The sequence below is a fragment of the Bacillus sp. AFS055030 genome (assembly GCF_002574545.1).
In the GTDB taxonomy this organism is placed as follows: domain Bacteria; phylum Bacillota; class Bacilli; order Bacillales; family Bacillaceae_G; genus Gottfriedia.
Window position 1 is genome coordinate 1 of sequence record NZ_NUGT01000031.1, and the last position, 115,343, is coordinate 115,343.

The following is a 115,343-nucleotide window of genomic DNA, read 5'->3' on the forward strand; positions in this document are numbered from 1 at the left end:
TATTTAAATTAGCATTTGTACATAGCAAGGTATAAATGATTGTTCCAAGGTTGGTCTAACACATTATTAATATAGTATTTCAAATATTTTTCATCCATTTTGTCAAGCAAAAAAATGCCTCTCACATCACAAAAATGCAAAAGTTGGTCATCAACTTTACCCCATAGTTGCTCGTAAAAAGGTGATTGAGGTTTAAGGGTTATTATTGTCAAAGAAATCACTCCAATCCATCAAAGAAGTCTTCTAGTTCAGAATCTATTTCAACAACTTTACTACTTTCCAAAACTGTTAAATTAGTTTTTTTCTTTCGGTTGTATTTCATTTGCTCTATATACTCTTTTTCTAACTCTGCCATATTGTCCAACATTTGATCGTGTGACTCACGATGTTTTTCTTCATCAAAATAATGTTCGTAAACTTTTATGGTATCAGCATTTTTCCATTTTATATACTTAATAAGTTCATTTGTCCGATGTTTAATTTCAGCTTCTGTTTTGGAAATATTGTATATCTCTCGTAATCTAGTAGTAACAAACCAATGCCTTGTTTTATGAGGATTTAACTTAATCTTGCATTCTTCTATGGCTCTGCTCCAGTGATAATACCAAGCTTCATATGATAAGGGTGTCCCTAGTTCCGTAAGGAATATAGGAGCTTCATTTGGTAATACTTCAAATGTGCATTGAGTTACATCATACTGGATTCGTTCTTTATTAATATATCGCATTAGTAATTTTACTGTATCTTTGCTAAATCTAAGGAACTTAACCCTTCTTCCGTGACTTCCTTTATTAAACGTACTGGCTTCTTGAAAACTTTTACGCGAGCGATAATCACCAATAGTTAATTCGATAACCTCTGTTGCTCTTGCTCCTGTTTCAAAAAGCATACGTGCAATAACCATTTCCCTTTGTGACCAGTTTACCTTTTTTCCTGCTTGATAGACCTGAGAAGGGAGGTAAGGATCATCAATAATTTCAGGCTGCCACTCCTCGTTAATTAGCTTAAAATATGAATCAGTCAACCTTCTATGTGTCACAGCATCTTCCGTTCCTGCTTCAGATGGCATACGTGGCTTATCCTTTCTTACACCTACAGTTTGACTTTTATATTCGTCTAGAATTGCATAAGAATCAATCAAAGGATTCGAATAGTTGTACTGGTTTAATCGAATTAGAGATTTATAGAATGATTTCAATGCAGAGAGAAAACGGTTTACTGTATTGGGACTTTTGCTTGTTCGATTAACAAACCGAAAGGTGTCTTTTTCACGTACTTTGCAGTTCATCTCATTCATAAGATAATCTTCTATTGCTACTCGTATGGCATCAGGAGGTTCATCCCACCTAACCCGATTCCCCTGGTAATTACTCGACTCATCTAGCCACCTAAAGAAAGGTAGAAGACATTTCAAATACGAGAGTGCAGAGCTTTTATCTATTCTGCCTATGCAATCGTGATAATGATCCGTCAAAGGTAAAAAAGGCTCCCATTCACCATCAAAGACCAATAATTCATAGCGACTTTCAATCCCTTTGGGGCAATAATGGTATTGGTAGTTTCCCATATAAATCACCTACTCACTTTTAAATATTGTTAATCACTTATTCCTCAAGCCAATTATAAAAAGGAACCCTTCGCTTAAAAGGTTCATCATTTGACTCTGCAACATTACTGATGTCCTTCTGTGATAAGTCATAGATTCTTTTGCTTTGTTTTTTTGGTAATTTTACTGGAACAGAAGTAGGGCTCCAGTTCTCACGAACTGCTTTTTTAATAAATCCGTCAGGATTTTTAACTTTTGATGTGGATTGCTGCATTATAAGAAGTATCTCCAACGTTCGTTTAATTCCTATAATAGATAGAACTGATAGAATATCACCGGTAGGAGAAGTAAGGGTAACAGCTTCGTATGCCAATTTGACTAAATCTGTCTCATCAGCATCAGGTTCCACTTCTAATTGTTCAATTGTTCCGACGGGAACAACAACTTTGTTTAAATTTAATAAGTCACTTTCAGGAATTTTCCATCCTTCTTTGTCACTATTTCTAAATGAATTAGGTAATTTACCAGAACGAAGCCACCGTTTTATTGTTTCCTCGTGTTTTCCTAGTAAATCAGCTACCTCTTTTACTGAATATACTTTCGTCATTCTAACACCCCTTATAAAAATTAACGTTATGGGAATATACGTTCTTATTATAGTGCAACATAATTGTCGTTGTAAATAATTAACTATTTTGCATAGTTGTGGTAGTAAATGAGGTCATTTAGAGGTCTAATTAATAAAAAAGTACACCACTATATTTAAGTGATGTACTTAATTACTATTTAATGTGTGACATTAAAGACAAACATCCACTCTTTATATAAAAAGGTACATTCACTTACCCTTAATTTTACAGAGTAGCCATGACTTTATTTTACGATTACTTTTCCTACCATTCCAACATTAAAATGGTATTTACAAGTAAGATCATATGTATTTGCCTGATTTGCTAACACTGATATAGTTTTTTCCGTTTTTGGTTGCACTTCTACATCAATATTGAGCATTTTCACAGTAAAAGTATGTGGTTTACTCCCTTTATTTTTCAATAATAAAGTTGTTTTTGTACCTTTTGGAATTGTGATGTTTTTCGGGTTAAAGTAATCATCATTCAACTCTACTACGATTGTTTGTGCTCGATTAGTTGTATCTGAAACTTCTGATTCAGCATGAGCTATAAAATTTGCTGGTATTGCGAATGTCACAAGCGTCAAAATAACAATTAATCCTGAGAGCCAATTTTTTCTTATCAGTTGGATCTCCTCCTTTACTAAGCAATATTATTTTCCATTTGATGGAATATTATCACGTTTTTTTATTTGATCACTAAAAAAAACTGTCTTCTTATCGAAAACAGCTTACATTATTTCAGTTATTGATTTGCTTCCAACTTTGCTATTTCTTCTCGTACGATTGGTGCAACTTCCTTGCCTAGTAGTTCGATTGCTTTCATTACGTCTAAATGTGGCATCGATCCTACTGGTACATGAAGCATAAATCTTGTAATACCTACATTTTTACGAAGGTGGATGATTTTTTCTGCTACTGTTTTTGAATCACCAACATAAAGTGCACCTTCAAAACTTCTTGCCGCATCGAATGCAGCTCGGTCATATGTTCCCCAACCGCGTTCCTTACCAAGCTTATTCATGACTTGCTGTGTTGAAGGGAAAAATTTATCAGCTGCAGTCATCGTATCCGCTGCGATGAACCCGTGTGAATGGGATGCAACCTGTAGTTTGTTTACATCATGACCAGCATGAGCAGCTGCTTTTTTATAAAGCTCAACAAGTGGTGCGAACTGAATTGGACGACCACCTATAATTGCTAGTACAAGTGGAAGTCCTAATAATCCAGCACGGACGACCGACTCCCTGTTCCCCCCACTTCCAATCCAAATTGGCAGAGGATCCTGTACTGGACGCGGATAAATACCAATATTGTTAATGGCAGGGCGATGTTTTCCACTCCACGTTACGAATTCAGATTTTTGCAAGTTAAGGAGTAAATCTAATTTTTCTTCAAAAAGTTCATCATAGTCGTTTAAATTATAGCCAAATAAAGGAAAGGATTCGATAAATGAACCACGTCCCGCCATGATTTCCGCCCGACCATTCGAAATACCATCAAGCGTAGCAAAATCTTGAAAGACTCTTACTGGATCCGCTGATGAAAGTACTGTTACAGCACTTGTTAGCCGAATACGATTTGTTTGTGAAGCAGCTGCTGCTAGTACGACAGCTGGCGATGAAGCTGCAAAATCATTACGATGATGTTCCCCTACACCAAATACATCTAATCCAACTTGATCAGCCAAAATAATCTCCTCAACCACTTCACGTAAACGTTCTGCATGGCTTATTACATCTCCTGTTTTTACATCAGGGGTTGTTTCTACAAAAGTACTGATCCCTATTTCCATTAAACTATTCCTCCGAATTTATGTAGATTTATAACAAACTTGAGAACCTTTAAAAGGTTTTACTTCAATATTTTATTAATTAAAATAAATATACCTCAAATTCGAGATAAATTCTAACAAAGTTGCTTTAGCGTTTTGAAGTAAGAGGATTGAATTATTTTCGGTGGTTATTAAATTCAATGAAAATATAACACTCTTTAAACAAATATCTAGTCTTATTTTTTTATTTATGTGTTGTGTTCATGATTAAAAAATATCATAACCTATTTAATTTGTGTTCTTTAATTAGAGATATCATCTTCACTTTAGAATACAATCTTATTATGATTCTTTTTACTATATAGATGGAGTGAATTTATTGTCAAAAATAGATGAATCAACCATTCAAATCGAACCATGGAACGAAGCAGATCTTAATTTACTTCTGTCATCAAATACGAATAGTATGATGAAATATCTTGGAGGACTTGAAAATTTGAAAGAAATTGTGAGTCGGCATAATCATTATCTTGAAATGAGCCGAATAGGTACAGGTCAAATGTTTGCGATCATTTTGCTTCCATATAGAACAAAAATTGGAACTGTTGGCTATTGGAATCGCATATGGGATGGTAAACTTGTTTGTGAAATTGGTTGGAGTATTTTACCTCAATTTCAACGAAGAGGTATCGCAACAATCGCAGTAAAAAAAGCTATAAAGAAGGCACAAAAAGAAACTAAGCATAAATACATTCACGCTTTTCCAGCCGCTAATAACATTCCATCGAATAAAATATGTGAAAAGTTAAATTTTAAGTTTATTAAAAAATGTAATTTTGAATATCCAATAGGTAAATTTATGGTATGTAATATGTGGCGACTAAAAACAAAAAAGAAAAATTGAAGTTAAGTCTAAAAATGGCTTAACTTTCTTTTTTAATCTTAAAATCCGACATGTTAAGTCTATCTAAAATTCTATTAATCTCACAATTTTTTTAATGTAATAAGTAGATAATTTGTTTATGAAAAAAAGCCGACTCCAATATAGATTGGTTCAGCTTTATGGATATATTATTCAAAATAAAATAATGAATCTTGAGAAGCGTTTGTCTGATAGTAATTTACTAAATCTTCTACAGAGATTCCTCTAATTTCAGCAATATCATTAAAACTCATATCATAATGATACGACAGTTCATGCAAAGATAATGCTGGATCATTCCCTAATAATTCATAATCAGGTAAATTGTCAAATTGTTGTGACATACTCTTCACTTCCTTTTACAGTTTCTTACTATCCTTTCCTAAAATTTACAAGTTTAGTCAAGATTCGCAAAAAGAATTGAATGTAGTAAGGTGTTTCTTATTCAAAACAATTTATACAGGGACGAAATATTCTAAATAGATCTCATGGTAGACAATGTTATAAAAGCATCTATAATCCTCAATAATTTCTCTTTTTCTTCATTGCTTAACAGTGAATTCGCTTTACGAATAAGGTTCGTACCTTCGACCCAATCATTTTCTTCACTTGGTATATATCCAGCTAATTGAATCAACTGAATAACCGGAACCCCAAGTGGTTCTGCCAATTTTCGTATAATTTCTATTGAAGGAATACCTCTTTTACCATTTTCGATTTGTGATATATATGAATGAGAGACGTTTGCTTTTGCTGCAAGGCATTTAATCGACAGATTATTTTTTAATCGTGTTTGTCTGACAAATTCCGAAAATATTTTTGAACGATCCTCTTTGTTTTGATTCATACAGATAACATCTATTTTCCGTTTGCCTTCCAAATCTTTATTCTCTAGATTAAATAATTGATCTGAAATGCTTTGTAAAGGCGTTCTAAATCTTTCAGGTGCATTAATAATATAAGCACTCCAAAGTAATTCTTCAACATTTCCCCCTGTGACTTTTGCAATCGCTCTAGTTAATTTTTCTTCAGGTGGAGTCAATTTCGCGTTTTGTAATTTACTTAAATAGCTTTTGTCTTTTGAAAATCCCAACTTGTTCAATTCATTGGCTATCTCAGTCAAACTTAAATTAGAATTTTTTATATATCGCTTTAATAATTTGTAATACATGCTCACACCTATTTCCAACGTTATTCTATTTTTAAGTTTATGTGTACAACAGTAACTTTGACACTGTTGTACATTGGGCTATTTAAAATTTCTTATTTTTGTGATGAGTTACTCAGAGACTAAGTTTTCAAAATAATGATAAAAGAACTAAACCCACTCTTTAAACTTTAGTGGGTTAGATTAAATCTTATCTATTTAAAATTCTTTTTCTTCGGAGTCCATATGTTATGAATTAAAATACTTTATACTAGATAACTTGAGAAGATCATCCCATCTTTTGTTTAATTGTTATTGTTTTTCACTAAATTAATATGTGCTAAGTGATGTTCGCTATGCCAGGCGTATAAAGCTAGGATGAAATCGATACTAATATTCAATTTAAGCTCAGGGTGATAACAAGTTCTTTTAAATTCTTCTTCTGTTAGTGATTCAAGTAAAACTACATAACGTTCATGAATGCCTTCAATTATTTTTAAGGAACTATAAAAATCAATATTCGAATCATTTAATGAGATCCATGCATTTTCATCATAAGCTTTAATTGTAGGATTTTCTTCAGTTAAAGCTAATTTAACTCGAATAAGACTATTCATATGACTATCAGCAACATGATGAATAACTTGTTTTGGAGTCCAACCACCGTCTCGATAAGCTGTGTTTAATTGTTCTTCTGTAAGTGATGTGATCGCATCTTTATATTTATTAGGAGCATCTTTAAGTATTTTAATAAAATTTTTACGTTGTTGATGAGTATAACTTGATGGTAAGTTAAATCTACCAATTGGATACTTTAAATGTTCCATTTCAAATCCCCCATTTATTAGTTATTTATAAAAAAACAACAAAGCCTTTCAAAAGACTTTGTTGTTAAATTTCGATTTAAAGTGTATTAAATGTTTCAGTTAAAACTGGAACGATTTGTTTTTTACGAGATACAACACCTTTTAGTAAAGCAGTGTTGTTTTCTAACGTTACATTGTATGCTTTTTCAACTGCGTTCGTAGCAGTCCCTTTAGCAACAGCGATTGAGTCATTTGTTAAAATATCTGTTACAACGAATAAGAATAAGTCTAATCCTTTATTTGCAACGATTCCTTCAAGTACATTTTCTAATTCAGCTTGACGAGAAAGTACGTCATTTGTATCAACTGCGTTTACTTGTGCGATTTCTACTTTATAGTTACCCATTTGGAATTCTTTCGCATCAAGTGAAACTAAAGACTCGATTGATTTATCAGCTAGATTTGCACCTGCTTTTAACATTTCAAGACCATATTCTTCTGCATTTACACCTGCGATTTCTGCAAGTTCTTTTGCAGCAGCAACATCTTGATTCGTACAAGTTGGAGATTTAAATAATAATGTATCAGAAATGATCGCTGAAAGCATTAAACCAGCAACTTCTTTCTTAATTTCGATATTATTTTCTTTATATAATTTGTTTAAAATTGTAGCGGTACATCCAACAGGCTCACAACGATAGTATAAAGGATCGCTAGTTTCAAAATTAGCAATACGGTGGTGATCGATAACTTCAAGTACACGAACTTGTTCGATACCATCAGCACTTTGTTGACGCTCATTATGGTCAACTAAAATGACATTATTTGTTTCAGCTGCAACTTTTTCTACTAAACGTGGTGCCTCAGATTTAAACATATCAAGTGCAAATTGTGTTTCTGCACTTACTTCACCTAAACGAATTGCTTCAGCATTTTCACCTAATGCCTTTTTTAATTCTGCATAAGCAATTGCTGAACAAATTGTATCTGTATCTGGGTTCTTATGACCAAAAACTAGTACTTTTTCCATCAAAAATTCTCCTAACTATTATCTTGTTTTTCATTTTTTTATGTAATTTAATGCCAAGAATTGGCTTTAATATAAAACGCTTCAATAATAATACCATATCAAAATAAAAAAAAATAGCCAAAATGGCTATTCTTTACAGATTGAAGTCAAAGTCAAAAAATCATGACAATGTGACTAAATGAAAACGCTTAAATTTCAGGTCGCTAAGCCTATTCATTCTAATTAATCTTTTGCATTTTTATATGACATTGTTTCTGTAATTGGTTCGCTTTTTGGTAACCAATCAATTGGAATATCATCTGTAGTATTAAGATCTTCTAGTAATAATTCGTCAAAATTATTTTGATTTGATTCAATTGATTTGTTCTTTTTGGATTTACCCATCTTTAACACCTCACTTAATCCTTACTAATTTGGATATAGTTTGTGTAAAAGGAGGCTTAGTTAATACTTATTTTATGTTTTTTATAATAATTTCAGGTATAGATATATTTTTACGCGGTTTTATGTTTTCAATAATGATTTCAGCTATATCTTCTGGATCCATCATTTTAGACGTTTTATCCTCATCAAAAATACCTGCCCAAAAATCCGTATTCATTCCACCCATATATGCTGCAAATACTGAAATGGGGGTTCCTGTTAGTTCAACAACCAAACTTTCGGTAAAGCCCTTAACGCCAAATTTACTTGCGCAATAAACAGATTCTGTTGCTTTTCCAATTAGACCTGCAGTAGAAACAATATTTACGATCGTTCCACTATTTTGTTTTTTCATCTGTTTCAAAACTTCTTGTGAACAGAAAATCGTTCCCTTCAGGTTAATATCGATCATATTATGTACTGCTTCTACATTTAATTCTTCTGCAAGATCGAAAATTCCAACACCTGCATTATTAAATAAAAAATCAACTTTTCCATATGTTTGAATGATTGTATCAAAGACTCTTTTTACATCTTCATATACTGAAACATCAACTGTATGTATTGAATAATTGTTAGGTAATTGTTTACCAATTTCTCTAAGTTTATTTTCAGTTCTTCCTAACAAACAAATATGAGCTCCATTTTCAGAATACTTTTTAGCTAATGACGCTCCTAATCCACTTCCTGCCCCTGTGATGATAACAACTTGATTTCCCAATCTTATACCAACTTTCTTTAAAATATTTATCCGAATAATTTCATTATAGCTATTAAACCAAAACATGATACAATTGTAAAAGTGTTTGATTAGGAGGTCGATAAATTGAATACTACTAAAACGGATAAAATTTCACGCTTTTTTAAACTACTACTTCCGATTTTAATCACTCAAGTGACATTATTTTCGATGTCATTTTTTGATACGATTATGTCTGGTAATAGTAGTCCAGGGGATTTAGCAGGGGTTGCGATCGGTGTTAGTATTTGGACTCCAATTAGTACGGGGTTAACTGGCATTTTAGTTGCAATTACGACAATGGTTGCCAATTTAAATGGTGCAAAAGAGGATGAAAAAATAACGCCCCTTGTTATGCAAGCTCTTTATTTGGCTGGTATTATTGCAATTGTCATTATTATTATTGGTATATTTTCAATTCATCCAATCTTAAATCATATGAATCTTGATCCGAAAGTTCATCGTGTTGCCCTTCATTTCTTATTTGCTTTATCATTTGGAATTTTACCTTTATTTCTATATACAGTCATTCGCCAGTTTATTGATGGTTTAGGTAAAACAAGAACTACTATGATTATTACTGTTATTTCAGTACCAGTTAACGTAATTTTGAACTATTTTCTTATATTCGGTAAAGCTGGTCTTCCACGTTTAGGCGGGGTTGGTTCAGGTGTAGCGTCTGCAATAACCTATTGGATTATTTTTGGAATTGCTTTTTACATTATTAAAACTAAAAAGCCTTTTAGTACGTTCAAACTTTTTAAAAATCTTCCTAGAATTTCATTTGCAACTTGGAAAAGTATTTTAAAACTAGGAGTTCCAATAGGACTTAGTATCTTTTTTGAAGTAAGTGTATTCTCGGTAGTCACATTATTACTAAGTGAGTTTGATACTGAAACCATTGCTGCTCATACGGTGGCTATGAATTTTGCAAGTCTTCTCTATATGGTTCCATTAAGTATTTCGATGGCCTTAACAATCGCTGTCGGCTATGAAGTTGGAGCTAAAAAGTTTCAAAATGCAAAAGAATACAGCAAAATTGGTTTAGTAATGGCCGTATCAATTGCTTCATTTTTTGGGATCATCATCTATTTATTCCGATATAATGTAGCAGGTTGGTATACAAATGATCCTTCTGTACAAATTTTAGCAGGCGGATTCTTAATCTTTGCAGTCATGTTCCAACTATTTGATGCAATTGCAGCGCCAATCCAAGGTGCCCTAAGAGGTTATAAAGATGTAAATGCTACGTTAATGATGATGATTTTGGCTTATTGGGTAATCGCCTTACCAGTCGGCTATTTCCTCTCAAATACGAATCTTGGTGCAAAAGGATATTGGGTTGGTTTAATCGTTGGTTTAGGAGTGTCAGCACTAACATTATCCATTCGATTAGTACAGTTACAAATTAAAAAACTAAAATTATCTAAAGCATCATAATGTAAAGGATGGGAAGCACGAATGCTAAAGCCCATCCTTTTTTGTATTCTATTCATCTTGTATTGTTATATTTGGATGATCATCATCAAATTGATCAAGTAATTCGCTTGGGATATGTTTTGGGATGACATCGGGTGGAAGTTCACCATCCATCCCTAAATAGTAATGCCGAATAGGCTTTAGTTCGTCATTTAATTCATAAACTAAAGGAATACTAGTTGGAATATTAAGCGAAGCAATTCCGTTAGCTGAGATTTGATCTAAATATTGCACGATTCCCCTCAACGTATTTCCATGTGCGGATATAATAACCTTTTTGCCTGATTTCAAGGCATGCGCAATCTCTTCATCCCAATATTTTAATACTCTTTTTTCTGTGTCCTCCAAACTTTCAGTAAGCGGAAATTCATCTCTTGATAAGTCTTTATACCGTGGTTCATTTATTTCATATCTTGGATCATCAATCTTTAGAGCGGGTGGTCTAACATTCATCGATCTTCTCCAAATATTAACCTGTTCTTCACCATATTTTTGCGCTGTTTCAGCTTTATTCAGCCCTTGAAGTGAACCGTAGTGGCGTTCATTTAATCTCCATGTTTTATGAACAGGAATCCACATCATATCAATCTCATTTAATATGATCCATAATGTACGGATTGCTCTTTTAAGGACGGATGTATAGGCAATATCAAATGTAAATCCGTTTTTCCTTAAAATGATCCCAGCTTCTCTTGCTTCGGAAAGTCCGCTCTTTGTTAAATCAACATCTGTCCAACCTGTGAATCGATTTTCAACATTCCATAAACTTTGCCCGTGCCTGATTAATACAAGTTTAATCATATGCTCTCCTTTAAAATCAATAAAATATGTTTTAGTTTGCTGAAATGTTCTTAATTTGATTCACATTCAAAGGGATTATGGAGAAGAAAGACAAATTTCATTTAATAAAATGATACATTAAAGGCTTGTTTGTAAACTAGTTTTTTTCCATATCTCAAATAATTAAATAGTAATGAAAACAAAAAGTCGATCTCCATTTTATGAAATCGACTTTTTTGTTCTTAAATAACCAATGCTACGTGAATAGTAGAGTAAAGGAAATTCACTAAATTCATTATTTAATTGCTTTACTCACTTTTAATTTTTTCCCTTTAACTGTCGCATTCTCCATTGCTTGTAAAACTAGTGATCCTTTTCCATTCAGAATATCAACATACGACATCTGATCATGAATGGTTATTATGCCAATATCATCTACTGTTACGCCAGGGATTTTTGCAATTGTACCAACAAAATCAACAGCACGTATTTTCTTCTTTTTTCCTCCGCTGAAGTAAAGTTTCATAATATCTTGATTAATTCGGGCTGTTTTATTATTTCTTACTACTCGCCTGCTGTTAAGTTTTTCTTCAAAGATTGCTTTACGAGCAACTACGTCTTGATGACTAGGTGCCTCTATACTAGGTATCTCAAATCCAATGTAATTTTCAATTGCTTTAACAAACTTCCCTTCAAACTGTGTAGAAAACGTAATGGCTTTTCCTTTATTTCCGGCACGGCCAGTTCTACCAGTACGATGCACATAGCTCTCTTTTTCCATCGGAACGTCATAATTGATGACTAATGTTACATTATCAATATCAATACCTCTGGCAGCTACGTCGGTTGCCACAAGATAACGGAAGTTCCCATTTTTAAACCCTTCCATTACAGCAAACCTGTCTTCTTGTTCCAGTCCCCCATGGAGTCTTTCACATGTATAATTAGCTTTTTCCAGTTCACTAAACACAGTATCAACATTTTCTTTTGTTCGACAAAAAATTAGGCAGCTATCTGGATTTTCTACAACTGTGACGTCTTTTAGGAGTGAAATTTTATCTTCCTCTTTAACTTCTATTAAAAAATGTTCAATGGTATTAGCCGTTACTCCGGTTGATTCAATCTCAATATGAACTGGATCTTTCATATATTTATGGCAAAGATTTTCAACATCTTTAGGTAAAGTAGCAGAAAAAACCATCGTTACGCGGTTTAAAGGTAACTGGTTAATAATCGCTTCTACCTCATCAATAAAGCCTCTATTAAGCATCTCATCAGCTTCATCTATGATAAGATATTTTATTTGATCTATATTTAAGGTCTCTCGTTCAAGATGGTCTAGGACCCTTCCAGGTGTACCAACTACTACATGTGTTTTTTGTTCCAATTCTACCTTTTGTTTAGTAAACGGTTCTTTACCATATACGGCCACCGCTTTTATGCGTTTAAATCTTCCAATATTCGTAATATCTTCACGGACTTGAGCTGCAAGCTCTCTAGTTGGAGTTAGTATTAAAGCCTGTGGTTTTTTTTCTTCCCATTCGATCATTTCGCAAACAGGAATACTATAAGCGGCCGTTTTCCCACTTCCTGTTTGAGACTTAACTACTAAATCTTGATTTTCCATTACCAATGGTATAACTTCACTCTGAACTTCAGTAGGAGTTTCGTATTTTAAAACCGTAAGTGCTCTTTTAATTTCATCACTTAGATGATAGTCCGCATAACTTCTTTTAGTCATTTCTTAACCTCATTTTTGTTTTTTTCGCTATATGTATAGAGTTCTCCCTAAGAAAAATCATATTCATTAACCAAGTATGATTCATTATACTTGAAAAATGCAAGATAAAACGGTTTTCTTTTAAATTAAAAAAAGTAATAGAGTAAATTGGTAAGAAATTTAGGTTTGGACATACAAATGTAATACAAAAATCAACATTCAATTATTGAGCTGACTGTGTTGAAACCTGCCATATAACATCAAATTTATCTGTTACTTGTCCGTATAAAGGACTCCAAAAAAGTTTCATGCAGTGAAATAATCACTTTTCCACCATCTTCTATTTTAAATGTAATAGAAGCTTATTTTAGAAAATCACAAATCGGTCTCAAATAGATTTTTTTACTTTATTTTGGTCATTAAAAATATTAATAAAAGCATAAAACGGTAGATTTTTCAGAATATTCATTTTATAATATTGAAAATGTACTTTTTTTAATTTACCTCTCCACTTTAAAATGAATTTAATTTATCATATCGTTTGAAAAAAAGAGCCATTCATCACTTTTTTTATTACATTCATTTTTTAAATCTACCCATTATAATTGTATGATAAAATTTCCCATCAGAAAGTAGCTTATCGTTTTTTAAAATCCCTTCAACTTCAAAGCCTAACTTTTCATAAAGTTTAATTGCTTTTATATTAGTTTCTAAAACACTCAAATTTATTTTATAAAGATTATTAGCATCTGCCCAAGAAATTGATTGTTTTAAAAGATGTTTACCAATTCCGTATCCCCAATATTCTTTTAAGACGCAAACGCCAAACTCTACTTTATGGGAAAGTCTCTTTAATAGATTTCCTTCACATCTAGAGAAACCTATTATTTTATCTTGAACTTCAGCTACTAAAAATAAATTATTAATCGTTTCTGTATCTGAGTTAATTAATTGTTCAAAGCCTTTTGGATCAATAAATGCTTCTCCTTTTTCTCGGTCTAAATTTTCTGTTTCCCCGTCAATTTGTACTCTCAAACTAGATAATTGCTTCGCGTCAGTTATTAAGGCATGTCTAATAATATAATTAAGACCATTTATCGTAAATTTCTGAGGTTGTATTTTCATCATGTTCTCCTTACACTAGTATTTTTTATTTTTATAGAAATGAAGAATTGTTTGTATACTCCTTCAAATAGTGTGAATAGACCTCACTCATCGCAACGATTTTAGATTCATACTAAAAGAGATCATCCTAATGTTAATATGAAAAGTTTTTAATCAAAACGATATTAATATGAAAGAGGTGTATCGAAAGTGGAATTTAGAAGTAGTGGAAGGCTTTCCAATTTTTTAGTTACCATATTGTTTACGATTTTTCTAATCACTTTCATCAATTATGTAAAAAGGCATGGATTTCCTCATACGATTAAATCATATCTGATTATGACGATAGTGGGATTAATTTTTCTATCTTATATTGGTTATATTCGTAGTATGGTTATAAGGATAAACGAACATGGTGTTACATACGAACATTGGGGATTAAAACAAACAATACCCGCTCATCATATTACACGTGTTAATTTACAATACCGATATAAAGAAACACCTTCACATAGTGCTTATCTAGTCATTAACCATCCCGAAGAATCTATTTTCATCCCATCTATGATGTTTCAAGGACAAATCGATCGGATCACAAAAGAAATCAGAAATATCATGATCTATTTATAAAAGAACTGAAGTGAAGCATAAGTAGTTCAAATAATGTGGAGAAAATCTAAAATAACAGTGTAAATAAATACCTATAGCACATCAAAACGCTTGGAATATTCAAGCGTTTTTAATTAGCGAATATAACTTTTTGGTTACAACCTCTTTTAATCTTCCATAATGCATTGTAGATTGTCGCTTATTTGGGAGAATGCTAGTCTTCTTTTTGCATACTTTACATTGCAATCATTGAGTATTATTTAACGATTTACCTTGATTATAAAATTATCGTTTTACTGCATCTACAATGATTGATGGAAACAGGACTTTTTCCCCGTGATTTCTAGGATCATATTTTTTCGAGCGGAAAATAACACCATCCTTGCCATCCCATTCATTAACGTGAAAATTTCCTTCTTCATCACAATATTCTAGTAGTTTAACTTCAAAACCCGCTGTTTCAAACAGATGAACTAGTGTTTTATAGTTATATACTATTTTATGACTTGCAGCTGGATGATCTTTTGGTCCTGGTCCACCAACTTTAACAATACTTTGATAGGTATCGTCTTGAAAAAATCCATCTGGTACGGCACAACGGATATAGCCCGATGGTTTTAAATAGTCATAACAAATTTTAGCAGCTTCTAAACCTTCATCATAAGTAAGGTGTTCCCACACATGTTCAGCTAAAATAGCTGCAATTGAATTTTTCTCAAATTTACTTTCCCAAGTTGACTTAACTAATAAATTAAGTTCTTCTTCCTGAGTTTGAATCCATGTTGGATTATTGTTATATTCACCTGCTCCAATGACAATTTTTAATTCATCTTGTTTCATAACCAATAGATTCACCTCATATTAAATTTGATCGATTAGTAATGTTCGGCAAAACATACATAAATTCCTTTAATAAAGTGCAGGAAAAAGTCAAAATTTAGAAGTGTAGATTATTTAAGTTATTTTTAAATAATTAACACTTCAAAAATTATTTAATTTCTTCTACTCTATCTTGGGTATAATAATTCCAGTAAATGGAGGCGATATTAAATGACCATTGATCGAATTTGTACGATAGGACCAGCTAGTTTTGATAAAAAAATACTGACTGAATTAATTGAGCATGGCATGACGATCGCAAGACTCAATTTTTCTCACGGAACACATGACAGTCACCATCATGTCATCGAACTAATAAAAACGATCAGTAAAGAGACAGGAAAAGAAATCAAGATTTTAGGAGACCTCCAAGGTCCAAAAATTCGATTAGGTAAAATTGAAGGGGAAAAAATAAATCTTGAACCTAATCAAACTTTCACACTCGTAATTGATGAGATTACAGGTGATCGTAATCAAGCAAGTGTCGATTACAAGGGGTTAATAAATGATGTGAAACAAGGAGATCGCATATTAATTAATGATGGTGAAGTGGAGTTATACGTTGAAAAGATAGAACAAAGTAAAATCATCACTTCTGTGAAAACAGGAGGTGAAATTTCTTCACATAAAGGGGTTAATTTACCTGGTGTTGTGACAAGTTTACCTGCTATTACTGAAAAAGACCGTAAAGACATCGAATTCATTTTACAAGAAAGTTTAGATTATATTGCATGCTCATTTATTCGACGAGCATCTCATTTACAGGAAATCAGAAGTTTTATGAAATTAAAAGGTGATAAAACACCTCAATTAATCGCAAAAATTGAAACGATTGAAGCAATAAAAAATTTCCAAGAAATTAATAAAGAAACTGATGCTATCATGATTGCCCGTGGTGATTTAGGTGTTGAACTTCCATATCAATGGATCCCACTCTTACAAAGAGCGATGATTCATGAGTGTAATTTAAATGGTACATATGTGATCACAGCAACCCAAATGCTACAATCTATGATAGATCATTCACTCCCAACAAGAGCTGAAGTAACTGATGTATTTCAGGCTGTAATGGATGGGACCAATGCAGTCATGCTTTCCGCTGAAAGTGCTGCTGGCCACCATCCGATCGAAAGCATTGAAACATTAAAACTTGTATCCCAATTTGCTGAAACCGTAAAATCGAAATCTCCGTTTGATTTTGATGATATGCTTGAGTTGATCAACTCAACGATCAAATAAACTTGATCTTCTGACAAAAACGCCCCAAAAGGGGCGTTTTTAAAATTACTTTTCTTTTTTATAAAATCGTTCACCAGAATCTGGATTATAGTAAACTCTTGTTTTCTCTTTTGTTACAGGGTCAATATTAACTTCGCTAGTTCGTTGAAATCCTTCAGGTATTTGGTTTCCATGATTTCGATTAAATCGTTTATCGTAAATAAAATAACCTAACAATAAACAAATAATGAGAAATAAAATTTGGATACCATAAAAACCGAAAATAACTGTTTTCATTATATTTTCTCGACTACTTCATTCGTTCGATAAGTGATAAATTTAATCAAGTTTTTCATGTAAACAGACCCCCTAAGAGTATTGGTATTACAATACTATACAATCTACTAACTAAATTATGACCGATATCAACTGTTTCAAGAAATATTAGGTAAGACCTAATTGGACGTTTAAATTAGCTAAATAGCATCCATCTGACTTACCTGTACTTGATTATAGCAATTTATCTTCGAGGGGTCTATGCAATCATTGTAATAAAATTGATACTATTGTGAATTTTTTACGTTTCATTTCATCCCCAGGTTATTACCAAAGATCTACAGAGTTCTCCCCATCTTTCAGGTAAGCACAATTAAAATGCCTGCAGCTTCACAAAATTCGCTGCAGGCACGTCGATACTCCAATTATTTGCTTTCTTCAATCATTTCAAAATATCGTCCAAACCAGTATGGTAAAGTGTAGGTGCTACTACTGAACATTGTTCCAGCTTTATAGTTATAGTTTGCATTTTTTGCATAAGTTACACCATTTTTTGTACGTTGGAATGGATTAATATTGTTCTTATGAACATTTTTTTCATCAAGTGGTAATGGATAGTTGGTTTGAGCTTTTCCACCATCTCGATCATTTGGTTCAATATAGAACACATCTTGTCGATCATATTGCGCATCAAAATTTATCTTTAATGCAGGCGTTCTGTATAAATATCTTACAGCTGATTTTAAATCAACTTTAGTATCTTCTGGATTTGCTAGTTGGTACAAGAATGTATAGAAAGGATTCTCTTCGCGTTTTTCGTTTTCATACCATTGACTAAACGCTTCTGTAATCTGTTTGAGTCTCTCTGGATTTTTTTCTTGTAAAATTAGCTGATAAACTGGGAACCAGCAAAGTTGTTCATCAGAGTAATTAATGTATTGTGTCCAATCTTTGTGCAATGTACCGTTAAGATTTGAATCTTCTTGTACGTCACCAGTATAGAAAGAAAGAATGTTGTCATATGTCACTGTTTCTTTATTATTACCAGAAAGATTATAACCCCAAGTAGCTTGACGAACAAGACGACGCTCTATATATTCCTGCGCCATATTTATATAGCCTTTCCCATTTACATAAGGTTCAATTGAACTAAATGCCGAATCATATGTTAAATCGTAAGCTGACTTAAACTTTAGTTGTTCCATTGGATATTTTTCTTTTGTCACTGTAGCTGTTGTTTTTAATATAGCCATTAAATCTAAAGCTTTTAGTGGTCCATCTTCAAAGCCATAGGACAATGCATCCGTTCCATCTGGATATACACCTACATTTTCTTCCCAAAGTGGCTGTTGTTTCATAAGATTTAAGTTATCGTCCAAATATTTAGCTGACCACTTTGCCCATTGCGTACTCTTTCCAGTTGCATCTTCTATATAATAGTTATCATTTTTAAGAATAAGATTTGTCATTTTCTCAGTTGCTTCTGCGATTAGATCTTTCATTTGAATTAACTCTGATGTTGAATCGTCGCAAAGTAACGTATAAGCAGTTAAATACATAGCATATACCCCTGCAATCCCGTCAGAAGAAGTATCCGCTTTGTATGCAATTTGATTTAAATCAATGAAACCATCATTTCCGATTACACTTTTAGGAAATAGATCATTAAAAAATTGAGGTATTTTTTCATAAACTGGTACAGTTAATTGGAAAAGCGGTTTATTAGTCGCACTCGTCGTTTTATCATCTTTTGCGGTATTTTTGTTTGATGCATTTGTAATGACTGGCATTACCTGTTTATTCCCATTTGCGTCAAGTACATATATATCAGTACCTAGTTTTTGCCCTTCTGGACGTGTTTTATTAAGTTCTTCAATTGCTTCTTTAGTTAATTGATAACCGTTAAAACTCTTCGCATCTTTCAAATCCGCTCCAGAATAAAGTTGATCTCCAAATTTTGTTTGTGCATCTTTTGTCACACGGACCATGGAATAACCAATTGGCTGTTTGTCAGTTCTTTGCATACTTGGAATAATACCATTTGGATTAGGAGAACCATCCATAATGTATTTGAACCATAGACCACCCTGTGTTTGGTAACCAAAATCTGTACTTCCCGGCAATTCACTCGTTAATGCATATGTTCTAACTGGGAATCCATTGTCTCGTCCTGAAATATAGTTCAATAAAAGGACAGCTTTTGTAGCTCTAATAGCTGCATCTTTAGCTGCTTTTATTTCTTGAATTTGTGCTGAAGTTGGATTCTTTCCATATTCACGTTTTAAAGTAAGATAACGATATGTTTCTCCAATTCCATAATATGCTGTCCATAGGTTATCATTATCGACTGGTCCAGGATTTCCTATAAAAGAACCTGTAGGTGAATTATAATCTACATACTTTTTATTTGGATCTGACTCAGTAAAAGTAAAAGAAGGATCAGCAATACTTCCACGACGATCAACTACTGGAACAAACTTTTCCATATAGTCTGCTTTTTCTTTCAAAGACTTTTTAGGCATCGCAATATGCGTTACACCAGATTCATTTTTTACCCAAATGCCACCTATTTCATCAGTTGCAAGTTGGAGTACATTGTCATCTCCGCCATAAAGATATCTTGGACCCGCAAAGTATTGAACGATGTCTCTTGGATCTTTTTCACTAAAATCAACCCGTTGTAAACCAGTTTTTGTTCCAATCCAATAAACACCGTCTGCATCTTTTATTGTGCTATTAACGTCTGCAATTACTGAACCTGGAAGAAAGTCTAGCGCTTGAGAGTTGGTAATCCAATTTAAATTTGTTGGAATTGAGGGATCTTCATTCTTAAAATAAGTAGTTACCTTTGTACGAACTGCTTCTAGTTTCACAGACTTATACTTCGCATGGTTCGGTGCTCCACTTGGAACACTACTTTGTGCATAAACTTGCAATGGGAGTAAAACAGTCGTTAATCCAATAGCGAAAATTTTTTTTGAGAATTTCTTCATCTTTTTGTATCCTCCTATTTTTGCACTAGATGTGAAACACCAGTTTCAGTAATTGCATAAATACCACTATGTCCATCATCTATTAAAAGAAGGACCTTATCATCCAACAAACTTCCATCTGACTTTGTATACTTTTTAATCTTATTACTCTTAAGGTTCGTCATTGTTACCCCTTCGTCTGATCCAACCCATAGAAAATTGCGCGTTTTGTCTAGAACTGATGAATTAACGGACCTTAATGAAGGAAAAATAGATGGCTTTAAATTGAACTCTGAATTAACAAAAGTGACAGCATTTTTCAAATTTGGCATATATGTGTTTTTATTAGCTATTTCAGGTTTATATGTAGGATCCTGTAAAAACTTTACATATTGCTTAACTGAACCTTCTGCCCCCTTATTTTCAAATAAATCCAAAACTTGATTGTAATTATACTTCTCATTTGATACAGCATTTACTTTGTCTTTCATACCGGTCAGAACGATTCCAGACACTAGTGTTGCGCCCACAAAAGTTGATAGAATTATTTTTCTTAAACTAAAACCTTTACCCACGCCCATTTCCTTACCCCCTCGTATACGATTAAATACATCTCAATTATAAGAACAGCAATTTAAGTTAGTAAATTGGGGGATTTCTTATAAAACAATTAATAGATAATTAGAAATAATTAATAACAAGAATGTCGAATAACCAAGTTTTATAGAGGAATTTGAGTATTTTTGTATAATTACGACGTGAATATTATAAAAATAGTAATTTAATTGAAAATTTTTCTGAAAATATTTGGGGGAATTAAGCGGATTCTTAATTAGAAGATAATCCTATTTGGAGAATTAGGAATGATGTATTTTGCCAACTAACTTGGCAAAAATAATAAAATAAAGAAATAGTCTAAAATAAAAAGTGTGCGCCAAAAGTGTTGTACGTTATTTCTGTTAATTCGATATCTCGGGTTACCAATAACATACTTCATCACTGCTTTTTAATTTAAATTATTTTTTAAAGCTATTAATCTTTTTTAGCCATAGAAAAATCCCCTCTAAGTCACATTTATTTCTCCATGTTAACATGAAGGTTTTTTCAAATGTCTACCTAAAGGGGATCATATCAAGTTTTCATTATATTTTCTCGACTACAACAGCCGTTCCATAAGCAACAATTTCACTCATGTTTTGCCCAATTTCGCCTGAATCAAAGCGCATCATGATAATGGCATTCGCATCCATTTCACTAGCATTTTTGGTCATACGATCCATCGCTTCTTTTCTCGCATCCTCAAGCATTGCAGTGTATTGTTTGATTTCTCCACCAACAAGACTTTTTAAACCAGCTAAAATATCGCCACCTAGTCCTCTACTACGGACAATTACGCCAAATACAGGTCCTTTTACTTCAACTAGTTTATACCCTTCAATGTTTTCAGTTGTAACTACGATCATTTTGTTCACCTCAAAATATTTATTCTGTACATAATTCTATTGAACCGATTATGTGTATGTATTTCAATACCATTTTTAAACTTCATTAGTTAAAAATGGAAAATTTGAAACGTATAATATAATAATTCTATGTATTAGGTTTAATCCCTTTTTAATTTTTTTCTTCAATTTTTCCAACAGCCATTTGACTTTCGACGATATAATCATTCTCATTTTGTCATCCATCACTTTTCGAGTGTTCAATCATATTTCATCTTAATTAACATCTATAAATTAACAATTTATTGTATTCAAACTAAATACCACAAGGAAACTTATTACCTTGTGGTGTTTTTACGTGTTCATAAAGTTTTTAGTCATAATACTCCTAAGAAATTGAACTAAAAATATCATTGACAATTAATTCTGAACTAAAGCCTTTATTAAGTGCTGTTAATGATAGTTTCATTTGTTCTAAATGATTTGATTTGTGAAGAATTCGATTAATATAATAAATTAATTCATTTAATGACTTCACTGTTACTGAAGCACCAGCATTTTCAAATAATAGGGAATTCTCTTTTTCTTGACCTGGTGTTGGTTTATATAGGATTGTTGGTAAACTACATGCAATACATTCTGATAATGTAATACCACCCGGTTTTGTGATTAAGATATCGGATTTTTTATACAAATTACGTATATTATTTACATAGCCAAATACTTGTAGTCTCCCTTCATATTCTTCAGTCATTTTATTTAATTTATTATAGAGGATGCGATTATAGCCACAAACAACAGCTACGTTATGTTTTGTTTCAACGAGTAATTGCTTGGCCATTTTTTCAACGTCCTTTAATAATCCAACTGCCCCAGCAACGATTAATATTTGATCGTTTGATTTCGAATTACTTGTCCCTTCATTTAAAAAATTTAATTCTTTAAATTCCTGGCGAAGAGGTATACCACTTACAAATATTTTCGATAAAGAAACGCCTAAATTCACCATCTGATGTATTAATCCTTCAGTCGCTATATAGTAGCGATCAATTTCATTATGAATCCATGAACGGTGAATATAATAATCGGTAACAACTGTATATAATTTACAAGGATGCGTCGAATATTTTTTCCATTTTGCAACGGAGCCAACTGGAAATGTAGTAATAATAATATCTGGCTTCTCTTTTTGAAGAATACTTTTTATATTCTTTCCGCATAATTCTAAAAATCTGTCAAATATGACTGTCCCAAATAATTTCTCAGTTCCATAGAAAAACCATTTATAAATTGTTTGGGCATGTTGAAATAATTGCAAATGAATATTTTTTGCAAATACATTAATTTTTGGATATGCTTCTTCGTATATATCAATAATTGTTACATCGTTAAAGTTTATATGTTCAAACTCACTTTTTAACGCTTTCGATACTTCTTTATGCCCATTTCCAAAACTCGATGTAACGACAAGTATTTTTGGCTGCAATACCATACTAATCAACCTCTCAGAATAGACAAATTAATTAAACGAATGTGTGAATTACTGCAAATAAAAGATAGGAATGCTAGTCTTTTCCTGACGTTTTTTAAAAGCTTTCAATTGACTAAAAACATAAAGGGGCCAATTGAAATTATTCGTTCGATGCGTGACTTTCCACCATGAAATAATGACAATTTTGATTTTGATAATAATGCTATATACATTAATTTTCTCCCATATTGATTTTTTATCCAATTACTACTCATTTTAGTTCATATCAATCAAGTATTAATGAAAAATTGAAATCATTTCTTAAATTCCCTCCAAATTTTTGAGCAGAAATTAAAAAAGGCCTATTTTAAAATAGGTCCTCTTTGTGTAGAGAAAGTACAAAAACTTGATTTTTTAGACTGTTGACAAACAATATCAGTCTAAGAGGATATTTTATACTTTCAATTTGTTTTTAATAAGCTTTCTTCAATAACATATTTATAAATAACTTCTGCTAATTCTTTTTCTACTTCAAATCTTGAATTTTGGGATAAATCGAACTGGCTTCCGTTCAAGATAAAAATTATGCCAAATTGTTTCTCATCATGCCAATATAAATTACTAATTAATCCGTATGCTTCACCTGCATGTCCAATCATTTCTTTGTAATCCGGTAAGAAGTCGTGGCTAATATGAAAACCAAGACCCATTTTACTAAAAAAGTGATTATTTTCTTCTCTAGACCATTGAATTGATTTCATTAATTTTGAAGTTTTTTGTTCAAGCATTTGTTGTCCATTTAAACGCCCATTTAACATATGAGCTCGTAAAAACTTACTTAATTCAACCGCAGTTGTCCTTAGTCCACCTTGAGGTTCAAATAATCCTCCATGATTTCCAATGATGTATTGATCCCAATGAGTTTTCGAATAACCACTTTGCCTAACATCATCAATTGATACATTATATATATTTGTATCTTTATTTTTTTCATATAAATTTGCTAGTTCATGACTTTTGTTTATATTTGAATATGAAAAAGCAACATTCTTCATTTCTAGTGGTTCAAATAAATTTTGTTTAATATATTGGTCAAATCGTAAACTAGTTACTCTTTCAATAATTGCACCGCATATGATCGCACCAATATTTGAATACATCCAATCAGTTCCTGGTTTCCAATTCCCCCATATTTCTTTCGTAAAATAATTTCCATTTTCATTTAATAAATCTTTAAGTTGTATAGTAAAATTCGAATGTCCATCTTTAATAAACTTTGCATAAACACTATTCGATGCATCGTCTGAGTTAAGTGAAGATGTATGAGTTAAAATTTGTCTCAATGTAATAAAAGAATTAGGAAAATTAGGATTTCTTACTTTAAAACCTAAATAATGACTAATATCTTGATTTAAATCGATTAATTTTCTTTCAACTAATTGCATGATTGCTGTAGCAGTAAACAGTTTTGAAATAGAAGCAATTCGAAACATCGTATTTTCAGTAACTAAGTCTCTTGTTTCTAAATTACGAAAACCATAAGCATCAGACCAAATCAGTTTATCTTTCAAAACTGCAGCTGCTTGACAGCCGACAATATTAAATTTGGCCATTATTAATTCAATTTCTTTTGATACAATTTTATTTTTTTGATGTTTAATATTGTTTGGCATTTTAACCTCTCCAATCTATAAATTCAAGTGAATTTTATGTAAAATACTGTAATTTTTTTTTATGAAAAAATTTTTTAAAATGAAGCGTTTTCAAAGTTATTTTAATATTGTAATAGTCCTTACCTGTTGCTAAAATGAATCATAGAAAATGGAATTAAGGGGATAGAATGGATGATTTTGATCGAGGTTTTTGTCTATGCAGGTATAATCGCTGCTAGCATTTCAGGTACTTTGGTTGGTATTCAAAAGAAATTGGACTTATTTGGTGTTGTTTTTTTAGCAGCTTGTACTGCGCTTGGCGGAGGGTTAATTCGTGATATTATTTTAGGTCAAACGGTTCCGAATGCTTTTGCAAAACCTCAATATTTTATCGTAAGTACAGTAGTATCAATTGTAACATGGTTATTTTATCAACGAACAATGCAGTTCCAATCAACTTTAATTATTACTGATGCAATTGGTTTAGGTGTTTTTACTGCTGTTGGTTCCTACTCGGCAATTGATCATGGCTTAAAAGGTTCTTTTTTAATTATTTCGATGGGATTAATCACTGGAATTGGTGGTGGAATTATGCGAGATGTATTCGCAAGAGAAATTCCATTTGTATTCCGAAAAGAAATTTATGCAATTGCAGCAATCATCGGATCGATAACAATTTTGTTTACACATGATGAATTTACTAAATTACAATCTTTGTATATTTGTTTTCTAATTACTACAGCAATTAGAATGATCGCTGTCCGATACAAAATGAACTTTCCTATTAGGAATGTAAATGATAAATCGTTTTTACTCTAAGCTTAACAAACACGTTAAGCTATTTTTAATGGTCCTATCAAATAATTGAATAGGACCATTTATTTTATTTGGAAACACTTTTTGATGCTAAGTAATCTTTATATAAAATTTCTTTTTGTACATATTCTTTTAATTCATCAATTACTTCAGCTACTTTTGAAAATGCTTCAGGCTTTACAACTGTATCATTTTCAAAATCAACTGGGTCTAAAACAAGTTGTTTTGGTAATGCGTTTCCATATACACCGCGAATTACTGTTCTCATACTATTTAAAGCGTTAATACCACCTTTTCCACCACCAGCTACTGCTAATAAAGAAATTGGCTTTTTCTTGAATGGTTCAGAACCTAATAGTTCAACTAGGTTTTTTAAAGCTCCACTCATCGCATTATTGTACTCTGGCGTACAAAGTATGATTCCATCAGCATTAACTAGCAATTCTTTAATTGCTTTAACTGCTTCAAGTTCTTTTTGTTCAGCTTCCCCATTATAAAGAGGAACTTGTTCAAATGCTAAATCTAAATTTGTAAAATTATTAGAGTCTGCAATTTGTTTTGCTAAGAATCTAGTTCGACCATTTGCTCTAGGTGATCCATTTACTACTACGATATTCATCAAATTTCCCCTCACAATTCAAAAAATAATCACTAAATTGACATATATTTACAATCAAGCTATAAAACTACAAATAATAGTATAAATGAAATCTATTTATTTGCCTATTAATTTAAACAGAATTTAATGAAAACTTCGATTTTATAAATTTTGAAAAGGTCTTGTAAAATATTTTTATTTAGAACTTCTAATTAAAGAAGTATCTTTCTTTTTTTCCCTTTTACTTCCTCATGAACACGTTATATGATGTATGATTTATTCAAACCCTAAGATTAATTCAATTGATATAACTCTAAAGTTTAGTATATACTTATTTGACAGAATATTGAAATTACACATAGAATGGATGTGATACATATTGGGGAATTTGGCAGTAAATAAAAAAGCGACAATTAGTATCATTATTGCAATGGCTACTTTCGGCACAGTAGGTTTCGTCGCTCCTCGAACCGGGCTAAAAGCTATTGATTTAGTTTTTATTAGATGTGTTTTTGCGAGCATATTTTTATTTTCCGTTTGGAATTTATCAGGGTTAGCTAAAAAAGAACTATTTAATAAAAAAGACATAGCTCTTTCTTTATTTAGTGGGATCTTATTAGTTTTGAATTGGGTATTTTTATTTAAATCATTTGAAAATTTATCAGTTACAATTTCAGTTTCAATTTATTATTTAGCCCCTGTTATTTTGTTCTTATTGGGAAGTTTAATTTATAAGGAAAAAATCACGATAATTCCTTTACTTGGGGTTTTAAGTAGTTTTATCGGATCTATTCTTTTATCTGGTATTAATTCCGATTTTACACTTGATAAATTCCTTTCGTCTGGTGTCATTTGGGCATTTCTTGCAGCAATCTTTTATGGGTTATTAATGATTGTAAATAAGGGGATTAATCAAACTAGCTCATATTTTACGACATTACTTCAAACAACATTAGGGTTTCTACTATTAATTCCTTTTGTTAAATTTGATTCTTTTCAAAACTTACATTTAGAAAACTGGAGTTTTATTATCATTATTGGATTTGTTCACACAGGCGTTATTTATGCATTATTTTTTGGTAATATTCGATTTTTACCTTCTAATATAATTGCTGTGTTAACATTTTTAGATCCTGCAGTTGCCATTGTTTTAGATACAGTCATTACAGGATTTAAACCAACATTAACGCAAGTAATTGGAATTTTTATGACATTTTTAGGGATTGCTTTAATCTTGCTTCTGAATTCACCAAAGAAGCTATCGCAAAATTCAAATGAAAAAATTGCAAATTAACGATTTATTCACTTAAAAAGAACGTTAACTTCATTGTCAAACTATACTAAAAAGACTATAATTAAGTCATAAAGAATATACTAAAAAGGGATGTGCTGCGAACACACCCCTTCCGAGTAGTAATTGGTAAAGTTGCTTTCCTCGGATCCAGTGAAAAAATAATCACCACAACCATTTGAGGGGTAGGGTGGTTATTTTTTTTTGCTAATGGAAATGATTATACCGATTATGCTTAAGATTACAGTTGAAGTTATCCCAACACATTGAATAATTAAATTTGCAATCTCATAACCAGTCACATTCTCACCTCCCTTCTTAGCGAAGAAAGGCACCTACCACAACTCTACTCTACCTAATTTTACCATAAGAACATCTAAAACACCAGAATGTATGTTCTGTTTTTACAATATTTGATTAGAGGCCATTTCGTCTATTCATGAAGAGTAACTTTTCCTAAAATTGCATTTTTTGAACTTAATGAGGTAACTAGAATGAGGGGTTAATGAAAATCCATCAATATTAAGCTCATATTTCGAAATACCATTTTTTTAATTCTTCTAGTTTTTTACTTACTTTCTTTCGTATTGAATTTTTTTCTTGAGTGGCTGCCGTTTCTAGTAAAAGTTGTTGATCTTGTTTTCTTTGTTCTCTCCATTCTTCTATCAGTAATCTAGTTTGCTTTTCTCGTTGTTTTAATACTTCTTTATGTTGTAGATCCATCTTTTTAGAAAGTCTTTCTTCCATTTCATTCATTAGTTTTTCAATTGTTTGTAATTGCTGTCCATTGTTTTTTTGTATTAAGTGCTCTGTTAAGGTTATAGACTTGTCTTCGTTTATCGTATCAGATTGAGGTATTAATCTATTGGTTTGCTCTATTATCATTCTCGCAGACTTTTCTAACGTCATACCGTCATGCTTACTTAATTCAATTAGTTTTTCGAATATTAAGACATCATAATTAGAATATTGTCGATGTCCTCTACTATTCTTCTTAATCTTATAACCAACTTTCTCTAAGATGTCCTGATACTTTCTGAATGTACTAGGTTTCAAATCCAATTGCTCTCTTATTTGAGTACTAGTTAATATTACATCTCCGACTATCATGCCCTCACACTCCTTACAATGCTTATATTCTATATAGGCATGCTATCTCCTTTTTGCATCGGTTAGATTAAGTCATGTTTCTATGTCTGAAATTTTCTCCCAATGATTTGGCTAACATTTAGCACCAGAGTTTATTGAAAATATTGATGAGTTCATAAATGAATTTTTAAAAAAATATAAATAAAAAAACTCATTTGTATTTTTGACAAATGAGTTTACATGATCAAGCTAATTACAATATTTTAGTTTAAAAGATATGTCATCAAAAGTATTACAAATACTGTTAAACCCGCTGATATTTTTAAGTTCCTACCTAAGTTTAAATGATTCACCATATCTCCCACTTTCAAATAAAATATTTTTTTAATATAAAATGTATTTTTAGAAATTTCGTTTTTTTATACAGATTAATCATACTAAGTATTCTTTTCTATTTCCATGTATAAAATGTGAACATTATTCAATAAAAATTGGCTGTTTTATGATTCATAAAAATAACAATCAAAAAACTCCAATTGTTTGACAAAAAGTTGTTTTACCTGAACCAAATAATCCAGCAATTCCCAAAGACTGATTATCTGGTAATATTGCATCTAATTTATTAATATTATTTGCAATTAATTGACTGATCTTCAAATTATTTTCCTCTCTCGTCTTATAAAATTTGAATAAATTATGAATGTTCTTTCCTTATATGACCTTTAGTTTCTGCAAATATACTTACAATTAATAGTTTACCAATTTAAGACAATAAAGGATATAATTCGCGAATGATAAAATGCTTTATATTTTGGATTTTCACAAATGAACAAAAGTCGAAATTTAATTTCTTGATTTTTTAGATTTTTTTGAAATTTAATTTCAAAAACGATAGACAATACTTTCCATTTTTGGTAGTTTTATATTATGTAAGCGCTACTAATTTAATAGAAAGTAAGGTGAAACACTTATGAAGAAAAGAAAACTTGGTAAATATGCGATTGCTGCTACAGTAGGCGCATCGTTATTATTTCAACAAATTCAAAATGTTCATGCTGAAACTACTTCACAGTACTCAGTCCCGCCTAAGCATGAGTTGCGAGCAGCTTGGATTGCATCAGTTACAAATATCGATTGGCCATCAACTACTGGCTTGTCTGAAATGCAACAAAAATCAGAGTTTATTAAACTATTAAATGATGTAGAAAAGATGGGGATGAATTCAGTTGTTGTACAAATTAAGCCGACCGCTGATGCTTTTTATCCTTCTGAATATGGTCCTTGGTCTAAATACTTAACTGGTACACAAGGTAAGGATCCCGGCTATGATCCACTTGCATTTATGGTTGAAGAAGCACATAAACGAAATATTGAATTTCATGCTTGGTTTAATCCTTATCGTATTACGATGCCAAGAACTGCCCCAGGAGATGCGACTTTAGAAGATTTAAATACTTTAGCAGATAACCATCCTGCACGAAAACATCCTGAATGGGTAGTCCCTTACGGAAAACAATTATATTTTGACCCGGGTAATCCAGATGCACGTCAATTTATTATTGATGGGATTATGGAAGTTGTAAAAAAATATGATATTGATGCAGTACACTTAGATGATTATTTTTATCCATATCGTATTGCAGGGCAAGAATTTCCTGATCAATCTTCATACGAAAAATATGGTAAACAAAATTTTGCTAATATTGAAGATTGGCGACGAGAAAATGTAAATCAGTTTGTAAAAACTCTTCATCATTCAATAAAAAAAGAAAAAACATATGTTAAATTTGGTATTAGTCCTTTTGGAGTTTGGCGTAATATTGCAAAAGACCCTACTGGTTCAAATACAACTGCTGGTCAAACAAATTACGATGATCTATTTGCGGATACAAGAGAATGGATTAATAATGAATACATTGATTATATTACTCCTCAAATCTATTGGAATATAGGATTTGAACCAGCTGCATATGATAAGCTAGCAAATTGGTGGACGAAGGAAGTAAAAGGTAAGAATGTTGATTTATATATTGGACAAGCTGATTATAAAATTAACGCTAACAATGAAGCATGGGCTCTTCCTGATGAATTACCAAAACAAATTGCATTAAATCGTACAATTCCAGAAATCAAAGGTAGTATGCATTTTTCACTAAAAGACTTAAATCGAAATCCACTTGGTATTAAGGATCGCTTAAGCCAAGACTTATATAGAACAAAGGCATTAATACCTTCAATGCCATGGTTAGATGATCAAGCTCCAAAGCAACCAAAATTCGAAAACGCTCTTCGTACAAAAGATGGAATCCAACTTACTTTAAATACCCATCCAAATGATCAAGATGTTTCATATTATGTCGTTTACCGTTTTGACGGATTACAGAAAGATAGCATTGATGATCCAAGAAACATCTTAACTACCGTTCGCAAATCAGAAAATGGCAAAACAATCTATTTAGATACAACAGCAAATTTAGATAAAGACTATACGTATGAAATAACTGCTGTAGATCGCCTTCATAATGAGAGTAAAGTAAGTAATCAAATAAAAGTTAAAGCTAGTAAAAAATAGGAATAATAAAGAGCTTCCAAATCAATTTAGGAAGCTCTTTATACTTTTAGTGCACAAAAGTTACTATTATGTAGCAGATTTCATAATCACTGCTTTAATCATAAAATAACTAATTTCAGAAGGTAATTCATCTTTTATAGGTCGAAGCTTTTCGCTACCGACTGTATTAATTACTTCTTTAATTTGTTTTTCAATTTCATTTGGCACTACTTCATCCCAATCAAACTGATCATCTTCTATTGCACTTTGCAGAATATGATTTTCAACGGTAGTCGTACTTAATCCTCTCTCTTCTGCAATTTGGGAAATAGAAAGTCCGTTTTGATAAGATTCATATGATATTTTGTGTGAAAGTACTTTATTAATTGTTGTCGCTTTTGGTTTTGTTGTCTCTGCTTCAATTTGGTTTTCTTCTTTATACTTCTTAATCACTTCTATAAATTGCTTACCAAATTTTTGTTGTTTTTGTAATCCGACACCTTTTGCTTGTAGGAATTCTTCGTCAGTAGTAGGAAGTAATTTACATAAATCTCGTAAAGTACTATCTGCAAAGACGACAAATGGTGGTACGCCAAGTTCTGATGCAATTTCTTTACGTAAACTTCGTAGTTGATCAAATAAACCATTATCAACAGTTGTCATTTCAGTCACTTGGATTTCTTCTTTTTTCATTACGTTTATTTTATTTAGTAGTACTTCTCTTCCTCTATTTGTTACAGTTAACAATGGGAATTTACCACTTGTAACGCCAATATATTGTTCCGATGTTAAATAATCAATTAAATCGCCAACACTTTTTAATGTACGGTTTTTAAATAAACCGTATGTCGTTAAAGTATGAAAATTTAAGTCTATTAATTTTTTATTCATTGAACCTGTTAGTACTGATGCGACCATTGTTTTACCAAATCGTTCACCCATTCGGATAATGCAGGATAAAACGATTTGAGCATCAATTGTAATGTCTATTGCAGTCCGCTTGTCAATACAATTACTACACTTTCCGCAGGAGTGGTCACTTTCGTCCCCAAAGTATTTTAAAATAAATGCCTGTAAACATGTTTCGCAATAACTATAATCCTTCATTGATTGTAATTTAGAGATTTCTTGTTTTAGGCGATTAGGGTCAAAAGTTGATTGCTCAATTAAAAATCTTTGTATTTGAACATCTTGTGCCGTGAATAGTAAAATACATTCACTTTCTAACCCATCTCGACCTGCTCTTCCTGCCTCTTGATAATAGCTTTCCATATTTTTAGGCATTTGGTAATGGATTACGTATCTAACATTACTTTTGTCAATTCCCATTCCAAAAGCATTCGTAGCAACCATTACATTAATATTATCTTGCAAAAATGCATCTTGTTGTTTAGACCGTTCTGCATCGCTCAAGCCCGCATGGTATTTACCGACAGAAATTCCTTGGTTTTTTAATTTATTCGTAACATTATCTACTTCTTTTCTTGTTGCGGCGTAAATAATTCCTGATTCGTTTTTATTTTGTTTTATGTAATTACAAATATAATCTAATCTATTTTGACCTCTAATGACTTTAAATGACAAATTTTCCCTTTCAAAGCCCGTAATGATTGTCGTTTCCTCATTTATGCCTAGTTGATTACAAATATCTGATTTAACTTGAGGAGTTGCCGTCGCAGTTAGTGCCAATATTGTTGGGTTTGTAGGCAATTCTTGTATTAAGTTTTTTATGCGTAAGTAACTTGGTCTAAAATCATGTCCCCATGACGATATACAGTGAGCTTCATCTACTGCAACAAGTAAGATTGGCAATCTTTTTAGCTCATTAATAAAACTTTCTGATTCTAATCTTTCAGGTGCAACATATAAAATTTTGTATTCACCATAACTTAAATCCATCATTCTTTCATTTACTTCTTTATAAGAAAGAGAACTATTAATAAATGTGGAAGGAATACCTACTTGATGCAATGCATCTACCTGGTCTTTCATTAAAGAGATTAAAGGAGAAATGACGAGGGTAATTCCTTGAAGAATTGTCGCTGGAATTTGATAACAGATCGACTTCCCACCACCTGTAGGCATTATACCTGCAGTATGCTGGCCAGATAATACTCGTTCAATAATTTGTTCTTGTCCAGCTCTAAAATTTTCATAACCAAAATATTTTTTTAAGTTTTCTCTTGCAAGTGTAAGCATGCTTGCCTCCTTTTTATTTTATTTGTACAATTCTATTTTACTATAAAGAAATTGAAGAAAGTAATTTTCTTAAGCCGTTTTCGAAATTCGTATTATCAAGCTTTTGGCGTTTTTTTGGTCCCTTCACTCGTCCACCAGCATTCCGAATTTTCTTTGAAACATATCTAGTATGTAAAAGTGAATCAATATTTTCATTTGTATATTGAAAACCGTTTTGATTTAATACGTAAGCATTCTTTGATAATACCATTGCTGCTAGACCATAATCTTGGGTAATGATGAGATCTCCTTTTTCAACCCGATTTACTAAAGCAAAATCAACTGCATCAGCACCTTGTGAAACAACGATTGTTTCAGCGCCTTCTCTTTGCATGATATGAGCAGTATCACATAATAAAAGAACGTTTATTTTAAATTCTGCTGCAATTTTAATTGTTTCTGAAACTACTGGACAACCATCTGCATCAATTAAAATTTTCATTTGTTTCTTCCTCTTTCAATTGTTCTTTTAAATAAAATAGTTCGGCGTCTGTTAATTTTCTCCATTTACCTATTTCTAGATTTTCCATATGGATATTCATAATTCGGATTCTTTTTAATTTAATCACTCTAAATCCAAAACTTTTTGCCATTTTCCGAATTTGACGATTTAAACCTTGCGTTAAAATAATTCGAAAAGTATAATCATCTATTTTTTCAACTTTACATTTTTTAGTTAAAACTGTTCCTATCTGTACTCCATTTGACATACCATGAATAAATTCTGCATCAATTGGCTGATCAACTGTGACAATATACTCCTTTTCATGTCCATGTTCACTATGTAAAATTTTATGTGCAATAGGTCCGTCATTTGTGAGGATAATTAAACCTTCAGAATCTTTATCTAATCGACCAATTGGAAAAATCCTCTTTGGATAATTAATAAAATCAATTATATTACCTTCTACAGTTCGTAATCCTGTACAAGTAATTCCTACTGGTTTATTTAAAATGATATAATCTTTTTCACTTGTCAAGTGAATAACTTCATCATTTACTTGCACAAGATCGTCTTCTTCTACTATGCTGTTTTTTTCAGCAGTTAGTCCATTAATTTTAACTTGGCCAGAAGCAACTAATCGCTCTGCTGCTCTTCTCGAACAATACCCTGATGCGCTAATATAAACATTAATTCTCAATACTTATTCCTCTTTTACTAGTCTTTCTTTTATCATAACAAAAAGTGCTGTGACATAACAGTCATCACAACACTTCGAATTATTTATAGGGTTACTTCTTTAAAAAAATTGATAAACTCTGAATTACCGCGTTCTTCAGCTATATCAATTGGCGTTTTACTAGAGTTATTTGTTTTAATTTTCGCACCGTTTTTTAACAAATAATTAGCAATAATCGTATTTCCTTCAAATGCTGCAATATGTAATGGAGTGTTACCTTCATTATCGCTAATATTAGGATTTGCTCCATTCGTTAAAAGAAAATTGATCACTTCTATCGACTTAGCACCTGCAATTGCTGCATGGAGAGCTGTGTTTTGTGGGATGAATGAAAGCTTTGAGTGAGAAAGTGCATTGATCTTAGCACCATTTTTTACTAAAGTTTTTACAACTTCATATTGACCATAATGTGCAGCAATCCCAAGTAATGTTAACCCATGCTCATTTTCTTCATGAATCAAATTTGGCTGATCACTTATTATCTCAATTACAATGTCATTTTCACCTTTTTTTGTTGCGTCAAATAATTTTTCAAGTAAACTTTCCATTTGATCTCTCCTTATTTCTACATTCAATATGTTGTCCGGTTGTTAGTACTTGGATGGTTCTAAAAGGAAAAATATCTATTGGGTACTAGTCATTTAGACTTATCACTTTAATTGCAAGTTTTATAGCATCTGTCAAATCAGTTTGCGACCAACTTGGTAACTTCTGATCAATTACTGCCATTTCATGTGAAGCAGGGATATGGATAAATCCACTCGGAACTTGCTTGTTTATTTTTTTTAATTCATTAAGCATCTGATACATAACGTTATTACACAAATAAGTACCTGCAGAATTCGAAATTTCAGCTGGAAATTTGTGTTTGTTTAATTCATTAACAATGTTTTGAATTGGGAGTGTCGAAAATAGTCCATCCGGGCCTTCTGGATCGATTTTAGCCCCCTCATATTTATTCCCTTTATTATCTACTGCACCATCATTACAATTTATGGCGATCCGTTCTGGTGTTATTTTAAATCTACCACCTGCTAATCCTAATGATATTACCGCAGATGGGTTATACAAATGAAACAATTTAATTAATTCATTACCTGCCTTACTGAAATCAACAGGTAAAACAGCCCCGATAATTTGAAAACCTCCAACCTCTTGATTATTTAACTCTTTCACAATTTCTTCTGTAGGATTAATTGAAAAGTTCAAAAAAGGTTCAAAACCTGTTAACAATAATGTATTCAAAAGCATTCAGTCCTTTGGTAAAATTTAGATAGTGTAATAATTCGACAAGCTCAGTTTAATTTCCTTTCATTTTAGTAAAAGCCGTTTAAGTCTAAAGATTTACTATTAAAAACTATTTTTTCCTTTTGTTTCGTTTATTACGGTATGTGAAATTTTCATCATCAGACAAAAAAAAAGAAACTTAAACCTCTCATTTAATAAAAGTTTAAGTCTCTTTTAGAAAAACTTAAGTTACTGATCGAACTTTCTATTTAAGAAGAGCCACCAACAGTTAATGAAACTTCTATTTTCTCATTCTCAACAAATTCATTCGATATAAGTTTCAATAAATTTTTAGCCGCTAATGAACCCCAATCAAATGTAGAATAAGATACTGTACTTAATCTTGGAGAAACATATTTTGATAATTCAATATTATCAAAACCTACAATAAAAACATCTTTACCAATTTTATATTGAGTATCTTGTAGATAGTTATAGATCCCTATTGCCATTTCATCATTTAAACAAAAAATAGCACTTGGTTCATTATAGTTAGAAAAGATTTGTTGTGCTGCTAATTCGCCTGAATCTTTCATGAAATTTCCAATGATCTCAATTAACTCAACATCAGGATAATTTGTTAATTCTTCTCGAACACCCTCTATACGTTTTCTTGAATCGTATGATCCATCTGGCCCAGTTACGACATATACTTTTTTCACATCATTCGTAAGAAGCTCTTTAATCGCTAATTTAGCTCCGTGATTATTATCTAAAAGAACTCCTTTAATATTGTTGTGCTGTAATTCTCGATCCATCACTACCATTTTATAATTTTTTTTAGCGTAATCTAAAAGTTCTTCATCTGAAAAAGCCTGATCTAAAATTATTCCACCATCAATTACTTTTTCTAGTAAAAGGCGATGGGATTGCACGCCAGAACAAGCAATTAATTCATACCCCTTGTCGTTTAAAGCTTGTCTCATTCCTCTTAACAGTGGTCCGTAAAAATACCCGCCGTAATCAGCTAAAAATACCCCAATAATTTTTGTTTCTTTAACCTTTAACATTCTAGCAGCAGCATTAGGAACATAACCTAATCTATTAGCAATCTTCATAATTCTGCTTCGAGTTTCTTCCGTTACTTTTGGGCTGCCATTCAATGCATATGACACTGTTGAAATGGAAACTCCAGCTTCTTTGGCAATATCTTTTATTCCCGCCATCCCTTTTTCCTCCATTCTATGTATACCAAAAAGCCATTTTTTTTATCTTTTCTTTTTTTACGTTTAGATTAAATTTAGATGATTCATAATACCAATATTAATTTTATCAAAATTAAGGATTATTTTCCTACATTTTTTTATACCTTTGTACCTAAGAAGAATTATTTAATAAAAGTGAGCACTGAAGTATTTCAACTTCAAGTGCCCACTTTTAAAAAAAAGTTTAAGAAGGTATTAAGTCTTTACGTTTCCAGCCTAAAAGTTCTGCACCTTTTTTTACATAATCGTTTTTCATGTATAAATCCCAAATTAATCCAGTTTCAAAGTTTTCAATCATAAGCAATGTAGCACCTTTATCAATTCCAATTACTCGATCTGACACCCAGTTTGATGAAACATCTCGATTATATGAATCTAGAAAACCATACTTGCTCCATAATTCAGGTACTTTTTCATAGAAATAATTTAATGCTTCAATTGATTCTTTTGGTGTAAAGACAATCGACCCAGCTGCTGCCGCGGGTGCAATCGTACCATCATTTATAAACTGATCACAATTTGGATGAAACGGTCCAGCTCCATATGCTTTATAACCGTGTGGTCCATCGCATGCAGTTAACCCCCATGCGTGTTCACTTTCTGCAAAAGTTTTAAAGCCCTGTGCATTATCATTACAATACTTCTTTGCTGCTAATGAAGCTTTCACGGAGTTTTCATGCCAATTAATTCCGTCTTCATCCACAATATTCATAAAATTAAACCATGCATGTGAATATTGGTGAGTAAACAGCGCCCCTCCTGGTGAATGATAAAATTCATACTCATCATATTTTACTAAATCTCTTCTAAATCCATTGTAAATTTCCTTTGGAACCGGGTGAGTAGGAGATGCAACGCCAAAAATGTACTGCATCAACTGCTCTGCATACATATCCCAGTGACCAAATCCACCTGTTTCAGGATGATACCCCATAAAATACATATTATTTTTTTCATCATAATACTTTTGCCAATTCACACGTTGAAAGATTTTTTCAAAAACTTCTTTAATTTCACCACCGAAATATTCTGCAGATGTTACAGCACCATTTAGAAATAGAGATGTATCTATAATTGATGCACAATCATAAAATGCTTCAAATTTTTTTGCTGTTTCCATATGAAGGAAATGATAGAAAAAGCCTTCTGATTCTTCTGCATTATTTAAAAAGGTGTTTAATGTACCTAACGTTCTTTCATATCCTTCTTCGTATGTAATCCATTTTCTTTCAATCCCGATAATGATGGCACTCAAGCCAAATCCCACTGAGGCAATACTCGCCATATTTTTATTTGATCCTGCTGTATTATCACGTATTAAACCATATCCTGGACTATTTTTATCTGCGTTTGCTTCATTCCAGAAAAAATCAAAACAACCTTTAGCTTCTAAATCTAAAATTCTCTTATCCATTAACTACACCTCTTATTCTTAAATTTTATTAAAAAGCATTTAATAGATATCTTTTATATTATTCGCCAGTAATACCTGAACGATCGACACTTTCAACAAACCATCTTTGCGTAATGAAGTAAATAACTAGTAACGGAATGATTGTTAGTAAAGTTCCCGCTAGTTCAATTCCTTCATTAATACTTGTCCCACTAGCACCGCCTTGTGCAGGAAATAATTTACTATAAGTTGCTACGAACTTTTGTAATTGAAGCGGTAGGGTTGATAATTTTTCGCCAAAATAGATTGATGCTAAGTAAGTTTCGTTCCAATACCATACAAGTGAAAATAAAAACGAAATAATATATCCAGCAGATGCCATTGGAATAGCAATTTTAAAGAAAATTTTAAAATGGCCTGCTCCATCAAGTTGTGCAGCTTCTTCCAGTGATTTTGGAATCGATCGAAAGATTTGATAAAAAATTAAAATGAAAATCGCACTATTTAAACCCTGACCAAATATTGCTGGCAGTACATAGGCTGTGATGCTATCCAAAATATGAATTTTATTAAACAAAATATATCTTGGAATAACAGTAACCTGCGGCGGAATGACAAAGGTTGCTAGCACTAAAATAAATAGAATGTTTTTACCTTTAAATTGAAATCTTGCAAATCCATAGCCAATGATTGAAGCAACAAATGCTTGTAAAATTGACGGTAATACAGTTACGTAAATGGTTTGAAGTAATATTGGCCAATAATCTAGTACATCAAATGCTCGTTTATAATTGTCTGTATAAAGCTTTGTTGGAATCCAATTTACAAGAGAATTTAGTAGATCGTTTATATCTTTAAAGCTATAAGATAACATATATAATATAGGGTATAAGAATACAAAACCGATTCCGATCAATAATGCATACATTAGGATCTTTATAAGTAATCCATCATTACCCTTCATACCAAATAAGATTCTTCTTATTTTTGTAGAAATATCCTTTTTAATTCCTTGATTCACTGTTATCCCCCCTATATTATTTTTTTCTTTCTAAGAAAACAACCAACCAAACCATAATTAATAGAATAATGGTGATGATCACAAAATATATCCAAGAAAGTGCAGAAGCGTAGCCAAATCCAGTTTCAATTTTAAACATATTTTTTTTAATATGTTCTATAATTGGATTCATTGTGGAAATTGAGTACATAACTGTCGTATAAATAATGTTTACTAAAATCATAGGGAATAAGGTTGGTAAAGTAATTTTCCAAAAAATCTCCCATGTAGAAGCACCATCAATTTTTGCAGCCTCGTAAATTTGATTATCAACTTTTTGAAGAGCTGCAATAAAAATTAAAATTTGTACGCCAGTAAACCAAAGTAATAACACCATATTATCCATAATGTATAAAAATAAATTACTAAAAAAACCAGGATTTTCAGCAGCTAATTTATAAAATACATACTGTTTTATTTCAGGTATTGCAGTTACTCCTTGCTCTGTTAACTTATTTAAAACAGGTCCACTACTAATAATGACAGGCAAGAAAAAAATCGTCCGAAAGAATCCACGAAATTTAATCGGTTGATTTAAAAGTATTGCAATTATTAATGCAATAATAACAATGATCGGAACTGAGACTACTACATGCCCTGCAAAGTCTCCTATTTCTTTTAAGAACTCTACATCGGTCGTAAATGCATCCTGGTAATTTGCCCACTTTGCAAATTTTGTTTTTATACCGTTAGTTGTAATAATGACATTAAAAAAACTTAAATAGAGTGAGTACAAGATCGGATATGCTGTAAAAACTGCAAATCCAATCACCCAAGGCAAAATAAAAATGTACCCTACCGTCTTTTTACTGTTTACTAATCTTGTAAAAATGTTATTCATTGCTAGTTTCTCCTTTCATCACAGCAAAGTCTTTTGCTGCAACTGTAAGGCTACCTGATTTAAAAGGCATATTTGTATAGTTAATTATAAAACTCGAATTATTTGAATAAGTTACTTTTACAACACCTTCGCTTAGAACTTCTCTACTCATGATTGATTCGTTTTTTACTAACTTCAAACTTTTTTGAATAACACCATACTGATTAACGATTTCACTTTTCCAAGCTTTATATTCAGAAGTATAAAGATCTCTAGAAGGCGTTTCAGAAAGTAAATACGAATTATTTCCAGTTAAGTAGAAAGATGGATAAGCTCCATAATCTATTAATCTTAAGAGCTCTTCCTTTTGATTTGACCAAAAATTGGAAAATGGCGCATAGTAATCAACATATCCTTTCAATACGATTTGAAGGAATGGTACAGTATCTGAAACATACAAATAATTAGATGAGCCCATTGGAATATCCAAATATTTATCTGTCATTCCCCAAGCATATACATTTGGTTGATATAGTGCCGTTTTATCAACATCCCCGCTATTTAGTATGCTTAGAACTTTGTTATGCGATTGTTTACTTTCTTCTCTTGATGCTGTATGGCGATCATTAAATGCAGAATATAGCTCGCTTCCATTTGAGTCCACAGCTAGATTTTCCATTGAATATTTCTTGTATTCCTTTTTATCTTTCTTTGCATAGCTAATTGCTTTTTCAGGATGTAAATAATAGTAGTTGTATCCATTCTCTTCATCCAAAATTGCTTTTGTATTTACTTGTTTAGCTATATTCCCACCACCAAAGAGACTTGAAGACCCTTCATATGCCTTTACATAATCTGTATAAAAGTATAATGGTACATCCTTTTTCTTTAGCTCTTTTACAGTTTCATTTACTTCGCCTTTACTACCTAACTTTCGTTCAAATGGAAATTTTTTCGGAAAAGTTCCAGTTAGTCCATTTTTATTCCATCCTTTATAGACGATAAAGAAATCATCTACACCATTTCTAACCAATTCATTTGCATATTTTGGAAGATTACTGATTGGAGTCATTGATACGACTGAATCCCAAAATAATCCTTCCTTTTTTTCTCCACCTAAAAATTCTAAGCGCAGCATCGGAGAGTCATTTGTTTTTTTCTTCAAAACTCCATTATTTACAAGATAGGATTGGTAGCTTTTGGCCATTCCCACATAGTTCGCATGATCATTTTCTAGTATTCTATAATGCAATTTAATATCAAAATTGTTCCGTTTTTTCTGAAATAAATCCAATGCTTTTCCGCTTTTTTGATTTTTGCTTGTTGGTTGCTTATAAGCATAACGATAGGTGAAGTTGGATGTCACCCAATTAAACTCTGTAGATAATCCAGCTTTATATGCATCAATTCTCGCATAATTATCTCCATCTTCAATGATTCCTAATAGAGCATTTTGATGTTCTCCATGAACAACACCAAATACAGGTATGCTTGCTCTATAACTTTCATTCGTGTCTTCTGATTGGGTTGCAAAAGAGATGCCCTTATCCTCTCCATACACTGTAGCACTATAAGGAGACTCCATCTTCACACCATTTTTTTCATATCGTATTAACGCTCCAGAACCATCTGGTATAAATAAATAACCTGGAATTTCATTCTCTTTTGAGGCTCCGAAAAAAGGATATACATTTGCCGATACAAGTTTGACTTTACCCATCTCGATAATACTTGCTTCAGGTATACTAACAATGACCTCATCTTTGGCTAGCTCGACTGAAAGTTTCATTTTTATTTTTGCTTGTCCAAACGTTATATTTGCATCAAATCCGTTAGCTTTCTTTTTAAGATTTATTTTGGCAGAATGTGTTGTAATACTTTCTTTTCTTAATTTCCCTTGTATATTTAAATATTCAATTGTAATTGCTGATTCCACGAATTGTTCCCATGTACTATTTAACTTATATTTTTCCATGTGATCTACTGTTGAGCTCCAAATGTACCCGTTGGATTTATTCTTAACTTTAATTGCTAGAGATTCACTATTAACATATAACTCTAGTTTTTTGTTTTCTGCTATTTTTTCAAAACCAGCTAAAGAAGAATTTTGACTTTTAATTTTATTTTTATGTACTTCCATTTGTGTAAACTGATTGGAGGCATACTTTTGCGTATTTTTGTTGACCGATGTAATAAGATCATTATTTTTTTCAGCATATACATTTGGTTGTATTGATAATAATAACAATGAACTAGACAGTATAATTTTCTTATACACGAACCATTACCTCCTGGATTACAGAATAAACAAAATCAATTACTTGATTTAACAAAATATAAAGAACAAATAATACAACAACTGTGATGACACAACTAAATAAAGTTAGTAATATATTTTTTATCGTCTCACCAATTGTAAAATTATGAATTTCCTTGATCATAATAAACAAGATTAGTAGAGACCATCCAACCATTAACTGAGTTGAAAACGTAAAAAGAAACGATTCATTTATTGTAATAACTCTTGATAAAAGTGTTACTGGAACACTAAATACTAAGTATGGAGCTAATGAATAAATTGTTCCGATATAAACATTTTTGAAACTACCTTCACCATCATTAATTGTACTAATTAAATAGTTCATAATGACAAATAGCCCCAATGCTCCAAAAAAGATCGAAATGATTAAAAATAAACTAAACCGCTCTAGTAGTTCCGAGTTAAAAATGAATCCAGTAAAGTTTAGTGAAAGCAAATACTCGATGAAAAATAGTACATAAAAAATAGTCGCAGATAAGAAAGATGCTTTCTTTAATTTTTTAATCTCATAAAATGTGTCGATCGGATGTCTAAATAGTTTAAATATAAGTAATAACTCACTTACTAGTTTAATATTTTTAAATCGATTAACTTTTTCCCTTATTCCGTGAAAATAATCTTTTTTTCGATTTATATACCGAACTAAGTAATAAATGAAAATGACTAAAATGATAAAAGATAGGGCCTTTCCAGTATGTTTCTCCAATAGATTATGGCGAATTTCCCAAAATGACTGTGAATATCCTTCTCGATTGTTAGCTAATTCAAATTCATTTAGTGAATGATTATATTCTTGTTGTTTATAATAAGCTTGTCCCATAGCTATATGTGCTAAGGAAAATGAACAATTTAATTGTAGAACTTCTTGCCAGTACTTTTGACTTTTTACATATAACCCTTCTTCAAAATATGCTAAACCTTCATGTAATTTATTTGTAAATTCGGTTGGTTCAAAAATATGAATGATCCCTTGTTCAGCATCTGCAATATATAGATTCCCTTTTTTATCAACGCCAATACTTGATGGTTGTTTAAAAATCCCTTGTCGCTGAGCATTTGATTCTTTGCTACCAAATTTAAATAACAAATTTCCAGTGCTATCGTATTCATATACATAGCCATTAGAACTTAACACGTAAAAATTCCCTTGGTTTCCTACAACGATATCGATTGCAGAATTAGATGAATAGACACCATCCTGAAGCATATTAGTACCTGCTACATTTAGCTTTTTAATTGCTTCACTTTCTAATCCATTTGTAACCGTATATACAATTCCCCTCTGATCAATATCGATACCAGTAGAAGCAATTGGTACATTCATAAAACCTTTTCTTTGCCCTGTTTTGGACATCACGTAATTTTTAAACGTTTGGAACAAGGATGTGGACGCTCTATTTGCTCCAAAATATCCAAGAAACTCTCCATCTTTATTAAGCTGAATAATCCCGTTGGCAGCTCCTTCACCGATAATATACATATTGCCTCTTCCATCCACAGATAGTTTAAGAGGTTTAAAAGGCTGTCCTTTTCCAAATAAAGGAGAATTAGGTTTCCCATACTCAGCAAGTAATTTTCCATCTAAAGAAAAACAATATACTGTTTCTTTTGCTACATCAGCTACAAAAAGTTTTTGATCCTTGTCAACTGAAATTCCGACAGGCTTCTCTAAAATACCTTTCCCAATTGTTTTAATGAATTTTCCAAATTGGTCGAATATAATAATCTCTTTACTTCCTGAATCGGCAACATAGATATTGTTAGTTTGATCAATAAATACATTCTCGGGTTTTATCATTTGATCATTCGAAAGGATTCCAACAGCCTCATACGCAGTTTGTGTCTTAATTTCTTCTCCATCAATTGAGAGAGTATATGTTTTATAGGCATCCGCTGCATAAGTATTTGCTGGAAAGATCATGATCATCAATATCATAATTAATAGTAATTTAAAATGATTTTTGTTTTTAGTCATTTACTATCTCGCTCCTAGCATTTACTTAATACCTGAATGAGCCATCGTATCCATTACTTGCTTTTGCATAAATATAAAGATAATTAAGTTCGGAATAAACATAATTAATGAAGCTGCTGCTGTTAACCCAGTTCCGGCAACTGTATTCCCACTACCAGTAGTCAATGTGCTCATATAAAAAGCAAATGTTTTAATTCCTTCATTGTTAACATATAAATCTGACGTTTCAATGTTATTCCACACTACTTGAAAAGCTAATATTCCAACAGTGGCAATTGCAGGCTTAATATTTGGAATAATGATTCTGAAAAATATTTGAAAATCAGATGCTCCATCCATTCTAGCTGCTTCAAGCAATTCATTTGGAATTTGATCAATAAATTGCTTAACAAGAAACAATCCTACAGGAAGCGCTAGTAAAGGTAGAATATGAACCGTAAAAGTATTAATTAAGTGTAATTTTTCGATAATGATATATCGAGGAATCGCAACGGCTGCAGGTACAAACATTAAAGCAAGTGTATTGACCTCAAATATTGTATTTTTTAACTTGAATTGTTTCTTTGACAAAGCATATCCTGCCATCGTACTAATTAAGATGATTAAAACGACAACGACAATTGTTATTACAATACTATTAAATAAATATCTTGTAATTGGCGTACCACCTACATTTCCACTCTCAAATAAATTAAGGAAGTTTTGTATTGTAGGCTTTTGTACAAAAAATCGTGGTGGGAATGCAAATAATTCATCAATTGGTTTAAAGGCATGATTAAATATGTAAACAATGGGAGATCCCATAAAAATTGCCATTGGAATTAAAATGAGATAGAACTTTAATTGACTTTTATGAAACTTTTTAGGGTTAATTTGTGTCCCTTGAAAAGAAGCCATCTTATCCCTCCTTATCTATGAAGTTTATTTAATCTTTCTCCTCAAATAGTTTTCTTGCTACTTTTGAAAACAAGTAAACTACTAATAATAAAACGACAGAAATTGCTGCTGCATAACCCATTTCATATCGAATAAATCCATAATCATCAATATGATTGACCATTAATTGACCTGCGTTTTGAGGTGTAGGATTTGTTCCTGAAAGTGCCACACCAATAGCCCCCGCCTGAAATGTATTTACTACTGCCATTACAGCACCAAATAGCATTTGAGGTTTCATAGATGGGATCGTAATGTAGATTATTTCTTGGAAACGATTTTTGATCCCATCAATATATCCAGCCTCATAAATTTCTGGATTAATATTCAATATACCTGATAACATTGCTAAAAATCCTACACCCATACTTGTCCATAACGTTACAATAACCATGATTGTCATTAAGTATTCTGGAGATTGTAACCATTGTATTGGTTCGGTAATTAAATTTAAGTTGAGTAATAAACCATTTAAATATCCTGATGCATCTCCACTAAAAATGACTGTCCACAAAACGGTCATAGCAACTCCAGCTGTCATTGATGGTGAATATAGAATTAAAGCCAAAACTGTTCTTGGTTTATGTGGAATTTGGGCTAGCATCCAGGCCATTATAAACGATAAAATATATCCCCCTGGGCCAACCAGTAGTGAAAACTTTAGTGTATTTGGCACAACATTTTGCATAAAAACTGCGTCTTGCGTTAATAAATTTACATAATTCTTTAATCCAATAAACTTAGGAAATTCAATCGAGTTAAAATAAGTAAACGATAAACCAATTGCGATTAAAACGGGCACTATAATAAAAATTAAAAATAGTAGAATATAAGGGCCAAGAAAGACCCACGCATTATAATCATTTTTTTTCTTATTCATTATTGGTACCTACCCATTTTTTGACTGTTTCTAATCTTGGAAGAATATATGGTTTGACAACTTTACCATCATTCATATAACCAAACTCCTCCATTTTTCTCCTAATTTCTCGATCCACAATTATAGTTGAATCATCGATGGAAGCACGTAGATTTGCACCATTAAACACAACTTTATTCCAAGTATTACTAATTTCACGTTCAATCATATACGCACCTGGTGTTTTTGGAACTTCCATTAAATATTTCCACTGCTCTAGAATGACCTTTTTATGATCTTCTGGAAGAGGAGAATTTTTAAAAGCTTCCAAATTGGCAGAATTCCACATATATTCTGTTCCATAAATCGTTTGGAGGTTCGTTGCAAAATCGGTTTGAGTCTTAGTAGACATCCACCATTTTAATAGTTTCCAAGATTGCTCTTGTTTTTTACTTTTTTCGAACATCATCGCAGATTGCGCTGAACCAGTCGCCCACCTTGATACTGATCCATCTTTTTGCTCTACACCTGGATATAAGGCAATATCCCAAGAACCAGCGATTTCTGGTGCTGCTGATGTTAATTTTATATAAGTCTCAAAATTAGATATTCCAATTGGTATCGATCCATATCGGAATGAATTATAAAAATTTGGGACCTGTAATGGTAAGCTATACATTGTGTATAAATCCGTCATCAATTTCATACCTTCTATTGATTCCTCTGAATCAATTGCTGTACTCATGCTATCTTTTGAATAAAGATCTCCACCGTGTTGATAAATAAAAGGTGCAGTAAACATGAATGCTTTATTAGCAGAGGTGCCCGATAATGGAACGAAGAAATTCAACCCATATCTTTGTAGTTCTGGTAGCATTTCTTTCACATCAGTCCAAGTATTTGGAATCGGAATATGTAGTTTATTTAATAGATCCTTGCGATAAAACAGAACGTAAAAATCCTGAGTTTCTGGTAATGCATATACTTTGTTATTAAGCATCATTGGCATAAATGCACCTGGAGAGAATTTTTGAATATATTCTTTAAAATCCTTGAATTTACTAATATCAGCTGCAGCTCCACGCATTGCTAGTTCATATGGTGTGCCAACGCTAATTCCTAAGGCAACGTCTGGTTGTTGATTCCCCGCATTGGCAAGAATTAATTTTTGCTCGTTCGGCATGACGGAAAACTTTACTTTGATCCCTGTTTCTTTCGTAAAAGTACTATCTGCCATATTCTGCATCAATTCGACATATTGTTGATTTCGATTTACCCAAACCTCAACCGTATCTTTGTCTACTGAAGTTGTGTCATATGTTTTATTTGTAAAAGAATAATAGAATTCTTTTACTTGGCTTGTTATCTTATTTACAAATCCTGTAGTAGCTTTAGGAAGCTTAGAATTACCATGCACATAAATTCGATCAATCAATAATGGTTGTGTTTGGAGCGAACTTTGAATATTCCCTAATATTTGTGCCGCTGAGTTTGACCCATCTGAAAGATCTGTTAACCGCTTTGGAATTTTATCAGGATCATTTTTTAGTTTATTTAATTTTGAAATAATTAATGTTAAATCAACCTCTTCTAATGATTTTTCATCGGTGTCATTTCCGTAAATTTTACGCAATTTGTTTTTATTTTCGACTAATTTTTCAGTCCAAGAAGTTAATTGTTCCTTTATATCAGGCAAGTATTCGGTAATTTTCCAATCACGATTTCGATCAGTCGAGTTACCTGTCAATTTTTTTATAGATAAACTTAAATCATTTATTTCATCCATTATTTCTTTTAAATTATGAATAATTGGTTCAACTGGTGATGCATCAGCAACTAAAGTAATCTCATGTTCACCCTTATTTAAATAAAAGTAATACGGATTGTCTTTTTCGTCTGACAACGTTTCGTTGTGCCACTTTTCTGAAAAATCAAACTTGTAATGTTCTACTTCTTTAAATGGTACTTTGCCATCTATTAGCACGCTTCTAAACACAGGAGAACCAGATTTATCATTTTGTAACATTTTGAAAGAAAGAACATAATTTCCCGCATTTTTCACGTTTACTTTCCAAGTAACACTTTCTCCTGCTGATTCTCCACCATATAAAGTATTTAGTAATAATTCGTTACTCTTATATGGGATGACATCAGGGCTTTTAATTGAAGTTGGTCGGATTCTTGAAGTATTCTTAATAAACGGGCGTTCTGCTTCGATTGTGATTAAATCAGATTGCACTTTTTGGTTAAAATATTTTTCTTTATACTCTTTATATGAAAATAACTTTTTTGGTGATTTCACATAAACTTTCCCTAATAGCATATTTCCACTTGTATTTGTTAATGTAATTATATTTTTTCCCTTTTTCAAATGAAATCGTAATGGTTCTGGTTGTAAATTACTTGGGTCTTGAGCGAGTGCATGATTCCATTCCTTAATTTGAATTTGTTCTGGGATCAGTTCATTTCCATAGTTATTTTTTTCGAATTTTTTACTTTTATCTTTCCAATTAATTGGTGCTACTATTCTACGACTCTCATAAAACTGAAATTGTCCGTTTATTTTAATAGATAGTTCTGGGTTTAAAATTTCTTTACTTAAACCATAATAATCGAACCCTATTTCATATAGTGCATCTTCAGGAATATTTACTTCGATATCAATTGATTTATTATTAGAAAAGTTTATAACGCTTTCATTATAGTCCTTACTATTATTTGCAGATACGTATTCTTTTTTATCTACATTTTTAAATAAATTAGGAGAAACAGCACTTTCAAATGAAGTGCTGTTTTTAACTTGTTTCTCCCACTCTTTTAGGACTTGATGAAATTGTTTTTCTACTAAAGTCTGTTCACTTGTTTTCAGATCAGTAGCAGAATTTGTCATTTTAGTTCCTTCTGCACGAACACCTGAGACACTTAAAATATTGATACTACTAACTAATAAAACAATTGATAACCATTTACTTAGTTTAGATACCAATGCCATCGATCCTTCCAAGCTATTACGCAATTATTTTTTCATTGCATTAACTGCATTTTCGTATTGTTGTTGAGCTAAATCATTTAATTGCTTTGCATAGTCTTGATAATTAACTGATCCATATATGCTATCGTGTAATAAATCAGCTACTTTTGCATTATCATTTTCACCAATTTTAATTCCTGTAGTTGCTTCCCATCGTGACGCGGCATAACCCGGTACGATTTTAAATGGATCAATCATTGCTTTATCTAAATTCTCATATGCTTTTTGAATACCTGGTACACCAACAATATCCCAATATTTTGCTAACACTTCCGAATCGGTAGAAATTGGTAAGGTATTAATTTCAATACCACTATTCGTACTTAGATCCATTCTTTTTAGGAAGCCATCTTTACCAAATGACATAAACTTGGCAAAGTCATATGCTTCTTTTTTATATTTTGTACTTTTTGCAACACCTAAGTAGTCAAGTGCCATTGCCGTTCTTCCGCCTGGGATTCCAATAAAATCCCAATCAAAATCTATATTTTTTGCAAAATCACTATTCATCCAAGTGCCACTCCAGAAATATGCAATTTGTCCTGCTTTAAATGCAGCTCCTATGTCATCGCCACTTAATTTATCTTTTTGTTCCTTATCTAAACCTTCATATGCGTATCCATTTGTTCCAAGGTCTTTTGCTGTTTTTACACCTTCAAACATTTCAGGTGTATCTAAGTGATATTTACCGCTTCCATATGTAAACCAATTTACATTTTCATTTTTCGCTCCTGAATACCAATCAACAAAATCCGTCGTTGAATTAATTCCTAGAATCCCTTTACCTAAATCCGTTGTATCTTTTATACCTTTAATAAAATCGGGTAAAGTAACTCCATGTTCAGGTGCATCAATGTTTGCATTATTAAAAATATCTTTGTTTACGTAGTATCCCATAAAATGTTGAGCAAATGGGATTGCATAAGTTTTGTCACTATTTTTCGTTGACTCTTTAACAGATTCTGGTAAACTAGTGAAGTCTTTATCTTCGTTAACTAAGTCTGAAAGATCAAGTAACCAATCATTCGTTAATCCTGATGGAATATCAGTTAACATAAACACATCTGGTAATTTCCCAGCACTAGCAGCTGTTGATAATGATCCTTTCCAATCATCGTTCGTAATACTTTCATCTATTTTGATATCGATGTTTTTGTGTGTTTTTTCGTATGCTTGAATCATTAAACGTTCTAAATTTTTTTCAGACTCTGTGCCAAGATTCCAGTTAGCATAATTAATGACGATTTTTTTATCAGCGGTAGTTGAAGTAGATTCTTTGTTACAAGCAGCCATCGTTAATGCGACTGATGCTGCGGCGGCAATTTTCAGAATTTTTTTCATTTTCTAATTCCTCCTAAATCTAATTGTATAATCAGGGGTTATCGAAACGTTTCTATAAACTAATTATACATAATACAGTAATCGCTTTCAATTCCATTTTTAAATATTTAGTAAATTATTTGATAAGTTTGTCGAATTTTTAACATTTATATAATAAATAAAACTAAACAACCACTCGAGACTTACAGCTCAAGTGGTTGTTTAGTTTAAATATGATTAAGAAATTTTATTTCTGCTACTTTTTCTCGAGTGTTTATTTTTACGATGTATTGATCTAAATCAATTTGCTCTACTTTAATAGTATTATTTTCTTGCGGTATCCATTTTGTCGATTTAAATAAAAATTCTTCTTCTTGCATAATTTTCACACTTACATTTATTTCATTTTTTTCATGTTCAACTTCAAAGATTTCACCAGTGCCATACTCAATAAAAATACCTTCCGTTAATTTTACTTGAATCGGAAGAATTAGTCCGCCTTTACGGGGAATCGTAATCTTTTTACCATTTAATAGCTTCTTACCTTTGTATGAAATAGTTGTTTCCTTTTCATATTCATCGAAATTATGTATGAATATGAATTTTGAATCTTTTTGTGAAATACGAGCAAAAGCATCAATTGCTTCAATATTTTCATCAAAAACAAAATCACTATAAATCTCGAGTTTATTTGTTATTTTTTTGATCGCTTCTAACTGATAATCGAATTGTATTTCCATCCCTAAACCAATGACAACTACTTTACCGTCACCAATATTTTTTTCAAATGCAACAACATCTTTATCATCATCTTCAGTCCACACAAACGCACCCTCAGCATGATTAAATGTTTGCATCATAGCTGCAATGTTTTCCATATTTTCAACAATAGCAAAACCATGTTTAATTTCCTTTTGTTCTACTTCAATAAAATCTTTCAATATCGTACATGGTGTACATTTCATTGTTTCAGTCGGTAATATAGGGAAAATGATCAGTTTCCCACCATTTTTAATATAGTTTACTAGTTTTTGTTGGATTTTAGCATCCATCCACTTTGTTGAGAACACCCATAAAGATGAGATTTCTTTGACATCAATCTCTTCATTTTCTAGTAGATTATAGCCGTCATAAGCTATATTGTTTATCGTAAGGCTTTTTGCTATTCCATTAAATAAAAACGCTTCTCTCCATTGCTCTATTTCTTTTATCATTCCTTCTGTGTACTGATTATGAAATTCTGTCATAAAATAATCTGGATAAAATGCTAGATAGGTATTATATTCAGGTTTTGTTTTTAATAGTTCATCATTATATACTTGGAACATCTTGCCTAAATGTTGGATTGTCTTATAGTGAGCTCTCTCTTTCCCCATAGCTGAAAGAGGTGCCTGCCATTCATGTCTTTTTCCAAATAATCCAATGTCTTCGTAATTTTCACCACTGACAAACATGTAATAATTTACTGCATTCATACCGTTTGCAAAACTTAATCTAGTAATTAAATCAAACGCTGAAGGTTGTAATCTTGGTTTTTCTGTAATACAACCACCTTGAAACTCCGCTGAAAATAAAGGTTGATCTTTCGACTGAACTGATCTAGTAAATGCATTTGCTACGATAATATCCGTATAATTATCGTATTCGAGATTCCCTATATAATAATCTCCAGCAATAATAACATCTTCTATTTTTGTCGTTTCAATTAATTGTGAAATGCCAATTGGATATTTCATTCCTCTTTTTAAAATCCCACCAACTGTATCAAATCCATGTATATTTACAACGAATGGAACCATTATGTGATTTTTTACAGCATATTCTTTTAATGTTTCTATATATGTACGATAATGCTCACGCATAAATAAGCTATATTCATTTTGTAGAGCAAACGAGTACTGTTCTTCAACCTTTTTCATCTTTTTTTGAACAAATTCTTCTATACTTGATATTTCATCAGTAAATATGTTTTGGAATTCTTCGAGACTATATTTTTGTTTCAAATACTCTTTAAAATAGTTTAAGGTCACATCATTAAAGTCACCTTGATTTGTTACCCAGTGAAACATACCTACTTCATTATCAAGCTGGAACATGATCACAGGACCACCATTTTTAACTTGATATGGGGCAATGATTTCACATACATGATTGTACCAGTTTTCTGTTTTCTCTAAATAAATCGGGTGTAAATAACTAACTAAGCGTACCGGATGACTTTCCCCTTTTTCATTTTTTGCTAATGCTTCGTCATAGTGATCAATAAACCACGTTGGTACACCGTGATCAACAATTTCTGCCATTACGTATGGTCCTGGTCGAACTAGACAAAACATATCTTCATCTTTAATCATTTGAAGAAAAGTTTTCAAATCTTTTTCAGGCCTTGTTTTTCCAATTAAATCAATTTCTCCCTCAATTCTTTCATGAAACTGCCAAGGAATATATGTACTAACCATATTTGCTCCAGCAGCCTTAATTTGTTTAATTCGATTCTTCCATTCGCTTTGTGGTAGTCGAAAATAATGCAATTCTCCACCAAATAAAATGACTTCTTTTCCATTAATAATGACTTTTTCATCTTTTATTTGTATCATTTAGGAAATCAACTCCAACTTTTAATAGATTAATAATGATAATTACTTATCCTCATCTTGCTTGATTCATCCGCCAAACTATTTCTCTTTACGTTCTAATTTACAGTTTCTATATATAATAGAAGAAACAGGAAATTCTAATGAAGTCCTGTTTCATTAACCTACTACTTAAAATGTATTTTTAATTGATCGTCTACCTTGCCGTGTTTAGTAGACTTAACTAATATTGATTCACCTTGTTTTTCGATTTTATAGTCATCACTTGGTAAAATTTCTTTTTTCGTATAAAGTTTGATAATATCTTCCGCTTGAGTTAAACGAAATTCAATTGAATGATCCTCGATTCGTTGAATTTCTGCTGTCGCATATTCAATTAGAATTCCATTTATGTTTACATTAATTGGTAGCATCACCCCATCTTTACTATTAAGAGTAAATTTTCGACCTTCGAATAACTGGGTACCATTATCATTTACATGGAATTGTTTATCAAAATCATCTAAATTTAAAATGTGAATAAACCGTTCGTTTTCTTCATTAATCGTAGATGTCATAAATATCCCATGATGGATAAAATCGTGTGTAAGCTTAGGTGACGCTCCAAGTTTTTCTAGTGCAGTCTTAAATAAATCGATGTCACAGCGATACGACATTGTAAATGCTATTACTCTACCTTTACCAACATTTATGTCAAAACCACAGACTTCATCTGATCCGTACACATGAAACACCGGTTCACCTTTTGTGAGTTTAAAAGTTTGAGCCCTGTTTGAACGAACTTCTGGTCTTGGGTATGCCCAATTAGTTGGATAAATTGATAGATAATGATATCGATCTTCAACTAGATCACCTGTATACTTTAGTCCTAGAGCATCAATTAAAATTGTACACTCATTGCCTTCGATATCATACAAAGGTAGTTGACCATAAACAAGTAATGAACCTCCTGCATTGACAAACTCTGCCAATTTTTGTTGGATCTGTTTGTGTAAATATTTTGCTGAAGGAAGAACAATGACATTATTCTTTTCTGGATCTAATTGTTTATTTTGAATATCAATTGAACTAAAACGATATCCAGCTAATAACATAGCTCTTCCCATAATTTCCCATGCTCCATATGAACGATTCATTTCAATATTTGAATAGATTTCTTTCATCTTTTCACTTTTTGGATATCGAGATTCAGTCATATAATAATCAGGAATGAAAGCAAAAGATACATTATCTAGTTCTTCATTCATAGTTGCTATCTTTTCTTCAACTGCCATGACGGTCTTGATTCCTCTTGCCATTCGTGGGTATGTATAGTTTAATTCACCCTCAGGACTAATTGGGGCAGCAAATCCATGCCTTTCACCCGTAAATGCTACTCGATCGTTTCCATCATTAACTTTTTGATCTAATCGATAATTTCTACCGCCAGTCATTAAATAATAGTTAATTAATCGATTCCCTTGTGCAATACACATTCTATGTTTAAAATCTACAGCTGAAACGTCTAAGCGTCCTCCAAATGTCTCACCGTAGTTTGCGTCACCACAAGCAAATTCAACAGAAGTTAGTGGTTGATCTTCATTATGAACGGCATCCATAAAGCCATTAATTAAATATAAATCTTGAAAACTATCCATATTTAAATTGCCGAAATAAATATCAGAACCTGAAATATATCCTTTGTCTTGCGTATAACTTTCATATAATTGACTTATACCAATTGGATAAGTAAATCCACGTCCTCCACCTGTACCATGTATATTAATAACAAATGGAATATCCTTTACTCCAAATTCTTCGCAATATCTTCTTAACTCTTGAACATATCTAGCAAAACGATTTCTCATATAGTAGCCTAAATCAAAATGTAGTTCACTCGTGTATTCTTCCCTCGGTGAACGAATAAAGTCAATTCTATTTTCGTAATCTTCGAGGTTAAATGGATAACGATTATTTAAAGTGTTTACATCGTATTTTTCTTTTAACCATTTGACAAAATCTTCTATTACATTTTCTGTTAAATCTGGTGTATTTGATACCCATGACAACATACCAATCTCATTATCTAGTTGGACACCAATAATATTTCCGCCATTTGTCTGTAATCTAGGTTTAATAACTTTCATAATCACTTCATACCATTTTTTAGTTGCATGAAGGAAGTTTGGAGCTAAATAATCTAACGTTTTTGTCTCTGCCAGATTATGATCCCAGCCAATCGGAACAATCTCTGGATATTTTTTGTATACCCAAAAAGGAATCCCTTCATTTTTCATTTCAGCCATTATAAATGGCCCTGGACGAACTAAGAAATAAAGATCATTTTCTTCACATAAATCAATGAACTCCCCGATATTCAACTCAGGTCGAGTCCTTCCATCAACATCAAATTCTCCCTCGATAGGCTCGTGACAAATCCAAGGTACGTATGATGCTACTGCATTACAACCGGATTCCTTTAATTTATCAATCCTGTCCTGCCATTCTTCTTTTTCCAAACGATAATAATGTATTTCACCACAAGTAATAATGACGGGTTTTCCATCAATTTGGATTTGCTTATTTTTTATATCAACCATCTGATCACCTCATAAAAAACGCTAAAAAGGCTGAAATGCCTTTTAGGGAAACGTTTCGATTTTTTAGTAAATTTTTTAGTCTTTTCTAGTAGAAGTATAGATTAGTAGCTTTTCTATTTGACAATTTAATTAATAGCCTTTGTAATGACATCTACAGCTTCTTTATGGCTTTTATTTGCTAATTCATTTAGTTGTTTTGCATAATCTTGGTATTGTATTACCCCTTGAGATGCAAAATTAAATAAGTCCCACACATTCGGATCATCTTTATCCCCGATTTTCACACCGATTTTTGCTTCCCAACGTGCTGGAATATATCCAGGTAAAGTTTTCATTGGATCGATTAAAGCATTATTTAAATGATCGTAAGTATTTTGAATGCCAGCAATGCTATAAATTTCCCAATACTTATCTAGTAATTCTTTGTCTGTTGAAATTGGCAATGTAGTTAAATCTAATCCATTTTTCACACTCAAATTCATGCGCTCTTTGAATCCTTCTTTTCCAAATGACATAAATTTAGCGAAATCATATGCTTCTTTTGGATGCTTTGTATTTTTAGAAATTCCTAAATAGTCATTAACGATTGCTGCCCTTCCACCAGGAATCCCTATAAAATCCCAATCAAAGTTTAACTTTTTCGTAAAATTCGGAATATTGAATGTGCTACTATAATAAAGTGCAATTTGTCCTGATTCAAATGCTAGTCCTGCATCTTCACCGCTCAGTCCTTCTTGCTGTTCTTTTGTTAATTGTGAGTATGCATACCCATTAGATGCCAGCTCTTTCATTTTATTCATTCCATCAATCATTTCCTTTGAGTCTAAATGAAATGAACCATCTGCATATGTATACCATCCTAATTTTGGATTTGCCGCACCGGGATACCATTCTACTAAACCTTGAGTACTTTCAATACCGACTGTTTTATTATCAAGATTCGTAGCTTTTTTTGCTAATGTTAAAAATTGATCGATTGAATAACCGCTTTTTGGAATATCTAAGTTTAAGCTATCAAGTATATTTTTATTTACAAAGTAACCCATAAAAAATTGAGCAAATGGTATTCCGAATACTTTTCCTTCGACCATTGAAGCATTTTTTACTGTATCAGAAATCTTAGAAAATTCCTCATCATTATTTGTATACTTAGTAACATCTAATAACCAGTTATTTGCTAATCCTGTTGGAATATTATTTTGCATGAATACATCCGGTAATTTTCCTGCACTTGCCAATGTACCTAGTGCCTGATTCCAATCACCATCTAACACTTCAACTTGAATATCAACATTCTTATGCTTTTTTTCGTATGCACTAATCATCATTCTCTCCAGATTTTTTTCATTTTCTGGACCATTATTCCAATTGGCATATTTAATAACAATCTTTTCTTTATTTTCTGCAGTACCTGATGATTTTTCTTTCCCACATGCAGCTAAAGTAAAAACTAGGGTTGTAGCCATTGCAACTTTCATTAACTTGCTCATTCTTCTACCTCCTAATAAAATGATTTGTTATCCTTTCGAAACGTTTCACTTTATAAAAAAATTAGTGCACACGTTTATAGAAACGTTTCTATTAATCAAATTGTACACATTTGTGTATGCGTTTTCAATACTTTTTTCTTAAGGAATTTAATACCTTTTTGACGAATTTTAAAAAACACTATAAAAAATATAAAGAATGTACGCTATTAATGGAAATAAAGAAAAGTGAGGTTTAGGCAAATAATAGGCTTTAGCTAATACCTCACTTTGGTTTATGTTTTATCGTTTGTTAAACCCATTTCAGATCACGTAAAGTAACTTAATAAATACTTATAATAATCAAATGAAATCGAACTTTCGTTATGATGAAAAACTATATTCCGATCTTTTTTAATTGATTGATCTCGTTGCCAGTTTGATAGTGCAGCCAAATGATTAAAATTTGGTCTTGTAACTGAATTAGATAGGAAAGCAGACCGATATGCTCCTGGCCATCTCATTTTATTTAGAGTATAAATCATTTGTTGAGCTGTCATTATTCCTAATCCATGTCCAAAAAACGTTCCATCTCCTAAAACAACGGCATTTTCTCCTCTCCACTCAGGGGTTAGTGGGTTAAATTCTGGATTATTAAAATATACAATATCTCCAGGTAAAATTTGGTTAGAATACTGCGCACCTATTCCTAAGTCAGGATCTGCATGCCAGCCGTATAAATAAATGTTTGGAAATAGTTGATTAAATAAGTTTTCACCAATCAGGTTTAAAATTGCGTGGTAATAAATAATGACCATTGCCGTAGCACATTCAAACGCATAAAGAGAACTATTAAAGTAAATATCTCTAATCGCGTCAGAAGGCTTTACACCTCTTCGTAATAAGAATCCGCCTGTTCTCATTAAATGCCAATACATTGGATTACAGCGCGATCTTGCAAATACTGCAAAGTTAATTTTTCTTTGAAACATAGCTCTTGCACTTAAAATGATATTATTTCGCAACATATTTTCAAACTCATCAATCGATCGATCTGCATGAACCGTCGGATTTTCATTCATCTGATGAAGTTTCATTTCACTAACACTTTCAGACGTCCTTGTCTCACTTTGTTCTATTGGTATGCCCGATAAATAATCCATAATCTACCTCTTTTCAGCATCGAGTATTAACTTCCATATATACCCATCGTATTCAAAGTTCGCTTAATAGTGTATATTTACGAAAAAGCTTTCTCAATGGGTCCTTTTTGTTTACATAAATATAACGATGAATAAATTGTCCCCTAGTAGTTAGCTATTTTATCAATATAATTAATAAAGTTGATTTTCATTTCGAATACACATTACGATTTCAATTCTTAAAAGATGTGGATGAAATTGTAAATATGACCGAAAAAATTTTAGCCAAAAATAAATAGGAACTTTAAAGTAATATAAGCACATAAAAGTACCGTATATACCCATCAAATTGGGAAAGGTATAATAGACCTTACATAATTTATATTTCTAATTTTATATTTGATCGCTATATATGTAGTTTCTGAAATTAACGTTATTATACTAAGCATAGATAGACATACGTGAAGAAATATACTACTTGAAAAGTGAAATCAATAACTACTATTTATGAAACAAGAGAGGAATTGAATATGAAAGATCAAAAAGTTTCTATAGACGTATACCATGCAGAAGAAGCGAATGTAAATGCCTATATTATTTCAGATAAAAAAGGAACATTTATTATAGACTGTACACGAAACAGCATGGAGGCACGAAAAGTCGCAGCACTTGCACTGTCAAAGGGTTCTATTCCAAAGACAATGCTAATTACACACGGTCATCCGGATCATTATCTCGGAATGGGGGCTATGTTGCAGGAATTTCCTGATCTTAAAATTGTCGTTGCTTCCCAGGAAGTAAAAGATGATATCATTAATTTTACGGAATGGATGGATTCTGTTAATTGGCTTGATAATGAAGTGCACATGAAACCAAAATCCGAAAAATATCCAGATGGATTTGATTATAATAAGCGACTTGAAGTTTTAGAAACAAATGAAATAGTCCTTCCTGGAGGTAGCGTACTTGAAGTTAATGTAGATTATCCTCCAACAGAGAGTGCCCATGTGACTACTCTTTATTCTCGTGACCTAAATGCGTTCTTCAGTTCAGATCTTACTTACAATAAAGTTCACATTTGGCTAGGTGTTGGTGTTGAGCGAGAGCATATCAAAAACTGGCAGGAACAGTTAGCATTACTCATGGAAAAATACGGACCACTCAAACCGACGGTCTATCCTGGACATGGCGAAACGACGGATATATCAATTTTTGAAATCGATAAAAAATACATGGATGATTTATTGAATGCAGTTCAAACATCTGACTCGGAAGATGAGGCGAAACAGAAAATGATGCAACTGTATCCCAAATGGCAGAATACAGAATTTCTATTAACGCAGAGTATTAAGAATCAGTTTGAATTATCTCGTAAATAACCATATCATCTTACATTTATGCCTAAAGATGTTAATACAAAATAAAGGATAGAAAAACAGCCATTGTTCTGCTATTTCTATCCTATTTTTGTACTATATTTGACCTCTTTTACGCTTACAAATTGCTTCCTATAACGGATTCATTATTAGATCGTAATATCAATATGATTCATACCATCATGTAAATGTTGTGCTAACTCATTAAATTGAATGAGTAAACCACCTTCACGGTATCGATTTTCCGTTGTTTTGAATCCTACTACATTATTATTTACTAATACTTTCTTTTCACCTTGATCCTTTAGGTGATAATTAAATGTTACTTTATATTTATCAATTGCAAATTCAAAATTCAATCCGTCTAATTCTTTTGGCAGGACTGGGTCAATTACTAAATTTTTATCAAAACGACGAATACCTAAACTATTTGAAATTAGCTGATTTAGATAAATTCCTGGGCCACTTGAATATATTCTCCATCCACCTTTTACCGATATTGTTCCATCTTTTAAACTAGAAAAATGTTCTTGTGCTTCATAACGATTATTAAATTTACCATCCGAACTACTGAAATATGTATTACTTTGACGGTATTCAGCATTTGGTACAGCTTCTTTAAGATTAATCGGATTAATAACAGAAAGCGCTTGCCATACTTCATTTTCTTTTCCTAATTTAACCATCGCTTCGATAAATCGGATATGTGCATGAACATATTGTAAACCGATTTCTCTTCCAAAGTTAGAAGCTTGTTCTGCTCGCTTAAAGTTTTTACTCACTCCTCCTGCATAAGTAGCAGGCTTATTCATGAGTCGCACACCATCTGGGTGCTGTAAATGCTCCTTAATAATCTCAAAATGATGATTCGCTTCCTCTAATGTAAATAATTCTGATATCATACTACGAGTCATCGGTAACAAACGATATTGGATGCCAGTTTTTTGGTCAGATGGGTGAATCATCATCTCTGCTAAATTTGGATCTTCTAAATAGATAAACCCAGGGATAATATCCGTTTTTAACATATACTTTTTAAAATCAGCTTCGATTCCGTTTACTAATACATTAATTTCGTCAGACAAAACTTCATTAAACTCTTTTAACACAAAAGAAAATTGTTTTAATGTCTGGTAAGTAAGTGCAACGGTCCAACTACTTACCATATATTTTTTCAACTGGGCATTTGCAGGTTGAAGTGTATCATCCCAATCACCATCTCCATACGAAGAAAGATAGGTATCATGTAGAAAATTATCTTTCATATACTTAATTTCTTTCTTTGCATGATCTAGTAAGCTTGATTTTCTTTTCGATAATTTAAATGTATCACGTTCGGTAAATGAAATTTCTTCTTCTAAAATACTAAAATCCTTCGTTGCTAAAAGATAATCACTTAAAGCTTTTAATGGCCAAACAATTATATCGCCGTGGCTTTCACCTGCTTGAATACTAAAATATTTATCAAACATAAACCATTGCGGCCAATTGCCATCGTTTTCATATTGATGAGCGAAAACGGTAAGTAAGATTTCTTTTACTATTTCAAATTTACCAGTGGCCATAAAGTATTCAACTGGACCTTGGCAAACATCTCTAGTTCCCCAAGCAGCACCGCCATATTGTTCTAATCCATGTGGGACTAAATAGTGGATCATCATATTATGTGTATACCACCAAGTTAGTGTATTTAATTTTCCTAGTTCAGAAGGGATTTGTTTATTTAAAGATAGTTTAAACCCATTCATTAAGTTTTCGTAGAAATTACGGTATTTTACAATTTCACCTTCTAGTTCTCGATTCGTTTTAATAAATTTGCCACCATTAATTTGCCCTTGAATGGTCATTTCAAATTCATTCGTTTCCTCCAAATCTAAAACAACTAAAGAAGCAGATAATGGAGCTGCGCCTGTAATTAACTCCCTTTCATCAGTTACGACCATTTTTGCACCTTCAAGATACATATGGTAGCAAAGATTTGGATATGTATTTGCAATAAAACAAGATTCATCTACAAAAAACGATAGTAATTGTCCATCTTGATTCATTTTAAATGGAACTTCATATTCATTACCGTTCATTGTAATTTGATTTGTTACAATAAAACGATACTTTTCGCCGCTCATTGCATTTACATGAAGACGAATTTCAGGCATTTCCGTAGTAGTATAGTTTGTAACAATAAAGAGTTCGTTTTCTGTTTTATAATACCAACGCGCATAATTCAATCCAAGTTCATACATCGAAGGCATTGTTAGTAGATGATAAGTCCCTTCGATTTCAACATATATGCGTTGCCCAGAAGTTTTCATGACATTTAAACTATTTCTTGTATTAGACATCATTTTATTCATAGATGTATTCCCAACGACTACTTGCGCATTAAATACACCATACATATATGAAGTTGACGTAATGATTTCTTCATTAATGACTAAGTTTTCACCGCTTAATATGATATGACCGTGAGATCTTTCAACTAATCTTTCTTTTTCCTTTAAAACAACATGCTCATGTGTATCTGTAAAAAACGATAATAGTGTCTCTCCATCATATTCCTCATGAGAGCGGCATGGAAAGTATTGAGAAATCTCTTCTTTTTCCATCGATAAGGTTTGTAGTGGTGAACCAAATTTTGGATTCGGTGTTAATTGACCAACCACTTCTAATTCACTCTGACCTTCGATTTGTTTCCAAGCTTCTTCGATTTCCTGCTCGTAATCTAATTTTGCAATTGCCGATTCTTGATTTTCCTTTGTTAACCCATAAAATACGATATTAGCTTTTTTATTTAAAAGCATCTTTTCAGATTGTAACGCAATATATGCAAATTCATATTGGTAAATTTCATTTGCAAGAGTTTCTTTATATAATGCCTCAGGTAGATCTGTTTCTTTATAAGATAATCCAAAAAATTGATATCCATCTGTAGAAAATCCTTTGACTTTAGATAAAGAACCTAATTGCAAGTATGGAAATTTTCCATCTTGAGGCTGATTTTGTCTTGAACATACAATATATCCTTTATCTTCAGTATTAAATACAGAATGACCAACGTATTGACTTACATACGCTTCATTTGATTGGACCATACCTTGATTTGCAAGGCCAACATCCTGACCATAAATGATATCGAACTCAATTTCTGACCCTTGAATTTCTACATCCCAGAACCAGATTGATTTGTCTGTTAATGTAAAAGTGACTCTGTATTTTACATTTGCTACTTTTCCTTCCCAAACAGCTTCTGTTTTTGAAAATTTAACTTTACTATTTGAACGAATGCCTAATAGTGGATAAACTTGTAAACCATCCTGTAAATAAAGTCGTAAATATAGATTACTAGCTGCACCATCAATTGGATTTGAACGTAGTTGGTTAATCATTATGGTACCATTTTTCATTTCAAATAAATCACCACTATTTAAAAATGAAACTGTCGTATTACCTGCTTTTAAAAGATATTTATCTTTAACTTTCAAGTTAATCATACTAATCCTCCCCTATTTTGATTATGTAGCTTATTTAATCAGTTTAAATTTTTCGGTTAAAACATTTTCACTATTTGTACCGACATACAGCTCAAATAGACCGGAATCACTTTTAAATTCTAAATTAGCATGATAGTATCGTAATTGTTCTTCTTTTAAAGTAAACGTAACTTTACATGTTTCACCTGGATCTAATTTTACTTTCTTGAAGTCTTTTAATTCTTTTACTGGTCGCACAACATCCCCAGAAAGATCTCGAACATAAAGTTGCACAATTTCTTCCCCTGTATAATTTCCAGTATTCTTAATATTGATTGAAATTTCTAATGGTTTCTCCATTTCTATGACATCAGTAGATAAATTTAAATCACTATAGGTAAAGTTTGTATAACTTAAACCAAAACCAAATGGTAAAAGCGGTTCATTAGGAATATCCAAATACTTAGAAACATAATGATCAGGACTAAACTCATTAAAAGGGCGTCCTGTATTAAATGAATTGTAATATACCGGAATCTGACCAACTGAAAATGGGAATGACATCGTCAATTTTCCAGAAGGATTCACATCTCCGAAAAGAATATTTGAAACTGCTGTAGCTCCTTCAGTTCCAGGAAACCATGCTTCTAAGACAGCATCCGCTTCATCTAACACACCATATAAATCTAGTGGACGCCCATTAAATAAAACAATTACCATTGGTTTATTTAATTTTTTAATATGCGATATTAATTCTAACTGAGCATTTGGTAATCGAATATCAGAGCGGCAACAAGCTTCTCCACTCATCGAAGCGTACTCACCAACTGCTAATACAACAACATCTGAGTTTTTTGCAACATTAATTGCCTCTTCAAGTTGTTCTGCAGTAATTTTTTCTATATCACTCCCCTTACAAACTGTAAGATTAGGCGATTTCAACTTCATTGCATCAAATAATTGCATTGTATTTTCTACTTGACCTTTCCAAGACCAAGCACCCAATAAGTCACCACTTTGAGCTAATGGACCAATTAATGCAATTTTTTGATTTGCTTTAAGTGGAAGGACATTTTCATTTTTTAATAAAACACAGGATTTTTCTGCTAGTTTTCTAGAGATTGTTCGATGCTCTTCACAAAGGATCATCTCTTTTTCTTTCTCTACGTTTGCACCTCGGTAAGGGTTTTCAAATAATCCTAGCTTAGATTTTAGCTTTAAGATTCGAAGTACTGCTTCATCAATTAAAGCTTCATTCACTTCTCCATTCTCTACTAAACTTTTTAATTCATGGACATAACATGCTGTCATCATTTCTAAATCAACACCAGCATTAATAGCTTTATAAGCTGCTTGTGCTTCATCTTCAGCAACTCCATGAGGGATCATTTCTTTAACAGAACCCCAGTCAGAAATTAAAACACCTTCAAATCCCCATTCGTTCCGAAGGACATCTCTCATTAACCATTTATTTCCTGTTGCTGGAATACCATCAATTGTATTAAAGGACGTCATAACCATCTCGCAACCTTCATCTAATGCTGCTTTATAAGCTGGAAGATAAGATTCTCTAAGTTGTCGTTCAGACATATTTACTGTGTTATAATCACGTCCACCTTCAGGGGCACCATATGCTGCAAAATGCTTTACGCAAGCTGCAACCCTTTTTGTATCATTCGTTAAATCATTACCTTGAAAGCCTCGTACGAAAGCTTTCGCAAATAAACTATTCAAATAAGGGTCTTCACCTGTTGTTTCTAACACACGCCCCCATCTTGGATCACGTACTAAATCCACCATTGGAGCAAAGGTTACGTGAACACCTGATACTGAAGCTTCTCGTGCTGCAACTTCTGCACTCTTTTCAGCCAATTCTGTATCCCAAGAGCAACCAATCGCCAGAGGTATTGGAAAAATCGTTTTATAACCATGTACTACATCAGCCATAAAAACTAAAGGAATTTTGTGTGGATTATTTTTCAAATACTCTTCTTGAATTTTGATCACATCTTCTGCACCGGATACACCTAATACGGATCCACTATTATTAATAACCTCATCACTAATCCCCATCTCTGCAAATGGTCCTGTAATTTCACCCGCTAATCCATAATAAAAATTTCCCGATAACTGCATTAATTGCGATATTTTTTCATCTAAAGTCATTTCCCTGATAATCGACTTCATCTGTTCAATATCCATTATTAGTTCCTCCCCTATAATCGAATTATTAGTCCCTTAATATGCTTTAAAATTGTTTATCGAAACGTTTCACCTGATTATATTTAAAATTATATGCGTTTTCATAAGGTGGGTCAACCAATTTCAACAAATAAAAGATAGTAAAATTAAAAAATTTTAATCTATCGTGATTCCTTTCAAAAATAAAAAAAAGCAAACAATGTGAACATAACAGTACACATCTTTTGCTCTTTCTTTTAATCATACGATTAGGGATCTAAATAGTTTATAAATAAATCCTCTCTTTTTTCTTACCTGATTCATAGATTGCACAAATCATTTTTTGAGTTTTCATTGCTTCTTCACCAGTAATATGTATCGGTGAATGGCCATTTAGCGATTCATAAAAATTATTAATCTGTTTTACATGACTAACGCCCCAATATCCTTTTGCACCATTGCCATAATCAAAGGTTTCATTTGGATTGTTATCAGCAACAAACTCCCTTCCATCTTTTAAAGAGACAACTCCACGGTCAGCAACCATTTTAGCTAGCCCATTTTCACAATGTAGCTCAATTGTGACTGGTGCATCATAAGAATAATAGTTTATTGTATGAAAGGCAGTAACTACACCACTTCTATACTTAATAACACCTTCTGCACAATCCTCAACTTCAATGATTTCATGTGCACGATTACTGATTGTAGCGTCAACATATTCAATTTCATCATCTACGAACCATCGCATTAAATCCATCGTATGAATAGCTTGATCAATGACTACCCCGCCACCTTCTTTTTCCCATGTCCCTTTCCAATCACTAGTCAAATAGTATTCGTCAGATCGATCCCATGTTACGGATAGTTTTCCAGATTTTATTTTTCCTAAAGTACCATTTTGTAACATTTCTTTAATCAAAACTGATCCTGGATTATACCTATTTTGAAAAATGACACCTAATGTAACTCCATTATTTTTTGCTGTTTCGATCATTTCTTGAGCATCAGAATAATGAATAGACATTGGCTTTTCAGTAAGAACATGTATTTTTCGCTTTGCAGCTTCAATTGCAACCGGCGCATGTAAATAATGTGGTAAGCAAATATGGATAACATCCAAATCTTCTTTCTCAAAAAGCTCTAAATAATTTGTATAATAAGTACAATTGAATTGTTTAGCTTTCTCTTTTGCTCGCTCTTCTTTACGATCACAAACCGCTACTAATTCGACATCTTCTCTAATGAAAGCAGGTTGTGCATGCATTAAAAAAATATTTCCACAACCAATTATCGCGACTTTTAATTTTTCCATTTTTTCACCAACTTATTTTTGGATTGGTTATCTATTTTCTTTATTAAGTCCACCACATTTGTGAAGGCTCTTCATTTATTAATACGGACTGTAAGTTTTTAACGGCACGTGAAAAACCTTCTTCTATTGACATGATAGGGTCCTCGTGTTCAATACTAACAACATAATCATATCCGAACGTACGTAGTGCACTCATCATATCGGACCAATCTTTCAAACTATGTCCACATCCTACTGATCGGAATGTCCAAGCTCTAGTTTGAACTTCTCCATAAGGTTGCATATCAGTTAAACCATACATATTTACATTATCTTGATCGATATAAGTATCCTTTGCATGGAAATGGTGAATTGCATTTTCTTTTCCAAGTATTTTAATCGCGGCTACAGGATCAATCCCTTGCCACCAAAGATGACTAGGATCCAAGTTAGCGCCAATTGCAGTACTAGTTTCTTTACGCAACTTTAATAATGTATATGGAGTGTGAACTAAAAAGCCACCATGTAGTTCTAACCCAATTTTTACTTGATGATCCTCAGCAAATTTCCCCATTTCCTTCCAATATGGTATTAGCTTTTCTTCCCATTGCCAATTTAGTACATCTCTATATTCATTTGGCCATGCTGTAACAGGCCAACTAGGAAACTTTGCTTCTTCATGATCACCACTTGTTCCAGAAAAACAATTTACTACAGGTACACGTAATAAAGAAGCGAGTTTAATCGTTTTAGCAAGAACATCATGAGATTCTTTCGCAAACTCTTTATCAGGCGATAATGGATTACCATGACAACTAAAAGCACTTATTGTTAATCCACGTTTTTCAACTTTTTCAATATACTCTCTTCTAAGTTGCTCACTTTCTAATAAACGATCTAACGGACAATGAGCGTTCCCAGGGTAACAACCAGTACCTATTTCAACAGCCTTTAATCCGGAGTGTGCAACTTTATCAAGCATTTCTTCAAATGATTGATCCGCAAATAATACCGTGAATACTCCTAATTTCATTGTTTCCTCGCTCCAATCTACTATTTACGTTAATGCTTCTATAGCATCTTTATATCCATATGAAGGATAAGTTCTTTTTGATTTATTCGCCCAATTTACAGCATTAATGATAATTTTTTGAACTTCTTTATGATGATAAGTTGGATAAGTTTCATGACCTGGTCTGAAATAAAAGATTTTTCCATTTCCTCTTTTAAATGTACAACCACTTCTAAATACTTCCCCACCTTTAAACCAACTAACTAAAACTAGCTCATCCGGAGTTGGAATATCAAAATGTTCGCCATACATTTCTTCTTGGTCAATCTCGATATATTCCCCTATACCATCTACTATTGGATGAGACGGATCGACAACCCAAAGTCTTTCTGTTTCCGCTTTTTCTCGCCATTTCAAATCGCAGCTAGTCCCCATCAATTTTTTAAAAATCTTCGAAAAATGTCCGGAATGTAGTACGATTAACCCCATTCCTTGCAGAACTTTTTCATAAACTTTTTCAACAATTGGATCTTCCACATCATTATGAGCGATATGTCCCCACCAAATTAATACATCAGTATTTGCTAGCACTTCATCTGTTAATCCGTGTTCAGCTTGCTCTAAAGTAGTCGTCGTAGTATCATACCCTGCTTCATTTAAGAATGTAGCAATGGTTGTGTGTATTCCGCTAGGATAAATGTTTTTTACATCTGGATTAATTTGTTCATGTCGATTTTCATTCCAAATCGTTACTTTTACCATATGACTCTCCCATCTTTTATTTTTTACAAGTTTAATAGTTTCTTAAGCTTTTGCTAGAATCATTTTTAAGTTATTCAATCCAATCTCGACACTTTCTAATTGAGGTTTAGTAAAAGCTTCTTGCTCAATAATTAACCATTCTGCAGAATTTAGTTTAGCTTGTTGTACAATTCCTCTTATATTCATGATTCCATTGCCTACTTCTGTACTTTCTTCTTTGGATGGAGCCATATCCTTCACATGAATTAATGGAGTCCTTCCTTTATACTTACTCATAAATTCAACCGGATCTACACCAGCAAATTCTAACCAGTAAGTATCCAACTCTGCTTTTAAGAGATTAGTTGGAACCGAGTTGAGTAAAATATCGAGAATACACTCATTTTCAAATGTAACTAATTCATGAGCATGATTATGATAGACTAAAGATATTCCTTCTTTTGCTAGCTTCTTTCCTGACTGTTGTAAATGTTCTGCAAATTCTTTCCATTCTTCTAAACTAGTAAAATTAGCCCAAGGGCATACAACATATTTGTTTCCTAATTCTTTTTCGAAAGCAATTACGTCATCGATATGATGAATAATTTGTTCTGCACTTATATGGGACCCTGCTACTTTTAGTCCTAGTTTGTTTAAAGCAGTTTTTATTTCCAAAGCAGTTTTACCATAGTATCCCGCTAACTCAACACCGTCATAACCCATTTTCGCTACTTTTTCTAAAGTACCGAAAAAATCGATTTCTACATCTTCTTTTACACTCCATAATTGTAGAGCAATTGGTAGTGTCATTGATCCATCTCCTATACGATTAGTTAAAATATACTGGTTTCTTTGATTTTGATGATTCGTAGATTGCCTCTAAAATTTGAGTTACAACTAATGCTTGTTCAGGTTTAACGGTTGGTTCTGTATCATTTATAATACTGTCGATCCATTGTCTTGCTTCTAGTACTTCAGGAGAATCAGTGGTACCTTCATAAAAAGCTACACCGCCAGTATGGATATCAATTTTTTTATCGTAAAGTCGCCCATATGCTTCTCCATTTATTCGGAGACCATCTCTCATATCAGCTCCACCTTCAGTACCACAAAGTGTAGTTTGGGCTTCTCCTACTTCCAGCGTATTTAAAGCCCAGCTCGATTCTAGGATAACAGTTGCACCATTTTCCATTGTAATAAAACCAAATGCAGAGTCTTCTACATTAAATTCCTTAGGATCCCAAGGCCCAAAAGCATTTGCAGCATTTTCTTTATGTGATAATTCGTGGTAAACGTTTCCAACTACAAACTTGGGTTTATAATTATCCATTAGCCATAACGTTAAATCTAAAGCATGTGTACCAATATCAATTAATGGTCCGCCACCTTGCTCTTCTTCATTTAAAAATACGCCCCAAGTAGGTACCGCTCTTCTTCTAATCGCATGTGCTTTTGCGAAATAAATTTCTCCTAATTCATTATTTTTACAAACTTCACTTAAATATTGTGAATCGTTTCGAAAACGATTCTGATAGCCAATTGTTAATTTTTTTCCTGTGCGTTTAGAAGCTTCTACCATCGCTTTTGCTTCTGCTGCAGTTTTTGCCATTGGCTTTTCACACATAACATGTTTACCTGCTTCTAAAGAATCAATCGTAATAAATGAATGCGATTTATTAGGTGTACAAACGTGAATGACATCAATTGATTTGTCTTTTAATAATTCCATGTAATCTGTATATGTCTTTGCTTCCTCAACCCCAAATAGTTCTTTAGCTTTAACAGCTCGTTCTTCAATAATGTCACAAAAAGCTACCATCTCGACTTGATCTAATGCTGCTAAACTTGGCATATGTTTACCATTAGCTATTCCGCCACAACCGATAATTCCTACTTTTAATTTCATTAAGAAAACCTCCGGAAATAGTATTTACATTTCCAGTTTATAGAAATATTCTAATTGAGTCTTCCTTACACCTTGCCTAAAACTTCTCAAATATTGTCTTTTTTTTATATTGTGTTGGAGATAAACCAACTTCATTTTTAAATAATCTGTTAAACGTTTTCACATTGATGAAACCAACATTATAGGCAATTTCTGTAATAGGTAAATCTTCATTAAATAAATACCATTGAGCCTTCGTTATTCGGTATTGATTTACAAAATGACAAAAAGTAGAACCAGTGTATTTTTTAAAAAACTTTGCAAAATATGAATTCGTAAAACCAATATAATGTGCAACATCATTCAATGTAATATCATTCATATAATTCTCTTCTATAAAATGAAATATTTTTTCTAATTTTAAAAGACTAGCTTTTCTATTAGGGTACTTAAGCTTATGATTTTCTGTATGAGGTAGTTCTCGATAAATAAGAAGTAATAGATCATATAATCTAGCTCTAATCGCCAATTCATAGCCTTCTTTTTTATCGATATACTCTCTTTCAAGCTCTTTTAAATAGGAAATCATTTTCTGTTTAACTTCTACATTCCAATAAACACTAGATTTTTGAATACAATTAAACAATTCAATTAGTTCCATATTATTTTTTTTCAAGAACTGTACATCTTCGAAAATACTAAAATCAAATTGCACGACCAATCTCATACTATTTGGAGAAGATAAAAAATAATGAATATCACCACTATTAATGATATAAAATTCTCCTTCTTTTAATTGAAGTAAATCATCATTTACACCAATCTTTAAGATCCCTTTTTGTACATAAATGATTTCAACGAGTTTATGCCAATGATGACCAACTAACGTCAATCCATCATTTGAAAATAAACAAAATGGAAAATTCCGATCTAATCTCCTTACTTCAAGAGTGGCTCCCATACCTAATCCCCCTTGTAAAACTTTTCTTACTATGTATATTTTACATTAACATCAATGATCGTTTTTTTCATCGAATACAATCTTAAAGCTACAAAATTAAAAGATGCTTATACCGTCTAAAAAGTATAAACATCGATTTAATAAAATCGTTCATTTTTTCACAAGCTTATTTCCAATAAATCAATTGGTTCTCAAGATTTTCCTTATTTACATAATTTCTCTGCATCGGAAAAGGACAGCCTAGGTTATACTTCTTAATTTCATCATTCACTTCCGAGATCATTTTCGCTATTTCTTTACTATTTTCATTAGAATTTAACTTCTTCAAAATCGTTTCAAGTTTTTCAAATATTTTCTTTTGCTGTATTACCCAATCAGGTTTATAGCCCGATTTCTTAATAACAGTAGTTAATAGATCATCTTTTAAAAGCTCTTTCGGTAATGGTTTACCTAATCCAGGTAGATCTTCAAATCCACCTTCTTTTTCATGCCGCTTAACAATCTCACTTAACCAATCTACATATTTCCCATTATTCGCCATCGTTTTAGCCACCTTTTTGGTTAGTCCTATACTATATAGTATTCGGAACTTTTTTTCTATTTCCTTTCTATATTATGCAATCATATGTTTAAAGTAAGTTTGTAACTTTATCCAAATTATGAACTTTTAAAAAAAGAGAAACTAATTAACTAGTTCCTCTTAGATTTACTATGTATTTTTAAAACAAAAATCCTTCGTTTAGGTTAAATGATAAAACTTATGCGCGATGTCTTTGAATAAACACATTCTCTTTATAATTTTTTAACAAGCCTCTTTCTCTCAAATATTCCTTAAAATACAAATTCGCTTCTTTTCGCTCATCATAAGGATTCTTAGAAAGGACAAACCCTAACTTATCTTCTTTTTGAAGTTCAACACCTGACATATATAAATGAATTTTATTTTGATGATAAATTTCTTTTAACGGTTCCATGAAATGAATTGCGAAAGCAGAAAGTAACTTCATTTCTGCATCAAATGTAAACCTTGTAATATAGGATAAATCCACAAAAATCACGCCAATAAATCCGGTATTTGAAATTTCAGCCCTTATCGTTTTATCATTATTTAAGTGACCAATCTCACGAAGATATTCTATAAAATAAAGAATTCCTTCTTTTTTTTCGAACGGCTTTTTTGATAAAATTAAGCCAATTTTCTTTTCATCACGTAAATATTCACATGTTATATATGCTGGAATACTTTGTTTCTGAAATAATGCACATGCAGCTTGTAATAAACCATTTAATACCTCATGTATAATTAAAGGATGCTTCCTTGTGAAATAATATTGATTTTCTTGTAACTCTTCCAGATCAATAAAACTTGCTCCGATAAAACCTGTATTGGATATAATAGGTGTTTTTGACTTCCTTTTAGTTACTCCATTTCTTTTCATCATGCAAGTTCCTTTCCTTCTAATATCTATGTACAGAACACTAGTTCGCCTTTTATATTTTAATCATACACAATAAATTTTAAAATGTAAATCTCAAAAATGAAAAAAGGATACGAAAATTTTTCGTATCCTTACAATAATTCATATTAAGATTGGCAGCTTAAGAAACCGTTTCTTCCTCTATTTCTACATAACAATCCATTGTATATACTTCTTTGTCTTCATGATTTCCAAAGTAAATAGTGAAATTCATAGTGTAACACCCTTTCACAAAGGATATAATTTTTATTTATATTCTGTTTCATTATATTCTTATTTCCAAGAAATAACAATAGTTACCTTATATATGAAAGAAGATGTTTAGGTTAATAGAAAATCATTTTAATTTTTTACTAATTTTATCTAGTAATATTCTAAAAAAACTTTTTTAAGTCCGCTTTTTAACTGGTACATATAAATGAACTTTAGCTTTTCCATCTGGATCTTCGGCAGGATTATTCATATTAAATTCTAGATTATAACGATCATAATCAGGTTCAAAATCACTATTGGGTAACCATTGTTCGTACATATATTGATAAGCGCTATTTAACAAACTAGGAGAATCATAATATTGATACAAAACATACAGCCCACCATCTAATTTTCTAAATTGCATATTTTCATGTTGCTCCTTATCAAAACCTTCAGGAATAGTAACACAGGCATCATGACGACAATTATGACTTTCTACCAATTCTGGATTATCTAAAGAAATTCCAATGAATGATTGATGAGGTGGAAACAGTCCATTATTTATTGCCCAATTTAACAGCTTCTCCCAATGTTTTCCATTTTCATCAAAATATGATCCAACGCGCCTAATATACGCAACTTCATATTCAGGTAGTTCTCTAATTAAAATATTCATTTTCTCAACTCCTAATTAGTAATAAAGTCCTCTATTCTATATTTAGATTCAAAATTGTTTTCTTACAATAAGGAAAATAAACCGACAATGATCATGCTCATTGAAAACATTGTTTATTAATTCTTTTGTCCAATACCTTTCTTTTCAATGGAATATATTAATACGTACTAAATTAAAAGGAGGACTTAGTTAAAACATTGAACGTACCAATAAGTTATTTAGAAACATTGCAAGGTAAAGCTGCACATTTATTTTTGTTTAGTAATGGTAAACGTTATGCAGTTAAATGTAAAAATAATTTCCATGGAACAAGGGAGCTTGTTAACGAATATGTTGTCGGTAAATTAGGTCAACTGCTTAATTTGCCTATTGTACCATTTGAAATTGTAAATATGTCTGAAAAGGAAATTCAACAAATACCAAAGAAATTTTCTTCTCAATATCAGCCTGGTAGCCAGTTTGCTAGTCTTTTTATTGAAAACTGTACTGGCCTTGCGAAAAAACCTCCTCATCCGACGATAAACGAGATAAATAATCCTGATGTACTGGCTGGAATTCTTGTTTTCGATTATTGGGTGCATGGTTCAGACCGTACTAAAAGTAATATTCTATTAAAACGACAACCAGATGGAAAAATTGATATTTTTATGATTGATCATGGAAAATGTTTTCCAGGAGGATACAAATGGAATAAAGAAAAGCTACAAAAATCCAAAAAGTTTAAAAAGGATTCAGTCGTTCATATTTGGACGGTCGACATATTAAATGACTTAAACATAGCGTCTTATATTGAAAAAATACAGGCATTAAAAGAAGATTCAATCGTAGAAGTGATCCAAAATATCCCTGTAGACTGGAATGTTACACACGAAGAAAAAGAAGCCCTTTTTAATTATCTTAAAGAACGCAAAAAAACTCTTGCTGATTCAGTTTATACATTTATAAAAAAATATTCGGACGAATGACGCACGAAGTTATTTATTATTTGCTTAAAAAAATTGATTAAATACTATTGGAAACCCAAAAATTAAGAGAAAGTTCTATAAACTAAATCATTGTATTCAAGGATATTAAAACTCTATATAAAAGGGATGTTTTTCTTCATTCAAACAATATTCAATTCGCTGCTTGAAATTGTTCCAAGTTACCATCAATAAAGCTTCCTCAATAGGAAAATAGCCCACTTCTATACTTTCTGAAGAAGTTGTCAACTTTCCCCCAATTGGTTTAGCTAAAAATAAAGTGTTACAAATAGAAGCAGCGACATTTTGAAATACTCCACAAAATTTCAAAACTTCGATATCAATTCCACTTTCTTCTTTTGTTTCCCTAATTGCAGCTTCCTTCAAGGATTCTCCTTCTTCAACTTGCCCACCTGGCATTTCCCAACCTCGACGTGGACCTTTAATTAATAAAATTTGATTTTGTTCATTCATTACAACTGTCGCAGCTGAAATGATATGTTTGGGTGGCAAGTAAATTTCCTTAGACTGCAAAATAATTCCCCTTTCTATACTAATAAATAAATCTTTTTATTTATTCAATTTAACTTGTGGTATTGGTGAACTAAAAAGCCAAATATAGAACATCTGTACTATAATTTCAATTTATGTAAGATATTTTTTTTGTGAGAATCAAAGTCAAACTCAGAATTATCGACTTTGAACTTTTTCATTTTGATTATGTCAAAAATTTTAGATTCCAATTGCCTTCTTGATTCTAGAACAGTTAATGTTCCTTCCAACCCATTGACTCCATGAAATTTTCCATAGACTTGGTTATTGTAATAATCTAAAAAACTAGTGAACCACTCTTTTGATCTTTCTTGAATAGCCTTTTTAAATGACTTTTGGATATCTTTTTGTTCTACGTAAATAAGAATTGGGTTTAATGGTTCAATAATGCTAGCTAATCGATTGACAAAGCTCATTACAATCTCATCAGAAGCTCCATATTTTACCATTCCTATTGTTACAGGATTTTGAATGAAACAGCATTCAAAAATATAAGTATCCTCGCTATTTACAGCTTTTTCACAAAAACTTTTCCATTTTTCAGTGATTAATTCAATATGTTTATCTAGTGGAAGTTCATAAACATCTTTATCCCACAATTTTTTCTCAAGAGGTTCTGGCAATAGTAAATCTCCCAATCCCTTTCGTATTCTATACGAAGATAGAAAATATCCATTCGCTTGCTCTTCTGTATGCTTAATTAGTAATTCCTTAAAATCATTAAACTGGTCTAATATATGATTAAATTCCTCTTTTGTAAAATAAGAAATAGCATCATAATCAGCGGGGTGATCTTTGTTCCCCTCTAAAAACAACTGAGTATTAATATTCATTTCACTAAGGATATCATTCGTCAGTTGGGCTGTCGTCGATTTACCAGACCCAGGCAAACCTTCAACTAAAATTAATTTTGTATTTGCCAATTCCAATCACCTTTCTTCCACCAACTAAATAATCAATCTATGTTTCTATTCAACAACCATTAATACTTTTCCTTTTTATAGCATTAAACAGTATTTAGCTCCAATGCTACTTCATCTGATTATAAAAATTTTAAGGAAAAGATATTTTAATCTAGTATGTTTATCATTGGTGTTTGTTCTAGTGGATTCTTTTCAAAATACTCCTGTTGTAGAATCCCATAGATTCCACAATCCTTATATTGATTATTTTTTCGAACCATATGCCTAATAATGCCTCCGCTTTTCATCCCTACTTTTAACAAAATTTTACCACATGCAGGTTTATCAATATTATGTGTCGCTGATATTTTATGAATATTCATAAAACGGAATGCAAATTCAACAACTGCATTAAATTGATCTACCCATTGTAAGGGTTCTATTTATGAATCCTAACTTTTCATATAGTTTAATAGCGTGATTACCTGCATATACATTTAAACGAACTTCTGAATATCCATCCTGTTTAAGATGTTCCATACCCGATTCGATCAATCGTTTTGAAATTCCATTCCCTCTAAATTCTTCTAAAACATATAATTCGTAAATAAAACCATATTTCTTTTCAGTTAATTGGTCTTTACTCGTTCCAATAAGAATCCAACCAAGCAAAATATCCTCTTTTTTTGCTATTAAATAGTAACATCCTTTCTGCAGAAGAGGATCAATAAGTTGTTTGATTTTTTCATCCGTTGGTATTACTTCACCTAATGTACCCTCGAATAAGGCTTTTGGAGAAAGTGATAAGATCATTCTATACTCCGAATCGTTTGGTTTTCTTATGTCCATAAATGCTGTTCTCCCCTATCATTTTTTACAAAAAATAAAATTCATTCTCTTTTTATCAGCTTTAGAGTTCGTAATGAGCAATTGTTTTTTGAATTATTTATCTTTACTTTGCACGAATTGAAATTTTTCATATGATTTTTTAAAACCATTAAGCGGTGTACTACTATTCAATCTGTCTTTAATATCTTTTGCACATTCATGCATAGTTTTTGTATAGGTGTTAACTTCTACGTCATAAATTTCGTTTTTATGTACAAATGTGAGCTGAGAGATTGCTAGACCAATTTTGCGGTCGCCTCTTGATTGTTCTCTCCGATTAAGCTCATCCTTTTGACAATGCACTCCCACAAGTAATATAGGATATGATTTTAGATTTTCATAGAATATTTGTAATGTTGTATGGTCATGCAGAATCTGATCAAGAATTAAATTAACACCTCGATCTGCAAACAATGCAACATTTTTATAATAAAAATATTCTGTTTCAATTGGAATTAACCTCTGTCTACCTCTTTCTTCCATCTTATCTATAACTAAATCATAATCATCAATGCTAAAAGCAAAAAAGTTAGGTAGTAACTTAGTTAACTCCTTAGCTAAAGTTGATTTTCCTGAACTTGAAACACCGTTTAGTACAATGATCGTACCTTTTTCCATCTTTTTCCATCTTTTTCTCCTTTTATATAAATACTTATCGTAAATTGTGAGAATTTTCCTTCTTATTACATTCTAGCAGTATAAGTATAAATTTTGTATAAATTCTTAGTGCCGATTTGTAAGACCATTCGTAACAAAAATTCTTGTAAAACTTTTCAATCATTTTGGCACAGAAAAACGCTTGAATCTTTTGGATGACTCGAAGCGTTCTATGATTTATTTTGTTGAAAAGAACCAGGACCCATTACTCATTAATCCCCATACAACATTAATGATATTGAAACCAAGGAATCCAGCCTTTTTTTAGTTCTTTTACAATATATATTTCTCCAAGAGATGCACTTTGTGCTGGCAAAAGCTTTGGAAATCTTAATCTAACAAACCAAGAGTAATTAGCCACTTTTTTACCACAAAATGTTACTGCTATACCATAGTAGTTTTTCTCAAATCCAGTCAAACTAGAAGCAGGTTCAATTTTCTCAATTTGCCATTCATTATAATTAGGATCTGTTCCATATACTTTAGGGATTATTTTACTCAAAGCACTTATTAATTCTTTTTTATCTTTACTATTAGGCTTTACTAAATTCTCGGTTTGAGGACATTTTGGATTTGCGATACTTGTAATACTTTCACTGAAAACGGCGTTTGGGATGGTAAATAATAGGATTAATGTTACAATTAATATTCTTTTCATCAATTCACCTCAATACAATTATTCCCTAAATAGTAGAATACCTTCCCAAAACCAAAAATAAAAACCTTTATTCTCTATTTAGAACAAAGGTTTTCGATTGCTTTATAATCTTGTTAGAAGCTTTCCACTTGATTTAGACTCTTCATCTACTATACTACTAACTTCATTTAATTTTTCCTTCTTCACAAAATCAAAATCATTAAATCCTTGATATGACCCTTCGTTTGTTATAAGTTGCTTCTTTTTTTGCCCAGTTTGATTTTCAATTAAGCGCTCAATGCCCAATTTAATAAGGTTAAAAGCAAATATTGATACAACAAAAGCTATACTCGGTCCGATGATTACCCATGAATCAATCGATAACTCGATGTAATTAGCACCAATCATTGCTGACCATTCATTAGCTTCTGACATCGGGCGATCGACTCCAATATCTAAATAAAGAACTTTAACACCACCAATAAATAGTTTAAAAACGCCTAATTGGGTTAGTAAAAATAAAGTTTGAATAGTTTGTTGTACAAATAATAAAAGAATACGGCTTCGTAAATATGGTATAACATGTTTACGACGGATCCAGCCATTTCTTGCACCAATGATTCTAGAACTAGTAATGAAATCATTTTTTAAAAAAGCTCTAACTTCATCACCGATTGAATTCATCAATACAGGTATCGAAATAATGATTAGTAAAGATATTTGTAGGGCAATTGTTTTTTCTTTTGCAGCTTCTGGAACGTAATTTAATTTCTCAAAAAATGGAAAAATAATGATTACAGCAGGGACAAAACGAAAAGCATTCAAAATTGGTTCAATTATTTTTAATAATTTTTGATTCATAAATCCGAAAAATGTGCCTAATAAACCGCCAAATATGACTCTTATTAATCCGACAACTATGGCGATGGATAAAGTGTATTTAGCACCATCCATTACCATCCAAAATACATCTCTTCCAAATCGGTCAACACCAAAAAGATATTTCCAACTTGGAGGATAACCATATGTATCAATCAATTTACCTTCTGCATTATATAACAAAGCAGGGGCTGGTTTTATTGTATCCTTTATAAAGTAAGTATAAATAAAACTAAAGGTGATTAAGCCAAGTATGATAAAGCTTCCAATTATGATCGGCAAATACTTTTTAAGATTGATCATACAGCTTGTCCACCTTTCATTCTATTAACTATCTGTTTAAACAGAATCTCAAGCAAAAAGAACGGTATAAATAGTAAAACTAGCGCCATAAAAAAGATTTCTGGCGAACTACTATTATTAAATAAAAATGAAAAATAGCCCTTCATATTAAAGAACTTTTCTACTATTAACAAATTTGAAATCATCATCCAAAATATTAGCTTCGTATTACTTAATAAAGTAATCGTAACATTCCGCAATATATGACGGATCATAATCCAAGAATTAGAAAGACCCTTTGCTTTTGCGTACTCAACATATTCTCTAATCTTTTCTTCCTGTATTGCTAGAAATAACATTTGGAAAAGTTGAATCGTTGGAATAATCGATACAAGGAAGATCGGTAATACGTAAGCTTTGGATTCAAAGCCACTGATTGGATCAACTATTTTAACGCCGGTTTTATTAAAAATCCATAAAAAGAAAATTTGAAAAGCACAAATCATTACTACATCTGGTATAGATTGCAAGAAAAATAGGATACTATTCATCCCTTTTCTAAATGAATTTGGGCCTATATATACTAGATAAGAAATTAATAAAGCGACGAAAATTGAGAGTAAAAATGATGAAAAGAGAATCGTAAAAGTATAAATATATGGCTCTAAAAATACAGAAGAAAAAGGAACATATTGAAATTCTTTTAAGTAAACTTCTAAGTTATCGAAGTAAAAAAAACTCCAAAAAAAGATTTGTAATTGATTCCAAAACTCAGCCAGTCGCTCTCCTTTTGGTAAAAATAGAGTAAAAGAAGTAGCTGTAATTAAACCAATTCCGAATACAGTTAAACAAAACTGAAAAAGATATTTAGATATAATTCTACTTGTTTGGATCATGATTTATACACAATCTTATTAAGTCTTATTGTGTATTACTTCCCCTCCTTTTCTTGCTTGATCTTGTCTTTACTAAATACTAAAAATCCTCCATCACTTAATTTACCGAATTTCCAAAATGTCCCGTATTGTTTAATATACATATATTTTTTGTTATTCTTTTTCCCTACTCTATAACCTTCTGTAGTGGGTCTAATATTTTCTCCGTATTTCCCAAATTTTTCTTGAATCTTTTTTGGTTGTTCTTCAGGCTTAAATAATAAGAAGCCAGTTAAGTTTTTATTTTTTGAGTCTAATAAAATCTTCTTATTTGCAGTGCCATTTTCATCCGTTTTTATAGTAGTTTCGTAGATTACTTTCTTTGTATCATCATCTTTAAACAGAATATTAAATTTAGCATTTTTAGGAAGTGATGATTCGATTTTAATCCCAATCGTTTTTAAATCAAAAGTACCTTGTCCTTTAATAGCTAAATTTTGAGGAGGTTTTTTAATTGTACATGCTGATAGTGCAACAGTTGTCAAAGTTAGTAAACAGACCATTTTAAGTTTTTTCATTCGCTCTAAAAAAACTCCTTTCTATGGAATAAAATTAATTCTAAATATTGAAATTTTTAACCAAATTCAATTAATTTTATCAAAATAATGACGGATTGTGCAGTTTAATTGTTAAAATTTTCAATTTTATCGAATAATTTCACCATTAAACTGTTTTTATACAGTATAATAGACTCGTACCAACTACTACTAAAGGAGGCAATTTGATGGAAAAAATGTTAGTAAAACGTTTAACACGTGCTGAAGTTCCAACAGAAATGACGTGGAAATTAGAGGACCTATATCCGACTCGTGCAGAGTGGCTACTTGCTTTAGAACTTATTGAAAATGATTTAGTAGAGGCGAAATCGTTGAAAGGTTCTGTTCTTAAGTCTGCGGAATCTTTAAAAAAAGCATTATTAACTTATGAATCGATTATGCTTCAATTAATTCGTTGTGGTACATATGTAAGCTTGCGTCAGTCTGGAGATGGTTCAGATTCTCAAAATCAATCTGATAGTCTACAATTTTCAAGCTTAAGTACAAAAGTAAATACTACTTTAACATTTATTCAGTCAGAGCTTTTACATTTAAATAATGAAATGTTAGAAGTCTTTATTAAGGAAGAAAATGAAATTGAGGTTTTTAAATTATTATTAGAAGAAATTATTGCATCTAAAAAACATCGATTACTCCCTGAAACTGAAGAGGTTTTAGCTGCACTTGGTGAAGTTACCTCTGCCCCATATCGAATTTACCAAACAAGTAAGGCCGCTGATTTAAAATTCGATTCCTTTGAAGATGAAAATGGAAAAGAATTAGAAAATTCCTTTGCCATGTTTGAAAACTTATATGAATTCTCACCAAATCGAACAGTACGTAAACAAGCGTATGAATCTTTTACAAAAACACTTACTCAATACAAAAATACATATGCTTCGATATATGCCACACAAGTTAAAAAGGAAGTTGCTTTAAGTAAATTAAGGAATTATGATTCTGTTACACAAATGCTACTTGAAGATCATAAAGTATCTTTAGACATGTATCATAATCAATTAAATATCATCTTTAAGGAACTCGCTCCACATATGCGTAGACTAGCTAACTTAAAGAAAAAGCAACTTGGACTTGATACGATTCATTTCTATGACTTAAAAGCTCCTCTAGATCCAGATTTTAACCCAAGCACTACTTATGAAGAAGCAAAAGAAACGATTTTAAAATCACTAGAAATTATGGGACCTGATTATGTTTCCATTATGGAAAAAGCGTTTGATGAGCGCTGGATTGATTATTCCGATAATATCGGTAAATCAACAGGTGCATTTTGCTCTAGTCCGTACGGTGTGCATCCTTATATTTTAATTAGTTGGCAAGATACTATGAGAAATGCATTTGTACTTGCTCATGAGCTTGGACATGCTGGTCATTTTTATTATGCAAATAAATATCAACGAGTTGTAAATACTCGCCCATCTATGTATTTCGTAGAAGCTCCATCAACATTTAACGAAATGTTATTAGGCCAATATTTATTAAAACAAACGAATGATCCAAAAATGAAGCGCTGGGTCATCCTTCAATTATTAGGTACTTATTATCATAATTTTGTAACTCATTTACTTGAAGGTGAGTTCCAAAGAAGAGTATATGAACTTGCCGAAAAAGGTACGCCTCTTACAGCGACATCATTCTGTGAAGTTAAAGGGAATGTTTTAAAAGAATTTTGGGGTGATTCTGTTGAACTAGATGAAGGTGCAAGTTTAACTTGGATGCGCCAGCCGCACTATTATATGGGTCTTTATCCATATACTTATTCTGCTGGATTAACTGCATCTACTGCTATTTCACGAAGAATTGCAAAAGAGGGTCAGCCTGTTATTGATGCATGGATTGAAGTATTAAAAACAGGTGGATCAAAAAAACCAGTTGACCTATTAAAAATGGCTGGTGTTGATTTAACAACAAGTGCACCAATAAAAGAAGCTGTTGAATATGTCGGTTCATTAGTTACTGAATTAGAGTCACTTTTCTAATTACATTTTGAGATTCTTTTGTAAAACAAAAAAGCCCACGAATATTTTTCGTGGGCTACTTTATTTATTAATCTACGTAACGAATAATGTCCGAAACTTCTTTACGTGCAAGTTTTTTTGCTGGTTCAGAAGGATATCCAAGTGAAATGACCATGTTAATTTCGCGGTCTTCTTCGATTTCTAAATACGTTCTAAGTTTATCTTGAGCTAATAGGACTGGACCTGTCATTGGACATGTTCCTAAACCTAATGCATGTGCTGCTAACATTAAGTTTTGTGATGCTAAGCAACTACTTTTAATTCCTTCTTCTTTCCAAACTTCATTTTCAACAAAGCCAATTGGATCAAATATTTTTGTTCTGAATTTTGATTCATAAGGTGTTGCTAAACAAATAATTAAAACTGGTGCATCTCTAAATGCTGTTGCATAAGGACCAAAAGAGCGAACTAATAATTTACCTTCTTTTTCTAATCCTTTTTCTTTTGCTTTTTCAGCTACTTCATGTAGTGAATCCCATGTCATCTCTTCAATTTTTTTAATTTTGTCAGTGTTTTTAATAATGATAAACTCCCAAGTTTGTGAGTTTGTATCACTTGGAGCATAACGTGCGCAGTCGATAACTTCTTCAATTATTTCATTTGAAACTGCTTGATCAGTAAATTTTCGAATACTTCTTCTTCCGTGAATAATTTCTTTAAATGAATTGTAATCCATGCTTCCACCCTTTATTATATATGCTGATCTTCATTCATCCCCTGATGTTTTACTAATTCATAGTAAAAACCTTGTTTATCAATTAGTTCTTCATGTGAACCTCTCTCTATACACATTCCATTTTTCAAAACAAGTATTTGATTAGCATTTTTAATTGTATTAAGTCGATGAGCAATCACAAAGCTTGTTCGGCCTTGCATTAGTCTTTGTAAAGCTTCTTGAATTTTAATTTCAGTAATTGTATCAATGCTACTTGTTGCTTCATCTAAAATTAAAATTGCGGGATTTGCTAGAATTGCTCGAGCAATTGAGAGAAGTTGCTTTTGACCTTGACTAATTTGCTGATCATCTTGTTGTAAAATTGTATCATATCCTTTTGTAGTTTTCATAATAAAACTATGTGCATTGGCAAGTTTTGCAGCCTCTTCTACTTCTTCATCTGTTGCATCTAAACGACCATATCGAATATTTTCTCGAATTGTTCCTTTAAATAAAAATGAATCTTGTAAAACAAATGCCATTTGCTGTCTCAAGTTTTTTCTAGAATATTGTCCAATACTTACACCATCTATGAGTATATCACCACTATTGATTTGATAAAAGCGTGAAAGTAAATTTACGACTGTTGTTTTACCTGCACCAGTTGGCCCAATTAATGCGATTGTTTCACCTTGTGATACTTTGAATGAAACATTTGTTAATGTATTTGTATCTTTCCCATATGAAAAATTAACATTTTTATATTCAACTTCACCTTGAATAACTTTTTCATCGTTAATAATGTGGGATTCATCAATTGCTTCAATATCTTCATCGATGATTGAGAATACTCTCTCAGCACCAGCGATTGCAGAAAGTAATGTATTAAACTGATTTGATAAATCATTTAGTGGTCGTGTAAATTGTCTTGAATACTCCGTAAAAACAACAATTGTACCAATAGAGATATGTCCTTTATAGGCAAAGTAACCACCAATCCCTGCGATGATTGCATAACTTACATTGTTTAATACATTCATAAATTTAGGAATAAATCCGGCAAAGATAAATGCCCAGAATCCTGAGTTTTTCAATTTTTCATTTTTATTTAAAAAATCTCGAATCATTTTATCTTCTTGAGAAAAAGTCTTGATGATTCTCTGTCCGGAAACTGTTTCTTCAATAAAGCCATTTAACTCGCCTAGGTTACGTTGTTGGATTTTATAAAGCTGGCCAGTTCGGTGCGTAATCCATTTTATTCCAATTATTAAAACTGGTACAATTGATAAAGTCAATAAAGTTAAGATTGGACTATACCAAAGCATCACTGAAATCGTACCAATTAAAGTTAAAACACTTGAAAATACTTGAATCACTGAAGTATTTAAAGTCGAACTTACATTTTCCAAGTCATTTGTTACGCGGCTCATTAATTCTCCATGTTGTCTTTTTTCAAAAAATGACATAGGTAATTTATGAAACATATTAAATAGTTCTGTTCTCATTTTTGTTACAGTGTTTTGAGCAATATCGATCATCCAAAAATTTTGTAAAAACAATGATGCTGAATAACCTAAGTAAATAAACACTAAAGCAACGATTAACAAACTTAAACCACTTAAATTATTTTTTAAAATATAATGGTCGATTGAATAACCAACTAGTACTGGTCCTAATAAACCGAGTACGGAGCTTGCTAAAACCATTAAAAGAACGAAAGCTAATTTCCCTTTCATTAATGCTAGGTAAGACCATATTCTTTTCAATGTTGAGGAAACATTATCTGCTCTAGCAGCATCTTTTTTCTTCTTATTCTTTGATAATTGTAAATGCTTATATCGGAAGGGTTTAGTTAGCTCCTTTAACATGATGAATTTCCTCCTTCCCATATTGAGAATAGTAGATTGCTTTATATAGTTTTGAATCTTTTAATAAAGATTCATGTGTTCCCTCTTCTACAAGTTCACCTTCATCTATAATTAATATTTTATCTGCATTTTTAGCAGTGCTGATTTTTTGAGTGATGATTAGTGTCGTACACTCATAATTTTTTAAAGCTTCAATCAAACTAGCTTCAGTTTTTAGATCTAATGCACTCGTACTATCATCAAGTAATAAAATACTAGGATTTCGAAGGATTGCTCTTGCAATAGAAAGTCTTTGTTTTTGACCACCTGATAGGTTAACACCTTTTTGACCTATTAAACTTTCATATCCATCAGGAAAACTCAAAATTGAATCGTGAATTTGCGCATGTTTAGCAGCTAAATAAACTTCCTCATCGGTTGCATTTTCTCGACCCATTAGTAAGTTTTCTTTAATTGTTCCTGTAAAGAGGAGCGCTTCTTGCGGTACATATCCAATCTGTCCTCTTAGTTGCTTACTGTTTATTTTTCGGATATCTTGATCATCAATTAATATTGTTCCAGATTGAACATCGTATAAACGAGGGATTAATTGGAATAAAGATGTTTTTCCAGAACCTGTTGAACCAAGTATCGCAATTGTTTGTTCTGGGTATGCAACAAATGAAATATTTTTTAACACTTCTTTTTCAGAATTCGGATAACTGAAAGAAACTTGATGGAATTGAATTTTTCCTTCTAATCGATTTGCTAGATGGTTCCCTTCATTTTTTTCTACGAAGTCTTCTTCAATCGTTAATATTTCATCGATTCGTTCAGAAGAAGCTCTCATTCTTGAAAACGCACTAATAATAAATGAAAAAACAGTAAAAGATGAAGTAATTCGAGAAATATAATTTACGATTGCAACAATATCTCCTATATTTGTTTCATGTGAATGTACTTTACTATTTCCAAACCACAAGACAATTAATATGGCAGCATTCATAAATAGAAGCATGACTGGCATCGTAATTTCCATTGTTCTCAGAGCAATAGAAGTTTTTTGTTTTAAATTTTGATTTATCTGTTTAAATCGATTATTTTCATGGTCATTTCGTACAAAGGCTTTAATTAATTTCATTCCGACTAAATTTTCTCTTAGCACACTATTTACAATATCCACATTATCCTGGACCGTCTTAAAAAGCCTTCTACCTTTTTTAACCATCCAATTTAGGAACATAAACAAGAAAGGTAAAATTAAAAATAGAATAAATGAAAGTTTCCAATTTAAAATTAATGCCATTACGACACTACCAGTTACGATTAATGGCGCTCTCAAAATAATCCTTAAACTCATAAATACTGCACTTTGTAATTGTGATACGTCATTTGTCAATCTAGTAATAATGGATGAAGTTGGTAAATAACTAAATGTCGTAAAAGAAAAAGTTTGCACTTTCTCAAATAGTGTTTTCCTTAACGTAAATGAATAGCTTTGAGCAATATGTGTAGCATAAAATGTATTCAATACTCCTCCAATAAATGCAACGATCGAAAGCACGATCATGACAATTCCCCATTTTGTAACATAAGCCATGTCTTTTTGAACGATTCCATTATTAATGATATTAGATAGAATATATGGTTGAAATAATTCAACTATTAGTTCTAAAAGTAAAAAGAAGATTGCCGCAAAAATTGTTATTTTATATGGTTTTAAAAATTTAAAACTATTCACTTTAGTCACTCCCCTACTAAAGAGGTAATGATTAAAAACCCCTCCGTATTTTTTTATCTTTTTTTAATAAATCTACAATAATCTTAATAAAGTCAATTAAAACAGGAAAAGAACTCGTAATTAAACGAGTCCTCCTCATAAAAAGTTATCATTCGGTGATCGATAAAAATTCCTCAACATCTTTAAGAGATAGTTTTACTGCCTTCTCCCAGAAATCGCGTTTTGTTAAATCGACACCTAAATGTTTTTGAGCTAATTCTTCAACTGTCATAGAAGCTGTATCTTTTAAAAGAGCAATATATTTCTGTTCATAGCTCTTACCTTCTTCCAGTGCTTTTGCATAAATTCCTAATGAGAATAAGTATCCAAAAGTGTATGGGAAGTTATAAAACGGCACACTTGTGATATAAAAGTGAAGTTTTGATGCCCAGAAATGTGGATGATATTCTTCTAAAGCCCCACAATACGCTTCTTTTTGAGCTTCTTCCATCAATTCATTTATTTTATTTTTACTTACAACACCATTTTTACGCTCTTCGTAAAAACGTGTTTCAAACAAGAAACGAGCATGAATATTCATATAAAATGCTACACTACGTTGTATTTTGTCTTCCAGTAGAGCTAACCGCTCTTGATCAGAACTCGCATTTTTAACAGCTGCATCAGCTACAATCATTTCTGCAAATGTAGAAGCTGTTTCGGCAACATTCATTGCATAATACTTATTAAGCGTATGAACATCCTTCATCGCAAATGAATGGAAAGCATGACCTAATTCATGTGCTAATGTTGAAACATTCGAAGGTGTACCTGAATATGTCATGAATATACGAGATTGACTACTTTCAGGAAATCCTGTACAGAAACCGCCTGGACGTTTTCCTGCACGATCCTCTGCTTCAATCCAAGAGTCTTCGAAAGCCATCTTTGTAAAACTAGTTAATTCATCACCAAATTTACCAAATTGATTTAATATAAATTCTGCACCTTCAGAATATGAAACCGAGGAATCAATATCAGCAACAGGCGCATCTAAATCATACCAACTTAATTTCTCTACGCCTAGTAATTTAGCTTTTCTCTCTAAATAATCAACAAATGGAGCCTTATTGTCGATGATTGCACCCCACATTGAATCAAGTGTTTCTTGACTCATACGATTGATCGATAATGGTTCTTTTAATACATTATTCCATCCACGTTGTCCGTATACACTTAAACGAAAACCTGCAAGATGGTTTAAGATTTTAGCGAAATAATCTGACTCCTCACCCCATGTTTCTTCCCATTTCTCAAAAATCTCTTTACGCACATTGCGATCTTTTGAAGAAAAGAGATTTGAAGCTTGACCAACAGATAAAACTTTATCATCATGTTCAATCTGCATTTTCCCTACAACAGTATCGTACATTTGGCCCCAACCATGATATCCATCAACTGAAAGAGCAGTAATTAATGCCTCTTGATCAACTGATAATAATTCACTAGCTTTTTGACGACGCTCGTTTAATGCGAAAGAAATTTCCTTAAATTCATCAGTTTCTAACATATCTTTCCAAACAGAATCTTCAATTTTAGTTAATTGATTATGGAATTTTGTTAAGGAAGTAGAAAATGTTGCATAAAGCTGCGTTAAAGTTCCTCTTAATAAATTAGCCTTTTGATCAGCCATATTTTGAGCTTGTAAACAACTAACAAACCCACCAGCTTGTGATAATTTTTTACCTATTACTTCAATATTACCTATGATATCAGCTAATTCCTCAATTTCATCACTACTTTTAGGTGCAGAAAACAAAGAAACTTTTCTTTCTAATCTTTCTACTAAACTAGTAATTTCATTTATGTATGTTGCGAATGCAGGAGATTCACTGCCTCCTTTAAAGAAAACATCTAAATCCCATGTAAGTGAATATGTATTAGTTGACATACGACCCCACCTTTTGGTTTTATAAGTACATTTGTTATTATACATTATTCAAAATATTTAGTCTAATCATACTACTTTTAACAATATTAAAATCCTACACAAGCTTGTTGAAATATGCTGAAATCGTACATTTTGTCTACTATGAAAGAAGAATGGTATGTTTGTTTCTGATGAAAGGTGTCTTTAGTAAATTTTAGTAATACATAAATCTAATTTCATGGCTGAAAAACTTTATCAAATATTACAAAACCGCACGAATTGTTACATTGTTTTTTAATTTCAAATTAAGAAAACTCATTATTTTGTGGAAAAAAATTCGTTTTTCTAAACTTTTAAATACATAATTGAAAATTTTTTACTGTTTAACTTTCCCCATTCACCATATCATTTCAACTCTCTAACCCAATAAAATCAAGCATCCTAGTTCATATTTAGGGGATCGACATTTTAAATTGGAACCATGTCGAAATAACCTGTAACAATTATGCAGAATTTATAGAAAATTATAAAAATAAGTAATATATTTGTAATATAAAATAAAACCACTGAAATCTTATTGTCATATTGCCATGGTAAAGTATTATACATAGAAGATGAACAGGAGCGGAAATATGAAAAAATTAATGACATGTTTTGTTACTACTGTTATTCTAACAATGGGATTTACGACAAATACATATGCAGCAACTTATAAAGTTAAATCTGGGGATACTTTATCTGCTATCGCAAAAAAACAAAAGGTAACAGTTTCTCAAATCAAATCTTGGAATCATTTAAAATCAGACCTTATTAGAGTAAATCAAGTATTGCAAATTAAACCTGCAACTAAGAAAACAACGACTAAAAAATCAACAGCTAAAAAAACAACGGCTAAAGCTGCTAAACCTTATAAAGTAATTAAAATGAAAGCTACAGCTTACACTGGTAGCTGCAAAGGATGTAGTGGTATAACAGCTACTGGCATAAATTTAAAAAAGAATCCAAAAGCAAAAGTTATTTCTGTGGATCCAAAAGTTATTCCACTAGGCTCTAAAGTATATGTTGAAGGTTATGGCTATGCCATTGCTGGAGATACTGGCGGTTCACTAAAAGGAAATAAAATTGATGTATTTATCCCAAGTCAGAAAAATGCCCTAAAATGGGGAGTTAAAACAGTTACTGTAAAAGTTTATAAAAAATAAGACGAGCCGTTCTATGGGCTCGTTTTTTTATTTCTAATTACATTCTGATCTAAATCATATGAGAATTCATTTCTATTTTCATTTCATTGAATTTCTAACTTCTTTTTCTCGATTAATTTGCAATATATTTTCTATGTGAAATTTCCAATTTATTTTATCCCCTATTCCTAATCTTACCAATAATTTTATCTTTTTTTAGCTTCATTTTAATTACAAAAACTTTATCTAGCATATTTTCCGTATAAGTAATAAATAATAAGATTAACTATTATATTTCGGAGATGAAGCTAAAATGAATGATAAACGTTTTTCGATAACTGGAACCGACATAGATGAAGTGAAAAGAAAAAATGCAAATTCTGGTTTAACCTATAATCAAGTTAAGCAATTACTTGCTGAAAAATATCGAAAAGAAAGGGGAAAATAAACTCTATTAATATTTGGACATTAATAGAAATTATTTGTACCTCCTCTTTAAAAAAATAAACCACTCAACGATTCCTTGTTGAGTGGTTTATTTTTAATTTGAGTGGATTGAATGTTTAACTGTTGCACCTTTGTTTTCTATTTTCAATTCACTTACATCACAATTTGGAAATAATCGTGTAAAGTAGTTTATTGCTTCAGTACAACTTTCAATTGAAACAAAGGCAAGTACTGTAGGGCCGGCACCACTTAATACAAAACCATGTACGTATTTTGGTAATTGGATTTGTTTTAAAGTGTCGAGCTCTTTTACAATTTTGCATCGATATGGTTCGTGGAACAGATCTCGTTTCATCATATCGCCTGCTAAAGCCCAATTTTCTGTTAATAATGCTAATACTAATAGATTACTGTAGCTGCTAGATTGTATAGCGTCCTTAAAAGGAATCGTTGATGGTAATATATTTCTTGCATGGACAGTTTCTAATTCGTATTTTGGTATAATTGCAACAACTGACACCTTATTTAATGTCGAGTGTTGGATATATGCTTTTCCATCTATAAAAGTCCCAATAACTAAACCGCCATAAAGTGATGCACCTACATTATCCATATGACCTTCAAGTTTCGTTGCGATTTGAAGCTGTTGTTCTAGAGATAATTGAAGATTACAAAGTTCATTCGCTAGTATAATGCCACCTACTATTGCTGAGGCACTACTGCCTAAACCTCTTGTTAACGGAATATTACTTTCAAGCTTTAAATGACAAGTTGGCAACTGCTTATGATATGCTTTTGCCACATCAATAGCTGTTTTTAAGATTAAATTTGTTTGATCAAGTGGGATATCTTTCAAGTATTCACTAAATCCCTCACAGCTATATTGATCGTGATCAAATACTTCAATCGTTAAGTATCGATCTAAAGCGATACCAATTGAATCAAAACCAGGTCCTACATTTGCAGTGCTTGCAGGAACTGTTATTTGGAAAAGTTTTTTCATATCGAAACCACACCTTGTAAATGTTCTAATACAGTCTTTTCTTCATTCGGTAACAATATTGGTTCAATTTTACTTGATTGAATGGCGATATCTGGATCCTTTAATCCATTACCCGTTAAAATGGCTACTACTTTTGAGCCTTTTTTAATTACACCAGACTGAACTTGTTTAAATACTCCAGCAACACTTGCACATGAACCTGGTTCTGCAAAAACGCCTTCTTTTGATGCAATCCATTTATATGCTTGTAGGATTTCCTCATCAGATACACTATCGATTGCACCGTTTGATTGCTCAATTGCATTTACTGCGTGTTCCCAACTTGCTGGGTTACCAATTCGAATAGCTGTTGCAATTGTTTCAGGATTTTCAATCTTTTTATTGTTAACAATTGGTGCTGCACCTTCTGCTTGAAATCCATGCATTTTCGGTAATTGATAACCTTTTGATGTATTGTATTCATTAAATCCTTTCCAATAAGCTGTAATATTCCCTGCATTTCCGACTGGAATTGCTAATATATCTGGAGCTTCTTCCAATTGCTCACAAATTTCAAAGGCAGCTGTTTTTTGGCCTTCGATTCGATATGGATTTACGGAATTTACTAATGTAATTGGTTCAGACTCACTTATTTTTCTTACCATTTGTAAAGCGTGATCAAAATTCCCATCAATACTAATAATATGAGCTCCATACATGACTGCCTGCGCAAGTTTACCATATGCAATTTTGCCATTAGGAATAATAACAAAACATTTCATACCAGCTCTTGCAGCATAAGCAGCAGCTGCAGCAGATGTATTACCTGTTGATGCACAAATAATCGCTGAACTTCCTGCTTCCTTTGCCTTAGCAACAGCCATTACCATCCCACGATCTTTAAATGAACCTGTAGGGTTTAGCCCTTCTAATTTTACAAATAACTCAATTCCCCACTCCTGTGATAAGCGAGGTAAAAACAGTAATGGCGTATTTCCTTCATTTAAAGTTAATTTCGGTGTTTCTTCATTGATTGGTAAGAAATTTGAATATTTATCGATTAATCCATTATACATCGTGATCTTCACCTGCAATTCGATAATAGCTACGTACTTCATCGACTACATCAGAAATTTCAAGGCTTTCAATTACTTTTTTGTAAGATGAATATGATGCTTGGTGTGTTACTAAAATGATTTCAGCAAGACCTTTATGCTTTAATGGAACTTGAATAATTTTCTCAAAACTGATATCAGATTCAGTAAAAATAGACGTAATTTCAGCAAACGAACCTAATTGATCTTTAACTGTAAAGCGGAAGAAAGATTTAAAATAAATTTCATGATCTTCTTTTATTTCTTTTGGATATTGTGGTAAAACAGCACTTGTACCGTTTACTCCTAATCGCATGTTTTTCATTACTGCTACTAAATCTGAAACGATTGCAGTTGCAGTTGGTAAACTACCTGCACCTGGTCCATAGAACATCGTTTCTCCAACAGCTTCACCATATACATAAACTGCATTAAATTCATTGCTAACAGAAGCTAATGGATGATTATGTGCAATTAAAGTTGGTCCAACACTCACTTCAATTCGATTATCATTTCTCTTCGCATAACCGATAAGTTTCATAGTATAACCGAAGTATTTAGCAAAATCAATGTCTTCTGAGGATACTGAACTAATTCCACGTACTTGCACGTCTTCTAGTTCAACATCCATTGAAAAACCTAATTTAGCTAAAATTGTCATTTTTCTCGCAGCATCTAATCCTTCAACGTCAGATGTTGGATCTGCTTCTGCAAAGCCGAGTTCCTGAGCTTCTTTTAACACATCTTCATATGCTTTTCCTTCATTGCTCATCTTTGTAAGAATAAAGTTTGTTGTTCCATTTACAATTCCCATTAATTTATTTACGCGGTCTGAGGCTAAACCATCTACTAAACTACGAATAATCGGGATCCCACCAGCAACGCTAGCCTCATAAAATAAATCGCATTTATTTTCATTTGCTACACGGAGTAATTCAGTACCGTATAAAGCCATTAAATCTTTATTAGCTGTGACAACATGTTTTTTATTGCGCAGAGCATGGAGTATGTATTTTCTTGCATCTTCAATTCCACCCATTACCTCTACAACAACATCTACTTCAGCATCATCTAAAATTTCATATGCATTTGTTGTTAATAAATCCTTTTGAATTGAAATTGAACGTTCCTTTTCAAGGTCCTTTACAAGAACCTTTTTTACTTGAACAGAACAACCGATTTGATGGGCTAATCTGTCCTGATGATCTTCAACAATTTTTACAACACCACTTCCAACAGTTCCAAGTCCTAATAGGCCGATAGATATACAGTCCTTCATATGATCTCCTCCGTTAAAATTTGATATTATTTCCATTATGGGAATGTTTTATGAAAATAGCAAACACTTTTTTTAATTTTCCAATTATTTTTTTTTAGTATTTGACAAAATTATGAAACTTAAAATATAACATTATAAATTGTAAGGGGTTTCTTGATAAACGTAATAATTTAACCAATTAGAGAAAAGTAGATTCGCATGACTTCTCCAACGTACAATTGGTGGTTGTTTCGGATTATCATTTCGGAAATAGTTTTTTGGAATAGCAATTTCCGCTCCTCTTTGTACATCTCTTTCATATTCTGATTTTAAAGTATTTATACAATATTCATGATGTCCAGTTGCAAAAATTTGCTTTCCATCCTCATTAGTAACAAGATGGACACCTGCATCGTCTGATAAACTCAAAATCTTCAATTCTCCTATTTGATCGATGTCTTCCTTCCTAACTTCAGTATGTCTTGAATGAGGTACATAATACTCGTCATCAAAGCCACGCACTAGTTTCACAAAGCGATCCTCTACTGAGTGTGGGAAAACACCAAACATTTTTTGATCTAATGTATATTTAGGAACACCGTAGTGATGATAAAGACCTGCTTGTGCACCCCAACATATATGCAATGTAGAAGTTACATTTTCTTTTGTATAGTCCATGATTTCTTTAAGCTCCGACCAATACTCAACTTCTTCATACTCCATTGTCTCAACCGGTGCACCGGTAATAATAAAGCCATCATATTTTGAATTTTGAATTTGTGAAATTGTTTTATAAAAGCTTGAAACATGCTCCTCTGAAACATTTTTAGGTTTATACGATTCCGTACCGATTAAATCGACCTCTACTTGTAAAGGGGAATTAGCAATTAAACGTAATAATTGTGTTTCCGTTTCAATTTTAGTTGGCATTAAATTTAAAATGCCTATTTGAAGCGGCCTAATATCTTGTGACTCCGCTCGCTCTTTCGTCATATAAAAAACATTTTCTTTTGTTAGTATTTCAGTAGCAGGTAAATCTTGATTAATAATTACAGGCATTTTTTCCACTCCTCTTTTTCTTAGGAAAAAGGTAGTAGATTGATGCATGAATTATTTCTACTACCTTTAAATTTTTGTTTTATTGATTCAAATGAATAATTATTCTTTCTTTTTAAACCGAAAAATATCTTCCATCTTTATGCGAGAATACCATTGCAGTTACAGATGCTTCTGGTAACATCATAAATCCTTCTGTCAGATTAATCCCAATTTCATTTGGGTTAATTAACTTAAATAGCTTTTCTTGATCTTCTAGATTTGGACAAGCAGGATAACCAAATGACACCCTGATTCCTTGATATCTTGCTTTAAAACGCTCAGACATCGTGAAATCTGGACGATCTGGGAATCCCCATTTTTCTCTCATCAGCATATGCGTTTTCTCAGCTAAACCTTCTGCTAATTCTAGCGCTAATGAGAATAAAACATGACTCTTTAAATATTCCCCTTCTTGTTTCAATCTTTCAGCAATATTTCTTACTCGTGGGCCTGATGTTACAGAGAAGAACCCAACATAATCCATCTCTTCACCAACCGGATTTAAAAAGTCGCTTATACAAAGGTTTGGCTCTTTTCTTTGTCTTGGAAATTGAAAGCGCTCAATTGTTTTTTTCGTTTCAGAATCATAGATAATGACATCATTGCCATCACTTTGAGCAGGGAAAAATTGATAGATTACTTTACAGTCAAAATATTCATTTCCATCTTTTAAGAATTCTTGAACTAACTCGTATAACTCTTGGCCACGTTCTTGATTTTCCCATTTACCTTTTACTCCTAAATGATGACCAATTAGCATTTGGTAATTAATAAACGGTGCCACTTGAGCTACTGGAATATTTTTTATAACCGTTTTACTTAAAGATGAAGGAACAAGACAATCCGACTTTTGTATGGCTGATCTCTTTGTACTAATTTCAGGAACAGGCACTTCAATTATGTTGTCTATTTTTTTAATTGCCTTTTTCTTTTCTTCTAATGCTTTTAATTCAATAGGATTAACAATTTTATTTGCAAAATCTAATCCAGTCATTGCGTCATTTGAGTAAACAACTAATCCATCGTAAATTGGCTGAATACGGTTTTCAGTAAATTTTCTAGTTAATGCAGCGCCTCCAACTAATATAGGTGTGTTTATTCCTGCACTTTTTAAGTCACCTGCTGTAATAACCATTTGTTGCGCAGATTTTACTAATAAGCCCGATAATCCAATAATGTCTGGTTTGTTTTCACGAATCTTTGTAATTAAATCATCTGGTCGAATATTAATGCCTAAATTGACAACATCAAACCCGTTATTTGTCAAAATAATATCAACTAAGTTCTTTCCGATATCATGAACATCACCTTTTACTGTTGCTAAAATGACTTTTCCTTTTCGAGAGCTTTCAGTTTTCTCCATAAACTGCTCTAAAAAGTTTACAGATGCCTTCATTACTTCAGCACTTTGTAATACTTCAGCAACGATTAGCTCATTATTATTAAAAAGTCTTCCAACTTCATCCATTCCAGTCATAAGTGGGCCATTAATAATATTTAACGGTGTGTCACCACGATCGAGACAAGCTTGAAGATCTTCTATTAACCCTTGCTTTGATCCTTCAACTACACACGCGGCTAATCTTTCTTCAATTGGAAGTTGTTCTTTTGGTTTTTCTTCTTTCTTTACTGAATTTCTAAAATGCTCTACAAATTTATCTAATGTTTCTTGTGACGTATGAAATAATAAATTCTCAGCTAGCTCACGTTCTATAGCAGGAATTGAAGCAAATCGTTCTAGTTTCTCAGTATTTACGATCGCGTAATCAAGTCCAGCTTTTGTAGAATGATATAAGAAAACTGCATTTAACACTTCACGCCCAGCATTTGGTAATCCGAATGAAATATTACTTAAACCTAAAATCGTTAAACACTCAGGAAATGCATCCTTAATTAGTTTAATGCCATCAATTGTCGCTTTTGCTGAACCGATATATTGCGTATCACCTGTTCCAACAGGGAAAACAAGCGGATCAAAGATAATGTCTGTTGCACGAATTTTATATTTTTGAGTTAATAGTTGATAACTTCTTTTTGCAACTTCCAATTTTCTCTCTGCCGATACAGCCATCCCATCTTCATCAATCGTACCAACAACGACTGCAGCACCATATTTATGAATGAGAGGTATAATTTTCTCAAATCGTTCCTCTCCGTCTTCAAGATTTATCGAATTAATAATAGCTTTACCTTGAATATAAGTAAGTGCTAACTCAATTACTTTTTCATCAGTTGAATCAATCATGATAGGTACTTTTACTTTATTAACTAGCTGCTTTAGGAAATTTTCCATATCTTCAACTTCATCACGATCAGGATCTGCCATACATACGTCGATGACATGGGCACCCTTTTTCACTTGAGCTCTAGCAATCTCTGAAGCTTCTTCAAATTTTCCATCAGCTATTAAATTTTTAAATTTACGAGATCCAATAACATTTGTTCTTTCACCGACGAAAAGTGGTCTCATACTATCGTCATAACAAAGTGATTCTAAACCACTAACCGCATGTTCTTCTCTTTTTTTAGGTTGACGAGGCGTTATGCCACTCACTGCTTCTTTCATTGCTCTAATATGATCAGGTGTCGTTCCACAGCACCCACCTATAATATTGATCCAACCTTGTTCAGCAAAATCACGTACTTTGTGCGCTAAAGATTCTGGTGATTCATGGTAATGTCCATCTTCATCTGGTAAACCAGCATTTGGATAACATGAAACAAATGTCTCAGATAGCTCTGACAAGGAACGAACATGATCCCTCATAAATTCAGGTCCTGTTGCACAGTTTAATCCAACTGAAATTGGAGAAATATGTTCAATTGCTAAGTAAAAAGCATCAATTGTTTGACCTGCTAATGTTGTCCCCATCGGTTCAATCGTTCCTGAGATCATAACTGGTAATTTTTTATTTAATTCGTTAAATGCATTACTAATTCCGATACAAGCTGCTTTCACATTTCTCATATCTTGACAAGTTTCAACTAATAAAACATCTACACCACCGTTAATTAAGCCAGTTGCTTGACGTTTATATGCAGTAATTAATTCATCAAAAGTCACACCACCTGTTACGCTGATTGCTTTTGTTGTTGGACCCATCGCACCTGCTACATATACCTCTTTACCAGATGCTAAAACTGCTTGCTTTGCAATCTTTGCCGCAATTTCATTTAGTTCAATATCTAAATGTTGCAAATTATAATCAGATAAAACAATATTTGTTGCTCCAAAAGTGTTTGTTTCGATAATGTCAGACCCAGCGGCTATATACTCCTCATGAATTTCTTGTATTACATCCGGTCTTGTAACAACTAAATATTCGTTACAGCCTTCGTATTCTTCTCCACCAAAGTCTTCTGCTGTTAAGTCTCTTTGCTGGATCATCGTTCCCATTGCTCCATCAAGAAGTAATATTTTTTCTTTTAATGCTACATCTAAAGTTTTCATAGTTGGATCTCCTCTTTATTGCTGCTTTTAGTAAATTGAATTAAGTCCTCTGTTATTTCATACTTCAAAAATGGAGTGATAAAATAAATCCCGTTAAATTTATCCTTAACATAATCAATTAGCTCTTTCGCAATTTGTTTACCTTCATCAACTGCTCTTTCTGGTTCAACTGATGAAATTCTATTTCTTACCTCTTCTGATAAAGTAATTCCTGGTACTTCATAATGGATAAAATCAGCATTTTTCTTACTAACTAGTGGCATAATTCCAATAAAAATTGGCTGTTTTATATGACGTGTTGCCTCATATAATTTATCAATCGTTTCAAAATCATATATTGGCTGTGTTAAAAAATAATCCGCACCCGCCTCGACCTTTTTCTCAAGCCTTTTAATTGCTGCATCAAATTTTCGGACATTCGGATTAAAAGCAGCAGCGACTGAAAATCTTGTTCCATTTCCTAAGCTCTTACCGGAATAAAGTCTACCTTCATTCATTTCTTTAATCATTCGAATCAGTTCAAGTGATGCTACATCATAAACTGAAGTTGCACCTGGAAAATCTCCTACCCTTGCTGGATCACCTGTTATAGCTAGAACCTCATTTAATCCTAAAGTTGCTAACCCCATTAAATGAGATTGGAGTCCAATCATATTCCGATCTCTACAAGTTAGATGCGTCAAGACCGGTACATCCAGTCTTTGAAGCAGGGATGCCATCGCCACATTCGAAATTCTAGGTGAAGCTAAAGGATTATCTGCTAAGGTGATTGCATCAGCCCCTGCTCTATGTAATGCCTTCGCTCCTTCAAAAAACTTTCTTGTTTGTAATGTTTTTGGCGGATCTAGCTCTGCAATGATTGTCGTTTTATTTTTTGCCTTTTCTGCTAGCGTTTCATTCTTTTGCTCTACTTGCTTTGGAATTGTAATTTTAATTGCTCTGTTTTTCACTTCTTTTTTTGTAACAGGCTGTAAAGTATCAATCTTACTTCGTAAAGCAGCGATATGCGCTGGTGTTGTACCGCAGCATCCACCGATTAATCTTACACCTTGTTCAATAAATGGTTTTGCCATATCTTCAAAATATTCTGGATTCGATTTGTATACGTATTTCCCCTCAGTGTATAGCGGTAATCCTGAATTTGGGAATGCCGATAAATAACCATTTGTCGGTAATGAAACTGTATTTAATGACTCCAGCATATGAAGAGGTCCAAGATGACAATTGATTCCGACTACATCTGCACCTAAATCTACTAAATTAGGAAGAATTTTTTCAATATATTGCCCACTTTGCATGACGCCAATTTCTTGTAGTGTTACTTGGGCAATGATTGGTAAATCGGTTCTTCCTCTTAATAGATTGACAGCATCATATAATTCATTTTCATCATAAAATGTTTCAAGCATAATCCCATCTACGCCTTCTTCTAGTAAGGCTGAAGCTTGCTCAAGTATCATCATCTCACGTTCTAAAGCTGTCGTAAAAGTAGAACCTACATATTTCATTCCACCGATCCCACCAATTACTAAAGCTCTTCCTTTTGAAGCCGCTCTAGCATTTCTAACAGCCATTTGATTGATTTGCTTAACAAGCTTCTCCAAACCATATTGTCTCAGTTTTCCGGCATTAGCACCGTATGAATTAGTTTGAATCACTTCTGCGCCAGCATCTATATATTGTTCATGTATATGAATGATCCGATCACGCTCAGTAATATTAAGTTCTTCAAAACAACTGTGAAGTCCGCCAGAGTACAAAAGTGTTCCCATTGCGCCATCACCTAAAACAATTCCATCCTTTAACTTTTCCAATAAGCCCATTCAATCACTTCCCGTTTATATAAAATAAAAAACGCCATTCTCTCAACAAAATGAGAGAATGACGTTAAAGTACAGATTACGCCTTATCTCTCATGTTTTAAACATGCTGGATTTAGCACTTTTTAGCTTTCGCTAAAGTTGCCGGGTTTCATAGGGCCAGTCCCTCCACCGCTCTCGATAAGGATTATTTAGTTGTTATATTGAATATAAAACAGTTTACTATATTTATATGTTAAAGAAAAGACATTTATGGAAAGATTTTCAAAAATAAATATATTTTGTTAACATAATAGTATTATTTAACTATTTTTATAATGTGCTAGTGCTAATAGCGGATAAATTTCATTATAGCTATGATAGTGGATATAAAACTGACCGGGTAAGCCTAATCCTGTTGGGTAAGTTAATGCTTTATTAGTCAAATCAGTTTGATTCGTTAAAAATTTAATTCCTTTTCTAATTACTTCATCTTCTTTATTGCGAATTGAAAGTAAAGCATCAACTGCCCAGGCTGTTTGACTAGGAGTACTATATTTTAAAGGAACATATTTATTTTTAACAGCTGAAAGACCCGATTCTCCCCACCCTCCGTCTTCGTTTTGAATACTAACTAACCATTTCTCAGCTTTTTTAATTGCCTCATGATTTTTAGGAATCCCTACTGCTCTAAGACCAGTAATCGCTGCCCAAGTTCCATAAATATAACAAATTCCCCACCTACCATACCAGCTGCCATTTCTTTTTTGGTTTTTTAAAAGCCAATCAACTGCCTTTTTCACAATCGGGTCATCGTTTGAAATGGACGTATAATATCCAATAAATTCTAAAATGCGACCTGTTAAATCTGCAGTGGAAGGATCAATGATTGCATCTTTTGCATTTTCAATTGGCACAAATGTTAGCCACTTATTCGTTACATTTTTTTCAAATGCTCCCCAACCACCATCTTCATTTTGAAGTCCAAGTAAAAAATGTACCCCTCTTAACCAACGATCATGAATTGTGGATTGATCTAAAGCGCTTCTTGCTAATGCCCTTAAAGCAGCACCAGTATCATCATTATCTGGGATAAAAGAATTAACATCGGAAAAACCCCAACCACCAGGACTTACATTTTTAGCATGAATCTTCCAATCACCAATACTATTCTGTTGTTTTTTAATTAAGTAACTTATCGATTTCGATACAATCGGATCACTTACTTTGTAACCAGCTTCTTGTATGGCATATGACAATAATGCAGTATCCCAAACTTTTGATGGCGAATTTTGAATATGAATTCCTGCTTCAGTATCAGCTGCATATGAAAGAAGTCCCTGTAGCGCATTTTGAATAACAGATGAAGTAGTTTCATAGCCTAAAGCCATTAAGGCATAAATCATATAAAACGTCGAAGTAGCATAGCTATAAAAAGTTCCATTTGTTTCAATACGATCAAGCATAAAGTTCTTTGCCTTTTCATATCCCTTTTGCTGAAAATAAAGAGGATATGAAGCTAACTTCTTTCCTTCTTCAAGTAAAAATTGATAAAAACTCCCTCGTTCTTCATAAAACCAATCTACCTCACTAGTTTCCATAAGATGATCGATATTTAGATCGTCATCCAATTTCACTTTAAATCGCTTATTTATACAAATGATCATTGGAACTAAATGAACTCTAGCATAATTGCTTAAATCAAATAAACTTAACGGTATTTTATCTGGCAGTAAAAAATAACTCATCGGAAAGTAAAATAATTTGGGATACTCAATCAAACCATGAGTAGCCAGAATCACCTTTAACATAAAATGTGTTTTTTTAATACCACCGTTTTCACGAATAAATTTTTCAGCTTTTTTCATACTTAAATGTTCTTTTGTATACTTTTTTGAGATTAATAAAGCTATGTAAGCTTGTACCGTTGCATTTAAGTTTCCTTCTTTTTCATCTTCGTATAATTTCCAGGCTCCATTTGGATATTGAAGATTGATGATTCGATCAATAATCCCGTCCATTACCTTTTGATTTTTGTATTCAAGATCATTCATTAATAAAATCATAAAACTATCCGTCATTAATGAACCTTCAAAACAAAATTCCCAAGTTCCATCTTCATCTTGTTTTGTTCTTAATCGTTTGATCCGCTCATCAATATTTCGTAAAACAATATTTTCGAGGTCCATTTTACCACCTCAGTTCAATTTTTTTCTAGCTGATGGTATTTCCCCATCCTTGTTGAATGGTCCATTTTAATTTCTTCTTGTTCAACATTACCTTCCATGTTTATTTTTTTACTAAAATAAACAATCGAAATAATAAATGCTAGAAAGCTAAATGGTAAAACAATTATTTTAAATCCGAACCACGTAAAAGAATGTAAAATATGAAAATAACTACCTAATAATAAGCAATAAGTAAGTAATATCAGGTCGAACACAATTACACCCAAAAATGATTTTACTATTTTTATTAAAAAAGGATTCATCTAGATCACACTCCTTTACTAATCTATGATTTAAATGTGAAATAATACGAATTTTTCTGTGTAATTAGTACCTGTTACTCTGGAAAACTACAATTTATTATGGGAATTTCATGAAAAAAATTTACTATAAAAATTCCCCCCTAAATTATTTAAATCTGAGAAATCTATTTAATGTCTAATCAAAATCTATTAAAAGTGAATATAGTGAGAGTAATGATAGAAAGGAGTGTTTTATACGATGGCAGCAGAATTTAATGATTTTAAAGAATTAATAGAAGAAATTCAAGAGATGATTGCAGCAGCTAATCTAGATGGCTCAATCAATTTTAATTTTTTCAACATTGAAATCAAAAAGAATCGCGTCCAAGTCGAACAAAGAGCTGAAGGCGGAGGACAAATTAATCGAAACGTTGGCATGAATGCAAATCAAGGCGGTCAAAACGCTAGAAACAATAGCCAAACATCAAATGACCATTCGCAATTTGCAGATGGAAATGGTAGAAGCGGTATTGCTGGTAAAAATAATGATGAATTAGGCGGACAACAAGGAATTAAAATCAGAGACAGCAAAATAAAAAGAAGCAAAATCAGAACAGATTCCGAACACAACGAAGGTTCAGAACCTGAAGAAGCAAACGGTGAACAATTCCAATTGCCAAGATTAAATAGACTAAATAGGACAGAATAAATGACTTTCTGACTTACCTTAAGTTCAAAAAGCCATCGCTTTATATTGAATTTTTAAAGTGTGGACAAGCTTTAGGTGACGAATGAGTGAATCAAGTAAAAAACCCACAAGGATCATTAATTCCCTAGTGGGTTTACTTTTTTATGTATACGATTTCAGTTTAAAATTCTGGTAGATTACTCAAATTATTGTCTGCAATACCATCCGGTTCACTTCTTAAGATGTCACGACCATACTTATGGATTACGTCAACATGTGCTAAATTTCCACTCTTTGCTTCTTGTAATGCTTGAAGATAATCTAGTTCACGATTTAAATTTGTTTTGAAACCAATTAAATCACCATCTTTATTTTTGCGAACTGCAACAATATGTTCCTTGTCTTGGTTAACTGTTTCGTCTACGTGCATTTGTTCGTCATCACTTTGATTTCTATACATTTCATATGCTTCTTCAAATCGATCTTGAGTCACTTTTTTTATCCTCCTTTTATCAATAGTTTTGCCATTGATGGTGGATGTAAAACAAATTTGTGTGCCAGATGAAGGAGAGTTTTAATTTTTAATAAAAAAACTGAATTAATAGTCTATTTATTATAATCGATCTTTATCTTCAAAGAACTGTTTCATAATTGACTTTTTCTTCAACTAATCCTTTATTTTGTAATATTTTAGAAACTTCCATTGACCTACATTCACTCAAATAAATGCCCACTCAATCTATTTTAACAGTTCGTTACATATATTTTTTACCCATTCATGTTGATGATTCCAACATTTCCACACGTCATTCATCCATTTAATAAGCATTTTGTCGCGATTTTCTCCTGGTTGTTCTTTCATTACATCATATACAGTCAATGAATAGGCTGAATTGTCTGGCGATTGCAATGCATCCCAATTATATTTTTGACGACTGAGAAGTGTATGGACACGTTGTACTTGTTTTCCGTTGAAATCATGTACTATAGCATAATACAATCCTATTACTGAAAAACTCGCGGTAATGTTTTTCATATTATTCCCTGAATGCTGAGCAGCGTAAGTATCGATGGCATGCTGATGTATAAAATTAGTATCTTGTTTTTCTAATGTATAACTACTTAAATCACTAAAGCAATCATCTGTGGCATTGTATTTCCTTGTCAATTTGTTTTGTTGATCATCGAGGCTTAAACCACATCCTGGGCACTTTATTATCTTTTCACTCGATTTTTTCATACTTTTTCTCTCATCTCCATTTTAGAACACTTTTGTTATCGCTTACATTTCAAGATACCGTAAATTATACTCCTTTAATACATCTAGCCATTTAGCGCATTAAAAAAGAGACTAATAAATAGTCCCAAGTTGTTTAGCTATTGGAGTTTGCATTAGGATATGCAACAGTTTCCTAAAGGTGTAGCGTCAGGGCGAATATAGTTTCCAATGACCTTCGGAGACCACTTCAACCTTTCCATCGATTACTTTGATGGCGGTTTGATCGTCAATCGCATACGCCGGTCCAAGCATCCCGGCTGCCCATCTCTCTGCGGCAGCAATGGTATTTCCCGGTAGCATCTCGTGATCTAGGTGCGGAAAGATTGAAAAATCAACCAATCTCAGTGCTTCATCACCACCGTCTGGTGGAGTCCAGCCAACGAAGTATTCCCCTATGTTAGGTGACATCACCATACTCCCAGCACTCATTCCCACATAGACTGATTTTAGTGAGGGTAAAAGGTCTGCCAAGCCGGATTGACGCATCCAGTAGCACAGGTAAAGGGCATCACCGCCTGACACCAGTAATACATCTGTATCCTCAACAAGTGGTTTCCAGCGTTTTTCGTCGATGCTTGGCAATGCTGTTAACTCCAAAACGCCGACAGACTTCCAACCTAGGCTTACCATGGGATTTTCTTCTTTTCCACTAATGAACTCCCAAGCTTTGACGCCAGGGCCAACCCAAGGGTGTCCATACATCGCAGTGGGGATACACAGGGCGTTGGAGTCAGCTATCGGTTTGCCTAACATGTCAACCAGCGCATCGTGTATGCTTTTGTTAATGATGCCTCCAGATGTAAGCAGAAATTTCATAACTTCACTCCTTGTCTTTGTTCCGTACTGTCAAGTTTTTTCATACTTCTATAATAGCAATCCTAGCATTTATGTATGATAAAACACTTCGATTGTATTATTAGCAAAATTATCTATTTGAATACTGGTGAAACTCATTCTGTCTTATACTTTAATTCTACAAAACCTATATAAATCCTTGTACAACTATCTTTCCAAAAACTTCAATAGCCACAGCGGAGACACATGATCTTTATCTAATGGACTGCGTTTGTTTTCTACAACATGTTCCAGAAAAAAATCTTGTAAATCTCCATTTAAAAATTCTTCTTTCCGGTTAATTTTATATTCATAAAAAAATCTATTAAACAGTTAATCTTGTTGTTGAACTAAATGCAACTTTTAAGTTTAACAACAAGATCGACTATTTGATAGAGAGGTTTTTGGAACTATTTATAAATACCTGGAAAAATAGGCTTTATAGGTTTACCAAATTTCCAAATAAAAGTAATTTAATCTCGACTAATGACTTAATACTATCTATTTTATGATTATGTTCAATTTCGTCATAAGACCATGAATCTCTAATAATATGAATTGCTTTCATCCCCGCATCTATAGCAGGTACAATATCACTTCTAAGTGAGTTTCCAATCATTACGGGATTATTTAATTTTTCCTGTAACTCAAGATACGTATTTACATCTTTTTTATTTGTAATAAATACATTATCAAAATGATGAACTAAGCCCGTTTCCATCACTCGCTTTGATTGCACGTCTTTTTCACCTAAAGTCAATATCGTCATACTTGCTACATCTTTGTGATTTGATAATTCTTCTATTATAAATGTGTCACTTTGCAATGGAATATTTACTTTAAATATCGTTTTTGCTAATGATTGTAATTGATCATTGACAATACTTGAAATCTCAATATTAAATCGTGTTGCCAATAAATCTAAAGTTGATTCCCAAGCATAAGGATACCTGGTTTTACTGAAACCCATCTCTTTAATTAGTTCCAAATCTATTCTATTAAAAACTTCTTTAATTTCATTTATGAGTACTTTTTCATCTAGCGCTTGATGTACTAGATTCGAACATAAATCTATATTATTTAAAAATGCGGCTTGGGTCTGAATTAATGTATCGTCTAAATCAAAAATTAAATCATATTTCATAATTAATTTATCTCACTTTCCAACTGAACCTAATTGTTATTTAATTTCACAGAGTTTATTGATCCAGCTTTACTAATTATATATGCTATTGTACCAAGTGTCCTTATTTTATTCTTTTAAAAAAAGAGTTACTTCCTCATAACAAGTTCAAGTCGTAATATTCCTTCATAATTTTGAATATTACTTCCTCATAATAGGCATTAATTAAAATAAACCCAAAATTGGCGAATAGTAGACAAACTCATTTTCAACGTGTTGAAAATGCCACGAAAATTTCGTGGCATTTACTTGACGAATTCTTTTTTCAACAGTATGTAATTAATGACCTTTTATGAAACTTATGCAAATAAAACACTAAGCAAACTTATTCTTCATTCAAATGATAAATTACCTGCACAACACCAGATGAAAACGTTCTAGTACTCACCAAAATTAGATTCTTTCTCTGTTTTATGTCAACAAATAAAGGTTTTCCTTCACCCAATATTACCGGATGAATTGATAATCTGAATTCATCTACTAGGCCAAGATTTATAAATGATGTAATAAGGCTAGATCCGCCATACAACCAAATATCTTTACCGGGCATTTTCTTTAATTTAGCTACTTCTTCAATTATATTTTCATTAATATATATTGCTTTGTTTTCAGAATTTGTTTGAGTTCTGGAAAACACATATTTTTCCTTGCTATGAACTAAATTCCACATTTCTTTATCAGTTTCAGAGTCTTCTATGCTTGGATGATAATTTCCCCACAAATCATAGCTTTTTCGACCATATAAAATAGTATCTATTTGATTCAAGAAATTTGTGAATTCCATTTCGGGATCCATTATGCACCAATCAACTTCTCCATTTTTTCCTTCGATAAAACCATCCAATGTAACTGCTAGATCTAAGATTATTTTTCTTTGCTTTATGCTATTTGACAAAAGTGTTCCTCCTACTTTCACTTAGACATTTTTTAATTTTGTAATCCTCACCGAATATTTGTTCTTATTTTGATTATAGCAAGAACGCTTGATGGTATCAAATCTACCCCGCGAAACAAAAAACTCGCAAACAACAAAGTTTACGAGTTTTACATTTTACTTATTTAACAACTTAACCTTCTCAACAAGAAAGTTTAAGATTACATGTGCTGCGATTCTGCTTGTCATGTCGCGGAAATCGATTGTTGGATCAAGCTCAACAATATCCATTCCAGTAACTTTTGGATGAGATGCTAGATAACAAATGCCATCTAATAGAGTTTGACTGTCCATCCCTCCAGGTCCAATTGCTGGGCAACCAGGAGCAAATGCTTGGTCTAGTACGTCCATATCTAGGCTAATGTAGATTGAATCTACTTTGTCTACTAAACGGTTGATGCTCTCTTTCATAATTTTTGAGATTCCAAATTCGCGAACATCGCGCATTGAGTAGATTGTTACTCCGTTATTCACACCGAATTCCGTGTATGGAGCACTATTTGAAAAATTTCGAATTCCAATTTGAACTAAATGTTCACCTTTTAAAATACCTTCGTCAATTAAGCTACGGAAAGGTGTACCATTTGAACGACCACCATCTTCAGTATTTCTTAAATCATGATGGGCATCAAATTGGATAACTCCTACTGTTCCTCTTTCTTTTGCAAAAGCTGAAATACTTGGAAAACTTATTCCGTGATCACCACCTAAAATGATTGGCATCGTTTCCTTATATTGACCAAGTAATTCAGAGATTGTCGATTTAATACGATTTCTTGACTCTTCAAAATCAGTCACATGCATCGTAATATCACCAAAATCAGTTACCTTGTAATCCTTTAAATCGATTTGGTCTTCAATATGGTAAGTGCTGTAGCTACTTAACATTTTTCGAATTGAAGCAGGCGCGAAACTTGCGCCTGAATGACTAATTGATGTTTTAGATAATGGTACACCGATAATTGAGAAATTTGATGCTTCTGTTCCATTCCATGCAGAGATGATTTCATTGGCTTTTGTGACTTTTGAATCAATGAAAATAGCATCTCCTGCTTTTTTAAGATGTGATAGCGACATCGTGTTCACCTCTACTTACTACTAATTTACCATTCTTAAATACTGTTTCTACATGATTTACACCAAAATGGTAAGGTACATAAGTATAGTTTGGTACATTCCAAATAACGACATCTGCTTTACGACCAATTTTAAGTTTACCAGCTTGGTCGCCACGATTAATCGCGAATGATGAGTTAATCGTCACAGCATTCCAAATTTCTTCAGGCGTCATTTTTAGTTTAAGCATTGCAATTGTCATGATTAATTGTAAATTTTCAGTTGGGCAACTTCCAGGGTTGAAATCAGTTGCTAAAGAAACGGCTACGTTATTTTCAATCATCGCTCGTGCAGGTGCAAATTCAGGTTTATTCAAATAGAAAGTAGTACCTGGTAAAATAACACCGATTGTATTGCTCTTTCCAAGCATTTCTACACCTTTATTTGATGCTCCACATAGATGATCAGCAGAAATAGCACCGATTTCAGCTGCCATTTCAGTACCACCTAGAGGATCTATTTCATCTGCATGAATTTTAACACGAAAGCCTTGTTCTTTTGCTTTTAATAAAAATTCTTTAGATTGTTCTACTGAAAATACACCTGTTTCAGCGAATACATCTACAAATTCAGCTAGTTCTTCTTCTTTAATGACATCTAATAAAGAAAGCATTTTTTCTAAGAAAGCTTCTTCGTTTCCTTTATACTCTTTTGGTACTGCATGCGCACCTAAAAATGTCGAAACCAAATCAATATCATGCTCTTTTTGTAATTCCTTCGCAACTCGAAGTTGTTTTAATTCAGTTTCTTCATCAAGTCCATAACCACTTTTTGCTTCAACTGTTGTTACACCGAATGAAAGCATTCTGTTTAAGTGATGAATCGTTTTCTTTTTTAAATCTTCATGTGAAGCTAATTTAGTTTGACTTACAGTAGAATGGATCCCGCCACCCATTTCTAATATGTCTAAATAAGAAGCACCTTGTAATTTCAAACTAACTTCATGCTCACGTGATCCTCCAAAGACCACGTGAGTATGAGGGTCAACTAAACCTGGAGTGACTAGTTTTCCCTGGCAATCAATTACTTCTTTTGCATCTATTTTCTGTTCGTTCATTTGTCCGATATAAATAATTTGCCCATCTTTCCATGCGATTTCTGCATTTTCTAAAACAGGAAGATTACTCATGTCTTTTCCATGAATTGGACCATCACCATGATCCATCGTTAATAATTGACCAATATTTGTTAATAGAATATCTGCTTTCAATTTTAACACCTACTTCATCATTGGGATGTTTACGCCTTTTGCTTTCGCAGTTTCAACAGCTAAATCATAACCTGCATCAACGTGACGAACTACACCCATTCCTGGATCTGACGTTAATACTCTTTCAATACGTTTTGCAGCTGCATCAGTACCATCAGCAACAATTACCATACCAGCATGTAGAGAGTAACCCATACCTACTCCACCACCGTGGTGTACACTTACCCAGCTTGCGCCATTTACACCATTAATCAGTGCATTTAGGATTGGCCAGTCAGCTACTGCATCACTACCATCTTTCATGCTTTCTGTTTCACGATTTGGAGATGCAACTGATCCACAATCTAAATGGTCACGACCGATTACGATTGGAGCTTTTAATTCGCCATTTTTAACCATTTCGTTAATGATTTTACCGAATTTAGCACGCTCACCATAGCCTAACCAACAAATACGTGATGGTAAGCCTTGGAATGCAACCTTTTCACGAGCCATACGGATCCAGTTACATAAATGCTCGTTATCAGCAAATTCACGTAAAATAACTTCGTCTGTTTTGTAAATATCCTCTGGATCACCAGAAAGTGCTACCCAACGGAAAGGACCTTTACCTTCACAGAATAATGGACGGATAAATGCAGGTACAAAACCAGGGAAATCAAATGCATTTTTCACGCCTTCATCTAATGCAACTTGACGAATATTATTACCGTAATCAAATGCGATTGCACCACGTTGTTGCATCGCTAAAATTGCTTCAACATGAACTGCCATACTATGTTTTGCACGTTTAATTACTTCCTCTGGATTTTCGACACGAAGTTTCTTTCCTTCTTCCATTGTCATTCCGATTGGTAAATAACCATTTAATGGATCATGTGCTGAAGTTTGGTCAGTAATTAAATCTGGTACAAAATTACGTTCAACTAATTGAGGTAAAATTTCAGCAGCATTACCGACTAAACCGATTGCTAAAGCTCTTCCTTCATTTTTCGCTTCCGTTGCAAGTCGTAAAGCTTCCTCTAAATCGTGAGTTAATACGTCACAATATCTAGTGTCAATACGACGTTGAATTCTTGTTTCATCAACATCAATACCGATTACAACCCCACCATTCATTGTGACAGCAAGAGGTTGAGCTCCACCCATACCGCCAAGTCCTGCAGTAATTGTAATAGTCCCTTTTAGGCTTCCACCGAAATGTTGTTTAGCAGCTTCACCAAATGTTTCATAAGTACCTTGTAAGATCCCTTGAGTACCGATGTAAATCCAGCTACCAGCAGTCATTTGGCCGTACATCATTAAGCCTTTTTCATCTAATTCGCGGAAATGTTCCCAAGTTGCCCATTTTGGAACTAAGTTTGAGTTTGCTAATAAAACACGTGGTGCATCTTCGTGTGATTTAAAAACGGCAACTGGTTTACCTGATTGTACTAATAATGTTTCATCGCTCTCTAATTTTTTTAATGATTCAATAATTGCATCAAAGCTTTCCCAGTTTCTTGCAGCTTTACCGATTCCACCGTATACAACTAAATCTTCAGGTCTTTCTGCTACTTCTTCGTCTAAATTGTTTAATAACATACGAAGTGCTGCTTCTTGAATCCAACCTTTTGTATTTAATTCAGTACCTCTTGGCGCTTTTAAAGATCCTTTAGTGATTTCCATATTTATTCCACCTCTTCTTATATTTGTGTTTGTTTTGTATAGTTTCTTGCTAAGAAATTTTCTTTTAAATAAGTTGTTAGTTTTTCAATGTCTTTTGAGAAAACGCGATCTCTAGTAATTGATGGAACAGTTTTACGAACATCTTCCATAAATTTTCTAGTTGTTTCAGACATTTTTTCAATTCCTTTATATTCAACACCTTGCATTGCACAAATACATTCTATTGCTAAAACTCTTCTAGCATTTTGTAAAATTTGGTATGCATGACGCGCACCGATTGTTCCCATACTTACATGGTCTTCTTGGTTTGCTGAAGAAGGAATAGAATCCACACTTGCTGGATGTGCTAAAGTTTTATTTTCAGAAACTAAAGCGGCTGCCACGTATTGCATAATCATTGCACCAGATTGTAATCCTGGTTCTGGACTTAAAAATGGTGGTAAATCATTTAATTGTGGGTTAACTAAACGCTCAATACGTCTTTCAGAAATATTCGCAAGCTCTGCAACACCTAATTTAAAGAAGTCCATTGCAAATGCGATTGGTTGACCATGGAAATTCCCACCAGAGAATACATCATCACCAAATAATAATGGGTTATCAGTAGCTGCATTCATTTCGATTTCTAATTTCTCTTTTGCATAGTTCAGAACTTGCCAGCTTGCTCCATGAACTTGAGGGATACATCTTAATGTATAAGCGTCTTGAACTCGGATTTCACCTTGTCTAGTCGTTAACTTACTTGTTGCTAAAATATTGCGGTAACGTTCTGCCACTTCAATTTGTTCTTTATATCCACGAGCAATATGAATTCTTTCATCAAAAACATCAGTAATACCATTTAATGCTTCGAATGTAATCGAAGAAATTAATTCACTTTGATAAGCTAATTCTTCACCTTCAAGGTAAGTAAGAATGCCCATTGCTGTCATTGCTTGAGTACCATTAATTAAAGCTAATCCTTCTTTAGCTTCTAGCGTAATTGGTAAAATTCCTTCTTTTGCTAGTGCTTCTGCTGTTTCCATACGTTTTCCTTTATAGAAAACTTCGCCTTCACCAAGTAAAACTAGAGCTAAATGAGATAAAGGAGCTAAGTCTCCGCTTGCACCTAATGATCCTTGAGATGGGATAACTGGATGAATTTGAGCATTAATTAATGAAAGTAATTTTTCAACTACTACTAAACGCACACCAGAGTGACCTTTTAACATTGTATTTGCACGAAGTACTAACATCGCTCTTGAAACTAATTCAGGGAATGGTTCACCAACACCACATGCATGTGAAGCGATTAAGTTATATTGAAGTGTTGAAACATTTTCTTTTTCAATTAATACATCACTAAATTTTCCAAAACCTGTTGTGATCCCATATACGACTTTGCCATTATTTACGATTTCTTCAACCTTTTCTCTACATGCTTTTACCGCAACTAAGCTCTCTTCACTCGCTTTTACATATGCCATATCGAATAAAATACTTTTCATTTGTTCCATTGTTAAGCTATTACCAGTTAAAGTTACCATTAAAAAACACCTCCGAATTTTGTCAAAAAAAACACAGAAAGAGGCTATGAGACGTAAATATAAAAACTTACGAATCATAGCCCCCTATCATCTAATAAACTATGGGCGATTATATGTGATTAATGCCAAGTCCTGCTGATTCATGCTCCGATCCTTTAATAGGAGCACCAATCGTTCCGTATAGTGCAACTGCTATCCAGTCACCCTCGTTCACATTTTTATAAGGCTTTCCTCTTACAATAGCAAATCTAAGTCCTACTGTTCTAAGAACATCACCTAATTGAACATGACCTCTTGTAACGCCTTGAATTGCTTCAAGTGTTGCATGATATAATGAATGAACTTCTCTATATAGAGCTCCATTGATTACACCATTTTGTTTGGCAGCGGTTTCAATCGCAGCAACGACCTTTTGAGCATCCATTGTACCGACCTTACCTACACACCATACAACGTTTTCATTTTTCATTAATTCTTCTTCATGATCGGTCAAAGCAAGCATCATAGCTGTTCGACCAATTCGTTGACTTTGCTCTGCCATATCGCTAATACCTCTTACTTACTTTCTCTAATAAACTAGTATCTGATTACATTATATGCCAACAATTAGTAAACTTCAATATATTCAGATTATTATTTTTAAAAAATATTTTTTTATTAAAACTTGCAGGAATATTCAAACTATTTACCAGTAAATTATTATTTAAGAAAACTTGTCCATTTTTCATTTATTAAGAACAAAATTAACATGATGAATAACGAAAGATTAGCCGATTTTTAAGATTTTTTTCTTAATACTAGCTGCCAAGTAACACCAAAATAATCAGTCACCCATGTAACCTTACTAAAATCATTCATTTCTACTGGCCCCATCAGTACTTTTCCATCACTCTTCAAGCCACCAAAGATTAATTCGAACTCCGCATCATCTTTGCATTCTAAATAAAATGAAACAGCCCAAGTAAAATCAGGACAATGTTCTTTTTCCATATCCAATACCATAAAAGATTGTCCTAAAATTTCAATGATCCCATTTAAGATTTTTCCTTCTACACCTGGGTCTTGTTTCGTATATCTTCGAAGAGAAACAAGTTTTGAATTCGGAAAAGTACGAACATAATAATTCATTGCTTCCTCTGCATTACCGCTAAACGTAAGAAATGGCGTAATCCTTTGCCCTGAAACAACCGGTATTACCTGTTCATTTGTCATCTTTGAAACCCTCCAAACAATTTGTAATTACCTAATTATAGAACTTTGAACAAACCAGAACTAATCATCTATTTCCACTGTTAAAATGATCATATAAGAAATTGTACCATATTTTTACAGAACAAAAAAAATCAACCTTATTTCAAAGTGAAGCCCTCTTCCAAATACTCAATCCAATAAACTGATCTTGTGGAATATTTGTAAAAAGTCCGCATTATTTCCTAATTTTAACAATTTTCTTCTTTTGTTTACTCTTTAAATATATAATTGTATTAAAACTAAGTAAAAGGACGTTTATATGAAAAAAATATTCGGTAGATTTTTTAAAAAGAATTTTAAAAATGATAATGAATTCTATAACAATCTTTATGATCAGTTTAATACAAACGAATTAATGTTAAATTCAAACCTCGCTGATTTATCGTTAGTTTCTAAATTAGAAAACGCATGGAAAATGGATTTCCTTGTTCATGTTAAAGAAAGAGTAATGGAAAAGGAAGATTGGAGCGATAAAAAGTATTCTTTTATTGAGAAAGAATTAAAGCGCTTCTTCTTAATGGCAGCAATCTTTGAAAACGTTCCAATGTACAGTCAAGATGTAGATAAAATCTGGCACGAAATGATTTTATTTACGAAAAGTTATCAAAACTTTTGCAAGACTTTTTGTGGTGAAATGATTCATCATGAACCAACTATTCAAAAAGCTGAAGTCGATGGAAATGATGATCGAGCTGTTTACAATTTGTTATATAATACTTTGTTTGAAACAACTTCTGTTAATACCCATATTTTAGGAAATTTAGTTGTTAATTTTAAAAATAATAAGGTTCAAGAATATTTATCGAGCAAAAC

98 protein-coding genes, 1 pseudogene and 1 riboswitch (1 of these 100 running past the window's edge) are annotated in these 115,343 nt (G+C 32.3%); of the genes and pseudogenes, 14 read left to right on the forward strand and 85 right to left on the reverse strand.

The window, feature by feature from the left end; genetic code table 11:
* Positions 1-217: 217 nt before the first annotated feature.
* The 4 genes from CN925_RS12790 to CN925_RS12805 all read right to left on the reverse strand — a co-directional run bounded on the left by CN925_RS12790 (position 218) and on the right by CN925_RS12805 (position 3,972).
* Positions 218-1,567 carry a tyrosine-type recombinase/integrase gene (locus tag CN925_RS12790; protein ID WP_098846609.1) on the reverse strand — a complete coding sequence of 450 codons (1,350 nt, stop codon included), beginning with the start codon at positions 1,565-1,567 and terminating at the stop codon, positions 218-220.
* A 37-nt stretch (positions 1,568-1,604) separates the two neighbouring features.
* Complete coding sequence (locus CN925_RS12795; RefSeq protein ID WP_098846610.1) at positions 1,605-2,153, reverse strand: helix-turn-helix domain-containing protein; 549 nt, start codon at positions 2,151-2,153, stop codon at positions 1,605-1,607.
* Between the two features lie 266 nt (positions 2,154-2,419).
* A complete protein-coding gene (locus CN925_RS12800; protein ID WP_483295195.1) occupies positions 2,420-2,764 on the reverse strand; it encodes a cupredoxin domain-containing protein in 345 nt (114 codons plus the stop codon).
* 158 nt (positions 2,765-2,922) lie between these two features.
* Entirely contained in the window at positions 2,923-3,972 is a 1,050-nt protein-coding gene (locus CN925_RS12805; protein WP_098846612.1) for an LLM class flavin-dependent oxidoreductase, read from the reverse strand.
* 349 nt (positions 3,973-4,321) lie between these two features.
* Here CN925_RS12805 and CN925_RS12810 point away from each other — a divergent pair, with 349 nt between their 5' ends.
* Positions 4,322-4,855 carry a GNAT family N-acetyltransferase gene (locus CN925_RS12810; RefSeq protein WP_098846613.1) on the forward strand — a complete coding sequence of 178 codons (534 nt, stop codon included), beginning with the start codon at positions 4,322-4,324 and terminating at the stop codon, positions 4,853-4,855.
* A 167-nt stretch (positions 4,856-5,022) separates the two neighbouring features.
* Here the strand turns inward: CN925_RS12810 and CN925_RS12815 are convergent, their stop codons facing one another.
* The 6 genes from CN925_RS12815 to CN925_RS12835 form a co-directional block, all read right to left on the reverse strand.
* Entirely contained in the window at positions 5,023-5,217 is a 195-nt protein-coding gene (locus tag CN925_RS12815; protein WP_098846614.1) for a hypothetical protein, read from the reverse strand.
* A 131-nt stretch (positions 5,218-5,348) separates the two neighbouring features.
* Positions 5,349-6,044: a helix-turn-helix transcriptional regulator gene (locus CN925_RS12820; RefSeq protein WP_098846615.1), complete on the reverse strand. Its 696-nt coding sequence runs from the start codon at positions 6,042-6,044 to the stop codon at positions 5,349-5,351.
* A gap of 281 nt (positions 6,045-6,325) precedes the next feature.
* On the reverse strand, positions 6,326-6,847 hold the full coding sequence (locus CN925_RS12825; protein WP_098846616.1) for a YfiT family bacillithiol transferase: 522 nt from the start codon (positions 6,845-6,847) through the stop codon (positions 6,326-6,328).
* Between the two features lie 76 nt (positions 6,848-6,923).
* Entirely contained in the window at positions 6,924-7,856 is a 933-nt protein-coding gene (locus tag CN925_RS12830; RefSeq protein WP_098846617.1) for a manganese-dependent inorganic pyrophosphatase, read from the reverse strand.
* Positions 7,857-8,078: 222 nt separating this feature from the next.
* A complete protein-coding gene (locus CN925_RS21335) occupies positions 8,079-8,240 on the reverse strand; it encodes a hypothetical protein (protein WP_180232950.1) in 162 nt (53 codons plus the stop codon).
* A gap of 67 nt (positions 8,241-8,307) precedes the next feature.
* Positions 8,308-9,000: an SDR family oxidoreductase gene (locus CN925_RS12835; RefSeq protein WP_098846618.1), complete on the reverse strand. Its 693-nt coding sequence runs from the start codon at positions 8,998-9,000 to the stop codon at positions 8,308-8,310.
* Positions 9,001-9,105: 105 nt separating this feature from the next.
* Here CN925_RS12835 and CN925_RS12840 point away from each other — a divergent pair, with 105 nt between their 5' ends.
* Positions 9,106-10,458, forward strand: coding sequence for an MATE family efflux transporter (locus CN925_RS12840; RefSeq protein WP_286138341.1), 1,353 nt, complete (start codon positions 9,106-9,108; stop codon positions 10,456-10,458).
* Between the two features lie 48 nt (positions 10,459-10,506).
* Here CN925_RS12840 and gpmA read toward each other — a convergent pair whose 3' ends face one another.
* The 3 genes from gpmA to CN925_RS12855 form a co-directional block, all read right to left on the reverse strand.
* Positions 10,507-11,298 (reverse strand): 2,3-diphosphoglycerate-dependent phosphoglycerate mutase, encoded by a 792-nt coding sequence (gpmA, locus tag CN925_RS12845; RefSeq protein ID WP_098846619.1) that lies wholly within the window; start codon positions 11,296-11,298, stop codon positions 10,507-10,509.
* Positions 11,299-11,572: 274 nt separating this feature from the next.
* Entirely contained in the window at positions 11,573-13,018 is a 1,446-nt protein-coding gene (locus CN925_RS12850) for a DEAD/DEAH box helicase (protein ID WP_098846620.1), read from the reverse strand.
* Between the two features lie 558 nt (positions 13,019-13,576).
* Positions 13,577-14,122, reverse strand: a complete 546-nt coding sequence (locus CN925_RS12855) for a GNAT family N-acetyltransferase (protein WP_098846621.1) — start codon at positions 14,120-14,122, stop codon at positions 13,577-13,579.
* Positions 14,123-14,311: 189 nt separating this feature from the next.
* Between CN925_RS12855 and CN925_RS12860 the strand changes: the two genes are divergently transcribed.
* Positions 14,312-14,731 carry a hypothetical protein gene (locus CN925_RS12860; protein WP_098846622.1) on the forward strand — a complete coding sequence of 140 codons (420 nt, stop codon included), beginning with the start codon at positions 14,312-14,314 and terminating at the stop codon, positions 14,729-14,731.
* Between the two features lie 264 nt (positions 14,732-14,995).
* Here CN925_RS12860 and CN925_RS12865 read toward each other — a convergent pair whose 3' ends face one another.
* Positions 14,996-15,550: a class I SAM-dependent methyltransferase gene (locus CN925_RS12865; protein ID WP_180232956.1), complete on the reverse strand. Its 555-nt coding sequence runs from the start codon at positions 15,548-15,550 to the stop codon at positions 14,996-14,998.
* 210 nt (positions 15,551-15,760) lie between these two features.
* Between CN925_RS12865 and CN925_RS12870 the strand changes: the two genes are divergently transcribed.
* Positions 15,761-16,828: a pyruvate kinase gene (locus CN925_RS12870; RefSeq protein ID WP_098846624.1), complete on the forward strand. Its 1,068-nt coding sequence runs from the start codon at positions 15,761-15,763 to the stop codon at positions 16,826-16,828.
* 45 nt (positions 16,829-16,873) lie between these two features.
* Here the strand turns inward: CN925_RS12870 and CN925_RS12875 are convergent, their stop codons facing one another.
* From CN925_RS12875 to CN925_RS12900, 6 genes are all read right to left on the reverse strand, one after another.
* Positions 16,874-17,104 carry a hypothetical protein gene (locus tag CN925_RS12875; protein ID WP_098846625.1) on the reverse strand — a complete coding sequence of 77 codons (231 nt, stop codon included), beginning with the start codon at positions 17,102-17,104 and terminating at the stop codon, positions 16,874-16,876.
* A gap of 404 nt (positions 17,105-17,508) precedes the next feature.
* Positions 17,509-20,076, reverse strand: a complete 2,568-nt coding sequence (locus CN925_RS12880; RefSeq protein ID WP_098846626.1) for a hypothetical protein — start codon at positions 20,074-20,076, stop codon at positions 17,509-17,511.
* Positions 20,077-20,090: 14 nt separating this feature from the next.
* Complete coding sequence (locus CN925_RS12885; protein WP_098846627.1) at positions 20,091-20,636, reverse strand: hypothetical protein; 546 nt, start codon at positions 20,634-20,636, stop codon at positions 20,091-20,093.
* 561 nt (positions 20,637-21,197) lie between these two features.
* The gene (locus CN925_RS12890) at positions 21,198-21,518 is read right to left on the reverse strand and encodes a YbjQ family protein (protein ID WP_088011817.1); all 321 of its coding nucleotides are present in this window, start codon (positions 21,516-21,518) and stop codon (positions 21,198-21,200) included.
* Between the two features lie 367 nt (positions 21,519-21,885).
* A complete protein-coding gene (locus CN925_RS12895) occupies positions 21,886-22,989 on the reverse strand; it encodes an MGDG synthase family glycosyltransferase (RefSeq protein WP_098846628.1) in 1,104 nt (367 codons plus the stop codon).
* A 440-nt stretch (positions 22,990-23,429) separates the two neighbouring features.
* On the reverse strand, positions 23,430-24,641 hold the full coding sequence (locus tag CN925_RS12900) for a serine hydrolase domain-containing protein (RefSeq protein ID WP_098846629.1): 1,212 nt from the start codon (positions 24,639-24,641) through the stop codon (positions 23,430-23,432).
* Positions 24,642-24,812: 171 nt separating this feature from the next.
* Between CN925_RS12900 and CN925_RS12905 the strand changes: the two genes are divergently transcribed.
* Complete coding sequence (locus tag CN925_RS12905) at positions 24,813-25,439, forward strand: trimeric intracellular cation channel family protein (RefSeq protein ID WP_098846630.1); 627 nt, start codon at positions 24,813-24,815, stop codon at positions 25,437-25,439.
* A 64-nt stretch (positions 25,440-25,503) separates the two neighbouring features.
* Here the strand turns inward: CN925_RS12905 and CN925_RS12910 are convergent, their stop codons facing one another.
* A complete protein-coding gene (locus CN925_RS12910) occupies positions 25,504-26,055 on the reverse strand; it encodes an NADPH-dependent FMN reductase (protein ID WP_098846631.1) in 552 nt (183 codons plus the stop codon).
* Between the two features lie 358 nt (positions 26,056-26,413).
* Here CN925_RS12910 and CN925_RS12915 point away from each other — a divergent pair, with 358 nt between their 5' ends.
* Positions 26,414-27,328 (forward strand): DMT family transporter, encoded by a 915-nt coding sequence (locus tag CN925_RS12915; protein ID WP_098846632.1) that lies wholly within the window; start codon positions 26,414-26,416, stop codon positions 27,326-27,328.
* A 525-nt stretch (positions 27,329-27,853) separates the two neighbouring features.
* Here the strand turns inward: CN925_RS12915 and CN925_RS12920 are convergent.
* Complete coding sequence (locus CN925_RS12920; protein WP_098846633.1) at positions 27,854-28,435, reverse strand: MerR family transcriptional regulator; 582 nt, start codon at positions 28,433-28,435, stop codon at positions 27,854-27,856.
* Positions 28,436-28,945: 510 nt separating this feature from the next.
* Positions 28,946-29,071, reverse strand: a pseudogene (locus tag CN925_RS12925) (ABC transporter); the annotation flags it as partial.
* 313 nt (positions 29,072-29,384) lie between these two features.
* Here CN925_RS12925 and CN925_RS12930 point away from each other — a divergent pair.
* Positions 29,385-30,986: a glycoside hydrolase family 10-like protein gene (locus CN925_RS12930; RefSeq protein ID WP_098846635.1), complete on the forward strand. Its 1,602-nt coding sequence runs from the start codon at positions 29,385-29,387 to the stop codon at positions 30,984-30,986.
* Between the two features lie 66 nt (positions 30,987-31,052).
* Here the strand turns inward: CN925_RS12930 and recQ are convergent, their stop codons facing one another.
* The 19 genes from recQ to CN925_RS13025 all read right to left on the reverse strand — a co-directional run bounded on the left by recQ (position 31,053) and on the right by CN925_RS13025 (position 58,392).
* Positions 31,053-33,164, reverse strand: a complete 2,112-nt coding sequence (gene recQ, locus CN925_RS12935) for a DNA helicase RecQ (protein WP_098846636.1) — start codon at positions 33,162-33,164, stop codon at positions 31,053-31,055.
* A 40-nt stretch (positions 33,165-33,204) separates the two neighbouring features.
* Positions 33,205-33,645: a YaiI/YqxD family protein gene (locus tag CN925_RS12940; protein WP_098846637.1), complete on the reverse strand. Its 441-nt coding sequence runs from the start codon at positions 33,643-33,645 to the stop codon at positions 33,205-33,207.
* On the reverse strand, positions 33,629-34,345 hold the full coding sequence (locus tag CN925_RS12945) for a pseudouridine synthase (RefSeq protein ID WP_098846638.1): 717 nt from the start codon (positions 34,343-34,345) through the stop codon (positions 33,629-33,631). The genes CN925_RS12940 and CN925_RS12945 overlap by 17 nt, the downstream gene beginning before the upstream one ends.
* Positions 34,346-34,428: 83 nt before the next feature.
* Entirely contained in the window at positions 34,429-34,932 is a 504-nt protein-coding gene (locus CN925_RS12950; protein ID WP_098846639.1) for an ankyrin repeat domain-containing protein, read from the reverse strand.
* An 85-nt stretch (positions 34,933-35,017) separates the two neighbouring features.
* The gene (locus CN925_RS12955; protein WP_098846640.1) at positions 35,018-35,629 is read right to left on the reverse strand and encodes a pyroglutamyl-peptidase I; all 612 of its coding nucleotides are present in this window, start codon (positions 35,627-35,629) and stop codon (positions 35,018-35,020) included.
* A 251-nt stretch (positions 35,630-35,880) separates the two neighbouring features.
* Complete coding sequence (locus CN925_RS12960; protein ID WP_098846641.1) at positions 35,881-36,837, reverse strand: LacI family DNA-binding transcriptional regulator; 957 nt, start codon at positions 36,835-36,837, stop codon at positions 35,881-35,883.
* Positions 36,838-37,060: 223 nt separating this feature from the next.
* Positions 37,061-38,290, reverse strand: a complete 1,230-nt coding sequence (locus tag CN925_RS12965) for a glucoamylase family protein (RefSeq protein WP_098846642.1) — start codon at positions 38,288-38,290, stop codon at positions 37,061-37,063.
* Positions 38,291-38,348: 58 nt separating this feature from the next.
* On the reverse strand, positions 38,349-39,290 hold the full coding sequence (locus CN925_RS12970) for a carbohydrate ABC transporter permease (protein WP_286138342.1): 942 nt from the start codon (positions 39,288-39,290) through the stop codon (positions 38,349-38,351).
* Between the two features lie 16 nt (positions 39,291-39,306).
* Positions 39,307-40,170, reverse strand: coding sequence for a carbohydrate ABC transporter permease (locus CN925_RS12975; RefSeq protein WP_098846643.1), 864 nt, complete (start codon positions 40,168-40,170; stop codon positions 39,307-39,309).
* On the reverse strand, positions 40,163-42,427 hold the full coding sequence (locus CN925_RS12980; protein ID WP_098846644.1) for a DUF5696 domain-containing protein: 2,265 nt from the start codon (positions 42,425-42,427) through the stop codon (positions 40,163-40,165). The genes CN925_RS12975 and CN925_RS12980 overlap by 8 nt, the downstream gene beginning before the upstream one ends.
* Entirely contained in the window at positions 42,420-44,444 is a 2,025-nt protein-coding gene (locus CN925_RS12985; protein WP_098846645.1) for a YIP1 family protein, read from the reverse strand. The genes CN925_RS12980 and CN925_RS12985 overlap by 8 nt, the downstream gene beginning before the upstream one ends.
* Before the next feature lie 21 nt (positions 44,445-44,465).
* Positions 44,466-45,341, reverse strand: coding sequence for a carbohydrate ABC transporter permease (locus CN925_RS12990; protein ID WP_098846646.1), 876 nt, complete (start codon positions 45,339-45,341; stop codon positions 44,466-44,468).
* A gap of 28 nt (positions 45,342-45,369) precedes the next feature.
* Positions 45,370-46,260 carry a carbohydrate ABC transporter permease gene (locus tag CN925_RS12995; RefSeq protein WP_098846647.1) on the reverse strand — a complete coding sequence of 297 codons (891 nt, stop codon included), beginning with the start codon at positions 46,258-46,260 and terminating at the stop codon, positions 45,370-45,372.
* The gene (locus tag CN925_RS13000) at positions 46,253-49,231 is read right to left on the reverse strand and encodes an extracellular solute-binding protein (protein WP_098846648.1); all 2,979 of its coding nucleotides are present in this window, start codon (positions 49,229-49,231) and stop codon (positions 46,253-46,255) included. The genes CN925_RS12995 and CN925_RS13000 overlap by 8 nt, the downstream gene beginning before the upstream one ends.
* Positions 49,232-49,255: 24 nt before the next feature.
* Positions 49,256-50,611 carry an ABC transporter substrate-binding protein gene (locus CN925_RS13005; protein ID WP_098846649.1) on the reverse strand — a complete coding sequence of 452 codons (1,356 nt, stop codon included), beginning with the start codon at positions 50,609-50,611 and terminating at the stop codon, positions 49,256-49,258.
* 206 nt (positions 50,612-50,817) lie between these two features.
* Complete coding sequence (locus CN925_RS13010; protein WP_098846650.1) at positions 50,818-53,187, reverse strand: beta-galactosidase; 2,370 nt, start codon at positions 53,185-53,187, stop codon at positions 50,818-50,820.
* Positions 53,188-53,351: 164 nt separating this feature from the next.
* Complete coding sequence (locus CN925_RS13015; protein ID WP_098846651.1) at positions 53,352-55,763, reverse strand: beta-galactosidase; 2,412 nt, start codon at positions 55,761-55,763, stop codon at positions 53,352-53,354.
* 125 nt (positions 55,764-55,888) lie between these two features.
* Positions 55,889-57,253, reverse strand: a complete 1,365-nt coding sequence (locus tag CN925_RS13020) for an ABC transporter substrate-binding protein (RefSeq protein ID WP_098846652.1) — start codon at positions 57,251-57,253, stop codon at positions 55,889-55,891.
* 305 nt (positions 57,254-57,558) lie between these two features.
* Positions 57,559-58,392: a protein-glutamine gamma-glutamyltransferase gene (locus CN925_RS13025; RefSeq protein ID WP_098846653.1), complete on the reverse strand. Its 834-nt coding sequence runs from the start codon at positions 58,390-58,392 to the stop codon at positions 57,559-57,561.
* Between the two features lie 509 nt (positions 58,393-58,901).
* On the opposite strand from CN925_RS13025, the gene CN925_RS13030 reads away from it, so the two are divergent.
* Entirely contained in the window at positions 58,902-59,750 is an 849-nt protein-coding gene (locus CN925_RS13030) for an MBL fold metallo-hydrolase (protein ID WP_098846654.1), read from the forward strand.
* Positions 59,751-59,896: 146 nt separating this feature from the next.
* Here CN925_RS13030 and CN925_RS13035 read toward each other — a convergent pair whose 3' ends face one another.
* The 11 genes from CN925_RS13035 to CN925_RS13090 all read right to left on the reverse strand — a co-directional run bounded on the left by CN925_RS13035 (position 59,897) and on the right by CN925_RS13090 (position 73,640).
* The gene (locus CN925_RS13035; RefSeq protein WP_098846655.1) at positions 59,897-63,238 is read right to left on the reverse strand and encodes a GH36-type glycosyl hydrolase domain-containing protein; all 3,342 of its coding nucleotides are present in this window, start codon (positions 63,236-63,238) and stop codon (positions 59,897-59,899) included.
* Between the two features lie 30 nt (positions 63,239-63,268).
* A complete protein-coding gene (locus CN925_RS13040) occupies positions 63,269-65,419 on the reverse strand; it encodes a glycoside hydrolase family 3 N-terminal domain-containing protein (RefSeq protein WP_098846656.1) in 2,151 nt (716 codons plus the stop codon).
* A 265-nt stretch (positions 65,420-65,684) separates the two neighbouring features.
* Entirely contained in the window at positions 65,685-66,713 is a 1,029-nt protein-coding gene (locus CN925_RS13045; protein WP_098846657.1) for a Gfo/Idh/MocA family protein, read from the reverse strand.
* 43 nt (positions 66,714-66,756) lie between these two features.
* A complete protein-coding gene (locus CN925_RS13050) occupies positions 66,757-67,725 on the reverse strand; it encodes a sugar phosphate isomerase/epimerase family protein (RefSeq protein ID WP_098846658.1) in 969 nt (322 codons plus the stop codon).
* 24 nt (positions 67,726-67,749) lie between these two features.
* Positions 67,750-68,466, reverse strand: a complete 717-nt coding sequence (locus CN925_RS13055) for a ThuA domain-containing protein (protein WP_098846659.1) — start codon at positions 68,464-68,466, stop codon at positions 67,750-67,752.
* A gap of 42 nt (positions 68,467-68,508) precedes the next feature.
* Positions 68,509-69,255: a sugar phosphate isomerase/epimerase family protein gene (locus CN925_RS13060; RefSeq protein ID WP_098846660.1), complete on the reverse strand. Its 747-nt coding sequence runs from the start codon at positions 69,253-69,255 to the stop codon at positions 68,509-68,511.
* Between the two features lie 19 nt (positions 69,256-69,274).
* Positions 69,275-70,351: a Gfo/Idh/MocA family protein gene (locus tag CN925_RS13065; RefSeq protein WP_098846661.1), complete on the reverse strand. Its 1,077-nt coding sequence runs from the start codon at positions 70,349-70,351 to the stop codon at positions 69,275-69,277.
* A 76-nt stretch (positions 70,352-70,427) separates the two neighbouring features.
* Positions 70,428-71,291, reverse strand: a complete 864-nt coding sequence (locus tag CN925_RS13070; protein ID WP_098846662.1) for an AraC family transcriptional regulator — start codon at positions 71,289-71,291, stop codon at positions 70,428-70,430.
* A gap of 166 nt (positions 71,292-71,457) precedes the next feature.
* Entirely contained in the window at positions 71,458-71,832 is a 375-nt protein-coding gene (locus CN925_RS13075) for a DnaJ family domain-containing protein (RefSeq protein WP_098846663.1), read from the reverse strand.
* A 217-nt stretch (positions 71,833-72,049) separates the two neighbouring features.
* Positions 72,050-72,733 (reverse strand): hypothetical protein, encoded by a 684-nt coding sequence (locus tag CN925_RS13080; protein WP_098846664.1) that lies wholly within the window; start codon positions 72,731-72,733, stop codon positions 72,050-72,052.
* Positions 72,734-73,157: 424 nt separating this feature from the next.
* Positions 73,158-73,640 (reverse strand): AraC family transcriptional regulator, encoded by a 483-nt coding sequence (locus CN925_RS13090; RefSeq protein WP_098846666.1) that lies wholly within the window; start codon positions 73,638-73,640, stop codon positions 73,158-73,160.
* 197 nt (positions 73,641-73,837) lie between these two features.
* On the opposite strand from CN925_RS13090, the gene CN925_RS13095 reads away from it, so the two are divergent.
* On the forward strand, positions 73,838-74,605 hold the full coding sequence (locus CN925_RS13095) for a HipA family kinase (RefSeq protein ID WP_098846667.1): 768 nt from the start codon (positions 73,838-73,840) through the stop codon (positions 74,603-74,605).
* Positions 74,606-74,710: 105 nt separating this feature from the next.
* Here CN925_RS13095 and CN925_RS13100 read toward each other — a convergent pair whose 3' ends face one another.
* The 9 genes from CN925_RS13100 to CN925_RS13140 all read right to left on the reverse strand — a co-directional run bounded on the left by CN925_RS13100 (position 74,711) and on the right by CN925_RS13140 (position 80,852).
* Positions 74,711-75,142, reverse strand: a complete 432-nt coding sequence (locus tag CN925_RS13100) for an NUDIX hydrolase (protein ID WP_098846668.1) — start codon at positions 75,140-75,142, stop codon at positions 74,711-74,713.
* A 92-nt stretch (positions 75,143-75,234) separates the two neighbouring features.
* Complete coding sequence (locus CN925_RS13105) at positions 75,235-76,077, reverse strand: P-loop NTPase family protein (RefSeq protein ID WP_098846669.1); 843 nt, start codon at positions 76,075-76,077, stop codon at positions 75,235-75,237.
* A gap of 146 nt (positions 76,078-76,223) precedes the next feature.
* Positions 76,224-76,439 (reverse strand): GNAT family N-acetyltransferase, encoded by a 216-nt coding sequence (locus CN925_RS13110; protein WP_180232951.1) that lies wholly within the window; start codon positions 76,437-76,439, stop codon positions 76,224-76,226.
* A gap of 28 nt (positions 76,440-76,467) precedes the next feature.
* Complete coding sequence (locus CN925_RS13115; protein WP_098846670.1) at positions 76,468-76,905, reverse strand: GNAT family N-acetyltransferase; 438 nt, start codon at positions 76,903-76,905, stop codon at positions 76,468-76,470.
* 93 nt (positions 76,906-76,998) lie between these two features.
* Positions 76,999-77,562, reverse strand: a complete 564-nt coding sequence (locus tag CN925_RS13120) for a chloramphenicol phosphotransferase CPT family protein (protein WP_098846671.1) — start codon at positions 77,560-77,562, stop codon at positions 76,999-77,001.
* A 268-nt stretch (positions 77,563-77,830) separates the two neighbouring features.
* Entirely contained in the window at positions 77,831-78,259 is a 429-nt protein-coding gene (locus tag CN925_RS13125; protein ID WP_098846672.1) for a hypothetical protein, read from the reverse strand.
* 102 nt (positions 78,260-78,361) lie between these two features.
* Positions 78,362-79,420, reverse strand: coding sequence for a peptide ABC transporter permease (locus CN925_RS13130; RefSeq protein WP_098846673.1), 1,059 nt, complete (start codon positions 79,418-79,420; stop codon positions 78,362-78,364).
* Positions 79,417-80,295 carry an ABC transporter permease subunit gene (locus CN925_RS13135; protein ID WP_098846674.1) on the reverse strand — a complete coding sequence of 293 codons (879 nt, stop codon included), beginning with the start codon at positions 80,293-80,295 and terminating at the stop codon, positions 79,417-79,419. Before CN925_RS13135 ends, CN925_RS13130 begins: the two co-directional genes overlap by 4 nt.
* 35 nt (positions 80,296-80,330) lie before the next feature.
* Positions 80,331-80,852 (reverse strand): hypothetical protein, encoded by a 522-nt coding sequence (locus CN925_RS13140; RefSeq protein ID WP_098846675.1) that lies wholly within the window; start codon positions 80,850-80,852, stop codon positions 80,331-80,333.
* Between the two features lie 206 nt (positions 80,853-81,058).
* Here CN925_RS13140 and pepF point away from each other — a divergent pair, with 206 nt between their 5' ends.
* Positions 81,059-82,870 (forward strand): oligoendopeptidase F, encoded by a 1,812-nt coding sequence (pepF, locus tag CN925_RS13145; RefSeq protein ID WP_098846676.1) that lies wholly within the window; start codon positions 81,059-81,061, stop codon positions 82,868-82,870.
* 67 nt (positions 82,871-82,937) lie between these two features.
* Here pepF and CN925_RS13150 read toward each other — a convergent pair whose 3' ends face one another.
* The 4 genes from CN925_RS13150 to CN925_RS13165 all read right to left on the reverse strand — a co-directional run bounded on the left by CN925_RS13150 (position 82,938) and on the right by CN925_RS13165 (position 89,082).
* A complete protein-coding gene (locus CN925_RS13150) occupies positions 82,938-83,585 on the reverse strand; it encodes a nitroreductase family protein (RefSeq protein ID WP_098846677.1) in 648 nt (215 codons plus the stop codon).
* Positions 83,586-83,599: 14 nt separating this feature from the next.
* A complete protein-coding gene (locus tag CN925_RS13155; RefSeq protein WP_098846678.1) occupies positions 83,600-85,432 on the reverse strand; it encodes an ABC transporter ATP-binding protein in 1,833 nt (610 codons plus the stop codon).
* Positions 85,413-87,152: an ABC transporter ATP-binding protein gene (locus CN925_RS13160; RefSeq protein WP_286138343.1), complete on the reverse strand. Its 1,740-nt coding sequence runs from the start codon at positions 87,150-87,152 to the stop codon at positions 85,413-85,415. Before CN925_RS13160 ends, CN925_RS13155 begins: the two co-directional genes overlap by 20 nt.
* Positions 87,153-87,300: 148 nt before the next feature.
* Positions 87,301-89,082 (reverse strand): M3 family oligoendopeptidase, encoded by a 1,782-nt coding sequence (locus CN925_RS13165; RefSeq protein WP_098846680.1) that lies wholly within the window; start codon positions 89,080-89,082, stop codon positions 87,301-87,303.
* A 611-nt stretch (positions 89,083-89,693) separates the two neighbouring features.
* Between CN925_RS13165 and CN925_RS13170 the strand changes: the two genes are divergently transcribed.
* Positions 89,694-90,263 carry a 3D domain-containing protein gene (locus CN925_RS13170; RefSeq protein ID WP_098846681.1) on the forward strand — a complete coding sequence of 190 codons (570 nt, stop codon included), beginning with the start codon at positions 89,694-89,696 and terminating at the stop codon, positions 90,261-90,263.
* A 292-nt stretch (positions 90,264-90,555) separates the two neighbouring features.
* Entirely contained in the window at positions 90,556-90,690 is a 135-nt protein-coding gene (locus CN925_RS21590) for a hypothetical protein (RefSeq protein WP_098846682.1), read from the forward strand.
* 93 nt (positions 90,691-90,783) lie between these two features.
* Here CN925_RS21590 and thrB read toward each other — a convergent pair whose 3' ends face one another.
* The 8 genes from thrB to CN925_RS13215 all read right to left on the reverse strand — a co-directional run bounded on the left by thrB (position 90,784) and on the right by CN925_RS13215 (position 102,862).
* Positions 90,784-91,692: a homoserine kinase gene (gene thrB, locus CN925_RS13180; RefSeq protein WP_098846683.1), complete on the reverse strand. Its 909-nt coding sequence runs from the start codon at positions 91,690-91,692 to the stop codon at positions 90,784-90,786.
* Positions 91,689-92,747 carry a threonine synthase gene (gene thrC, locus CN925_RS13185; RefSeq protein ID WP_098846684.1) on the reverse strand — a complete coding sequence of 353 codons (1,059 nt, stop codon included), beginning with the start codon at positions 92,745-92,747 and terminating at the stop codon, positions 91,689-91,691. The genes thrB and thrC overlap by 4 nt, the downstream gene beginning before the upstream one ends.
* Positions 92,740-94,044: a homoserine dehydrogenase gene (locus tag CN925_RS13190; protein ID WP_098846685.1), complete on the reverse strand. Its 1,305-nt coding sequence runs from the start codon at positions 94,042-94,044 to the stop codon at positions 92,740-92,742. The genes thrC and CN925_RS13190 overlap by 8 nt, the downstream gene beginning before the upstream one ends.
* A 132-nt stretch (positions 94,045-94,176) precedes the next feature.
* A complete protein-coding gene (gene metA / locus CN925_RS13195; protein ID WP_098846686.1) occupies positions 94,177-95,082 on the reverse strand; it encodes a homoserine O-acetyltransferase MetA in 906 nt (301 codons plus the stop codon).
* A 112-nt stretch (positions 95,083-95,194) separates the two neighbouring features.
* Positions 95,195-98,572, reverse strand: a complete 3,378-nt coding sequence (gene metH / locus CN925_RS13200; RefSeq protein ID WP_098846687.1) for a methionine synthase — start codon at positions 98,570-98,572, stop codon at positions 95,195-95,197.
* Positions 98,569-100,395: a bifunctional homocysteine S-methyltransferase/methylenetetrahydrofolate reductase gene (locus tag CN925_RS13205; RefSeq protein WP_098846688.1), complete on the reverse strand. Its 1,827-nt coding sequence runs from the start codon at positions 100,393-100,395 to the stop codon at positions 98,569-98,571. The genes metH and CN925_RS13205 overlap by 4 nt, the downstream gene beginning before the upstream one ends.
* Positions 100,396-100,475: 80 nt before the next feature.
* Positions 100,476-100,579, reverse strand: a riboswitch (SAM riboswitch).
* A 115-nt stretch (positions 100,580-100,694) separates the two neighbouring features.
* On the reverse strand, positions 100,695-102,560 hold the full coding sequence (locus CN925_RS13210; protein ID WP_098846689.1) for a terpene cyclase/mutase family protein: 1,866 nt from the start codon (positions 102,558-102,560) through the stop codon (positions 100,695-100,697).
* Between the two features lie 14 nt (positions 102,561-102,574).
* A complete protein-coding gene (locus tag CN925_RS13215; RefSeq protein ID WP_098846690.1) occupies positions 102,575-102,862 on the reverse strand; it encodes a hypothetical protein in 288 nt (95 codons plus the stop codon).
* Positions 102,863-103,100: 238 nt separating this feature from the next.
* Here CN925_RS13215 and CN925_RS21595 point away from each other — a divergent pair, with 238 nt between their 5' ends.
* Entirely contained in the window at positions 103,101-103,550 is a 450-nt protein-coding gene (locus tag CN925_RS21595) for a hypothetical protein (protein WP_286138344.1), read from the forward strand.
* A 160-nt stretch (positions 103,551-103,710) separates the two neighbouring features.
* Here the strand turns inward: CN925_RS21595 and CN925_RS13225 are convergent, their stop codons facing one another.
* From CN925_RS13225 to CN925_RS13275, 11 genes are all read right to left on the reverse strand, one after another.
* Entirely contained in the window at positions 103,711-103,989 is a 279-nt protein-coding gene (locus tag CN925_RS13225) for a DUF3892 domain-containing protein (RefSeq protein WP_180232957.1), read from the reverse strand.
* Positions 103,990-104,268: 279 nt separating this feature from the next.
* On the reverse strand, positions 104,269-104,769 hold the full coding sequence (locus tag CN925_RS13230) for a DUF5946 family protein (RefSeq protein WP_098846692.1): 501 nt from the start codon (positions 104,767-104,769) through the stop codon (positions 104,269-104,271).
* Positions 104,770-104,955: 186 nt separating this feature from the next.
* Positions 104,956-105,624, reverse strand: a complete 669-nt coding sequence (locus tag CN925_RS13235; protein WP_098846693.1) for a Type 1 glutamine amidotransferase-like domain-containing protein — start codon at positions 105,622-105,624, stop codon at positions 104,956-104,958.
* A gap of 457 nt (positions 105,625-106,081) precedes the next feature.
* Positions 106,082-106,786: an HAD family hydrolase gene (locus CN925_RS13240; protein ID WP_098846694.1), complete on the reverse strand. Its 705-nt coding sequence runs from the start codon at positions 106,784-106,786 to the stop codon at positions 106,082-106,084.
* 364 nt (positions 106,787-107,150) lie between these two features.
* Positions 107,151-107,720: a dihydrofolate reductase family protein gene (locus CN925_RS13245; protein ID WP_098846695.1), complete on the reverse strand. Its 570-nt coding sequence runs from the start codon at positions 107,718-107,720 to the stop codon at positions 107,151-107,153.
* 156 nt (positions 107,721-107,876) lie between these two features.
* A complete protein-coding gene (gene hutG / locus CN925_RS13250) occupies positions 107,877-108,836 on the reverse strand; it encodes a formimidoylglutamase (RefSeq protein ID WP_098846696.1) in 960 nt (319 codons plus the stop codon).
* Positions 108,817-110,040: an imidazolonepropionase gene (gene hutI, locus CN925_RS13255; protein ID WP_098846719.1), complete on the reverse strand. Its 1,224-nt coding sequence runs from the start codon at positions 110,038-110,040 to the stop codon at positions 108,817-108,819. The genes hutG and hutI overlap by 20 nt, the downstream gene beginning before the upstream one ends.
* A gap of 54 nt (positions 110,041-110,094) precedes the next feature.
* Complete coding sequence (gene hutU, locus CN925_RS13260) at positions 110,095-111,753, reverse strand: urocanate hydratase (protein ID WP_098846697.1); 1,659 nt, start codon at positions 111,751-111,753, stop codon at positions 110,095-110,097.
* A gap of 17 nt (positions 111,754-111,770) precedes the next feature.
* Positions 111,771-113,279 carry a histidine ammonia-lyase gene (gene hutH, locus CN925_RS13265; protein ID WP_098846698.1) on the reverse strand — a complete coding sequence of 503 codons (1,509 nt, stop codon included), beginning with the start codon at positions 113,277-113,279 and terminating at the stop codon, positions 111,771-111,773.
* Positions 113,280-113,388: 109 nt separating this feature from the next.
* Positions 113,389-113,820 (reverse strand): histidine utilization transcription antiterminator HutP, encoded by a 432-nt coding sequence (gene hutP / locus CN925_RS13270; protein ID WP_098846699.1) that lies wholly within the window; start codon positions 113,818-113,820, stop codon positions 113,389-113,391.
* Between the two features lie 236 nt (positions 113,821-114,056).
* On the reverse strand, positions 114,057-114,491 hold the full coding sequence (locus tag CN925_RS13275; protein WP_098846700.1) for a VOC family protein: 435 nt from the start codon (positions 114,489-114,491) through the stop codon (positions 114,057-114,059).
* A 298-nt stretch (positions 114,492-114,789) separates the two neighbouring features.
* Between CN925_RS13275 and CN925_RS13280 the strand changes: the two genes are divergently transcribed.
* Positions 114,790-115,343 carry the 5' portion of a glycine-rich domain-containing protein gene (locus tag CN925_RS13280; RefSeq protein WP_098846701.1) on the forward strand. 367 nt of this gene lie beyond the right edge of the window, so the window shows 554 of its 921 coding nt (coding positions 1-554); the start codon lies at positions 114,790-114,792; the stop codon falls past the right edge of the window.

Excerpts from the sequence above, each read along its gene's own strand:
- CN925_RS12830 (WP_098846617.1), bottom strand. The coding sequence starts at position 7,856 with ATGGAAAAAGTACTAGTTTTTGGTCATAAGAACCCAGATACAGATACA.
- gpmA (WP_098846619.1), bottom strand. The coding sequence starts at position 11,298 with ATGATTAAACTTGTATTAATCAGGCACGGGCAAAGTTTATGGAATGTT.
- CN925_RS13065 (WP_098846661.1), bottom strand. The coding sequence starts at position 70,351 with ATGAAATTAAAAGTAGGAATTATCGGTTGTGGCGGAATAGCTAATGGT.
- CN925_RS13055 (WP_098846659.1), bottom strand. The coding sequence starts at position 68,466 with ATGGTAAAAGTAACGATTTGGAATGAAAATCGACATGAACAAATTAAT.
- hutP (WP_098846699.1), bottom strand. The coding sequence starts at position 113,820 with ATGGCAGAGCAAAGTCAACGAATTGGTCGAACAGCTATGATGCTTGCT.
- CN925_RS12880 (WP_098846626.1), bottom strand. The coding sequence starts at position 20,076 with ATGAAGAAATTCTCAAAAAAAATTTTCGCTATTGGATTAACGACTGTT.
- CN925_RS12940 (WP_098846637.1), bottom strand. The coding sequence starts at position 33,645 with ATGAAAATTTTAATTGATGCAGATGGTTGTCCAGTAGTTTCAGAAACA.
- CN925_RS13025 (WP_098846653.1), bottom strand. The coding sequence starts at position 58,392 with ATGGATTATTTATCGGGCATACCAATAGAACAAAGTGAGACAAGGACG.
- CN925_RS13225 (WP_180232957.1), bottom strand. The coding sequence starts at position 103,989 with ATGTATAGAAATCAAAGTGATGACGAACAAATGCACGTAGACGAAACA.
- CN925_RS13115 (WP_098846670.1), bottom strand. The coding sequence starts at position 76,905 with ATGGACATAAGAAAACCAAACGATTCGGAGTATAGAATGATCTTATCA.
- CN925_RS13130 (WP_098846673.1), bottom strand. The coding sequence starts at position 79,420 with ATGATCAATCTTAAAAAGTATTTGCCGATCATAATTGGAAGCTTTATC.
- CN925_RS13230 (WP_098846692.1), bottom strand. The coding sequence starts at position 104,769 with ATGAAAAAATCGAGTGAAAAGATAATAAAGTGCCCAGGATGTGGTTTA.
- CN925_RS12805 (WP_098846612.1), bottom strand. The coding sequence starts at position 3,972 with ATGGAAATAGGGATCAGTACTTTTGTAGAAACAACCCCTGATGTAAAA.
- CN925_RS12865 (WP_180232956.1), bottom strand. The coding sequence starts at position 15,550 with ATGAAACAAGATGAATTAAAAATTGTCATTGGAGCAGGTGAATATAAC.
- CN925_RS12995 (WP_098846647.1), bottom strand. The coding sequence starts at position 46,260 with ATGAATAAGAAAAAAAATGATTATAATGCGTGGGTCTTTCTTGGCCCT.
- CN925_RS13140 (WP_098846675.1), bottom strand. The coding sequence starts at position 80,852 with ATGAAAAAACTTAAAATGGTCTGTTTACTAACTTTGACAACTGTTGCA.
- CN925_RS13215 (WP_098846690.1), bottom strand. The coding sequence starts at position 102,862 with ATGAATCCTTTTTTAATAAAAATAGTAAAATCATTTTTGGGTGTAATT.
- CN925_RS12875 (WP_098846625.1), bottom strand. The coding sequence starts at position 17,104 with ATGAAAACAGTTATTTTCGGTTTTTATGGTATCCAAATTTTATTTCTC.
- hutI (WP_098846719.1), bottom strand. The coding sequence starts at position 110,040 with ATGGATCATGGTGATGGTCCAATTCATGGAAAAGACATGAGTAATCTT.
- hutH (WP_098846698.1), bottom strand. The coding sequence starts at position 113,279 with ATGGTAACTTTAACTGGTAATAGCTTAACAATGGAACAAATGAAAAGT.
- CN925_RS21335 (WP_180232950.1), bottom strand. The coding sequence starts at position 8,240 with ATGGGTAAATCCAAAAAGAACAAATCAATTGAATCAAATCAAAATAAT.
- CN925_RS13000 (WP_098846648.1), bottom strand. The coding sequence starts at position 49,231 with ATGGCATTGGTATCTAAACTAAGTAAATGGTTATCAATTGTTTTATTA.
- CN925_RS13155 (WP_098846678.1), bottom strand. The coding sequence starts at position 85,432 with ATGTTAAAGGAGCTAACTAAACCCTTCCGATATAAGCATTTACAATTA.
- CN925_RS13240 (WP_098846694.1), bottom strand. The coding sequence starts at position 106,786 with ATGAAATATGATTTAATTTTTGATTTAGACGATACATTAATTCAGACC.
- CN925_RS13060 (WP_098846660.1), bottom strand. The coding sequence starts at position 69,255 with ATGACACTACCAATTGCTCTACAATTATGGAGTGTAAAAGAAGATGTA.
- recQ (WP_098846636.1), bottom strand. The coding sequence starts at position 33,164 with ATGCTTACACTTGCAAGAGAAAACTTAAAAAAATATTTTGGTTATGAA.
- CN925_RS12990 (WP_098846646.1), bottom strand. The coding sequence starts at position 45,341 with ATGGCTTCTTTTCAAGGGACACAAATTAACCCTAAAAAGTTTCATAAA.
- CN925_RS13165 (WP_098846680.1), bottom strand. The coding sequence starts at position 89,082 with ATGTCAACTAATACATATTCACTTACATGGGATTTAGATGTTTTCTTT.
- CN925_RS13275 (WP_098846700.1), bottom strand. The coding sequence starts at position 114,491 with ATGACAAATGAACAGGTAATACCGGTTGTTTCAGGGCAAAGGATTACG.
- metH (WP_098846687.1), bottom strand. The coding sequence starts at position 98,572 with ATGAAAACTTTAGATGTAGCATTAAAAGAAAAAATATTACTTCTTGAT.
- CN925_RS12910 (WP_098846631.1), bottom strand. The coding sequence starts at position 26,055 with ATGAATATCGTAGTAGTAAATGGATCACCTAGAGCAAATGGTCGAACT.
- CN925_RS13050 (WP_098846658.1), bottom strand. The coding sequence starts at position 67,725 with ATGAAATTAGGAGTATTCACGGTATTATTTGCGGATCAATCATTTGAA.
- CN925_RS12985 (WP_098846645.1), bottom strand. The coding sequence starts at position 44,444 with ATGACTAAAAACAAAAATCATTTTAAATTACTATTAATTATGATATTG.
- CN925_RS21595 (WP_286138344.1), top strand. The coding sequence starts at position 103,101 with ATGGCAGCAGAATTTAATGATTTTAAAGAATTAATAGAAGAAATTCAA.
- CN925_RS13035 (WP_098846655.1), bottom strand. The coding sequence starts at position 63,238 with ATGATTAACTTGAAAGTTAAAGATAAATATCTTTTAAAAGCAGGTAAT.
- CN925_RS13040 (WP_098846656.1), bottom strand. The coding sequence starts at position 65,419 with ATGGATATTGAACAGATGAAGTCGATTATCAGGGAAATGACTTTAGAT.
- CN925_RS13010 (WP_098846650.1), bottom strand. The coding sequence starts at position 53,187 with ATGATACAAATAAAAGATGAAAAAGTCATTATTAATGGAAAAGAAGTC.
- CN925_RS13170 (WP_098846681.1), top strand. The coding sequence starts at position 89,694 with ATGAAAAAATTAATGACATGTTTTGTTACTACTGTTATTCTAACAATG.
- CN925_RS13205 (WP_098846688.1), bottom strand. The coding sequence starts at position 100,395 with ATGGGCTTATTGGAAAAGTTAAAGGATGGAATTGTTTTAGGTGATGGC.
- CN925_RS13150 (WP_098846677.1), bottom strand. The coding sequence starts at position 83,585 with ATGGATTACAATTCATTTAAAGAAATTATTCACGGAAGAAGAAGTATT.
- CN925_RS12820 (WP_098846615.1), bottom strand. The coding sequence starts at position 6,044 with ATGTATTACAAATTATTAAAGCGATATATAAAAAATTCTAATTTAAGT.
- CN925_RS13030 (WP_098846654.1), top strand. The coding sequence starts at position 58,902 with ATGAAAGATCAAAAAGTTTCTATAGACGTATACCATGCAGAAGAAGCG.
- CN925_RS12900 (WP_098846629.1), bottom strand. The coding sequence starts at position 24,641 with ATGCCAAACAATATTAAACATCAAAAAAATAAAATTGTATCAAAAGAA.
- CN925_RS13070 (WP_098846662.1), bottom strand. The coding sequence starts at position 71,291 with ATGGGAGCCACTCTTGAAGTAAGGAGATTAGATCGGAATTTTCCATTT.
- CN925_RS12905 (WP_098846630.1), top strand. The coding sequence starts at position 24,813 with ATGATTTTGATCGAGGTTTTTGTCTATGCAGGTATAATCGCTGCTAGC.
- CN925_RS12870 (WP_098846624.1), top strand. The coding sequence starts at position 15,761 with ATGACCATTGATCGAATTTGTACGATAGGACCAGCTAGTTTTGATAAA.
- CN925_RS12890 (WP_088011817.1), bottom strand. The coding sequence starts at position 21,518 with ATGATCGTAGTTACAACTGAAAACATTGAAGGGTATAAACTAGTTGAA.
- CN925_RS12930 (WP_098846635.1), top strand. The coding sequence starts at position 29,385 with ATGAAGAAAAGAAAACTTGGTAAATATGCGATTGCTGCTACAGTAGGC.
- CN925_RS21590 (WP_098846682.1), top strand. The coding sequence starts at position 90,556 with ATGAATGATAAACGTTTTTCGATAACTGGAACCGACATAGATGAAGTG.
- CN925_RS12975 (WP_098846643.1), bottom strand. The coding sequence starts at position 40,170 with ATGAATAACATTTTTACAAGATTAGTAAACAGTAAAAAGACGGTAGGG.
- CN925_RS12885 (WP_098846627.1), bottom strand. The coding sequence starts at position 20,636 with ATGGGCGTGGGTAAAGGTTTTAGTTTAAGAAAAATAATTCTATCAACT.
- hutU (WP_098846697.1), bottom strand. The coding sequence starts at position 111,753 with ATGGAAATCACTAAAGGATCTTTAAAAGCGCCAAGAGGTACTGAATTA.
- CN925_RS13075 (WP_098846663.1), bottom strand. The coding sequence starts at position 71,832 with ATGGCGAATAATGGGAAATATGTAGATTGGTTAAGTGAGATTGTTAAG.
- CN925_RS12965 (WP_098846642.1), bottom strand. The coding sequence starts at position 38,290 with ATGGATAAGAGAATTTTAGATTTAGAAGCTAAAGGTTGTTTTGATTTT.
- CN925_RS13005 (WP_098846649.1), bottom strand. The coding sequence starts at position 50,611 with ATGAAAAAAATTCTGAAAATTGCCGCCGCAGCATCAGTCGCATTAACG.
- CN925_RS12960 (WP_098846641.1), bottom strand. The coding sequence starts at position 36,837 with ATGGCGGGAATAAAAGATATTGCCAAAGAAGCTGGAGTTTCCATTTCA.
- CN925_RS13020 (WP_098846652.1), bottom strand. The coding sequence starts at position 57,253 with ATGAGCAAGTTAATGAAAGTTGCAATGGCTACAACCCTAGTTTTTACT.
- thrB (WP_098846683.1), bottom strand. The coding sequence starts at position 91,692 with ATGAAAAAACTTTTCCAAATAACAGTTCCTGCAAGCACTGCAAATGTA.
- CN925_RS12850 (WP_098846620.1), bottom strand. The coding sequence starts at position 13,018 with ATGACTAAAAGAAGTTATGCGGACTATCATCTAAGTGATGAAATTAAA.
- CN925_RS13110 (WP_180232951.1), bottom strand. The coding sequence starts at position 76,439 with ATGAATATTCATAAAATATCAGCGACACATAATATTGATAAACCTGCA.
- CN925_RS13120 (WP_098846671.1), bottom strand. The coding sequence starts at position 77,562 with ATGGAAAAAGGTACGATCATTGTACTAAACGGTGTTTCAAGTTCAGGA.
- CN925_RS12855 (WP_098846621.1), bottom strand. The coding sequence starts at position 14,122 with ATGAAAATACAACCTCAGAAATTTACGATAAATGGTCTTAATTATATT.
- CN925_RS13015 (WP_098846651.1), bottom strand. The coding sequence starts at position 55,763 with ATGGTTGATATAAAAAATAAGCAAATCCAAATTGATGGAAAACCCGTC.
- CN925_RS13135 (WP_098846674.1), bottom strand. The coding sequence starts at position 80,295 with ATGATCCAAACAAGTAGAATTATATCTAAATATCTTTTTCAGTTTTGT.
- CN925_RS13235 (WP_098846693.1), bottom strand. The coding sequence starts at position 105,624 with ATGAAATTTCTGCTTACATCTGGAGGCATCATTAACAAAAGCATACAC.
- CN925_RS12795 (WP_098846610.1), bottom strand. The coding sequence starts at position 2,153 with ATGACGAAAGTATATTCAGTAAAAGAGGTAGCTGATTTACTAGGAAAA.
- metA (WP_098846686.1), bottom strand. The coding sequence starts at position 95,082 with ATGCCTGTAATTATTAATCAAGATTTACCTGCTACTGAAATACTAACA.
- CN925_RS12815 (WP_098846614.1), bottom strand. The coding sequence starts at position 5,217 with ATGTCACAACAATTTGACAATTTACCTGATTATGAATTATTAGGGAAT.
- CN925_RS12895 (WP_098846628.1), bottom strand. The coding sequence starts at position 22,989 with ATGGTATTGCAGCCAAAAATACTTGTCGTTACATCGAGTTTTGGAAAT.
- CN925_RS12920 (WP_098846633.1), bottom strand. The coding sequence starts at position 28,435 with ATGATAGTCGGAGATGTAATATTAACTAGTACTCAAATAAGAGAGCAA.
- hutG (WP_098846696.1), bottom strand. The coding sequence starts at position 108,836 with ATGTCGCTATCACATCTTAAAAAAGCAGGAGATGCTATTTTCATTGAT.
- CN925_RS13210 (WP_098846689.1), bottom strand. The coding sequence starts at position 102,560 with ATGGACCTCGAAAATATTGTTTTACGAAATATTGATGAGCGGATCAAA.
- CN925_RS13080 (WP_098846664.1), bottom strand. The coding sequence starts at position 72,733 with ATGATGAAAAGAAATGGAGTAACTAAAAGGAAGTCAAAAACACCTATT.
- CN925_RS12950 (WP_098846639.1), bottom strand. The coding sequence starts at position 34,932 with ATGGAAAGTTTACTTGAAAAATTATTTGACGCAACAAAAAAAGGTGAA.
- CN925_RS12790 (WP_098846609.1), bottom strand. The coding sequence starts at position 1,567 with ATGGGAAACTACCAATACCATTATTGCCCCAAAGGGATTGAAAGTCGC.
- CN925_RS13090 (WP_098846666.1), bottom strand. The coding sequence starts at position 73,640 with ATGAATATTTTAATTAGAGAACTACCTGAATATGAAGTTGCGTATATT.
- CN925_RS13125 (WP_098846672.1), bottom strand. The coding sequence starts at position 78,259 with ATGAAAAGAATATTAATTGTAACATTAATCCTATTATTTACCATCCCA.
- pepF (WP_098846676.1), top strand. The coding sequence starts at position 81,059 with ATGGAAAAAATGTTAGTAAAACGTTTAACACGTGCTGAAGTTCCAACA.
- CN925_RS12825 (WP_098846616.1), bottom strand. The coding sequence starts at position 6,847 with ATGGAACATTTAAAGTATCCAATTGGTAGATTTAACTTACCATCAAGT.
- thrC (WP_098846684.1), bottom strand. The coding sequence starts at position 92,747 with ATGTATAATGGATTAATCGATAAATATTCAAATTTCTTACCAATCAAT.
- CN925_RS13190 (WP_098846685.1), bottom strand. The coding sequence starts at position 94,044 with ATGAAGGACTGTATATCTATCGGCCTATTAGGACTTGGAACTGTTGGA.
- CN925_RS13045 (WP_098846657.1), bottom strand. The coding sequence starts at position 66,713 with ATGGAAAAATTAAAAGTCGCGATAATTGGTTGTGGAAATATTTTTTTA.